101 protein-coding genes, 4 tRNA genes and 2 pseudogenes (2 of these 107 running past the window's edge) are annotated in these 113644 nt (G+C 71.2%); 52 read left to right on the plus strand and 55 right to left on the minus strand.

Annotation, left to right across the window (positions count from 1 at the left end):
- From AC3X7R_RS14015 to AC3X7R_RS14025, 3 genes are all read right to left on the minus strand, one after another.
- On the minus strand, positions 1-1888 hold the 5' portion of the coding sequence (locus AC3X7R_RS14015; RefSeq protein WP_489966280.1) for a type I restriction endonuclease subunit R. 863 nt of this gene lie to the left of the window's left edge; the window shows 1888 of its 2751 coding nt (coding positions 1-1888); the start codon lies at positions 1886-1888; the stop codon falls past the left edge of the window.
- 434 nt (positions 1889-2322) lie between these two features.
- Positions 2323-2397: transfer RNA gene (locus tag AC3X7R_RS14020), tRNA-Val, on the minus strand.
- Between the two features lie 58 nt (positions 2398-2455).
- The gene (locus AC3X7R_RS14025) at positions 2456-2974 is read right to left on the minus strand and encodes a PGPGW domain-containing protein (RefSeq protein WP_489966281.1); all 519 of its coding nucleotides are present in this window, start codon (positions 2972-2974) and stop codon (positions 2456-2458) included.
- A gap of 140 nt (positions 2975-3114) precedes the next feature.
- Here AC3X7R_RS14025 and AC3X7R_RS14030 point away from each other — a divergent pair, with 140 nt between their 5' ends.
- Positions 3115-3549 (plus strand): SsgA family sporulation/cell division regulator, encoded by a 435-nt coding sequence (locus tag AC3X7R_RS14030; protein ID WP_489966282.1) that lies wholly within the window; start codon positions 3115-3117, stop codon positions 3547-3549.
- A 60-nt stretch (positions 3550-3609) separates the two neighbouring features.
- Here AC3X7R_RS14030 and AC3X7R_RS14035 read toward each other — a convergent pair whose 3' ends face one another.
- Positions 3610-4431, minus strand: coding sequence for an aminotransferase class IV (locus tag AC3X7R_RS14035; protein WP_489966283.1), 822 nt, complete (start codon positions 4429-4431; stop codon positions 3610-3612).
- Positions 4432-4565: 134 nt separating this feature from the next.
- Here AC3X7R_RS14035 and AC3X7R_RS14040 point away from each other — a divergent pair.
- The 8 genes from AC3X7R_RS14040 to AC3X7R_RS14075 all read left to right on the plus strand — a co-directional run bounded on the left by AC3X7R_RS14040 (position 4566) and on the right by AC3X7R_RS14075 (position 10001).
- Positions 4566-4638, plus strand: a tRNA-Gly gene (locus AC3X7R_RS14040).
- 43 nt (positions 4639-4681) lie between these two features.
- Positions 4682-4755, plus strand: a tRNA-Cys gene (locus AC3X7R_RS14045).
- A gap of 16 nt (positions 4756-4771) precedes the next feature.
- Positions 4772-4846, plus strand: a tRNA-Val gene (locus AC3X7R_RS14050).
- A gap of 125 nt (positions 4847-4971) precedes the next feature.
- Positions 4972-6585, plus strand: a complete 1614-nt coding sequence (locus AC3X7R_RS14055) for an ABC transporter substrate-binding protein (protein WP_489966284.1) — start codon at positions 4972-4974, stop codon at positions 6583-6585.
- 17 nt (positions 6586-6602) lie between these two features.
- Positions 6603-7574, plus strand: coding sequence for an ABC transporter permease (locus AC3X7R_RS14060; protein WP_489966285.1), 972 nt, complete (start codon positions 6603-6605; stop codon positions 7572-7574).
- Positions 7571-8452: an ABC transporter permease gene (locus tag AC3X7R_RS14065; RefSeq protein WP_489966286.1), complete on the plus strand. Its 882-nt coding sequence runs from the start codon at positions 7571-7573 to the stop codon at positions 8450-8452. Before AC3X7R_RS14060 ends, AC3X7R_RS14065 begins: the two co-directional genes overlap by 4 nt.
- Positions 8449-9327 carry an ATP-binding cassette domain-containing protein gene (locus AC3X7R_RS14070; RefSeq protein ID WP_489966287.1) on the plus strand — a complete coding sequence of 293 codons (879 nt, stop codon included), beginning with the start codon at positions 8449-8451 and terminating at the stop codon, positions 9325-9327. The genes AC3X7R_RS14065 and AC3X7R_RS14070 overlap by 4 nt, the downstream gene beginning before the upstream one ends.
- Positions 9321-10001: an ABC transporter ATP-binding protein gene (locus AC3X7R_RS14075; RefSeq protein ID WP_489966288.1), complete on the plus strand. Its 681-nt coding sequence runs from the start codon at positions 9321-9323 to the stop codon at positions 9999-10001. Before AC3X7R_RS14070 ends, AC3X7R_RS14075 begins: the two co-directional genes overlap by 7 nt.
- Positions 10002-10045: 44 nt before the next feature.
- Here AC3X7R_RS14075 and AC3X7R_RS14080 read toward each other — a convergent pair whose 3' ends face one another.
- The gene (locus AC3X7R_RS14080; protein WP_489966289.1) at positions 10046-10639 is read right to left on the minus strand and encodes a DoxX family membrane protein; all 594 of its coding nucleotides are present in this window, start codon (positions 10637-10639) and stop codon (positions 10046-10048) included.
- A gap of 167 nt (positions 10640-10806) precedes the next feature.
- Positions 10807-12267, minus strand: a complete 1461-nt coding sequence (locus tag AC3X7R_RS14085; RefSeq protein WP_489966290.1) for a basic amino acid/polyamine antiporter — start codon at positions 12265-12267, stop codon at positions 10807-10809.
- A 235-nt stretch (positions 12268-12502) separates the two neighbouring features.
- On the opposite strand from AC3X7R_RS14085, the gene AC3X7R_RS14090 reads away from it, so the two are divergent.
- From AC3X7R_RS14090 to AC3X7R_RS14105, 4 genes and pseudogenes are all read left to right on the plus strand, one after another.
- The gene (locus tag AC3X7R_RS14090; RefSeq protein WP_489966291.1) at positions 12503-13087 is read left to right on the plus strand and encodes a type 1 glutamine amidotransferase domain-containing protein; all 585 of its coding nucleotides are present in this window, start codon (positions 12503-12505) and stop codon (positions 13085-13087) included.
- Positions 13088-13122: 35 nt separating this feature from the next.
- A complete protein-coding gene (gene cobT, locus AC3X7R_RS14095) occupies positions 13123-14157 on the plus strand; it encodes a nicotinate-nucleotide--dimethylbenzimidazole phosphoribosyltransferase (protein ID WP_489966292.1) in 1035 nt (344 codons plus the stop codon).
- The gene (locus tag AC3X7R_RS14100) at positions 14150-14905 is read left to right on the plus strand and encodes an adenosylcobinamide-GDP ribazoletransferase (RefSeq protein ID WP_489966293.1); all 756 of its coding nucleotides are present in this window, start codon (positions 14150-14152) and stop codon (positions 14903-14905) included. Before cobT ends, AC3X7R_RS14100 begins: the two co-directional genes overlap by 8 nt.
- A 46-nt stretch (positions 14906-14951) precedes the next feature.
- Positions 14952-15888, plus strand: a pseudogene (locus AC3X7R_RS14105) (IS5 family transposase).
- On the opposite strand, the gene AC3X7R_RS14110 reads toward AC3X7R_RS14105, so the two are convergent.
- A complete protein-coding gene (locus tag AC3X7R_RS14110) occupies positions 15885-16259 on the minus strand; it encodes a hypothetical protein (RefSeq protein ID WP_489966294.1) in 375 nt (124 codons plus the stop codon). The pseudogene AC3X7R_RS14105 and the gene AC3X7R_RS14110 overlap by 4 nt on opposite strands.
- A 741-nt stretch (positions 16260-17000) precedes the next feature.
- Between AC3X7R_RS14110 and AC3X7R_RS14115 the strand changes: the two genes are divergently transcribed.
- From AC3X7R_RS14115 to AC3X7R_RS14125, 3 genes are read left to right on the plus strand one after another with little or no spacing between them, the layout of a single operon-like run.
- Positions 17001-17966 carry a peptidoglycan-binding protein gene (locus AC3X7R_RS14115; protein ID WP_489966295.1) on the plus strand — a complete coding sequence of 322 codons (966 nt, stop codon included), beginning with the start codon at positions 17001-17003 and terminating at the stop codon, positions 17964-17966.
- Positions 17963-18604: an ABC transporter ATP-binding protein gene (locus AC3X7R_RS14120; protein ID WP_489966296.1), complete on the plus strand. Its 642-nt coding sequence runs from the start codon at positions 17963-17965 to the stop codon at positions 18602-18604. Before AC3X7R_RS14115 ends, AC3X7R_RS14120 begins: the two co-directional genes overlap by 4 nt.
- Entirely contained in the window at positions 18601-19728 is a 1128-nt protein-coding gene (locus AC3X7R_RS14125; RefSeq protein ID WP_489966297.1) for an FtsX-like permease family protein, read from the plus strand. The genes AC3X7R_RS14120 and AC3X7R_RS14125 overlap by 4 nt, the downstream gene beginning before the upstream one ends.
- Before the next feature lie 58 nt (positions 19729-19786).
- Here the strand turns inward: AC3X7R_RS14125 and AC3X7R_RS14130 are convergent, their stop codons facing one another.
- From AC3X7R_RS14130 to AC3X7R_RS14140, 3 genes are read right to left on the minus strand one after another with little or no spacing between them, the layout of a single operon-like run.
- Positions 19787-20341, minus strand: coding sequence for a bifunctional adenosylcobinamide kinase/adenosylcobinamide-phosphate guanylyltransferase (locus AC3X7R_RS14130; RefSeq protein WP_489966298.1), 555 nt, complete (start codon positions 20339-20341; stop codon positions 19787-19789).
- Positions 20338-21435: a potassium channel family protein gene (locus AC3X7R_RS14135; protein WP_489966299.1), complete on the minus strand. Its 1098-nt coding sequence runs from the start codon at positions 21433-21435 to the stop codon at positions 20338-20340. The genes AC3X7R_RS14130 and AC3X7R_RS14135 overlap by 4 nt, the downstream gene beginning before the upstream one ends.
- 4 nt (positions 21436-21439) lie before the next feature.
- A complete protein-coding gene (locus AC3X7R_RS14140) occupies positions 21440-22396 on the minus strand; it encodes a YihY/virulence factor BrkB family protein (protein ID WP_489966300.1) in 957 nt (318 codons plus the stop codon).
- Between the two features lie 136 nt (positions 22397-22532).
- On the opposite strand from AC3X7R_RS14140, the gene AC3X7R_RS14145 reads away from it, so the two are divergent.
- Complete coding sequence (locus AC3X7R_RS14145; protein WP_489966301.1) at positions 22533-22883, plus strand: hypothetical protein; 351 nt, start codon at positions 22533-22535, stop codon at positions 22881-22883.
- A 33-nt stretch (positions 22884-22916) separates the two neighbouring features.
- Here the strand turns inward: AC3X7R_RS14145 and AC3X7R_RS14150 are convergent, their stop codons facing one another.
- Positions 22917-24362 carry a glycine hydroxymethyltransferase gene (locus AC3X7R_RS14150; RefSeq protein WP_489966302.1) on the minus strand — a complete coding sequence of 482 codons (1446 nt, stop codon included), beginning with the start codon at positions 24360-24362 and terminating at the stop codon, positions 22917-22919.
- Between the two features lie 358 nt (positions 24363-24720).
- On the opposite strand from AC3X7R_RS14150, the gene AC3X7R_RS14155 reads away from it, so the two are divergent.
- The 4 genes from AC3X7R_RS14155 to AC3X7R_RS14170 all read left to right on the plus strand — a co-directional run bounded on the left by AC3X7R_RS14155 (position 24721) and on the right by AC3X7R_RS14170 (position 28138).
- A complete protein-coding gene (locus AC3X7R_RS14155; RefSeq protein WP_489966303.1) occupies positions 24721-26427 on the plus strand; it encodes a nitrite/sulfite reductase in 1707 nt (568 codons plus the stop codon).
- A gap of 1 nt (position 26428) precedes the next feature.
- Positions 26429-26584, plus strand: coding sequence for a hypothetical protein (locus AC3X7R_RS14160; protein WP_489966304.1), 156 nt, complete (start codon positions 26429-26431; stop codon positions 26582-26584).
- Positions 26581-27324, plus strand: coding sequence for a phosphoadenylyl-sulfate reductase (locus tag AC3X7R_RS14165; protein WP_489966305.1), 744 nt, complete (start codon positions 26581-26583; stop codon positions 27322-27324). Before AC3X7R_RS14160 ends, AC3X7R_RS14165 begins: the two co-directional genes overlap by 4 nt.
- Positions 27325-27394: 70 nt before the next feature.
- On the plus strand, positions 27395-28138 hold the full coding sequence (locus AC3X7R_RS14170) for a sirohydrochlorin chelatase (protein ID WP_489966306.1): 744 nt from the start codon (positions 27395-27397) through the stop codon (positions 28136-28138).
- Between the two features lie 45 nt (positions 28139-28183).
- Here the strand turns inward: AC3X7R_RS14170 and AC3X7R_RS14175 are convergent, their stop codons facing one another.
- From AC3X7R_RS14175 to AC3X7R_RS14210, 8 genes are all read right to left on the minus strand, one after another.
- Complete coding sequence (locus tag AC3X7R_RS14175; RefSeq protein WP_489966307.1) at positions 28184-28564, minus strand: DUF3037 domain-containing protein; 381 nt, start codon at positions 28562-28564, stop codon at positions 28184-28186.
- Positions 28561-29325 carry a HipA family kinase gene (locus tag AC3X7R_RS14180; protein ID WP_489966308.1) on the minus strand — a complete coding sequence of 255 codons (765 nt, stop codon included), beginning with the start codon at positions 29323-29325 and terminating at the stop codon, positions 28561-28563. The genes AC3X7R_RS14175 and AC3X7R_RS14180 overlap by 4 nt, the downstream gene beginning before the upstream one ends.
- Positions 29322-30185, minus strand: coding sequence for a PPK2 family polyphosphate kinase (locus tag AC3X7R_RS14185; protein WP_489966309.1), 864 nt, complete (start codon positions 30183-30185; stop codon positions 29322-29324). The genes AC3X7R_RS14180 and AC3X7R_RS14185 overlap by 4 nt, the downstream gene beginning before the upstream one ends.
- A 9-nt stretch (positions 30186-30194) precedes the next feature.
- A complete protein-coding gene (locus AC3X7R_RS14190) occupies positions 30195-30773 on the minus strand; it encodes a regulatory protein RecX (protein WP_489966310.1) in 579 nt (192 codons plus the stop codon).
- A 1-nt stretch (position 30774) separates the two neighbouring features.
- Positions 30775-31827, minus strand: coding sequence for a recombinase RecA (gene recA / locus AC3X7R_RS14195; protein WP_489966311.1), 1053 nt, complete (start codon positions 31825-31827; stop codon positions 30775-30777).
- Between the two features lie 155 nt (positions 31828-31982).
- Complete coding sequence (locus AC3X7R_RS14200) at positions 31983-33269, minus strand: MFS transporter (RefSeq protein ID WP_489966312.1); 1287 nt, start codon at positions 33267-33269, stop codon at positions 31983-31985.
- A 5-nt stretch (positions 33270-33274) separates the two neighbouring features.
- Positions 33275-33466, minus strand: a complete 192-nt coding sequence (locus AC3X7R_RS14205) for a DUF3046 domain-containing protein (protein WP_489966313.1) — start codon at positions 33464-33466, stop codon at positions 33275-33277.
- Positions 33463-33762, minus strand: coding sequence for a hypothetical protein (locus AC3X7R_RS14210; RefSeq protein ID WP_489966314.1), 300 nt, complete (start codon positions 33760-33762; stop codon positions 33463-33465). The genes AC3X7R_RS14205 and AC3X7R_RS14210 overlap by 4 nt, the downstream gene beginning before the upstream one ends.
- 38 nt (positions 33763-33800) lie before the next feature.
- Between AC3X7R_RS14210 and AC3X7R_RS14215 the strand changes: the two genes are divergently transcribed.
- Positions 33801-34310 (plus strand): GNAT family N-acetyltransferase, encoded by a 510-nt coding sequence (locus AC3X7R_RS14215; RefSeq protein ID WP_489966315.1) that lies wholly within the window; start codon positions 33801-33803, stop codon positions 34308-34310.
- A gap of 10 nt (positions 34311-34320) precedes the next feature.
- Here the strand turns inward: AC3X7R_RS14215 and AC3X7R_RS14220 are convergent, their stop codons facing one another.
- The 3 genes from AC3X7R_RS14220 to AC3X7R_RS14230 are packed head-to-tail and all read right to left on the minus strand — an operon-like array spanning position 34321 to position 36861.
- A complete protein-coding gene (locus AC3X7R_RS14220; RefSeq protein WP_489966316.1) occupies positions 34321-35136 on the minus strand; it encodes an ABC transporter permease in 816 nt (271 codons plus the stop codon).
- Position 35137: 1 nt separating this feature from the next.
- Positions 35138-35935: an ABC transporter permease gene (locus AC3X7R_RS14225; protein WP_489966317.1), complete on the minus strand. Its 798-nt coding sequence runs from the start codon at positions 35933-35935 to the stop codon at positions 35138-35140.
- Positions 35935-36861, minus strand: coding sequence for an ABC transporter ATP-binding protein (locus AC3X7R_RS14230; RefSeq protein ID WP_489966318.1), 927 nt, complete (start codon positions 36859-36861; stop codon positions 35935-35937). Before AC3X7R_RS14230 ends, AC3X7R_RS14225 begins: the two co-directional genes overlap by 1 nt.
- Positions 36862-36980: 119 nt before the next feature.
- Between AC3X7R_RS14230 and AC3X7R_RS14235 the strand changes: the two genes are divergently transcribed.
- Together AC3X7R_RS14235 and AC3X7R_RS14240 are read left to right on the plus strand one after the other, a co-directional pair.
- Positions 36981-41507, plus strand: a complete 4527-nt coding sequence (locus AC3X7R_RS14235; protein ID WP_489966319.1) for an ATP-dependent helicase — start codon at positions 36981-36983, stop codon at positions 41505-41507.
- A complete protein-coding gene (locus tag AC3X7R_RS14240; protein ID WP_489966320.1) occupies positions 41500-42285 on the plus strand; it encodes a DNA-formamidopyrimidine glycosylase family protein in 786 nt (261 codons plus the stop codon). Before AC3X7R_RS14235 ends, AC3X7R_RS14240 begins: the two co-directional genes overlap by 8 nt.
- A 52-nt stretch (positions 42286-42337) precedes the next feature.
- On the opposite strand, the gene AC3X7R_RS14245 is transcribed toward AC3X7R_RS14240, so the two are convergent.
- The 7 genes from AC3X7R_RS14245 to AC3X7R_RS14275 all read right to left on the minus strand — a co-directional run bounded on the left by AC3X7R_RS14245 (position 42338) and on the right by AC3X7R_RS14275 (position 52217).
- Positions 42338-42652 carry a helix-turn-helix domain-containing protein gene (locus tag AC3X7R_RS14245; protein WP_489966321.1) on the minus strand — a complete coding sequence of 105 codons (315 nt, stop codon included), beginning with the start codon at positions 42650-42652 and terminating at the stop codon, positions 42338-42340.
- A gap of 62 nt (positions 42653-42714) precedes the next feature.
- Positions 42715-43194, minus strand: coding sequence for a CinA family protein (locus AC3X7R_RS14250; RefSeq protein WP_489966322.1), 480 nt, complete (start codon positions 43192-43194; stop codon positions 42715-42717).
- Between the two features lie 98 nt (positions 43195-43292).
- The gene (locus AC3X7R_RS14255) at positions 43293-45515 is read right to left on the minus strand and encodes a bifunctional metallophosphatase/5'-nucleotidase (protein ID WP_489966323.1); all 2223 of its coding nucleotides are present in this window, start codon (positions 45513-45515) and stop codon (positions 43293-43295) included.
- Between the two features lie 131 nt (positions 45516-45646).
- Positions 45647-46285: a CDP-diacylglycerol--glycerol-3-phosphate 3-phosphatidyltransferase gene (gene pgsA, locus AC3X7R_RS14260; RefSeq protein WP_489966324.1), complete on the minus strand. Its 639-nt coding sequence runs from the start codon at positions 46283-46285 to the stop codon at positions 45647-45649.
- Positions 46282-47718 carry a 30S ribosomal protein S12 methylthiotransferase RimO gene (rimO, locus tag AC3X7R_RS14265; RefSeq protein ID WP_489966499.1) on the minus strand — a complete coding sequence of 479 codons (1437 nt, stop codon included), beginning with the start codon at positions 47716-47718 and terminating at the stop codon, positions 46282-46284. The genes pgsA and rimO overlap by 4 nt, the downstream gene beginning before the upstream one ends.
- A gap of 117 nt (positions 47719-47835) precedes the next feature.
- A complete protein-coding gene (locus AC3X7R_RS14270) occupies positions 47836-49641 on the minus strand; it encodes a helix-turn-helix domain-containing protein (RefSeq protein WP_489966325.1) in 1806 nt (601 codons plus the stop codon).
- Positions 49638-52217, minus strand: coding sequence for an FtsK/SpoIIIE family DNA translocase (locus AC3X7R_RS14275; RefSeq protein WP_489966326.1), 2580 nt, complete (start codon positions 52215-52217; stop codon positions 49638-49640). The genes AC3X7R_RS14270 and AC3X7R_RS14275 overlap by 4 nt, the downstream gene beginning before the upstream one ends.
- Positions 52218-52435: 218 nt before the next feature.
- Between AC3X7R_RS14275 and AC3X7R_RS14280 the strand changes: the two genes are divergently transcribed.
- On the plus strand, positions 52436-55951 hold the full coding sequence (locus AC3X7R_RS14280) for a M4 family metallopeptidase (protein WP_489966327.1): 3516 nt from the start codon (positions 52436-52438) through the stop codon (positions 55949-55951).
- A 72-nt stretch (positions 55952-56023) separates the two neighbouring features.
- Here AC3X7R_RS14280 and AC3X7R_RS14285 read toward each other — a convergent pair whose 3' ends face one another.
- Both AC3X7R_RS14285 and AC3X7R_RS14290 read right to left on the minus strand, forming a co-directional pair.
- On the minus strand, positions 56024-56896 hold the full coding sequence (locus tag AC3X7R_RS14285; RefSeq protein WP_489966328.1) for a M56 family metallopeptidase: 873 nt from the start codon (positions 56894-56896) through the stop codon (positions 56024-56026).
- Between the two features lie 4 nt (positions 56897-56900).
- Complete coding sequence (locus tag AC3X7R_RS14290) at positions 56901-57302, minus strand: BlaI/MecI/CopY family transcriptional regulator (RefSeq protein WP_489966329.1); 402 nt, start codon at positions 57300-57302, stop codon at positions 56901-56903.
- 142 nt (positions 57303-57444) lie between these two features.
- On the opposite strand from AC3X7R_RS14290, the gene AC3X7R_RS14295 reads away from it, so the two are divergent.
- From AC3X7R_RS14295 to cydC, 4 genes and pseudogenes are all read left to right on the plus strand, one after another.
- Positions 57445-58887, plus strand: coding sequence for a cytochrome ubiquinol oxidase subunit I (locus tag AC3X7R_RS14295; protein WP_489966330.1), 1443 nt, complete (start codon positions 57445-57447; stop codon positions 58885-58887).
- Between the two features lie 16 nt (positions 58888-58903).
- Complete coding sequence (gene cydB / locus AC3X7R_RS14300) at positions 58904-59917, plus strand: cytochrome d ubiquinol oxidase subunit II (RefSeq protein WP_489966331.1); 1014 nt, start codon at positions 58904-58906, stop codon at positions 59915-59917.
- Between the two features lie 3 nt (positions 59918-59920).
- Positions 59921-61549: pseudogene (gene cydD, locus AC3X7R_RS14305) on the plus strand (thiol reductant ABC exporter subunit CydD); the annotation flags it as partial.
- Between the two features lie 102 nt (positions 61550-61651).
- Entirely contained in the window at positions 61652-63349 is a 1698-nt protein-coding gene (gene cydC / locus AC3X7R_RS14310) for a thiol reductant ABC exporter subunit CydC (protein ID WP_489966500.1), read from the plus strand.
- Here the strand turns inward: cydC and AC3X7R_RS14315 are convergent.
- The 6 genes from AC3X7R_RS14315 to AC3X7R_RS14340 form a co-directional block, all read right to left on the minus strand.
- Complete coding sequence (locus tag AC3X7R_RS14315; RefSeq protein WP_489966332.1) at positions 63276-65105, minus strand: ATP-binding protein; 1830 nt, start codon at positions 65103-65105, stop codon at positions 63276-63278. The two genes, cydC and AC3X7R_RS14315, sit on opposite strands and share 74 nt — an antisense overlap.
- A gap of 96 nt (positions 65106-65201) precedes the next feature.
- Entirely contained in the window at positions 65202-66893 is a 1692-nt protein-coding gene (locus AC3X7R_RS14320) for a ribonuclease J (protein WP_489966333.1), read from the minus strand.
- An 8-nt stretch (positions 66894-66901) separates the two neighbouring features.
- A complete protein-coding gene (dapA, locus tag AC3X7R_RS14325; RefSeq protein ID WP_489966334.1) occupies positions 66902-67798 on the minus strand; it encodes a 4-hydroxy-tetrahydrodipicolinate synthase in 897 nt (298 codons plus the stop codon).
- A gap of 54 nt (positions 67799-67852) precedes the next feature.
- Entirely contained in the window at positions 67853-68779 is a 927-nt protein-coding gene (locus tag AC3X7R_RS14330; RefSeq protein ID WP_489966335.1) for an LLM class F420-dependent oxidoreductase, read from the minus strand.
- Positions 68780-68788: 9 nt separating this feature from the next.
- Positions 68789-69295, minus strand: a complete 507-nt coding sequence (locus tag AC3X7R_RS14335; RefSeq protein WP_489966336.1) for a dihydrofolate reductase — start codon at positions 69293-69295, stop codon at positions 68789-68791.
- Between the two features lie 10 nt (positions 69296-69305).
- Positions 69306-70208, minus strand: coding sequence for a LysR family transcriptional regulator (locus AC3X7R_RS14340; RefSeq protein ID WP_489966337.1), 903 nt, complete (start codon positions 70206-70208; stop codon positions 69306-69308).
- Between the two features lie 76 nt (positions 70209-70284).
- Between AC3X7R_RS14340 and AC3X7R_RS14345 the strand changes: the two genes are divergently transcribed.
- Positions 70285-70989 (plus strand): aspartate/glutamate racemase family protein, encoded by a 705-nt coding sequence (locus tag AC3X7R_RS14345; RefSeq protein WP_489966338.1) that lies wholly within the window; start codon positions 70285-70287, stop codon positions 70987-70989.
- 3 nt (positions 70990-70992) lie between these two features.
- Here AC3X7R_RS14345 and AC3X7R_RS14350 read toward each other — a convergent pair whose 3' ends face one another.
- The 4 genes from AC3X7R_RS14350 to gcvT are packed head-to-tail and all read right to left on the minus strand — an operon-like array spanning position 70993 to position 74050.
- Positions 70993-71802 (minus strand): thymidylate synthase, encoded by an 810-nt coding sequence (locus tag AC3X7R_RS14350; RefSeq protein ID WP_489966339.1) that lies wholly within the window; start codon positions 71800-71802, stop codon positions 70993-70995.
- Between the two features lie 10 nt (positions 71803-71812).
- Complete coding sequence (locus AC3X7R_RS14355; protein ID WP_489966340.1) at positions 71813-72664, minus strand: PhzF family phenazine biosynthesis protein; 852 nt, start codon at positions 72662-72664, stop codon at positions 71813-71815.
- Positions 72665-72666: 2 nt separating this feature from the next.
- Positions 72667-72921, minus strand: coding sequence for a hypothetical protein (locus tag AC3X7R_RS14360; RefSeq protein ID WP_489966341.1), 255 nt, complete (start codon positions 72919-72921; stop codon positions 72667-72669).
- Between the two features lies 1 nt (position 72922).
- Positions 72923-74050 carry a glycine cleavage system aminomethyltransferase GcvT gene (gene gcvT / locus AC3X7R_RS14365; protein WP_489966342.1) on the minus strand — a complete coding sequence of 376 codons (1128 nt, stop codon included), beginning with the start codon at positions 74048-74050 and terminating at the stop codon, positions 72923-72925.
- Positions 74051-74113: 63 nt separating this feature from the next.
- Here gcvT and AC3X7R_RS14370 point away from each other — a divergent pair, with 63 nt between their 5' ends.
- Entirely contained in the window at positions 74114-75625 is a 1512-nt protein-coding gene (locus tag AC3X7R_RS14370) for a leucyl aminopeptidase (protein WP_489966343.1), read from the plus strand.
- A 24-nt stretch (positions 75626-75649) separates the two neighbouring features.
- On the opposite strand, the gene AC3X7R_RS14375 is transcribed toward AC3X7R_RS14370, so the two are convergent.
- Positions 75650-76027, minus strand: coding sequence for a hypothetical protein (locus tag AC3X7R_RS14375; protein ID WP_489966344.1), 378 nt, complete (start codon positions 76025-76027; stop codon positions 75650-75652).
- A 133-nt stretch (positions 76028-76160) separates the two neighbouring features.
- Between AC3X7R_RS14375 and lpdA the strand changes: the two genes are divergently transcribed.
- Both lpdA and sucB read left to right on the plus strand, forming a co-directional pair.
- Entirely contained in the window at positions 76161-77540 is a 1380-nt protein-coding gene (gene lpdA / locus AC3X7R_RS14380; RefSeq protein ID WP_489966345.1) for a dihydrolipoyl dehydrogenase, read from the plus strand.
- Between the two features lie 30 nt (positions 77541-77570).
- Positions 77571-79427 carry a 2-oxoglutarate dehydrogenase, E2 component, dihydrolipoamide succinyltransferase gene (gene sucB, locus AC3X7R_RS14385; RefSeq protein WP_489966346.1) on the plus strand — a complete coding sequence of 619 codons (1857 nt, stop codon included), beginning with the start codon at positions 77571-77573 and terminating at the stop codon, positions 79425-79427.
- 17 nt (positions 79428-79444) lie between these two features.
- Here sucB and AC3X7R_RS14390 read toward each other — a convergent pair whose 3' ends face one another.
- Positions 79445-80473 carry an SGNH hydrolase domain-containing protein gene (locus AC3X7R_RS14390; protein ID WP_489966347.1) on the minus strand — a complete coding sequence of 343 codons (1029 nt, stop codon included), beginning with the start codon at positions 80471-80473 and terminating at the stop codon, positions 79445-79447.
- A 45-nt stretch (positions 80474-80518) separates the two neighbouring features.
- On the opposite strand from AC3X7R_RS14390, the gene AC3X7R_RS14395 reads away from it, so the two are divergent.
- A complete protein-coding gene (locus AC3X7R_RS14395; RefSeq protein WP_489966348.1) occupies positions 80519-81415 on the plus strand; it encodes a TIGR01777 family oxidoreductase in 897 nt (298 codons plus the stop codon).
- A 31-nt stretch (positions 81416-81446) separates the two neighbouring features.
- On the opposite strand, the gene AC3X7R_RS14400 is transcribed toward AC3X7R_RS14395, so the two are convergent.
- Entirely contained in the window at positions 81447-81953 is a 507-nt protein-coding gene (locus tag AC3X7R_RS14400) for a hypothetical protein (protein ID WP_489966349.1), read from the minus strand.
- Here AC3X7R_RS14400 and lipB point away from each other — a divergent pair.
- From lipB to AC3X7R_RS14425, 5 genes are all read left to right on the plus strand, one after another.
- Positions 81889-82803, plus strand: coding sequence for a lipoyl(octanoyl) transferase LipB (lipB, locus tag AC3X7R_RS14405; RefSeq protein ID WP_489966350.1), 915 nt, complete (start codon positions 81889-81891; stop codon positions 82801-82803). The genes AC3X7R_RS14400 and lipB overlap by 65 nt on opposite strands.
- A gap of 55 nt (positions 82804-82858) precedes the next feature.
- The gene (locus tag AC3X7R_RS14410) at positions 82859-83803 is read left to right on the plus strand and encodes an ABC transporter ATP-binding protein (protein WP_489966351.1); all 945 of its coding nucleotides are present in this window, start codon (positions 82859-82861) and stop codon (positions 83801-83803) included.
- Complete coding sequence (locus AC3X7R_RS14415) at positions 83800-84816, plus strand: hypothetical protein (RefSeq protein ID WP_489966352.1); 1017 nt, start codon at positions 83800-83802, stop codon at positions 84814-84816. The genes AC3X7R_RS14410 and AC3X7R_RS14415 overlap by 4 nt, the downstream gene beginning before the upstream one ends.
- A 37-nt stretch (positions 84817-84853) precedes the next feature.
- Positions 84854-85804: a lipoyl synthase gene (lipA, locus tag AC3X7R_RS14420; RefSeq protein WP_489966353.1), complete on the plus strand. Its 951-nt coding sequence runs from the start codon at positions 84854-84856 to the stop codon at positions 85802-85804.
- Between the two features lie 65 nt (positions 85805-85869).
- Positions 85870-86577 (plus strand): DUF4191 domain-containing protein, encoded by a 708-nt coding sequence (locus AC3X7R_RS14425; RefSeq protein WP_489966354.1) that lies wholly within the window; start codon positions 85870-85872, stop codon positions 86575-86577.
- A 74-nt stretch (positions 86578-86651) separates the two neighbouring features.
- On the opposite strand, the gene AC3X7R_RS14430 is transcribed toward AC3X7R_RS14425, so the two are convergent.
- Positions 86652-87440 carry an SCO4651 family lipoprotein gene (locus tag AC3X7R_RS14430; RefSeq protein ID WP_489966355.1) on the minus strand — a complete coding sequence of 263 codons (789 nt, stop codon included), beginning with the start codon at positions 87438-87440 and terminating at the stop codon, positions 86652-86654.
- A gap of 57 nt (positions 87441-87497) precedes the next feature.
- Positions 87498-87890, minus strand: a complete 393-nt coding sequence (locus AC3X7R_RS14435) for an RDD family protein (RefSeq protein ID WP_489966356.1) — start codon at positions 87888-87890, stop codon at positions 87498-87500.
- A 181-nt stretch (positions 87891-88071) separates the two neighbouring features.
- On the opposite strand from AC3X7R_RS14435, the gene glnA reads away from it, so the two are divergent.
- From glnA to AC3X7R_RS14450, 3 genes are all read left to right on the plus strand, one after another.
- On the plus strand, positions 88072-89490 hold the full coding sequence (gene glnA, locus AC3X7R_RS14440) for a type I glutamate--ammonia ligase (protein WP_489966357.1): 1419 nt from the start codon (positions 88072-88074) through the stop codon (positions 89488-89490).
- Between the two features lie 928 nt (positions 89491-90418).
- On the plus strand, positions 90419-90748 hold the full coding sequence (locus AC3X7R_RS14445; protein WP_489966358.1) for a nucleotidyltransferase family protein: 330 nt from the start codon (positions 90419-90421) through the stop codon (positions 90746-90748).
- Entirely contained in the window at positions 90745-91086 is a 342-nt protein-coding gene (locus tag AC3X7R_RS14450; RefSeq protein ID WP_489966359.1) for a HepT-like ribonuclease domain-containing protein, read from the plus strand. Before AC3X7R_RS14445 ends, AC3X7R_RS14450 begins: the two co-directional genes overlap by 4 nt.
- 913 nt (positions 91087-91999) lie before the next feature.
- Here the strand turns inward: AC3X7R_RS14450 and AC3X7R_RS14455 are convergent.
- Positions 92000-92599 (minus strand): GAF domain-containing protein, encoded by a 600-nt coding sequence (locus AC3X7R_RS14455; protein WP_489966360.1) that lies wholly within the window; start codon positions 92597-92599, stop codon positions 92000-92002.
- A 927-nt stretch (positions 92600-93526) separates the two neighbouring features.
- On the opposite strand from AC3X7R_RS14455, the gene AC3X7R_RS14460 reads away from it, so the two are divergent.
- From AC3X7R_RS14460 to AC3X7R_RS14505, 10 genes are all read left to right on the plus strand, one after another.
- A complete protein-coding gene (locus AC3X7R_RS14460; protein ID WP_489966361.1) occupies positions 93527-94675 on the plus strand; it encodes a zinc-dependent alcohol dehydrogenase in 1149 nt (382 codons plus the stop codon).
- Between the two features lie 14 nt (positions 94676-94689).
- A complete protein-coding gene (locus tag AC3X7R_RS14465; protein WP_489966362.1) occupies positions 94690-95253 on the plus strand; it encodes a hypothetical protein in 564 nt (187 codons plus the stop codon).
- An 84-nt stretch (positions 95254-95337) separates the two neighbouring features.
- Positions 95338-96180: a YqjF family protein gene (locus AC3X7R_RS14470; protein ID WP_489966363.1), complete on the plus strand. Its 843-nt coding sequence runs from the start codon at positions 95338-95340 to the stop codon at positions 96178-96180.
- Between the two features lie 342 nt (positions 96181-96522).
- Complete coding sequence (locus AC3X7R_RS14475; RefSeq protein ID WP_489966501.1) at positions 96523-98637, plus strand: MMPL family transporter; 2115 nt, start codon at positions 96523-96525, stop codon at positions 98635-98637.
- Positions 98638-98640: 3 nt separating this feature from the next.
- Positions 98641-99816 carry a sensor histidine kinase gene (locus AC3X7R_RS14480; RefSeq protein WP_489966364.1) on the plus strand — a complete coding sequence of 392 codons (1176 nt, stop codon included), beginning with the start codon at positions 98641-98643 and terminating at the stop codon, positions 99814-99816.
- A complete protein-coding gene (locus tag AC3X7R_RS14485) occupies positions 99813-100457 on the plus strand; it encodes a response regulator (protein ID WP_489966365.1) in 645 nt (214 codons plus the stop codon). The genes AC3X7R_RS14480 and AC3X7R_RS14485 overlap by 4 nt, the downstream gene beginning before the upstream one ends.
- 239 nt (positions 100458-100696) lie before the next feature.
- The gene (locus tag AC3X7R_RS14490) at positions 100697-101455 is read left to right on the plus strand and encodes an ABC transporter ATP-binding protein (RefSeq protein WP_489966366.1); all 759 of its coding nucleotides are present in this window, start codon (positions 100697-100699) and stop codon (positions 101453-101455) included.
- Positions 101452-102213 carry an ABC transporter permease gene (locus tag AC3X7R_RS14495; RefSeq protein WP_489966367.1) on the plus strand — a complete coding sequence of 254 codons (762 nt, stop codon included), beginning with the start codon at positions 101452-101454 and terminating at the stop codon, positions 102211-102213. Before AC3X7R_RS14490 ends, AC3X7R_RS14495 begins: the two co-directional genes overlap by 4 nt.
- The gene (locus AC3X7R_RS14500; RefSeq protein ID WP_489966368.1) at positions 102207-102971 is read left to right on the plus strand and encodes a MerR family transcriptional regulator; all 765 of its coding nucleotides are present in this window, start codon (positions 102207-102209) and stop codon (positions 102969-102971) included. Before AC3X7R_RS14495 ends, AC3X7R_RS14500 begins: the two co-directional genes overlap by 7 nt.
- Positions 102972-103225: 254 nt before the next feature.
- Complete coding sequence (locus AC3X7R_RS14505; RefSeq protein ID WP_489966369.1) at positions 103226-104668, plus strand: MFS transporter; 1443 nt, start codon at positions 103226-103228, stop codon at positions 104666-104668.
- Positions 104669-104792: 124 nt separating this feature from the next.
- Here AC3X7R_RS14505 and AC3X7R_RS14510 read toward each other — a convergent pair whose 3' ends face one another.
- The 8 genes from AC3X7R_RS14510 to AC3X7R_RS14545 form a co-directional block, all read right to left on the minus strand.
- A complete protein-coding gene (locus tag AC3X7R_RS14510) occupies positions 104793-106127 on the minus strand; it encodes an NtaA/DmoA family FMN-dependent monooxygenase (protein ID WP_489966370.1) in 1335 nt (444 codons plus the stop codon).
- A gap of 31 nt (positions 106128-106158) precedes the next feature.
- The gene (locus tag AC3X7R_RS14515; protein ID WP_489966371.1) at positions 106159-106350 is read right to left on the minus strand and encodes a hypothetical protein; all 192 of its coding nucleotides are present in this window, start codon (positions 106348-106350) and stop codon (positions 106159-106161) included.
- 20 nt (positions 106351-106370) lie between these two features.
- Positions 106371-107087, minus strand: a complete 717-nt coding sequence (locus tag AC3X7R_RS14520) for an NADPH-dependent F420 reductase (RefSeq protein ID WP_489966372.1) — start codon at positions 107085-107087, stop codon at positions 106371-106373.
- A 118-nt stretch (positions 107088-107205) separates the two neighbouring features.
- Positions 107206-107592, minus strand: coding sequence for a MerR family transcriptional regulator (locus tag AC3X7R_RS14525; protein WP_489966373.1), 387 nt, complete (start codon positions 107590-107592; stop codon positions 107206-107208).
- 302 nt (positions 107593-107894) lie between these two features.
- Positions 107895-108872: an LLM class flavin-dependent oxidoreductase gene (locus AC3X7R_RS14530; RefSeq protein WP_489966374.1), complete on the minus strand. Its 978-nt coding sequence runs from the start codon at positions 108870-108872 to the stop codon at positions 107895-107897.
- A 60-nt stretch (positions 108873-108932) separates the two neighbouring features.
- The gene (locus AC3X7R_RS14535) at positions 108933-109676 is read right to left on the minus strand and encodes an SDR family NAD(P)-dependent oxidoreductase (RefSeq protein WP_489966375.1); all 744 of its coding nucleotides are present in this window, start codon (positions 109674-109676) and stop codon (positions 108933-108935) included.
- A gap of 50 nt (positions 109677-109726) precedes the next feature.
- Positions 109727-111796 carry a hydantoinase B/oxoprolinase family protein gene (locus AC3X7R_RS14540; protein ID WP_489966376.1) on the minus strand — a complete coding sequence of 690 codons (2070 nt, stop codon included), beginning with the start codon at positions 111794-111796 and terminating at the stop codon, positions 109727-109729.
- Positions 111786-113644 carry the 3' portion of a hydantoinase/oxoprolinase family protein gene (locus tag AC3X7R_RS14545; protein ID WP_489966377.1) on the minus strand. 256 nt of this gene lie beyond the right edge of the window, so the window shows 1859 of its 2115 coding nt (coding positions 257-2115); its start codon lies beyond the right edge, outside the window — the gene reads right to left on this strand; its stop codon occupies positions 111786-111788. The genes AC3X7R_RS14540 and AC3X7R_RS14545 overlap by 11 nt, the downstream gene beginning before the upstream one ends.

Consider the following 113644-nt stretch of genomic DNA (forward strand, 5'->3'; position numbering starts at 1 on the left):
CCGTCTCGTCCTCTGTGAGGGTTAGAGCGGCGGCCTTGTCGAGGAGCTTCTTCAGTGGCACCGACTTGTCACGGTTGAGTGGTGGTTCGACGAAGTCGTGCTCGGTGACACCCACAGCGTCGACGATGACGAAGCGAGTCTTGGCGAGCGCATCAGGCGTGACGGACTGGAAGTCGGCCGCGGGGATCGTCCGAGAGCCGCGACCCTTCATCTGCTCGAAGTATTGCGCCGAGCGCACGTCCCGCATGAAGAAAACGCACTCCAACGGCTTAACATCGGTGCCGGTGGCGATCATGTCGACGGTGACGGCAATCCGCAGCGTGGGGCTGGTTCGGAACGCCTGCAGCTGGCCCTTGGGGTCACGGGCTGTGTAGGTGATCTTGGCGGCGAAGTCGTTGCCCTTGCCGAACACCTCGCGCACGGTTGTCACGATCTCTTCGGCGTGGGCATCGTCCTTGGCGAAGATCAACGTCTTCGGGACCGTCGAGCGGCCTGGGAAGATCTCAGTGAACAGGCGGTCGCGGAAGGTCTCGAGCACGGTGCGGATCTGCGACTTGCTAGTGACGGCGCGGTCGAGCTGGCCGGGCGTGTACGCGAGGTCCTCGTCCAGCGCCTCCAGCCGCTCGGCACGCGTACGGCGGTCAACCTTCGGCACGATCGTTCCCGCCTCGATCACCGAGCCTTGCTCGCTGATCTCGGTGCGGATCCGGTAGAGGTCGAAGTCGACGTTTACGTTGTCCACGACCGACTGCGGGTAGGTGTACTCGGAGACGAGGTTCTGCTCGAAGAACCCGAACGTCTGCTTCCCCGGCGTTGCCGTGAGACCGACGATATGGGCGTCGAAGTAGTCCAGGACGCCTCGCCATACGCCGTAGATGGAGCGGTGGGCTTCGTCCACGATCACCAGGTCGAATGTCTCCGGAGGCAGGTCGGGGTTGTAGGAGGCGGTCACCGGGGCCCCGGGCACGAACCCGTCCAGACCGGGATCGTCGCCGGGGCTGACCTCATCGCCTTGAAGGGCTTTGTAGACCCGCTGGATCGTCGAGATGACCACGTTGGTGGACCCGAGCATGCCGGCGCTGGTGAGCTTGTCGACGTTGTAGATCTCCGTGAACCGTCGACCGTCATCTGGGGTGCGGTAGTTCTGGAACTCCGCCAGCGTCTGGTCGGCGAGGTTGTTGCGGTCGACCAGGAACAGCACGCGGTTGAAGCCGCCGTGCTTGAGCAGGCGGTAGGACTGCGTGACCGCCGTGAACGTCTTGCCGGCGCCCGTCGCCATCTGGACCAGGCTGCGCTTGAAGCGCTGCTCGGCCAGGCTCTGCTCGACACCGAGGATCGCGTCGATCTGGGCAGGCCGCAGGCGAACGGTGTCCAGCTCCGGCAGGGCACGCACCTTGCCGCGCCAGGTCGGCGACTCTGGGTCTGCCTCGGCGTCACGCAGGATGCGGGCGAACGTCGACGGCTTCGGGAAGGCGAACAGCCTGCGTGCCCGCGGCTCCGGGTCGTAGCCGTTAGTGAAGTGGGTCTCGGTGCCGGACGCCTCAAACACGAACGGGAGGCGGCCGTCGACCGTGAGGGCCTTGAGACGCACGTCGGCGGGCAAGCCTTCGGCGTACATCGCCGACTGCCACTCCACACCGGACAGGGGAGTTCCCTCGGGTTTGGCCTCGATGACGCCCACGGCGGACTTGTCGACGTACAACAGGTAGTCGGCCCGGCCGTGGCCGGACGCCATGACCAACTCCCGGACCGCGACTCCCTGGGCGGCGAACAGGTTCAGATCCTTCTTGTCCTGCACGACCCAACCGGCGGCCACGAGCTGCCGGTCGATGAGCACCCGGGCGCGCTGCTCCGCCGCAAGGCGCTGCGCTTCGTCCCCGGTGGTCATGACGGCCCAGGTTATCCGTGGACAGCGCGACGGGAGTGACTTATCTGGTGGTCAGTCTCTACGTCCGCACCGAGTCGCGGGCATAGGACTACGGCGCCGGCACCAGCCGAGATGAGCTCGCCGACCTCTATGACCTCACGCTCGGCCAGGTTGATAAAGCGATCCGCTTCGAGCTGATCGCTGGTTCGAGCGCGCGGCATGACCATGGCTGCGCCTGGCCTTATCCCCGACACGAGGACCTGCCCGACTTGTCGGTCGGCACTCCGGAGCTCGAGTGGATGCCGATCCTCGCCAGGCTCGACCTCGTGCTCGTGAACCGACTCCGCGAGCCCTGAAATGAAGGCAGGAGCGGCCAGAACTGGCCGCTCCTTGTTCCCCGGATGTTCCCCGTTTCAGATCCGGTTTCAGAAAACCACCTCTGACCTGCGGAAACATGGTGGGCGATACTGGGTTCGAACCAGTGACCTCTTCGGTGTGAACGAAGCGCGCTACCACTGCGCCAATCGCCCGCGTGGTGCGGCGGAAACACTAGCGCATGGGTGCCGCGGACTCACATCCGGGCCCGGTTCACATGCCGGGGAGGTCGGGCACGACGCCGAAGAGTCCCTGCACCTCGTCCCATCCGTCGACCGCGAAGTGCGGCCAGCCGTAGACGTTGAGGTACGCCGAGACGGCCCCCGCCACAACCACGGCGCCCAGCACCGCGAGGCCGATGCGGCGACGCCTGACCGCGGGGTCCATCTGGCGCGCTTTCTCGGTTGCACGGTGCGCGTAGTCGCGCAGTCGATCGACGACCCGGTCGGCCCAGTCCCACTCGGTGGAGAGGATGACGAAGCCGAGGATGATGGCGACGATGCCGGGGCCGGGGGCGATCATCATCACCAGCCCGGCGATGATCACCACGGTGCCGACGCAGGTGACCACCATCTTGGTGATCAGCCCGGTGACCGGGTTGGCGTGGGCGCGGGCGTGAAGCCGTCGCAGCCAGTGCGGCCCGTAGTCGAGCTCTGGGGCGTGGACGCCGTCGTCGACGCCCTCGCGCGCGAAGACATCAGCGGCGGGACCCTTGGACAGCTCTTCGCTCACGGCGATGAGCCTAACGGGTGGGTCGGATCTGGCCGATCGGACACAAAGTCGAAGTTCCCCTATATAAATCTTGACGTTTACTACCCAAGAGTGCTTCGGGAATGCGTTACTACTGCATCAGGACAGCAGTGGAGGACATCATGGCGAGCAAGTACGACCGTCGAGTCGCTGGCGCAGTCGAGCAGGAGATCACGATGCAGTGCGTCGACTCCTTGGGTCGCGGGCACGATCTGGAGACCGTCTTCTCCTACCGCGAGGACGACCCGTTCGCCGTCACGATCACCTTCCTCACCCCCGAGGGCGAGCTGCCCTGGACCTTCAGCCGCGAGCTGCTGGCCGAGGGGGTCTGCGCCTCCGCGGGCGTCGGAGACGTGCACGTCCTCCCCAGCACCGACGAGCACGGGCGCGAGGTCGTGGTGGTGGAGCTCAGCTCCCCCGACGGCCACCTCGTCACGCGCGCGAGCGCCCGCGAGGTGCGCCGCTTCGTCCGTCGCTCGTTCAACGTGGTGCCCGCCGGCGAGGAGTCCCAGTTCCTGCGGCTCGACGCCATCATCACCCAGCTGCTCGCCCACTGACCTACGTGCCTCGGCGCATCCCTCGGAGGGCAGCCCCAAGGCGATCGCGTCCGGCTGACCTCACGGGTCGACGTCCGCCGCCTCCCGCTCGGCCCAGGTCCGTGCCGCCTCCTGGGTGACCGGACCGGGCGCGGGCAGCTCCCGACCGTTCCACCGGTCGACGCCCTGCACGTCTCGCGTCGTGGAGACGAGGAAGACCTCGCTGGCGGACTCCACCACCTCGATCGGCTCGTCGACCTCCCGCCCGCCGAACCACTCCAGCACCAGGGCCCGCGTGACCCCCGCCAGGCAACCCGAGGCCAGCGTCGGCGTGCGCAGCTCGCCGTCGACGACGTAGAAGACGTTGGAGCCCGTGCCCTCGCAGAGGTGACCGGCCAGGTTGGCGAAGATCGCCTCACTGGCCCCCTGCTCGTGAGCGTGAGCCAGGGCGACGACGTTCTCGGCGTACGACGTGGTCTTGAGGCCGGCCAGTGCGCCGCGCTCGTTGCGCGGCCACGGCACGGTCACCACCTGCGTGGTCGCGGGCGTGGGGTCCATCGAGGCGGCGACCACCGCCAGCGTCGGGTCGCCGTGCCCCCGACCGCTCCCCAGGGGCGCCGCACCGGCGGTGTAGGTGATTCGCAGCCGCCCCAGCTCCAGCGGCTCCGCCGCCAGCACCTCGGCGATCGCCTGGCGCACCAGACGGTCGTCGACCGGGGGCAGGCCCAGACCCTCAGCCGACCTCGCCAGCCGCTCCAGATGACGGGTGAGCGCGAAGGGCGTGCCCCCGACGACCTTCACCGCCTCGAAGACGCCGTCACCCACGGTGAAGCCGTGGTCGGTCACGGCGAGAGCCGGGCCCGCGGGGTCCTCGAGGAGGCGGCCGTCGATCCAGGTGCGCATGCTCGGCACTCTAGGGACTTCCCGCGCGGACACCGACTCTCCGACACTCCCGCTGACCCCGAGTTTGGCACCCCCCCGACCATCGGCTACTGTTCTGCTCGCACGAACGGCCGGTCAAACGGCGGTGAGCGCAGGCGGACATAGCTCAGTTGGTAGAGCGCAACCTTGCCAAGGTTGAGGTCGCGAGTTCGAGTCTCGTTGTCCGCTCGGAGAGGTCTTTCCACCGGTCCTTCCATGGAGGACCTCACGCGGTGGGTTGGCCGAGAGGCGAGGCAACGGACTGCAAATCCGTGTACACGGGTTCAAATCCCGTACCCACCTCCATCACAATTCAAGACCCGGGCGATTGGCGCAGCGGTAGCGCGCTTCCTTGACACGGAAGAGGTCACTGGTTCAAACCCAGTATCGCCCACCATTCCGAAGACCCCGAGCTGCGCAGCAGCCCGGGGTCTTGGCGTTTTCGACCACCCTCCCCCTCCCCGTGTCGGAAGAGCGACCCCCGATGGCGCTTGTTGCGAACTATTTGCAACAATGACGCCCATGCGTCCGCACCGCGGCCTCCGCACGGCCCTCCTGGCCGCCGGTGCCCTCCTCGCCGTCTCCGCCTGCGGCGGGACCACGGCACCGACCTCGACGAACCCCGAGGGCAAGCCCGGCGAGCTGCGCCTGGCGATCGGGGGCGAGCCCGAGGACGGCTTCGACCCCACCCTGGGCTGGGGCCGGTACGGCGCTCCCCTGTTCCAGTCGACCCTGCTCACCCGCCAGCCGGACCTCGGCGTAGGCCTCGACCTGGCGACCTCCTACGAGGTGAGCGACGACGGGCTCACCTGGACGGTCGACATCCGGACCGACGCGACGTTCAGCGACGGCGAGCCGGTCACTCCGGGCGACGTCGCCTACACGTTCAACACCGCCGCCGAGCAGGGCGGGCTCACCGACGTGACCGCCCTCGACCGGGCTGTGGCCGTCGACGAGGACACCGTCGAGCTCCGCCTCGACACCCCCCGGAGCACCTTCGTCAACCGGCTGATCAGCCTCGGCATCGTGCCCGAGCACGCCCACGACGAGGAGTACGCCCGGCAGCCGGTGGGCTCCGGGCCGTTCACGCTGGTGGACTGGCAGCAGGGCCAGCAGCTGGTCGTCGAGCGCAACGACGACTACTACGGCGAGCTCCCGCAGTTCGAGCGCCTCGTCTTCGCTTTCACCGGCGAGGACGCCACCCTGGCCGCCGCCCGCGCCGGTGAGGTCGACGTCGCCGCCGTCCCCTCGAGCCTGGCCACCCAGGACGTGCCGGGCATGCGCCTGGAGGCCGTCACCTCCATCGACAACCGCGGCATCTCGTTCCCGACCGTCCCCGCCACCGGCCGCCGCAGTCCGGCCGGCCAGCCGATCGGGAACGACGTGACCGCCGACGTCGCGGTACGCCGTGCGGTCAACCTCGCGGTGGACCGCGACGCCCTGGTCGAGGGCGTCCTGGAGGGCTTCGGCTCCCCCGCCACCGGCCCGGTGGACGGCGCCCCGTGGCACGAGCCCCGCTCCGCCATCCAGGACGCCGACCCGGACGCGGCCGCGGCCGAGCTCGAACGCGCCGGCTGGCGGGACCAGGACGGCGACGGCGTCCGCGAGAAGGACGGCCTCGACGCCTCCTTCACCCTCCTCTACCCGGCCGGCGACACGCTGCGCCAGGGCCTGGCCCTCAGCGTCGTCGACATGGTCGCCGCCGCGGGCATCACGATCGAGACCGAGGGCGTCGGCTGGGACGAGATCGACCGGCGCCTGCACACCGACCCCGTGCTCTTCGGGTGGGGCAGCCACGACCCGACGGAGATGTACAACCTCTACCACTCCTCGATGGCCGGGACGGAGCTGTTCAACCCCGGCTACTACGCCGACCAGGCCGTCGACCGGCACCTGGACGCCGCCATGTCCGCCACGGACGCCGAGGACGCCACCGACCACTGGCGGGCGACCCAGCTCGACGCCGACGGCGCCGGCTTCACCGCCCCGGCGGACGCCGCGTGGGCGTGGCTGGTCAACCTCGAGCACACCTACTTCGTCGACTCCTGCCTCGACCTCGGGGAGGCCCACATCGAGCCCCACGGGCACGGCTGGCCCCTCACCGCAGGCATCGCCGGGTGGCGGTGGGACTGCTGAGACCCGGACCGGCTTCCGTGCGCAGTCTCACGCTCCGCGCGCTCCGCCTCGCCAGCCTGCTCGCCGCCGTCGCGGTGGGCTGCTTCGCCCTGATGGCCGGCTCGCCGGTGGACCCCGTCGAGGCCTACATCGGCGCGGACACCGCGGCGATCGGCGCCGAGCAGCGCGCCCAGATCGAGGAGCGGTGGGGCCTCGACGAGCCGCCCCTCGAGCGGTTCGGCACCTGGGCGGGCAACGTGCTCACCGGCGACCTCGGCACCTCGCAGGTCTTCGGCCAACCGGTCACCGAGGTCATCGCCGACCGGTTCGCGGCGAGCCTCTCGCTGATGGCTCTCGCGTGGCTGATCTCCGGCGTCCTCGGGTTCGGCCTCGGACTGCTCGCCGGCGCCCTGCGCGGCCGTGCCGTCGACCGGGTGCTCACCTGGTGGGCCTACACCCTCGCCTCGGCGCCGACGTTCTGGGTGGGGCTGCTGCTCCTCTACGTCTTCTCGGTCTCGCTGCAGTGGACTCCGGTGTGCTGTGCCGCCCCGATCGGCACCCTGCCCGGGGAGGCGTCGCTGCTCGAGCGGCTCCACCACCTGATCCTCCCCGCCCTCACCCTCAGCATCGTCGGCATCTCGCCGGTGCTCCTGCACACCCGGCAGTCGACGCTGGAGGTCCTCGCCAGCGACCACGTCGCCTTCGCCCGCGCGCAGGGAGAGCGGCTCCCCGCCCTGGTCCTACACCGGGTGGCTCGCAACGCCGCCGGGCCGGCGCTGATGCTGCAGTTCGCCTCCGTCGGCGAGCTCTTCGGCGGCTCCGTGCTGGCCGAGCAGGTCTTCACCTATCCCGGGCTCGGGGAGGCCACCACCACGGCGGCGCTGCGCCAGGACGTCCCGCTGCTCCTCGGCATCGCCCTCTTCACCGCCGTGATCGTCTTCGCCGGCAACGCGCTCGGCGACCTCGCCCACCGCCGCGTCGTCCCCCGAGCCCGGGCGGTGACGGTGTGAGCGCCACGACCGAGACGAGGGGGACCAGCGGCCCGCCCCCTGGTGCACGTGGCCCCGTCTGGCGCGACCGGCGCACCCGCACCCTCGTCGGCCTCGCCGTCATGGTGGTGCTGGTGGCCGCGGTGGTGGTCGCCGGCACCCTCGCGGTCGGGCCGGCCCAGGTCACCGACCTGGCGGCCCGCAACCAGTCGCCGACGCTCGACCATCCCTTCGGCACCGACCGCTACGGGCGCGACCTGCTCCTGCGCAGCCTGGTCGGGCTGCGCCTGAGCCTGCTGGTGGGAGCGGTCGCGGCCCTGATGTCAGGCGCCATCGCCCTGCTGCTGGCGCTCGTCGCCTCGGTCGGGGGCCGTGCCGCCAACGCGGTCGTCAACTGGCTCATCGACCTCTTCCTCGCCCTGCCGCACCTGGTCCTGCTGATCCTGCTCGCCTTCTCGCTGGGCGGTGGGACCGACGCGGTGATCCTGGCGGTCGGGCTCACCCACTGGCCCCGGCTGACCCGGGTGCTGATCTCGGTCGGCCGGGAGACGGCGACCGCCGAGTACGTCGCGATCTCGCGGGCGCTGGGTCACGGCTCGGGCCACGTGGCGCGCCGCCACCTGGCTCCGCACCTCGTCCCCCACCTCAGTGTCGGCGTGGTGCTGATGTTCCCGCACGCCATCCTCCACGAGGCGGCTCTCTCCTTCCTCGGTCTCGGCGTCGACCCCGGCAAGCCGGCCGTCGGGATCCTGCTGCAGGAGTCGATGCGCTCCCTCTCCGCCGGCCACTGGTGGCTCGCCGTGCTGCCCGGCATCGGCCTGCTGCTGGTGGTCAAGCTCGTCGACCGCATCGGCGAGGACCTCCGCCTTCTGCTCGACCCGAGGAGTGCCCACCAGTGACCACCTACGCCCCCGGTCCCGCCCCGTGCGCCGTGCCGGCGGAGGAGCCCGCAGCCGGCTCCCGGCCTCCCCTGCTCCTGATCGAGGACCTGGCCGTCTCCTTCGTGCAGTACGAGCGCGGTCTGCGCCGACGCAGCGTGACGGCGGTGCGCGGGATGACGCTCTCGGTCGACCCCGGCGAGGTGGTGGCGCTGGTCGGGGCCAGCGGAGCCGGCAAGAGCGTCCTGGGCCACGCCGTGCTGGGCCTGCTGCCGGCCAACGCCCGTGAGGAGGGCAGCATCCGGTGGCGTGGGGCTCCCGTGGACACCTCCGCGCGGCGCCGGCTGGCCGGCGCGGAGACCGCGCTCCTCCCCCAGTCGCTCACCCACCTCGACCCGTCGGCCACCGTCGGCAGCCAGCTGCGCCGGGCGGCTCGCCTCGCCGGCGCGGACCGGCGCGGAGCGACGACCCGGGCCCGCGAGGCGCTGGCCCAGCAGGGGCTGGACGAGAGTGTGCTCGCGCTCTTCCCGCACGAGCTCTCGGGCGGGATGGGACGTCGGGTCCTCACCGCGATCGCGCTGATGGGCGATCCGGCCCTGGTGATCGCCGACGAGCCGACCCCGGGGCTCGACCCGAGCCGGGTGACCGCCGTCCTGGAGCGGCTGCGTGACATCGCCCGGCAGGGCAGCGCGGTGCTGCTCATCACCCACGAGCTCGTGGCAGCCCTGCAGGTCGCGGACCGGGTCGTGGTCGTGCAGGACGGGCGGACCGTGGAGACCGCGCCGGCCTCCGCCTTCACCGGGTCGGGGGACGCCCTCACCCATCCCTACAGCCGCGCCCTGTGGCGGGCGCTGCCCACCAACGACTTCACGGCACCGGGAACGACGACATGCTGACGGGCGAGGGACTGTGGGTCCGCTACGGCCGGGGTCGCCCGTGGGTCCTGCGCGACGTCGACCTCTCGGTGGGCGCGGGCGAGGTGGTGGGGCTGTGGGGGGCCTCAGGTCGTGGCAAGTCGACCCTCGCGGCGACGCTGGCCGGACTCCGGTCCCCCGACCGCGGACGGGTGCTGGTGGACGGGCGGGTGCCGACGCCCGGCGCCGGCCCGAGACCGGTGCAGCTGGTGCTCCAGCACGCGGACCGGGCGATGAACCCGCGCTGGCGGATCCGCGACGTCCTGGCCGAGACGCGCCCCGGGGGCGCCCGGGCGGCCGACGCCCTCGACGCCCCGGACGCCTTGGTCGAGCCGGGCTGGCTCGACCGCAGACCGCACGAGCTCAGCGGGGGTGAGCTGCAGCGGGTCAACCTGGCCCGGGCCCTGCTCGTGCAGCCCTCCTACGTCCTGGCCGACGAGATCTCGAGCAGTCTGGACGCGATCACGCAGGCGCTGCTGTGGCGGCGCCTGCTGGACGAGGTCGGCCAGCGCGGGCTCGGGGTGCTGGCCGTCTCCCACGACCGGGACATGCTCGACCGGGTCGCGGACCGGATCGTCGTCCTCCCCGCCGCCACGTCGGAGGGCGAGCACCACGACGACGTCGGAGCGCCGGCGGTAGAGGTCCGGACAGGCTGACGGCCGGCTCCCGAGAGCCGGCCGTCGCTACCGCCTGGTCGGGGTCACCGCAGGATCGCGAACCTCTTCACGATCGGCAGCCGCTCCCAGGAGGCGCCGAGTCCCAGGTAGCGACCGGCACCCAACAGGGCCAGGAGCACCAGCACGGCGGCGTAGACCAGGTGGTCGTCCATGAACGGGTTGTTCTCCAGGGGCAGGGCGGCTGCCCACATCAGGACCAGCAGCACCGATCCCGCGGCGGCCGCGAGGTTGGTCGCGACTCCCAGCATCAGCGCCACCCCGATGCCCAGCAGGCCGGCCATGAAGAGCCAGTCTGCCCATGCGTGGCCCGCCATGGAGTTGAAGAAGGAGGCGAAGGTGCCGTCCGCGCCGCTGAGGAAGCCGGCGGTGGGACTGCCGCCCTCGATCCAGGCCCGCTCGGCCGGGGTGGCGAAGCCCAGTCCGAACAGCTTGTCCAGGAAGGCCCAGAGGAAGACCCAGCCCAGGGCGAGACGGGTCAGGCCTGCGGTGACGGCCACGCCGACGGGGTGACGGCTGGCGGTGGGCTCCTCGGCGCTCTCGTGCCCGACCATGTGGGCGACGATCTCGCTGAAGGCGTGGTGGGGGTGTGCCTCTCGGGGGGTGTGGATGGCGTTCATGACGGCCTCCGGACGGGTGTGCGGCCGGTCTTGTCGGAGGACCCTGTGTCCTCCACCGGAGCACTTCTTGCACCTCTCACACTGCTCCTCCGCGCCGCCCGGGGACAGCCTCCCGGCGAGATTCCCCTGTCTGGTCGCTCACGCAGGACAGGCTCGCCTGAGGGCGCTCACGCGCCCACGACCCCGGTCGTCAGGACGACCAGCCCCAGACCCGCGCAGACCCACAGGGCCAGGCAGCCGACCAGCTCGGGACGGGTGAACGCGACCTCGCCCCGTTCCCTGCGCGCCCGTCGGTAGACCAGCGTGCCGGGGGCGTAGACCAGGCAGCTGAGCAGCAGGTACTCGAGTCCGGCGGCGTAGACCAGGAAGATCGAGAACCCGATCGCCAGCGCCGCGACGACGAGGTCCCGGCGGCGGGTCCTCGCCTCGCCGGCGAGGTAGGTCTCGCCCGTCACGGCCAGCTTGAGGGCATAGGCCGCGACCAGGAAGTACGGCACCAGGATCAGGGTGGTCGCCAGCTTGAGCGTGACGTCGAGCGCGTCGTCGAGGAAGAGCACGACCACCAGGAGGAGCTGGACCATCACGTTGGTGGTCACCAGGGCGGCACGCGGTGCGCCGTGCCCGTTCTCCCGCGCCAGGACACGAGGCATCACCCCGGTGTGTGCCGGACTGAACAGCATCTCGGAGCTGACCAGTGTCCAGGCCAGGTAGGCGCCGTAGACCGAGACGATCACCCCGACGCCGATCAGGGTGGCGCCCCACTCCCCGACGACCGACTCGAGGACCGCGCCCATCGAGGGCTGCGGAGCCCGGGCGAGCTCCTGCTGGGGCAGCACGCCGTAGGAGACCATCGTGACCGAGACGAACAGGATCAGGGTGCTGACGAGGCCCAGCAGCGTCGCCCGCCCGACGTCCTCGCGCCGTCGTGCCAGCCGGGAGTAGACGCTGGCTCCTTCGATCCCGACGAAGACGAAGACGACGACGAGCATCGACTCCTTGGCCTGCCCGAAGAGGGACCCCGCGCCGCGGCCGCGCGCGCCCCACAGGTTGTCGGCGAAGACGGCGGGGTCGAAGGCCAGGGCGGTGATCACGACGAAGAGCACGATCGGAACCAGCTTCGCCGTGGTCACGAGGCGGTTGACCACCACCGCCTGACGGATGCCGCGGGAGATCAGCAGGTGGAGCACCCACACCACCACCGAGCTGAGGCCGACCGCGAGCACCGTGTTGCCTTGGCCCAGGCCCGGGAAGAAGGTGCCCAAGCTGATCATCGCGAAGGTCAGGAAGAAGACGTTCGTCACCACGTTGCTCGCCCAGTAGCCCCACGCGGCGTTGAACCCGGCGTAGGGACCGAGCCCGTCCTGGGCGTAGACGTAGATGCCGTCGTCGAGGTCGGGGCGGCGGATCGCCAGGGACTGGAAGACCAGGGCCAGCATCAGCATGCCCAGCCCGGCGATGGTCCACGCGACCACCGAGCCGAGGACTCCGGCGACGCCGGCGAGGTTGGCGGGCAGGGTGAAGACCCCGCCCCCGACCACCGAGCCGACGACCAGCCCGGCCAGGGTGAGGACGGAGACCTTCTGGGTGCTGGGGGCCGGTGCCTGGGGATCGGTGAGGTGGCTCGCCATGGCCGTCAGCGCTGAGGCTCCGGCCGACGGCCGTCGGCCGGGGCCCGCCACGGACGGATCCGCGAGGTGACAGGGTGCTGGGTCATCCCGGCCTCCCGTTCAGGGGTGTGAGGCAAGCCACGTTACCGCGCCTCCCCGGCGGCTCCCGCCTCCTCGGGCATGGCGCACCCACACCCGGGTACGGACCCGAGGCCTGGCCACGGACCGGCCGAGGTACCCGAGGAAAGGAACACCTGTGTCCGAGCTTCTGGACGAGAACGGCAAGAACCACAAGCGCGTCGCCTTCCTGGTCGCGACCGAGGGCATCGAGCGTGTCGAGCTGGTGGAGCCCTGGGACGCGGTCAAGGACGCCGGTCACACTCCCGTGCTGATCTCCACCGAGAGCGGCGAGGTGCAGACCTTCGACCACCTCGACAAGGCCGAGACCCGTCCCGTCGACGAGGTGGTCGCCGACGCCGACGTCGCCTCGTACGACGCGCTGGTGCTGCCCGGCGGGGTCGCCAACCCGGACGCCCTCCGCATGGACGAGGGTGCGGTGGCCTTCATCAAGGAGTTCCTCGGCTCCGGCAAGCCGGTGGCAGCCATCTGCCACGCCCCGTGGACCCTGATCGAGGCAGACGTGCTCAAGGGCCGGCGCCTGACCTCCTGGCCCAGCCTGCAGACCGACATCCGCAACGCGGGCGGCGAGTGGGTGGACGAGCGGAGCGTGGTCGACGGCAACCTGATCACCAGCCGGAACCCCGACGACATCCCCGCCTTCATCAGCGCCCTGCTGGAGGCGCTCCAGCACGGGGTGGACTCCGCTGCCCCTACCGGCTGAGATATCGGGGAGGCACAAGGACCTACTCTTGGCCGGTGCCTCCCCTCCCCTCCCCCGATCCCTCCGTCCGCCAGCAGGCGGCCGACCGCCTGGCCGCGTTGGCCACACCGCCCGGCGCGCTGGGACGCCTCGGCGACCTCGGCTGCTGGTTCTCCGCCACCCAGGGGCAGGTGCCGCCCCCGGCGCTGGAGACCGTCCGCCTGGTGATCTTCGCCGGTGACCACGGTGTCGCCCACCACGGCGTCTCGGCGTTCCCGCCCGACATCACCGCGGCCATGGTCCGCACCTTCCTCGCGGGCCGAGCCGGGGTGAGCGCGCTGGGACGCGCCCACGGCGTCGGCATCCGGGTGCTCGACGTCGCGGTCGACGACGACCTCGACGGCGTGCCCACCGAGGTGACGGCGCGCAAGATCCGCCGCGGCAGCGGTGCGATCCACCTCGAGGACGCCCTCTCCTCCTACGAGACCCAGCGCGCGCTCGCGCTCGGCCGGGCCGTCGCCATGGAGGAGGTCGGCGCCGGCGCGCAGCTCCTGCTCAGCGGCGACATGGGCATCGGCAACACCACCCCCGCCGCCGCCATGGTCGCGGCCGTCCTCGGGCTCCCGGCCTCGGAGGTCACCGGACGCGGCACCGGGATCGACGACGCCGCCCTGATCCGCAAGACGCAGGTGGTCCAGCAGGCGCTCGACCGGGCCGGCCAGCGCGTCGAGGACCCCGTGGAGCTCCTGACCGCGCTGGGCAGCGCGGACCTCGCGGCGACCACCGGCTACCTGGTCACCGCCGCGGAGCTCGGGATCCCGGTGCTGCTCGACGGGCTGATGTCGGTGGCCTGCGCGCTCGTCGCCGACCAGATGGCGCCCGGTGCCGCAGCCTGGTTCCAGGCCGGCCACCGTTCCACCGAGCCCGCGCAGCAGCTCGCCCTGGACAAGATGGGGCTCGACCCGCTGCTCGACCTGGGCATGCGCCTGGGTGAGGGCAGCGGCGCCGTGGCCGCGGTGCCGGTGCTGCGCAGCGCGGTGGCCCTGCTCCGCGACGTGGCGCTGCTCGCCGACCTCGCCCCTGATGCGTGACGGTTGGCTACTCGCGGTCGGCACGCTGACCGCTCTGCCCGTCCCCGCACCGCGGACGGTGGATCACGCGACCGCCCGCACCGCGGTGCTCGTCGCGCCGCTGGCGGTGCTGCCGCTGGCCGCTGCGGTCGGTGCCGTCGCCGGGGTCGGCCACCTGGCGGGGTCCCCCAGCACCGTGGTGGCGCTGCTCGTCGTCGCCACCCTCGCCCTCGGCACCCGGGTCCTGCACTGGGACGGGCTCTCCGACACCGTCGACGGCTTCACCGCCTCCTACGAGCGCGAGCGGGCGCTGGCCGTGATGCGATCCGGCACATCCGGCCCCGCGGGCGTCGTGGCCACCGTGCTCGTCGCGGGTCTCCAGGTGGCGGCCCTCTCCTCGCTGCTGTCCCAGGGCCGGGGTGCTCTCGTGGCCGCCGTCCTGGTCTGCGCCTCCCGCGGGGCGCTCGCGCTCACCTGCCTGCGCGGCGTCCCGGCTGCGCGGCGGGACGGTCTCGGGAACCCGCTCGCGGGCGTCGTCCCGCCGGTCGGGGCGGTCGCCGTCGGAGGCATGCTGCTGCTCGCCACGACCGCCGCCGTCGCCTGGTCCGGCGCCGACTGGTGGCGCGCCCCGGTGGCACTGGCGCTCGCCGCGACCGTCGTGCTGGTGCTGGTCCGCCGGGCCACCCGGCGCTTCGGTGGCGTCACCGGCGACGTCTACGGCGCCGCGGTCGAGCTGGCGCTCGCCACCCTGCTGGTCGCGGTCGTCTAGGGCGTGTCTCCCTAGTCCGGGCGTGGCGGCCTGATTTGCTGCGGTCATGTCTCGCGAACGGGTCCTGACCGATGCTCAGTGGGAGCAGATCGCGCCGCTGATGCCGTCCTCGGATGGTGTGAAGTCGCGGCCGTTCCGTGAGCATCGGCAGGTGGTCGAGGGCGTGATCTACCGGTTCCGCACCGGCATCGCCTGGCGCGATCTGCCTTCCTCGTTCGGACCCTGGCAGACCGTGTGGAAGCGACACCACCGGTTCTCCACCGATGGCACCTGGGACAAGATCCACGCCCGTCTCCTCGCCGAGGCCGACGCCGCCGGCAAGCTGGACTGGATGGTCAGCGTCGACTCCACGATCAACCGCGCTCATCAACACGCCACCAACACCACCCGGGTCGAGCAACCCACCGGGGACTCCCGAGCAGCACGCCAGGCACGAGCCGCGGCCCGCACAGGGGGCTGAGTCGAGTTACAAGAACCCCTGGATCGAGCCACCCGATCACGCCATCGGTCGCTCTCGTGGGGGCTTGTCGACCAAGATCCACCAGCTCGTCGACGGCCGCGGGCGGCCTCTGGTTATCGCCCTGACCGCGGGCCAGGCCGGTGACTCCACGATGCTCAAGCCGCTCCTGGCCCAGCTCGCCGTCGCCCGACTCGGGTCAGGCCGGCCACGGACCCGACCCGACGCCGTGCTCGCGGACAAGGCCTACTCCTCCCGCGGCACCCGCACCATGCTCCGCGACCGCGGCATCACCGCGGTGATCCCTCAACCCTCCGACCAGATCGCGCACCGCAAGCGGCGTGGCTCTGCGGGCGGACGACCGCCCGCCTTCGACGCCGCGGTCTACAAGGGCCGCAACGTCGTGGAACGGTCCTTCAACGACCACAAGCAATGGCGCGGCATCGCCACCCGCTACGACAAACTCGCCACCGTCTACCGAGGAGCCGTCGTCCTACGCGCCATCACCATCTGGCTGGCAACTTAGGTCAGGGGTTGCGGTTGCGGGCACTCCTGGTTCACTCGCTCCCACTCAGACGGGTCGTCGATGACGTCGCTGACTTCTCCATGTGGCATCCAATTGAGTGCTGTGTCCCAGGACTTCACCCAGGACTCCCGAGACGGGGGCTCACTGATTTCGTAGCCCAGTTCCTCGAGACAGGTCGCGGTGGCGAGGTAATCATCGAAGTGATCCCGCACTTGGGCATCGGTGAGTTCGTCGATCTTGGGGTCACCGACCTTTTGGCCGCACTTCTCCATGTGCGAGTTCCATGCGTCGTACTGCTCCGGTGGCAGGTCGACGGAGTCGAAGTTGCCCTGTTCCTCGTTGACCTTGACCGCGAAGCCGCCGTCCTCCATGCAGCCTGCGTAGGCGTAGAGCCATTCCCTTTGGGTCCCGTCGAAGATAGAGCGGCTCTCTTCTTGGGGCGATGGGGAGGTAGAAGCCGGAGGCGAAGACGGGAGCGCTTCGAGGTCAGCGCCGGTCTGCTCCCCAGTGCACCCAGCGGTGAGAGGAGCGACTGCGATGAGCGTCAGAGCCGCAAGGCGGGCTAGGTGCTGACGGGACTGGAGAGATTTAGCGGTCATCCGCCTACACAGCCGGTGCTGACGTTCTGCAAGCCGACGCTGCCGTATGCCCGCCAAGATCCTCCTCCGGGAACGCTTGCGAATGTCTTGTAGGTGCTCCACCCGGAAGAAGAGCCGAGCAACTGGTTAATCCCGCCAGGAGGCCGCTGCTCGGCGGATCCCTTGTGCTGGGCCTCGACCCAGCCGTAGCCGTTCGTAGGGTTGCAGGATCGATTGCCGGTCGAGGACACCGCATTGGCTGGCACGGCTGCAAGAGCCACTAGCCCTATTGTTGCTCCAGCAACGATGATCTTTCGTCGGTGCATGATTTTCCCCGTTGATGTAGTGGACTATGAGCATGCGTGCGGCGGGGGCGGCCGTCAAGGGTTGAGAACGCGCACGCGCTTGGACGGAGAGGACGGGGCGGGGGTACATGTGGGCCGTGTGAGGACGATCGTGCTCTGGGCGGCCGGGGCCGCAATGGTGGCTGCCCTGGGCTGGGGAGCTGGTCGAGCAACGCTTGCTCCGCCAGCGGTGGATCTACCCGATGCCGAGGCGGTGACGTACACGGTTGACAAGGGCAGGGTGGAGCGAGGTTTCGACTTCGGCGCCACCGCCGAGTGGCAGGTGGTGAGGAGGGCGACCAACGCCGCTAGCGGAACCGTCACGGGCGTCCTCGTCAGGCCGGGGAGCAGCGTGCGGAGCGGGGACGTCCTCTATCGCGTCGACGAGCGGCCGGTGTTCGTGGCTTCAGGTGCTGTGCCGCAGTACCGGGACTTGTCCGCGGGGGACGTGGGGCAGGATGTCCGTCAGCTTCAGCAACTGCTTTCCGATCGTGGGTACCTCAGTTCGACTCCATCGGGGACGTTCGGCACGGCCACTGAGTCGGCGGTGCGAGCGTGGCAACGATCCAGTGGGGTCCGCGAGACGGGTGTGGTCCCGCGAGGCGATCTCCTCTTCGTTGATCGGCTGCCTTCCCGCGTGAGACTGGCGGAATCGATCACCGTGGGTGCGCAGGTTTCCCCTGGCACCGAGGCAGTGCACGTGCTCGCCGCCTCCCCGCGCTTCACCATGACCCTGTCAGATGAACAGCTGGACTCCGTGCCGCCGAACGCGCGGGTGCGCGTCAGCACCGGCGGTCAAACGTGGAAGGCCCAGGTTGCCTCGCTCCAAGCCGGTGAGCCCGGTGAAACCACCCTGGTGCTACGAGGCGCCCGAGGAGGCGAGGTGTGCGGTGCCCGGTGTGATCGGTACGTCGGCACCGACGGACCGCAGCGGTTGCGCGCGACCGTGGTGGTCGTGCCCCGCACGTCCGGTCCGATGGTTCCCGCGGCGGCGATCCAGTCCGACGTGAGCGGTGGGCTCTTCGTGACCGACACCTCCGGGGAACAGCGACCCGTGGAGGTGCTGGCCGCGGACGGCGGTCAGGCAATCGTGGATGGCGTGGAGATCGGTACAGAGATCCTGCTGTTCGGCCAGGCCGAGGCGCAGGGCGGATGATCCGCGTCGAGGAGCTGAGCTTCGCCTACCGCGCCGGAGGCGATCGGGTGTTCGAGGGGCTGACGCACTCGTTTCCGTCCGGAGCGATCACGGCGGTGACCGGGCCCTCCGGCGGGGGGAAGTCGACGTTGCTCTACCTCATCGCGTTGATGCTGCGTGCCCGGGAGGGTGCGGTCTTTTACGGCGATCGGGAAGTGACCTCTCTGTCTGACGCTGCCCGCACCCAGGTCCGGAGCGCGAGTGTGGGATTCGTGTTCCAGGACGCGATGCTCGATCTGTCCCGGTCGGTGCTGGACAACGTGCTTGAAGGAGCCCTGTACGCCGGCATCACCCGCACGGACGCCGCCGCACGGGCCTACGGGCTCCTTGAGCGTCTGGAGGTCAGTCATCGCGCCGATCACCGGCCCGGCGAGATCTCCGGAGGCCAGGCGCAGCGCGTCGCGGTCTGCCGGGCCCTGGTCAAGCAGCCGCCCGTCATCATCGGGGACGAGCCGACCGGCAACCTCGACGCGGACACCACCGTCGTCGTCTGGCAGGCCTTCATCGACGCTGCTGCGGAGGGCGCGACCGTCATCGTCGCCACGCACGATGATGCGCTCGCGGAACGCGCCGACGCACGACTGACGGTCGGCGCATGAGGGGAGCCGACGTGCCGCCTGGCCGGCCAGGCACCCGCGCGCTGCTCGGGGAGGGGTGGCAGATCTTCCGTGCCCAACCCCTGGTCTCGGTCGTCACCGCATTCATCACAGCCGCGGTCTGCCTCTCGGTCTTCGTCACCGCCGGCCGTGCCGCCGCTGCCGAGGCCGCCGTGGTCAGTCAAGTCGACGGAGCCGGCGCCCGCACGATCCGGTTCTCTGATCCGTCCGGGGAGGCGGGTCTGACCGCCATGGGTGTGCAGCACGTTGCCGAGCTTCCCGGCGTCGACTGGATGCTGGCCATCGGGGACACCGTCGACGTGCGCAACAGCGCCATGCCACAGGTCGGCCGACCCGTTCCCAGCGCAGCGCTCTTCAGCGAGCTTCCACCCTCGGTCCGGCTCACCGCGGGCCGCGCGCCTCGCCTCGAGGAGGCGATCGCGGGCACCGAGGCCATGATCGCCCTCGGTCTGGCCGATCGGACCGGCGGTGTGCGCGGCCCACTTTTCGACGGCCCCGTCGTCGGCACCTTCGACGCGGCTTCCCCGGTGACAGAGCTCCAGCAGAGCGTCCTGATCCGCACCGTCCCAAGCGACGACCGCCTGATGCGAGAGGTCTACGTCGTTGCTGAGACCGTCGCTGACGTACGCACCCTCGAACGGGCGATCCCCACCATGCTCCACATGACCGACCCCAGCCAGCTGCGCATCGACTCTCCCGCGGTGCTCGTCGACCTCCAGGAGGTGCTCCGCGGCGAGCTCGGCGACAGTGGCCGACAGCTCATGCTCCTTGCCTTGGCCAGCGGCCTGGTCCTCATCGCGGTCAGCCTCTACGGCGCGACCGCAGCGCGCAAACGCGACTTCGGCCGCCGCCGCGCGCTCGGAGCGACCCGGTCCGCTCTAGTCGTACTGGTGCTGCTCCCTACCGGGCTCGGCGCCCTCGCAGGCGTCACGCTGGGCACCGGGTTCGGGGTGGCCATGGTGAACGCCACCCAAGGCACCGTCCCAGGAATCCCGTTCATCCTCGGGGTCCCCACCCTGACGCTGCTCACCGCCCTCCTGGCCGCAGTCCCGCCTGCAACCATCGCCGCAGCACAAGACCCGGTACGCATCCTCCGAGTGCCATAGCCTCGGATCCACCGATCAGCTAGGTGGATCCGGGCTTAGGAGACACGCCCTAGCCGCCTCAGAGCACCAGCACCCGGCCGGCGACCACCAGGTGCACCTGGTCGCAGACCTCCGCCATCCGCTGGTTCACCGTGCCCAGCAGGTCGCGGAAGACCCGCCCCGAGCGGTGCGCGGGCACCACCCCGAGGCCGACCTCGTTGGTCACCACCACGACCCTCCCCGGGTGGTCGCGGACGGCGGTGAGCACGGGGCCCAGGGAGTCGGTCACCAGCGTGCGCAGGACCTCGTCCGGCTCCTCCCACGCCCCTGCGGCGTCGACGACGGCGGTGAGCCAGGTGCCGAGACAGTCCAGGAGGACCGTGGCCGTGCCCGCCGCGGAGAACGCCGCCGGCACGTCGTGCCCCTCCACCGTGCGCCACCCCTCCGGACGCCTGGCCCGGTGGGCCTCGACCCGGGCCAGCCAGTCCGCGTCGTCGGCGTCAGGCAGGGGTCCGGGCGCCACGTAGAGGACCGGCTCGTGCGCCGAGGCGAGGCGCTCCGCGTGGGTCGACTTCCCCGAGCGCACCCCGCCGGTGACCAGCACGGTGCGCCAGGAGGATTCCTGGACGCTCACGCCCGGTCGAGCGCGGAGTCCGCGGTGTCCTCGCCGTGGGTGCCGGGGCGCGGCGCCCACGGCAGCTCCCGGGCCGGCCGGACCACCACGAGCCTGTCCCCGCGTGCCAGCTGCGTGACCACGGGGTCGAAGTAGCGGTAGACCTTCTCGTCGCGGACCACCGCGATGACCTGGTCGGGCAGGCGCTGCGGCTGCTGACCGACCTCGTTGACCAGCAGGTCGCGCTCCGCCACCTCCAGCCCCTCCCCGTAGGTCAGCAGATCCTCCATCACCGAGCCCAGCAGCGGGGAGAGCGAGGAGAGGCCGAGCAGCCGTCCCACCGCCTCCGAGGAGGTGATCACCGAGTCCGCGCCGGACTGCCGCATCAGCGGCACGTTCTCCTGCTCGCGCACCGCCACCACGATGAACGCGTCCGGGTTGAGCTGGCGCACCGTCAGGGTGGCCAGCACGTTGGAGGCGTCCTTGTCGGTGGTGATGATCACCTGGCGCGCCTCGTGCACGTCCGCCTGCCGGAGCACCTGGCGGCGGGTGGCGTCGCCGGTCACCACGGCCAGCCCGTCTTCGTGGGCGTCGGCCAGCGCCAACGGACTGGGGTCGACGACGACCACCGACCCCTTGTCGAGGCCGTTGCTCAGCAGGGTGTGCACCGCGCTGCGTCCCTTGGTGCCGTAGCCGATGACGACGACGTGATCTCCCATGTTCTTCCTCCACCGGGCGACCCGGAACATCTCGCGGCCCTGGGAGGCGAGCACCTCCAGGGTGGTGCCGATCAGCAGCACCAGGAAGGCGATGCGCGCCGGGGTGACGACCAGGGCGTTGATCAGTCTCGCCTGGTCCGTCACCGGGGCGATGTCGCCGTACCCGGTCGTGCTCAGCGTCACGGTGGTGTAGTAGATCGCGTCGAGCAGGCCGACCTTGCCGTCGTGGGAGTCCCGGTAGCCGTCCCGGTCCAGGTAGACGAGGAGGACGGTGCCGACCAGCACCGCCAGGGCGGCCAGGATCCGGCGACCGAGCTCCCACCACGGGGAGCGTTCCGGGTCCGGCAGCGCGACCCTGCTCGCTGCGGGACCGGGCTGCGCCGACGGTTGGCTCACCGGGTCAGTCTTTCACGCCCATGCGCACCCGAAGTCGCTGCACGAGCTCGTGGCGTGCCCGGGTCGTGGCGCTCTGCGGAAAGACCGTGTCGAAGGCCGCGTTCACCGCGGCACCGATGAGGACGGCGATGGCCAGCACGTAGAGCCACAGAAGCACCGCGATCGGCGCGGCGAGCGGCCCGAAGATCGACTTGGAGTCCGCTGCGGTCACGGTCAGGATCCAGCGCAGCGCCCAGGAGCCGACGATCCAGCTCACCAGTGAGAACGTCGCGCCCGGCAGGTTGAAGCTCCAATTCGTCCGCACGGGCACCGACACGTGGTACAGCGTGGCGAGGAAGCAGATGCAGACCAGGATCACGGTCGGCCAGTAGAAGGCCATGAGGAACTGCAGGTCGCCCGGGAGCCACTCCCCCAGCAGCCCGGGGCCCAGGACGATCAGCGGGATCGTGACGGCTCCGGTGAGCAGCGCGAGCAGGTAGAGGCCGAACGACAGCGCGCGGGTGCGGACGATCCCGCGCTCCCCTCCCAACCCGTGCATGATCGTGATGGTGTCCACGAAGACGTTGAGCGCCCGGGAGCCCGACCACAGGGCCAGCACGAAGCCCACCGAGACCACGTCGAAGCGCCCGCCGCGCAGCACCTGGTCGATGGTGGGTGCGATGACCCCGTCGACGGCCCGCTCCGTGAGCGCCTGCGACGCGAGCTCGATGATCGCGCGGCGCACGTCCTCCACCTGCGCCGCCGGGTACTGGTCGGAGACGAAGCCGATCGCACCGGTCAGGGCGAAGACCAGCGGCGGGACGGAGAGGATCGCGAAGAACGCCGCCTCGGCGGCGAGCCCGGTCACCCGGTAGCGCATGCAGGCCCCGAAGGTGGTCACCAGGAGGCGCCACACCACGTCGCGGAGACCCACCCACCAGACCGTGTCCCCCGCCGCCCGGGGCCGTCGAGTGGGAGGCATGGGCCACACCGTAGCGACCCCGTGACCGCGATCCGCGGACCGGCGTGGCGTCGTCTTGGTCGAAAACGCCCCTGTGCGCCCCCGGCCCGCACCTACCCTGTCGGGACATCCGCGTCCCCTGACCAGACAGGTATCCATGGCCACGCAGGGCAGCACCATCTTCACCGTCGGCACGTTGCTCAACCGGGCCCAGGACCAGGGCACCCCGGTACGGGTGCTGGTCGAGGGCGTGTGGCTCGAGGGCACCCCGGTCGCCTCCGACGGTCACGGCGTCATCCTGGACAACCCCGCGGACGGTCAGTACCTGGTGCGGACCAACGCGATCACCGTGGTCCTTTACCTGCGCGAGGCGGAGGAGCCGCAGGAGGCGGAGCACCCCCGCACCCGCGTGGAGCAGGAGAGCGAACAGCCCCCGTCTGCTCCCCGCCCCGGCTACGCCCCCAGCGCTCGTCGAGCCGTCGAGGCCGGAGCCCGCACCGTCGACTGATTCCGACGGTCACGGCCCCGAGCCCGAACGGCCTCAGGCCAGGTCGAGGCCCGGGTAGAGCGGGTGCTTGTCCAGCATCTCCGCGCTGGCGTCGCGCACCCGGTCGGCGACTCCCTCGCCCAGGCTGTACGACGCCTTCGACGGACCGCCCGCCTTGGTGACGCCGGCCTCGGTGTTGCGCAGCACCTCGACGATCAGGTCGGCGACCCGGTCGAACTCGTCGTGGCCGAAGCCGCGGGTGGTCAGGGCGGGCGTCCCGAGCCGCACCCCCGAGGTGTACCAGGCACCGTTGGGGTCGGCGGGGACCGAGTTGCGGTTCGTCACCACGCCGGCGTCGAGCAGGGCCGACTCCGCCTGGCGCCCGGTCAGCCCGAACGAGGTGACGTCGAGCAGCACCAGGTGGTTGTCGGTGCCGCCGGTGACCAGCTGTGCCCCGCGGCTGAGGAACCCGTCCGCCAGGGACTTGGCGTTGTCCGCGACCCGCTGCGCGTAGTCCTGGAACTCGCTGGTCCGCGCCTCGGCCAGGGCCACCGCCTTGGCGGCCATCACGTGGGAGAGCGGGCCGCCCAGCACCATCGGGCAGCCGCGGTCGACGTCGGCGGCGAACTCCTCCTGCGCCAGCACCATCCCGCCCCGCGGGCCGCGCAGCGACTTGTGGGTCGTGGTGGTGGTGACGTGGGCGTAGGGCACCGGGTTCTCCTCGCCGGTGAAGACCTTGCCGGCCACCAGGCCCGCGAAGTGCGCCATGTCGACCATCAGCACGGCGCCGACCTCGTCGGCGATCTCGCGCATCTTGGCGAAGTTCACCCGCCGCGGGTAGGCGCTGTAGCCGGCGACCAGGATCAACGGCTTGAACTCGCGCGCCTTGGCGGCCACCGCGTCGTAGTCCAGGAGCCCGGTCTCCGGGTCGGTCCCGTACTGCTGCTGGTGGAACATCTTGCCGCTGATGTTGGGGCGGAACCCGTGGGTGAGGTGACCGCCGGCGTCCAGGCTCATGCCCAGCAGCCGCTGGTTGCCCAGGTCGTGGCGGAGCGACTCCCAGTCGGCCTCGGTGAGCTCGTTGACGTTCTTGGCGCCGAGCCTGGCCAGCGCCGGGGTCTCGACGCGGTTGGCGAGGATCGCCCAGAAGGCGACCAGGTTGGCGTCGATGCCGGAGTGGGGCTGCACGTAGGCGTAGGGAGCGCCGAATAGCTCGCGGGCGTGCTCGGCAGCCAGCGACTCGACGGTGTCGACGTTCTGGCACCCGGCGTAGAAGCGGTGGCCGACGGTGCCCTCGGCGTACTTGTCGCTGAACCAGGTCCCCATGGTGAGCAGCACGGCGGGTGACGCGTAGTTCTCCGAGGCGATGAGCTTGAGCGAACCTCGCTGGTCGGCCAGCTCCTGCCGGGTCGCGGCCGCGACCCGCGGCTCCACCGAGGCGATGACCTCGAGCGCGGCGGCGTAGGCGGTACTGGTGGTCTCGGAGAGGGAGTCGCTCATGAGCCCTAGCCTAGTGAGCCGCGTCGCCCCGCACCGCGGTGACGCCCCCGGCGGGCGCGGCCAGCGCCCCGAGCAGTGTGACCTCCGCCTCACCCACGGGTGGGGGAGGCGGTGACCCCGGGTCACCCGTCCGCATTTTGAGACTTCTGTCCGCATGGCGGACAGGATGCTTGTGGAGTCCGTGTCCGACCACTGAGACTCCTTGACATGATCAGCCGCGCCACCCACACCTACCTCGTGGTCCGTCGCCACGTGGACTACGGGCGCACCCGCAGCATGATCTGTTGGCCCCGCTGACACAGCCACCCATCCGCGCTCGACGATGCGCGCGGGCCCTCAGCGAACAAGGACCACCACGATGACTGCCACGCCTGCCCCCGCCCGCACCGCCCGCCCCCGCCCCAAGCGCGGCGAGGGCCAGTGGGCCCTCGGCTACTCCGAGCCGCTCAACAAGAACGAGCAGTCCAAGAAGGACGACAACCCGCTCAACGTCCGGGCGCGCATCCTGAACGTCTACTCCAAGCGCGGCTTCGACTCCATCGACCCCGCTGACCTCCGTGGCCGCTTCCGGTGGATGGGGCTCTACACCCAGCGCGCCCCGGGCTTCGACGGCGGCAAGACCGCGCAGCTCGAGGAGGAGGAGCTGGACGACCGCTACTTCATGATGCGGGTCCGCACCGACGGCGCCGTGCTCGGCGCCGACGCGCTCCGCGCGCTGGGGAGCGTCTCGGAGGAGTTCGCCCGCGGTACCGCCGACATCACCGACCGCAACAACATCCAGTACCACTGGATCGAGGTCGAGAGCGTGCCGGCGATCTGGGAGCGGCTCGAAGGAGCCGGCCTGACGACCATCGAAGCCTGCGGCGACTCGCCCCGCCCCTTCCTCGGCTCGCCCGTCGCCGGGATCGCCAAGGACGAGATCATCGACGGCAGCTGGGCGCTGGAGGAGATCAAGCGCCGGGCCCTCAACAACCCGGAGTTCTCCAACCTCCCCCGCAAGTTCAAGACCGCGCTGACCGGGCACCCGAGCCACGACGTGGCGCCGGAGGTCAACGACATCTCGTTCGTCGGCTCGGTCCACCCCGAGCACGGTCCCGGCTTCGACGTGTGGGTCGGCGGCGGCCTCTCCACCAACCCGATGCTCGCCCAGAAGCTGGGTGTCTGGGTGCCGCTGGCCGAGGTGCCCGACGTGTGGGAGGCCGTCTGCGGCATCTTCCGCGACTACGGCTACCGCCGCCTGCGCTCCAAGGCGCGGCTGAAGTTCCTGGTCGCCGACTGGGGCATCGAGAAGTTCCGCCAGGTGCTGGAGAACGAGTACCTCGGCCGCGCGCTCCTCGACCACGACTCGCCCACCTCCCCCCTGGCCCAAGGCGACCACATCGGCGTGCACGAGCAGCAGGACGGCAAGTTCTTCGTGGGCGCCGCCCCCGTGGTGGGCCGCATCAACGGCCGCGTCCTGCTCGACCTGGCCGACCTCGTCGACAAGTACGGCGCCCGCGGCGCCCGGCTCACCGCCTACCAGAAGCTCGTGGTGCTGGGCGTCGAGGGCGACGACACCGCCGCCTTCGTCGCCGACCTGCGCCGCATCGGGCTGGACGCGACCCCGTCCAACTGGCGTCGCAACACCATGGCCTGCACGGGCATCGAGTTCTGCAAGCTGGCGATCGTCGACACCAAGGACCGGGCCCGCGCCCTGGTCGCCGAGCTGGAGAGGCGGTTCCCGGAGCTCGACGTGCCGATCACCGTCAACGTCAACGGCTGCCCCAACGCCTGCGCCCGCACCCAGGTGGCCGACATCGGCCTCAAGGGCCAGCTGGTCCTCGACGCCGACGGCAACCAGGTGGAGGGCTTCCAGGTCCACCTGGGGGGCGCCCTGGGGCTCGGCGCCAACTTCGGCCGCAAGCTGCGGGCGCACAAGGTCACCAGCGCCGAGCTCGACGACTACATCACCCACGTCGTCTCCGCCTTCCTCGCCGAGCGCGGGGCGGACGAGTCGTTCGCCTCCTGGGTCACCCGCGCCGACGAGGCCCACCTCCGCGGCGAGCGCGCATTGGAGGCGGTCTGAGGTGAGCGAGCGCGCGGTGCCCTACCACTGCCCCTACTGCGGGGAGGAGAACCTCTTCCCCCAAGAGGCCCACGGGGCCTGGGAGTGCCGCGCCTGCCTGCGCGCCTTCACCGTCAAGATGCTCGGCATGATCAGACCCGGAGGAGGTGCCCGATGAGTCTCTCCACCCAGGCTGCCCGCGAGTTCCGCGGTACCCACACGGCCGACCGCTCCCCCGAGGAGCTGCGCGAGCTGGTCTCCCACGTGGGCGCCGAGCTCGAGCTGGCCCCGGCCGAGCACATCATCGAGTGGGCCGTCGCCACCTTCGGCGACCGGTTCTGCCTCACCAGCTCGATGGGCGACGCCGTGCTGGCCCACCTGGCCGGCCGGGTGGCCCCCGGCATCGACGTCGTCTTCCTCGACACCGGCTACCACTTCGCCGAGACGATCGGCACGCGGGACGCCGTCGAGGCGACCCTGCCGGTCAACCTGCTCACCATCACCCCGGTGCAGAGCGTGGCGGAGCAGGACGCCGAGCACGGCCCCGACCTGTTCCGCACCGACCCCGACCTGTGCTGTGCCCTGCGCAAGGTCAAGCCCCTCGCCGACGCGCTCGCCGGCTACGACGCGTGGGCCACCGGGCTGCGGCGCGCCGAGACCCACAACCGGGTGATCGCGCCGGTCGTCGGGTGGGACGCCCGCAAGGGGAAGGTGAAGGTCTCCCCCCTGGCCCGCTGGTCGGACGAGCAGGTCGACCGCTACATCATCGAGAACGGCGTCCTGGTCAACCCCCTGGTCTACGACGGCTACCCGAGCATCGGCTGCTGGCCGTGCACCCGGCGGGTCGCGCCGGGGGACGACCCGCGCAGCGGCCGCTGGGCCGGCACCAACAAGACCGAGTGCGGGATCCACTCATGAAGACCTCAACCCTCGCCAAGATCGACAACGTCGTCGATGCACACCTCACCCGAGATGGGAGGCCATGCTGATGGCTGCTCCTGCATTGGTTGCACTCGCCCACGGAAGCCGTGACCCCAGGTCCGCGGCGACGATCAAGGCCCTGGTCGACGAGGCACGGCGCATGCGCCCGGACCTGCGGATCGAGCAGGCGTTCCTCGAGCTGTCCCGGCCGTCCTTCCAGACGACCGTCGACCGGCTCGTCAAGGCGGGCCACGACGAGGTCGTGGTGGTGCCGCTCCTGCTCACCGAGGCCTACCACGCCAAGGTGGACGTGCCGGCGGCCGTCGCCGAGGCCATGGAGCGCCACCCGGGCCTGAAGGTGCGCGCCACCGCGGTGCTCGGACTCGAGGCAGCGTTCCTGGACGTCCTCGACCTCCGGATGCGCGAGGCCCTGAAGGAGGCCCGGGTCCGCGAGCTCGATGCCCTGGTCCTGGCGGCCGCGGGGTCCTCGGACCAGCTCGCCAACCAGTCCGTGGCCCGGCTCGCACGCGTCTGGGGCAGCCGCCACAAGCTCCCGGTCACGGCCGCGTTCGCCTCGGCCGCACCGCCGGCGACGGGTGAGGCGGTCCGGGCCTTCCGCGGCCAGGGCAAGCGGCACATCGCGGTCGCCTCGCTCTTCCTGGCACCGGGATTCCTCCCGGACCGGGCGGCGGAGCTCGCGCTGGAAGCCGGAGCCGTCGCGGTCTCGGCGCCGCTCGGGGCTCACCCCGAGGTCGCCCGCACCATCCTGGCCCGGTACGCCGTCGGCGCGGTGGAGCTCGTTCCGGTCTGAGGACCCGCGCCTACCCCGGTCGGGTGACCTGCTCGTGGCGAGCGGTCACCCGACCAGGCTGGCCAGCAGGTGCTGGAGCTCGGCGGCGGGGTCGCCGGTGACTCCGCCGTGCACCGGTCCCGGCTGCAGCACCGTCGACCTCGGCGCCTTCAGGAAGCCGAAGCGCGTCCCGCGGGGCTTGGCCCCTGCCGCGCCGGCGCGTGAGTCCCCCGCGCAGACGCCCTCGACGAAGGCCAGCGCGGCGCAGACCTGGTCGACGTCCAGCGCCGGGTCCAGGACGTGCAGCCGTTCCGGCGTGGCGCGCCAGGCCACGTCGAGGAACTCGGCGCCCTGGCAGTGCAGCACCACGCCGACGTTGAGGAACTCCTCACGCTCGGGGCGGGGGACGCACCGCAGCACCACGTACTCATAGGGCAGCCGCGTCATCGCGCCACCACGCCCGGCAGCCAGCTCCGGCTCTCGAGCCGGGCGGAGAGGAAGTCCACGTAGGCGGCCCGGAGCCGGGCCGGAGTGGCGTCGGGCACCGACTGCAGCCACTCCTCGGGGACCAGCTCCACCACCTCGGCGAAGAGCTCAGGCGAGAGGAGGGAGCGCGCGTGGTCGTCGGCCGCCTGGATTCCACCCAGGAACCCCTCGAGCACGTGGTCGCTGACGTCCCAGGGCTGCCGGGCGAACCGCTGCGGATCGGTGACCCCACCGCTCCACGCGTGGTGGAAGTAGAGCGAGGCGCCGTGGTCGATCACCCAGACGTCGCCGTGCCAGACGAGCAGGTTGGGGTTGCGCCAGCTGCGGTCCACGTTGGCCGTGAACGCGTCCAGCCACAGGATCCGGGCCGCCGTCGCCGGGTCGATGGCCTGCTCGGCGTCGAAGCCGAACGCGCCAGGCAGGAAGTCCACCCCGAGGTTGAGCCCCACGCTGGCCACCAGCAGGTCCTGGACCTCCTCGTCGGCCTCGTAGCGAGCGATCTCCGGGCTCAGCTCCAGGCCGACCAGGCGCGGGGTCAGCAGCCCGAGACGCCGGGCCAGCTCCCCGACCACGACCTCGGCCACGAGGACCCGGACGCCCTGGCCGGCACCGAGGAACTTGCACACGTAGATGCCGAGGTCCTCGGCCTCCACCAGGCCCGGCAGGCTGCCGCCCTCACGCAGCGGGGTGACGTAGCGACTGACCCGGACCCTCGGGATCACCGCTCCCCCATGGCCGCGAGCCGCGTCTTCTCCGCCTCGACGTCGAAGTCGGCCTCCGGCCACCCCAGCTCCAGACCGCGCAGCGCCTCCAGGAGGAGCTGGGCGACCACGAGGTTGCGGTACCACTTGCGGTCCGACGGGATCACGTGCCACGGGGCGCCCTCGGTGCTCGTGCGCGCCAGGGCGGTCTCGTAGGCGTCCCGGTAGGACGGCCAGAGGGCACGCTCGTCCAGGTCGCCGGGCTCGTACTTCCAGTGCTTCTCGGGGTTGTCCAGCCGCGCCTGGAGACGGACCCGCTGCTCGGCCTCCGAGACGTGGAGCATGCACTTGAGCACGGTCACCCCGCTGCCGGCGAGCTCGGCCTCGAAGTCGTTGATGGCCGCGTAGCGCCGCTCGATCTCCTCGGGCGTGGCCCAGTCGCGGACCTTCACGATCAGGACGTCCTCGTAGTGACTGCGGTCGAAGACGCCGATGTGCCCCGGGGTGGGCACGGCCTTGCGGATCCGCCAGAGGAAGTCGTGCGCCTTCTCCTCGTCGGTCGGTGACTTGAAGCTGGTGATCTGGAGCCCCTGCGGGTCGACCAGGCCGAGCGCCTTGCGGATGACTCCGCCCTTCCCACTGGTGTCCATGCCCTGCAGGACCAGCAGGACGCGGCGCTGGGAGCCGGTCGTCCGGTTGGCCCAGAGGCGCTCCTGGAGGTCGGCGAGCTCGTCCCCCAGCCCGGTCAGGGCGGCCTTCCCGGCGGCCTTGTCGCCGTCGAAGCCGGGCGTGGACCGGGCGGAGGCCTCGTCGAGAGTCGGCCGCCCGGGGGCCATCCGCAGCTGGGCGGTGTCCACGGGGAGCGGAGGAAGGTCAGGCATGGTGGCAGACTAGTCGGTCTCCCCCGCGGCCCCGAGCTCCTCGCGGACGACCGCGAACGCCAGGCCGCTGCCGTAGCCCTTGCGGGCCAACAGGCCCACGAGCCGCCGGGTGGCGGTGTCACGATCGAGCTGCCGCATGCTCCGCAGCTTCTTGCGGACCAACGACCGCGCGGCCTCCTCCTCGTCGTCCGGGTCGATCTCGGCCACCGCCTCGCGGACGACGTCGTCCTCGATCCCCTTGCGGCGCAGCTCCTGGGCGAGAGCCCGTCCGGCCAGTCCCTTGCCCGGCTGCCGGCTGGCGATCCAGGCCCGCGCGAACGCCTCGTCGTCGATCAGGCCGACCTCCTCGAACCGGTCGAGCAGCCTGGTGGCGATCTCGGACGGCACGTTCTTGGCGGCGAGCTTGTCGGCGAGCTCCTTGCGGCTGCGCGCCCGGCCGGTCAGCTGGTCGAGCAGGATCTTCCGGCCCACCGCCTCGTGATCGGCCGGGGGGCCGGCCTGGACGGGGTCCTCGGGAAGGTCCCCGGTCCAGGCCGCGACCCCGTGGTGGACGTCGCCGCGCCACGACGGGTCGGTGGAACCGGCCACGTCAGAAGTCACTGACCCCGATGGGCTCGTCGGTGAGGTCGTCGGCCGGCGCGTCGACCTGCGGACCCACCCCCAGCTTCTCCAGGATCCGCTTCTCGAGCTCGTTGGCCAGGTCGGGGTTGTCCCGCAGGAACGAACGGGCGTTCTCCTTGCCCTGGCCCAGCTGGTCGCCCTCGTAGGTGTACCAGGCACCGGCCTTGCGGACGAGACCTGCCTCGACGCCCACGTCGATCAGGCCGCCCTCACGGCTGATGCCCTTGCCGTACATGATGTCGAACTCGGCCTGCTTGAACGGCGGCGCGACCTTGTTCTTGACGACCTTCACGCGGGTCCGGTTCCCGACCATCTCCTGGCCGTCCTTGAGCGTCTCGATACGACGCACGTCGAGACGGACCGAGGAGTAGAACTTCAGGGCCCGACCACCGGTCGTGGTCTCGGGGGACCCGAACATCACGCCGATCTTCTCGCGAAGCTGGTTGATGAAGATCGCGGTGGTCCCGGAGTTGTTGAGCGCCCCGGTCATCTTGCGCAGCGCCTGGCTCATCAGGCGCGCCTGCAGACCGACGTGGCTGTCTCCCATCTCCCCCTCGATCTCGGCCCGGGGCACCAGGGCCGCGACGGAGTCGATCACGATCAGGTCGAGGGCGCCCGACCGGACCAGCATGTCGGCGATCTCGAGCGCCTGCTCACCGGAGTCCGGCTGCGAGACGAGGAGCGCGTCGGTGTCGACGCCCAGGGCCTTCGCGTAGTCAGGGTCCAGCGCGTGCTCGGCGTCGATGAACGCCACGATGCCGCCGCCCGCCTGGGCGTTGGCCACGGCGTGCAGGGCGACGGTCGTCTTTCCGGACGACTCCGGGCCGTAGATCTCCACGACCCTGCCACGGGGCAGGCCGCCCAGGCCGAGGGCCACGTCGAGGGCGATGGCGCCGGTCGGGATCACCTCCAGCGGAGCGCGGGTCTCGTCGCCCAGTCGCATGACCGAGCCCTTGCCGAACGACTTCTCGATATTGGCGAGAGCAGCGTCCAACGCCTTCTCGCGGTCTCCACCAGCCATGTGTGTGCCCCATTCGTCTCGTCGGTTGCCAGGTACGTCTTCGACGCTAGAGCGAGCCACCGACAGGACCTGATCAGCCCGGCCTTCGCTGTGGACGACCTCGCTCCGCGTCGTACCTGTGGAGACAGCGTAGCCCGAACAGGTGTTCGATCACCTCAGGCGGCCGTGGCGTGTCGGGGCACCCGGAGCGCGGCCGCCGCCACGGCGAGCGCCAGCACCGCCGAGCACCCGGCCAGCACCGGGTAGCCCCAGGCACCGACCACCAGGCCCGCGAGCGCGCTGGCACACGCCGCGGTGAGGCTCATGGTCATGTCGGCGACCCCCTGCACGTCCGCCCGCACGGCCAGCGGCGCATGGTCGGCCACCAGGGTGGAGGCGGCGATCGTGACGCACGACCATCCCAGACCCAGGAGGAAGAGCCCGGCGAAGATCTGCCACGAGCTGCCCTCGGGCGCCAGGGCGCACAGCACCAGCGACACGAGCAGGACCACCGCCCCGGCACCCATCACCTGTCCCCTGCCCCAGCGGTCGGCCGCCGTCCCCACCAGCGGGGAGAAGGCAAACATGCCGAGCACGTGCACGGAGATGACGAAGCCGATGAGCTCCAGCCCCGCCTCGCCGTGCTCCATGTGCAGGGGCGTCATCACCATCACCGCCACCATGGTCGCGTGGGCGCCGGAGAGACCGACGATGGCGACGCCGAGCACCGGTCGCTCCCGCACGGCCGCCACCACGCGGCCCCAGGAGGTGGGGGTGCGGGCGTCCGCACCGGTGGCCGGCTCGGGCGCCGGCCCGGCCTCCTCCCTCGCCAGCTCCCGGGCCAGCAGCAGCGGGTCGGGGCGCAGCAGCACGACGGCGACCAGGGCGGCGGCCGTCATCGCGACCGCACCCAGCACGAAGGGGCCGGCGAGCCGCGGTATCTCCAGCGCCGCGGCGACCGAGGAGGCCGGACCGGTGAGGTTGGGGCCGGCGACCGCTCCCAGGGTCGTGGCCCACACCACCACCGAGAGGGCCCGGGCGCGGTGCTCCGCGGGCGCCAGGTCGGTGGCGGCGTACCGGGCGGCGTTGTTGGCGGCCGTGGCAGCGCCGAGGAGGACCATGCCCCCGAGCAGGACGAGCATGCTTCCCGTGACGCCCGCCAGCACCGCCAGCACGGCGCCCCCACCGGCGACGAGGTAGCCGGTCACCAGACCCACCCGGCGCCCGGCGCGCGACATCAGCCCGGCCAGCAGCCAGGCGGCCGCCGCCGCCCCCAGGACCTGGAAGGTCTGGGCGAGCCCGGCCAGTGCCTCCGAGCCGGAGAGGTCCCGCGCCAGCAGGGACGCGGTGGCGATGCCGATCGTCATGCCGAGTGCCCCGACCGCCTGGACGAGGACCAGGGTGAGGACCGTGCGCCGCTGCACGTGGGCGGTGCTCGACGCCGCTCCCGGGGCCGCGGGCATGCCGGTCACTTGAGCGACTCCGGGAGGTCCAGGGTCTCCCAGACGACGGCCCAGACCCGCTTGGGCGGGATCCCGGACTCCAACGCCTCGCGGACGGTGCGCGAGCCGAGCTCGGGCATCACGAAGAGCTCGGCCCAGGAGCGCGCCTCGGCGCCCTTCACCTCCTCCAGCCGGGTCCAGAACTCGGTGTACCTCACAGCGGCCTGCCGAGGTCGTGGAGGTGGTACTGGCCGAGGGTGAGCACCGTGAACCGGCTGCCGTTGCTGCGGATCCCGGTGCGCCCCTCCAGCTCAGGCGTCACGGTGGCGTAGCGCCCGGCCACCGCCGCCGCGTCCTGGAGCACGTCGCCGAAGGCGAGAGCGCTGCGCCGCAGCAGCCCGGGCAGGTCCGGCAGGGTCAGGCGCGCGGCCTCCACGCCGCACTCCGGACAGGGGCGCTCGAGCACCCAGGTCCAGTCCTTGGTGTCGGGGACGAGCTCGCTCGGGTCGGGCACCCGCACATTGAACCAGCCGTACCTGGAAGAATGCGGCCATGCCTTCCTTCGCCACCCGGTCCGCCACCGAGGAAGACCTGGCGGTGATCTCCGACATCTACAGCGACGCGGTGGAGCACTCCACGGCGACCTTCGACCTGGAGCCCCCCGACCTCGACTACTGGCGGGCTCGTCTCGACGGCCAGCACCCCGGCGACCACCTCCTGGTCGCGGTGGACGAGTCGGACCGGGCGGTCGGGTATGCCTACTCGTGGTCCTTCCGGCCGCGTCCCGCCTACGACAGGACCCGTGAGACCTCGATCTACCTGGACGGCAGCGTCCGGGGGCTCGGGGTCGGGCGGCTCCTCTACCCGGCACTGCTCGAGACCATGGCCGTCTCGGGGGTGCACTCCGCCGTGGCGCTGGTCGCGCTGCCCAACGCCGCCAGCGAGGCACTCCACGTGGCAGCGGGGTTCGAGAAGGTCGGGCAGATGAGGGAGATCGGCTTCAAGTTCGACCAGTGGATCGACATCGCCTGGTACCAGAAGATGCTGGTCACGCTGCCCTGACGACGACGCGTCAGGTGAGCAGCAGCGCGGCGAGTCGGCGACGCACGACGACGAGGCCGAGCAGGCCCATGGCCAGCAGGTAGACCACGCTCACGGCCGAGGCTGCCGACAGGTGTCCGGTGGTCAGCTCCCGGCACAGGACCACACCGCGGTAGAGCGGCGTGACCTCGACCAGCCACCGCAGCACCCCGTCGCCGTAGGTGCTGATCGGGAAGAAGGTCGCCGAGAAGAGGAAGAGCGGCAGCTGGGCGAGGGTGATCTTGTCGAAGTCCTGGAACGACTTCATGTAGGTGGTCAGTGCCATGCAGACCGCCGAGAAGGCGAAGGCGATGAGGATCGCCGCCGGCAGGGCCAGCACGGCCCACCACGACTCCACCAAGCCCATCGCCACCATCACCAGCAGGAAGGCGGCCGAGTAGACGGAGCCGCGGATCAGCCCCCAGGCGATCTCGCCGCGGGCGACGTCGCCGGGCGTCAGCGGCGTCGCGAGCATCTGGTCGTAGAGGCGGTCGTACTTGAGCTTGAAGAACACGTTGTAGGTGGAGTCCATCAGGGCGCCGTTGAACGCCGAGGCGGCCAGCATGCCGGGGGCCACGAAGGCGGCGTAGGAGATCTCCTGGCCCCCCAGCTCGAACCCGCTGACCAGGGCACCGACCCCGATCCCGATCGAGAAGAGGTAGAAGACCGGCTCGAGGAAGCCGGTCAGGAAGAGCTTCCAGGCCGAGCGGTAGGTGATGTAGTTGCGCAGCACCACGACGCCGGCCGCCTGGGCCGGACCCCACGCGCGCTGCTCGGGGCCCCGGGCGCTCGGGTCGGTGATCGCCATCTCAGACCTCCAGCCGCTTCTCGAGCCCGGTGACGGCCCACCGCCAGCCCAGGACGCTGAGGACGCTCAGCACCAGCACGTGGACGACCGCGAGAGGCCAGTCGACCACGTCGAGGGAGAACATCCGCGACAGGCTCACCCCGTGCCACAGCGGGGTGAGACGGGCGACCCACTCCAGCACCGGACCCAGGTTGGCGATCGGGAAGAAGGCGCCCGAGAAGAGGGTCAGCGGAATCACCCCCAGTCGGTGCACCAGGCCGAACCCCTGCTCGTCGCGCAGCCGCACGCTGAACGCCATCACCCCGCAGGCGAACGCCGTGCCCACGAGCACCTGGCCGCACCAGGCGAGCACCGGCCCCCACCAGGACTCGAAGACGCCGAAGGGCGCCAGCACCAGCATGAAGACGGCGCACGCCGACGCGACCCTTGCCACGACGAAGGCGAGGTGGGCGTTGACGATGTCACGCACCGACAGCGGTGTGGCCAGCTGGGCCCAGTAGGTCTTGTGCCACTTGATCCCGCCCATCACCGGGTAGGTGGTCTCCCCCACCGCGACCTGCATGGCGTGAGCCGCCACGAGCCCGGGCACCACGAAGGCCAGGTAGGAGGTGGCACCCTCGAGCTCGCTGGGGTCGGCCTCGATGAAGCCGCCGAGCAGCACTCCCATGGCGACCACGTAGAAGAGCGGGGCCACGAAGCTGGAGATGACGCCGCCGCGCCAGGTCCGCTTGTAGACCGTCCACCAGTAGTCGAGCTGACGCGCGAGCCCCTCGAGCGGGGTGAGCCGGGAGGTCGTCATCACTCCGCCAGGGACCGGCCGGTGAGCGCCAGGAAGACGTCCTCCAGGGTGGAGCGGCGGACCAGGACCGCCACGGGCTCGAGGCCCCGCTCGTGCACCTTGGCGATCACCTCCTCGCCGTCGTCGGAGTAGACCAGGAGCCGGTCGGGCAGGACCTCGAGCCTGCTGCCCAGGTCGGCCACCCGCTCGGCGGCACGCTCGTTCTCGCCGACGCCGAACCTCAGCTCGGCCACCTCGCGGGTGGAGTGCGCGCGGATCAGCTCCAGCGGACTCCCCTCCGCGACCACCAGGCCCTTGTCCATCACCACCAGACGGTCGCAGAGCTGCTCGGCCTCGTCCATGTAGTGCGTGGTCAGCACCAGGGTGACGCCCGCGTGCTTGAGCCGGAAGAGCTGGTCCCACAGGACGTGGCGGGCCTGCGGGTCCAGGCCGGTGGTGGGCTCGTCGAGGAGCAGCAGCTCCGGAGAGCTGACGAGGCTCCGCGCGATGGTCAGCCGCCGCTTCATCCCGCCGGAGAGGTCCTCGACCCGTGCCTTGCGCTTCTCGGTCAGCTGGACGAACTCCAGCAGCTGCTCGGCACGCTCCCGCACCTCGGCCCGCGGGATCCCGAAGTAGCGGCCGTAGATGTAGAGGTTGTCGAAGACGTTGAGCTCGTTGTCGAGGGTGTCCTCCTGGGGGCAGACGCCGAGGCGGGCGCGGATGGCCGGGCCGTCGACCGCGGGGTCGAGCCCGAGGATCCGCAGCTCACCGCCACTGATCGGGCTCACCGCCGCGATCATCCGCATGGTGCTGGACTTCCCCGCGCCGTTGGGCCCGAGGAAGCCGAAGGCCTCTCCGCGCCCGACCTCGACGTCGATGCCGCGCACCGCCTCGAAGTCGCCGAACGACTTGCGCAGGCCTCGGGCGGAGATCATCGACTCGGTCACCGGGCAGAGACTACAAACCACCGCCGACAACGCGACACGGGCGGTGCCCGCAGCCTCGGCGCCCCTGCGCCACGCGCGGACGAGCCGTTTTGTGGGGAGGTGGGTGCCAAGATGACGGGGTGCCGGTCCTCGATGCGTTCAGCGCACCCACCAGGGAGTGGTTCCGCGCCGCCTTCGCCGAGCCGACCGCGGCACAGGAGGGGGCCTGGGAGGCCATCCGGCGCGGTCGCCACGCCCTCGTCGTGGCGCCGACCGGCTCCGGCAAGACGTTGAGCGCCTTCCTGGCCGGGATCGACCGGCTGCTCACCGAGGAACCTCCGGAGCCGGCGCGTCGGTGCCGGGTCCTCTACATCTCCCCGCTCAAGGCGCTGGCGGTCGACGTCGAGCGCAACCTGCGGGCCCCCCTGACGGGGATCCGGCACACGGCCGCGCGTCTGGGCACCGAGCTGCCCGAGCTCCGGGTGGGGGTGCGGTCGGGGGACACTCCGGCCAACGAGCGCAGGCGGCTGAGCACCTCGCCGCCCGACATCCTCATCACCACCCCCGAGTCGCTCTTCCTGATGCTCACCAGCCAGGCCCGCGAGTCGCTCCGCGGCGTCGAGACCGTCATCCTCGACGAGGTCCACGCAGTCGCCGGGAGCAAGCGCGGCGCCCACCTGGCGCTCTCCCTGGAGAGGCTCGACGCCCTGCTGCCGGCACCGGCCCAGCGCATCGGGCTCAGCGCCACCGTCCGGCCGGTCGAGGAGGTGGCCCGCTTCCTCGGCGGGGGCGCGCCGGTGGAGATCGTGGCGCCACCCAGCGAGAAGACCTGGGACCTGCGCGTCGTCGTCCCCGTCGAGGACATGACGGCTCCCGAGGAGTACGACGAGGAGTCCGGCGACCCCCGGCGGAGTCAGTCGCTGTGGCCGCACGTCGAGGAGCGGGTCGTCGACCTGGTGGAGCAGCACCGGTCGACGATCGTCTTCGCCAACTCGCGACGGCTCGCGGAGCGGCTCACCGCCCGCCTCAACGAGATCGCAGCCGAGCGTGCGGGTCTCGCCCCGGAGCCGGTGGGCGTCGGCGCAGGGACCAGCCAGCTCGCTACGCCGTCCGGACCGCCCGCCGAGGTGATGGCGCAGTCAGGCGGCACCCAGGGCGCCGCCCCCGTGCTTGCCCGAGCGCACCACGGGTCGGTCTCCAAGGAGCAGCGCGCCCTCATCGAGGACGACCTGAAGCAGGGCCGCCTGCCGTGCGTGGTCGCCACGAGCAGCCTGGAGCTGGGCATCGACATGGGCGCGGTCGACCTGGTGATCCAGATCGAGTCACCCCCCAGCGTCGCCAGCGCGCTGCAGCGGGTCGGCCGCGCCGGCCACCAGGTGGGCGAGACGAGCCGCGGAGTCCTCTTCCCCAAGCACCGCGGCGACCTGGCGCAGACCGCGGTGGCCGTGCAGCGCATGCGCTCCGGCCAGATCGAGAGCCTGCGGATCCCGGCCAACCCTCTGGACGTGCTGGCCCAGCAGGTCGTGGCGGCGACGGCGGTCGACGAGTGGGAGGTGGAGGGCCTCTACTCGCTGGTGCGTCGCTCGGCCCCGTTCGCCTCCCTGCCGCGCAGCGCCTTCGACGCCACCCTCGACCTGCTCAGCGGTCGCTATCCCAGCGAGGAGTTCGCCGAGCTGCGCCCGCGCCTGGTCTGGGACCGGGTGACCGGCCGGCTCACCGCCCGCCCGGGGGCCCAGCGCCTGGCGGTGACCAGCGGCGGCACCATCCCCGACCGGGGCCTCTTCGGCGTCTACCTGGTCGGTGAGGGGACCGGCCGACGCGTCGGCGAGCTCGACGAGGAGATGGTCTACGAGTCGCGGGTGGGCGACGTCTTCGCGCTCGGCGCCAGCAGCTGGCGGATCGAGGACATCACCCACGACCGGGTGCTCGTCACCCCGGCCCCGGGCGTGCCGGGCCGGCTGCCGTTCTGGAAGGGCGACGGTCTCGGCAGGCCGGCCGAGCTGGGCGCGGCGATCGGCGAGTTCTGCCGCGAGCTCGCCGCGCTCCCGGTCGCCGACGCCGTGGCGGAGGCCGGCGGCCACGGTCTCGACACCTTCGCGGCGACCAACCTCGTCCACTACCTCACCGAGCAGCGCGAGGCCACCCACGTCGTCCCCCACGACCGACAGCTCGTGGTGGAGCGGTTCCGCGACGAGCTGGGCGACTGGCGACTGGTCCTCCACTCCCCCTACGGGCTTCCGGTGCACGCCCCCTGGGCCCTGGCCGTCAACGCCCGGCTCCGCGAGCAGTACGGCGTCGACGGGCAGGCGCTGGCCTCCGACGACGGCATCGTGATCCGGGTGCCCGACAGCGACCAGGAGCCCCCCGGGGCCGACCTGGTGGTCTTCGAGCCGGACGAGATCGAGCAGCTGGTCACCGACGAGGTCGGAGGCTCCGCACTCTTCGCCAGCCGGTTCCGCGAGTGCGCGGCCCGGGCGCTCCTGCTCCCCCGCCGCGACCCGGGGCGCCGCAGCCCGCTGTGGCAGCAGCGGCAGCGCAGTGCGCAGCTCCTCGAGGTCGCGGTGAAGTACCCCTCCTTCCCCATCGTCCTCGAGGCTGTCCGCGAGTGCCTCCAGGACGCCTACGACCTCCCGTCCCTGCTCGCCCTGCTCCGTGCGGTGCAGCGGCGCGAGATCACGGTGATCGACGTCTCGACCACCCAGCCGTCCCCGTTCGCTCGCACCCTCCTCTTCGGGTACGTCGCACAGTTCCTCTACGAGGGCGACTCCCCCCTCGCCGAGCGTCGGGCTGCCGCGCTGAGCCTGGACCAGTCGCTGCTGGCCGAGCTGCTCGGTCGGGCTGAGCTGCGCGAGCTGCTGGACCCCGACGTGCTGGCCGAGGTCGAGTCGGACCTGCAGTGGCTGACCGAGGAGCGCCAGGCCCGCGACGCCGAGGGGGTCGCCGACATGCTGCGGCTCCTGGGGCCGCTGACGCGGGACGAGGTGGAGGCCCGGAGCCGCCCCGGATCGCCGGTGGGCAGCTGGCTCGCCGACCTCTCCTCGGCCCGTCGGGTGGTCGAGGTCAGAATGGCCGGGGAGCCCGTCTGGTGCACGGTGGAGGAGATCGCCCGGCTGCGCGACGGCCTCGGTGTGCCTGTCCCGCCCGGCACCCCGGTCGCCTTCACCGAGGTCCAGGAGGACCCGATCGGCGACCTGGTGGCCAGGTATGCCCGGACGCACGGCCCGTTCACCACCGAGACGGTGGCCGCCCGCTTCAGCCTCGGTGAGGCGGTGGTGCGTCAGGCGCTGCAGCGCCTCTCGGACCGCGGCCGGGTGCTCGACGGCGAGTTCCGCCCCGGCGGCACCGGGCTGGAGTGGTGCGACGCCCAGGTGCTGCGTCGGCTCCGGCGCCGTTCGCTGGCCAAGCTGCGCCAGGAGGTCGAGCCCGTCACCCCCGACACCCTGGCCCGCTTCCTGCCGGCGTGGCAGAGGGTCACCACCACGCGGGGCGGCCTGCGTGGGGTCGACGGGGTGGTCGCCGCCCTCGACCAGCTCGCCGGCTGCGCGGTGCCCGCCAGTGCCCTGGAGCCGCTGGTGCTGGCCGCACGGGTCCGTGACTACCAGCCGGCCTTCCTCGACGAGCTCACCGCCTCGGGCGAGGTGCTGTGGTGCGGCCACGCCGCGCTGCCCGGCAGCGACGGGTGGGTGAGCCTCCACCTGGCCGACCAGGCCGCCCTGACCCTCCCCGATCCCGTCGACGACGAGCTCGACGAGCTCCAGCTCCGGGTGCTGGAGGCGCTGGAGCCGGGCGGGGCGTGGTTCTTCCGACAGCTCTCGGACCAGGTCGGGTCCACCTCCGACCCCACCCTCTCGACCGCACTGTGGGGGCTGGTCTGGTCGGGGCACGTCACCAACGACACCGTGCTGCCGCTGCGGGCCCTGGTCCGCTCGGGGACCCCGTCCCACCGCACCCGCCGTCCCCCACCCCGGACCGGCCGGATGCCGATCCGCGGCGGACCGCCCGAGACGGCCGGGCGCTGGTCCCTGCTCCCGCCGCGCGACACCGACCCCACCCGGCGTGCGCACGCGGTGGCCGAGCACCTCCTGGAGCGGCACGGGGTCGTCACCCGGGGGGCGGTCACCAGCGAGCGGGTCGCTGGCGGCTTCGCGGGCGTCTACAAGGTGCTCGCGGCGTTCGAGGACTCGGGACGCTGCCGGCGAGGCTACTTCGTGGAGGGGCTGGGCGCGGCCCAGTTCGGCACCGCGGGCGCCGTCGACCGGCTGCGGACCTTCAGCGACACCGATCGGCGGACCGCCCCGCCCGAGGCGGTCGCGCTCGCAGCCACCGACCCGGCGAGCCCCTTCGGTGCCGCGCTTCCGTGGCCCGAGACGTCGGGTCACCGTCCCGGCCGCAAGGCGGGCGCCCTGGTCGTGCTGGTCGACGGCCACCTCACCCTCTACGTGGAGCGCGGAGGGCGCACGCTGCTGACCTGGTCCGACGAGCCCGAGCGGCTGGAGCCGGCCGCGCGGGCGCTCGCCGAGTCGGTGCGCCGGGGTGCCCTGGGGCGCCTCACCGTGGAGCGCGCCGACGGCTCGCAGCTCCTGGGTTCCGGGGAGACGCCCCTGCGCGGGGCACTGAGAGAGGCTGGCTTCGTCGCCACGCCCAAGGGGTTGAGGATCCGTGCCTGAAGGAGACACCGTCTGGCGGGCCGCCCGCCTGCTCGACCGGACCCTGGCGGGCCGGCGGTTGACCAGGAGCGACTTCCGCGTCCCTCAGCTGGCCACCCACGAGCTCGCCGGAGGACTGGTCCGCAACACCACGAGCCGCGGCAAGCACCTGCTCACCCGGATCGACGCCGACCGCCCCTGGACGCTCCACACCCATCTGAAGATGGAGGGCGCCTGGCAGGCCTACGCCCCGGGGCAGAGATGGCGCCGCCCGGTGCACACCGCCCGGGTGGTGCTCGAGACACCGGACCGCCTCGCCGTCGGCTTCTCCCTGGGCATCGTCGAGCTGCTGCACCGCGAGGACGAGCACCTGGCCGTGGGGCACCTCGGGCCCGACCTGCTCGGCTCGGACTGGGACGAGGAGGAGGCACTGCGCCGGCTGACCCTGGATCCGACCCGCCCCCTGGTGCACGCGCTGCTGGACCAGACCAGCCTGGCCGGGATCGGCAACATGTATGCGGCCGAGCTCTGCTTCACCGGCGGACTCAGACCGACCACCCCGGTGGGCCAGGTCCCCGAGCTGCCACGTCTGGTCCGCCGCGCCAAGCTGATGCTGGAGCAGAACAAGCAGCGCGCCGAGCAGTCGACCACCGGCGACCTGCGCCGGGGTCGACGCACCTGGGTCTACCGTCAGGCCGAGTGCCTGCGGTGCGCGACGCCTGTCAGCGTCGAGCAGACCGGTCCTCCCGGGCGGGAGCGCGCGACCTACTGGTGCCCGAGCTGCCAGCCGGACCGCTGAGACGCGGAGCGCCGCAGCGCGGACGCCGGCTGCCGGGACGGGTGAGGTCTGCTCAGGCGGCCGAGGCGACGACGTCGCCAGGGGCGGCAGGCGCCGGACGGGCGACCTCGAGCGAGGTGGTGGTGGCCATCGCCTCCTCGTGGGCGACAGCGACGCTGGCCTCACGGAGGACCGACGAGAGCGGCACCTCGAGGGCCGCGCACAAGGAGGCGAGCAGCTCGGAGGACGCCTCCTTCTGGCCACGCTCGATCTCCGAGATGTAGCCCAGGCTCACCCGGGCCTCGGCCGAGACCTCGCGCAGGGTCATGCCCAGCTCCATCCGCTTGTGGCGGAGGACTTCGCCGAGAGACCGACGAAACAGCACCATGCGCGCGTCCTTCCTGGTTCGACTCGTGGTGCCACGCTACCGGAACCCCTCAACAAGCGGTGTCACCCCACGGCTTCGGCGAGGTGGGCCAGCGCTCTGCGGCAGGTCTCGTCCTGGATCTCGTCGCGGGTGCCGTGGAGCTCCAGCGGTCTGGCAGTGGCACCGCCCGGTCCACAGAGACCGAGGAAGACCGTCCCCACCGGACGTCCCTCCTGCCGGTCGGGGCCGGCCACGCCCGTGGTCGCGAGCGCCCAGGTGCTTCCGACCAGGGCCTGCACACCCTGGGCCATCTGCTCGGCGCACGCGGCGGAGACCACCCCGTGCCGCGCGACCAGCTCCTCGCTGACGCCCAGGACGTGGATCTTGACCGCCGTCGCGTAGGAGACCACTCCTCCGAGGAAGACGGCGGAGGCACCAGGCACCCGGGTCACCGCGGCCGCGAGCCGCCCCCCGGTGAGGGACTCCGCCACCGACAGCGTCTCCCCCCGGGCCCCGAGCAGCCTGAGGAGCCGGGCGGCGTCGGGGTCCGGCGGTCTCGTCATGGAGCGATCCTAGGACGCGACGAGGGGCCCGGGTCTGCACCCGGGCCCCTCGCACCTCACTCTGCACCGGACGCCCCGCGCGGGGGCGTCCGGCAGGCTCAGCGCCTCTGCACGCGGAGGTTGTAGCTCTTCTTCTGGGCGTTGTACTGGTTGTTGCCCAGGTACTTCACGCGCACCGTGTAGCTGCCCGCGCGGGGCACCCGGGGAAGCCGCACGTTGACCTTGCTGCGGGGCTTGCCCTGGACCTTCTTCAGCTCGCCGAAGGCCTTGCGCTTGAAGCCGTTGCCCTGGATCACGACCTTGACCCGGCCGGTGACCTTGCCGTCGTTGTTGGCCTTCACCACGACCTTGACCCGCGGGCGGGTCTTGTCGGCCTTGACCACCTTGGGGAAGACCCGGACCTGCTTGATCTGTGGCCGGGTCTTGCGGAGCTCACGGGTGACGGTGGTCCCCGACGGCTGGGCGACCAGCTCGATGCCGGTGCCCGCGGGGGCGGCGAACTTCACGTTGGCGATCCCGTTGTTGACGGGGACCGACTTGATGACCGTGCGCTTCCCGTTGTTGCGGATGCGCACCACGTCCACGCTGGTGTTCTTCGGCGCGCCGACCGAGGTCAGGTCGAGACCGGAGACGCGGGCGCGGACCCGCTCGCCCATCGTCACCTTGCGGTCCTTGAGGTCGCGGACCTCCACCTGCTGCCTGGCGAAGTCCGGGGTCACCGGGTGGTCGCGCAGGTACTTGATCCACACGTCGCGGTCGACCAGGCCGGTGTCCTTGGCCTGCCCGTCCCGGAAGGCGGTGAAGTTGTCACCGCCCGCACCGAGGAAGGAGAACGTGGAGACCTTGTAGACCTTCTTGTTGTCGAGCCACTGGTCGTTGAGCCGCACCGAGGTGATCCGGGAGCCGGCGGCCTTGGAGCCGTCGTAGGTCACCTCGACGTTGTCGGAGAGACCCAGGTTGAGGAAGGGACGACTGGAGCCCTCGGGCTGCCACTGCTGCTCGAGCACGCGGCGCAGCTGGGCGCCGGTGAGCTCCACGGTCCAGATGTTGTTGACGAACGGCAGCACGTCGTTGGCCTCGGCGTAGGTGATCACCCCGTCGGTGTTGGCCGGGTTGGTCGAGGTGTTGCCTGCGAAGAGCAGGTCGGCCCGGAGACCACCGGGGTTCACGATGCCCAGGTCCGGTACGGCGATCTCGGCAGGCACGCCGTCGCGCAGCGCGTTGGCGACCAGGTCGCCGAGCGTCGACTCGGCACCTCGGTTCTCGACCGGCTTGCCGGAGGCGTCGACACCGTCGTAGGCACGCGTGACGTCGGCGGTCAGCCTGCCGATGGGCTGGTTGCCCACCTCCGCGGCCTTGGCCTGGGCGGCCTTGACCAGCTCGTCCACCTGGGCGACGACCGGGTTGGAGAGGTCGGCGTCGGCGACACGGGCGTGGTTCTGGGCCGTGTAGGCCTTGACGTCGCCGGTCGCGGCGTCGAGCGTCAGCTGGACCTGGCCGACGTTGGCGCCGTACTCCCCGGTCTGCACGAGGGGGCGGGTGCCGCCACCGGGCTTGGGGGCGTCCCAGGCGTAGACCTGGTGCGTGTGGCCGTTGAAGATCGCGTCGACGCTGTCGGGCAGCGAGGCCATCCGCTGGAACTCGCCCGCGCTGGCGGCCTCCTTGGCGTAGCTGGAGTCCGCGCCGTGCGCCGCGCCGGAGTGGAACGACGCCACGATGACGTCGGCCTCGCCGTTCTCGGCTACGCCGTCGCTCAGGCGCTTGGCGACCCGGTCGACGGCGGCGACGGGGTCACCGAAGTCGAGGTCGGCCACGCCCCCGGGGGCGACCAGGGCGGGGGTCTCCTCGGTCACCGCGCCGATGACGGCGACCTTCAGGGACCCGGCCGTGAACTCCGCGTACTCGGGAAGAACGGGGTTCTGCGTGCCCTTCTGGTACACGTTCGCGCCGAGGTACTTCCACTGGGCGTTGGTGTTGTTGTTGATGACGCGGTCGCGCAGGTCGGCCCAGCCACGGTCGAACTCGTGGTTGCCGACGGCTGAGGCGTCCAGGCCCACGGCGTTGAGTACGTCGATCGTCGGCTGCTCGTCGGAGACCGCGGAGGCGAACTCCGAGGCGCCGATCAGGTCACCGGCGCCGACGAGCAGGTCGGTGTCGGTCGAGGAGGCGTTGCGGAGGTTCTCGACCGTGGTCGCCCACTTGACGGTGTTGGAGTTGATCCGGCCATGGAAGTCGTTGACCCCGATGAGGTTGACGACCACGTCGTCGACCGCGGAGGCCGGCGAGGTGGTGATCGCCACGAGCGTGAGGGGCGCTGCCACGAGCCCCGCGATGGTTGCCGTCGCCGTGAGGCGGCGGCCTGGTTTTCTGATCGCTGACACAGTGCTGTTCCCTTGTTTGGTGGACAAGTGATCCCTGCCACCATAGCCAGAGTGGCTGGTGGGACTGCGACTCAGCGTTCGTTGTGCGCGGCGCCGTCCGTGCCCCGAGCGCGGTGCCGTCGGACGTCGCGGAGGAACTCGTAGCCCGACCACAGCGTCATCACGACCGCCCCCGCCAGCAGGACCTGCCCGGTCAGGAAGAGCACCTCGCCAGGGGTCCCCCAGGAGTCGAACGCGCCTCCGTGCGCCTCACCGTGCGGCAGCGGCCACAGGAGCACGCCGAGGGCGAGCGCCTGCAGGGTCGTCTTGATCTTGCCGCTCTGCGACGCCGCCATGACCACGTCGGAGAGGACGGAGAGCCGCAACAGCGTGACGCTCCACTCGCGCACCAGCACCACGAGGGTGACCCACCACCAGACGTCCCCGACCAAGGAGAGTCCGATGAGGGCCATGCCGGTGATCGCCTTGTCCGCGATCGGGTCGGCGATCTTGCCGAAGTCGGTGACGATGTCGTACTTGCGCGCCAGGTCACCGTCGATCTTGTCGGTGATCATCGCCACCGCGAAGAGCGCGAAGGCGATCCAGCGCCAGGTCACCGAGTCGCCGCCGTCGTGCAGCAGCGCCCACCCGAAGAAGGGGACGATCAGGATGCGCAGCGTCGTCAGCGCGTTGGGGACGTTGATGTTGCTGGTCCGCGTCGGGGCGCTCATACGCCGCCAGCCGACACACGAGCGAGGAGGTCCACACCGACAGTCTCGACGACCTCGGCCGTCACGAGGTCCCCGACGCGCACGGTGGACGGCGCGTGGCTGAGCGTGGTCGTGCCGTCGACCTCCGGCCCCTGGTGACGGGCCCGCCCCTCGACGACGCCGTCCTGGAGTGACTCCACCAGGACCTCGACCTGCTCGCCGATGCGCTCCTCGGCGCGCTGGGCGGTGAGCTCCTCGACCAGGCCGGTCACGTGGGCCACCCGCTCCGCGACCTCGTCGGGGTCGATCTTGCCGTCGTACGACTCGGCCTCCGTGCCGTCCTCGTCGGAGTAGCCGAAGACGCCGGTGACGTCGAGCCGCGCGGCCTCCAGGAAGTCGCAGAGGACCTGGAGGTCGTGCTCGGTCTCGCCCGGGAACCCGACGATCACGTTGGAGCGGACACCGGCCAGCGGTGCCTCGGCGCGGACGCGCCCCAGCAGGTCGAGGAAGCTCTCCGGATCGCCGAACCGGCGCATCCTGCGCAGCAGCGGAGCGCTGGCGTGCTGGAAGGAGAGGTCGAAGTAGGGCACCACGCCCTCGGTCCGGGCGATCGCCTCGATCAGACCGGGCCGGGTCTCGGCGGGCTGCAGGTAGGAGACGCGCACCCAGTCGATGCCGTCGATGGCCGTCAGCTCCGGCAGCAGGGTCTCCAGCAGCCGCAGGTCGCCGAGGTCCTTGCCGTAGGACGTCGAGTTCTCGCTGACCAGGAAGAGCTCGCGGACCCCCTGCTCGGCCAGCCACCGCGCCTCGGCGATCACGTCGGAGGGCCGCCGGCTGACGAAGGACCCGCGGAACGCGGGGATGGCGCAGAACGCGCAGCGGCGGTCGCAGCCGCTCGCCAGCTTGAGGGGGGCCATGGGTCCCCCGTCGAGCCGGCGCCGCAACGCCCGCGGGCCGGTGGGCGGCGACTGGCCGGGCTCCAGGTCCGGGGCGGCGACCGCGTGGCCCGGCACGGTCACGTCGACGGCCGAGGCGCGCTCGACGGGCGAGATGGGCAGCAGGCGTCGCCGGTCGGAGGGCACGTGCGAGACGTGTCGCTCCCCCGCCACGATGGACCGCAGCCGGGCCGCGATGTCGGGGTAGTCGTCGAAGCCCAGCACCGCGTCCGCCTCGGGCAGGGACTCCGCCAGGTCCTTGCCGTACCGCTCGGCCATGCAGCCGACGGCCACCACGGCCTGGGTCCGGCCGTGGGCCTTGAGATCGGCGGCCTCGAGCAGCGTGTCGACCGAGTCCTTCTTGGCAGCCTCCACGAAGCCGCAGGTGTTGACCACCACGGTGTCGGCGTCCTCGGGGTCAGACACGAGCTGGAAGCCGTCCGCCTCCAGGCGGCCCGCCAGCTCCTCGGAGTCGACCTCGTTCCGGGAGCAGCCGAGGGTCACCACGGCCACGCTCAGGGGCGCCGGCGAGGAGTCAGATCTGTACGTCGTCATAGGAGGTCGAGTATGCCGCCACCGGGGTCCGGGCGTGGATTCCCCGCCCCCGAACCCGCGGGGGTGGTGACCCAGACCACGTCAGTCGGCCGCGTAGGTCCCCTGCGCGGCGGTCCCGGCCTCACCGACCGGTCCGCGCTCGACCCCGTTGATGGCGACGGTGACCGCGCCGTCGCTGGTCTGCACGCGCACCGGCGGGGAGGCGTCGATGCTGCGGCTGTCGCCGATGGCCAGGTCGCCCTTGAAGACCACCACACCGGAGCTGTCCCGCACGACGACCTTGGCGCCACCTGCGGGGGCGGCCACCACCACCGGCACGGGGTCGGCCGCGACCGCGCTGCCCGCGTGCGGGCCCCCCGAGCCGTTGAGGACCGGAGCGGCCCCCAGATCCGAGGGAGTGTCCATCACCAGGCGCGCGACCGACCAGGCCAGCACCAGGGCCATCACCGCCGCCACCAGGATCGACCAGTTGGCACCGCCGCGGGTCCCGCGGATGGGGCCGTGGGCCCCCGTCGCCAGCTCCGCCTCGAAGACGCGGCGCGGGTCGATCGGGGCGTGGGCGTAGCGCTCCTCGTAGGTCTCCAGGAGGGGAGCCACGTCGACACCGAGCACCCGCGCCAGGGTGCGCAGGTGGCCCCGGGCGTAGAAGTCGCCACCGCACGGGACGAAGTCGTCGACCTCGATGGCCTCGATCACGTGCGGACGGATCCGGGTCCGCTCCGCCAGCTGGTCCACCGAGAGGCGCAGACGGGTCCGCGCGGCCCGCAGGTCGGGACCGATGACGGGATCGGAGGCCGGCTCCACCACGAAGTCGTCGAAGACCACCGGAGCCACCGGGTGCCCCTGGCGGGCGATGGGCCGGACCCGGTCCCCCCAGGTCTGGGTGTCCTCGACCAGCTCCACCGCCATCGGCAGCACGTGGGTCTCGTCGCTGGCCTGGTCGCGCAGGACTTCGGCGCGGACGGGCTGGGACGTCTCACGGAGCGGCGCGGGCGCGGGGGTCACGGGCGGCGCGACCGTCGCGTCCCCCCGGTCGTCACTCGCGTCGCCGGCCCGGTCGTCCGCGACGTCGTCCGCCACGTCGTCGGCCGGGGCTCCGGCCAGGTCATCAGCCGGGGCGTGGCGAGCGTCCAGGTGCTCCTCGGGCGCCTCCTCGGCGTCCCCGAGTCGCCCCTTGCGCGACAGTGGCGCCGAGACCTTGGTGAGGGCACCGGCGAGGAGCGGCCGAGGGTCGCGCAGGCGGCGGCGGGGGGGCGCGGAGTCCTGCTCGGGCTCGGCGGCGGTCCCGGCGGGCACCACGATGACCTCGGCTCCGCGGTCGGCGAGGCGACCCAGCGCTTCGGCCGGGTCGCTCCCTTCGGCGCTGATCCGCGTGGTCAGACCGAGCGGCAGGGCCAGGGGCCCGCCGTAGAGACGCGTCGCGAGCCGGGCCTGGCGCGCCCCTGCGCGGTCCAGGTCCGCCATGAGCAGCTCGCTGTTGCGCGGCACGACGGTGAGCCTTCCGTCCCGGAGCAGACCACGGCGAGGCGTGTGCTCGACACGCTCCACGGCAGACCAGGTGAGGCCCCGCCAGGTCCGCCCGAGGCGCACCCTCACCCCTTGCGCGTCGGCCACCAGGAGCGGGGTGCGGGCGTCGAGGAAGGAGGCGAGCCAGGTCACGGCGAGCAGTCCCATGACGGCGACGAGCGCCCAGTCCAGGACCGCACCGGTGCTGGTGGCGCGCGCCAGGTAGGCGATGGCGACCGCGGAGGAGAGACCTCCGACCCCGGCCGCCAGCCCGGCGTTGCGCCGGACCTCCACCAGCCCGGCAGCCAGGCTCAGGGAGGGCCCGTCAGCCCCGTCCGCGGACTCGACGTCGTGGTCCACCCGCTCCTCGGCAGCGCTCATCGCTCCCCCTCCAGTGTCGCGATCACGGAATCGATCTCGTCAGGCTTGACCAGCACGTCACGGGCCTTGGAGCCCTCGCTCGGACCCACCACCCCACGGCTCTCCAGGATGTCCATCAGACGCCCGGCCTTGGCGAACCCGACGCGGAGCTTGCGCTGCAGCATCGAGGTGGAGCCGAACTGGGTGGAGACCACCAGCTCGACGGCCTGGATGACCAGGTCCATGTCGTCGCCGATGTCGTCGTCCAGGTCCCGCTTGGCGGCCGCCGGAGCGGTCACCTCCTCGACGTAGGTCGGCTCCAGCTGGTTCTTGCACGCCTCGACGACCTGGTGCACCTCCGCCTCGGTGACCCAGGACCCCTGGACACGCACCGGCTTGGAGGAGCCCATCGGCAGGAAGAGCCCGTCACCCTGGCCGACCAGCTTCTCGGCGCCCGGCTGGTCGAGGATGACCCGGCTGTCGCCCAGGCTGGAGGTGGCGAAGGCGAGTCGGGAGGGGACGTTCGCCTTGATCAAGCCGGTGACGACGTCGACGGAGGGTCGCTGGGTGGCGAGCACCAGGTGGATGCCCGCGGCCCGGGCGAGCTGGGTGATGCGGACGATCGCGTCCTCGACGTCTCGCGGGGCCACCATCATCAGGTCGGCGAGCTCGTCGACGATCACCAGGAGGTAGGGGTAGGGCGAGAGCTTGCGCTCGCTGCCCGCCGGGACCTCGACCTTGCCCGCCCGGACCGCCTTGTTGAAGTCGTCGACGTGGCGGAAGCCGAAGTTGGCGAGGTCGTCGTAGCGCATGTCCATCTCGCGCACCACCCACTGCAGCGCCTCGGCCGCCTTCTTGGGGCTGGTGATGATGGGGGTGATCAGGTGCGGGATGCCCTCGTAGGCGTTGAGCTCGACCCGCTTGGGGTCGACCATGATCATCCGGACCTCGTCGGGGGTCGAGCGCATCAGGATCGAGGTGATCATCGAGTTGATGAACGACGACTTCCCCGAGCCGGTGGCACCGGCCACCAGCAGGTGCGGCATCTTGGCCAGGTTGGCGATCACGAAGCCGCCCTCGACGTCCTTGCCGAGACCGGTGACCATCGGGTGGTGGTTGGAGCGCGCGGTCTCCGACCGGAGCACGTCGCCGAGCGAGACGATCTCCTTGTCGGTGTTGGGGATCTCGATCCCGATCGCGGACTTCCCGGGGATCGGGCTGAGGATGCGCACGTCGGCCGAGGCCACCGCGTAGGCGATGTTCTTCGACAGCGCGGTGACCTTCTCCACCTTGACCGCGGAGCCCAGCTCGACGATGTACCGGGTGACGGTCGGGCCGCGGGTGTAGCCGGTGACCTGCGCGTCGATGCCGAACTCCTCCAGCACCTGCTGAAGACGGTCCACCACGGCGTCGCTCGCCTTGGACCTCGCCTTGTGCACGGACCCGGGCTTGAGCATGTCGCTCGCGGGCAGGGTGTAGGTGATGTCGCCGGAGAGTGCCAGCTGCTCGACCCGCGGCGGCAGCGGGGTGTGCGGGGGCGGCTCGACCTCCCCGGACCCCTGGTCCGGGACGGGGGCCGGCGCGCTGGTGGGGTCCAGGATGCCCAGACCCTCGTCGGCACCCTCCTCCAGCGCGACGTCGACCGGGTCGGGGCGGCGGCGGCGACGGCGGACCTCGCGCTCCTCCAGCACCGGCGAGTCGTAGGCGGGGTCCCCCATCTCCTCGTCGACCGGGACGCTGCCGCGGCGCTGGCGCACCGGGCGGGTCTGCTCGGAGTCGCCCGGCTCCTGGGTCGCCGGCGCGCGCCCGAGTGCCCGGTCGCGCAGAGCGGCCAAGCGCGCCGGGACCTGGTAGAGCGGGGTCGCGGTGATGACCAGCACGCCGAAGAGCGCCAGCAGGGCCAGCAGCGGCACCACCACCCAGGGCGTGCGCAGCAGGTCGAGGAGGAGGCTGGAGACGATGAAGCCGACGGCTCCGCCCGCCTGCTGCAGGTCCCGGGCGTCGCCGACGCTGGGCTGCGGGTTGCCGTTGGCGATGTGCACGATGCCGAGGACACCGAGCACGAAGGCCGACCAGCCGATCACCTGTCGGCCGGCCGGGCCGTTGTGCTCGGGGTCTCGCAGGGTGCGCCAGCCGAGGTAGGCGAGCCAGAGGGGGACGGCCCAGCCGACCTTGCCCACCGTGCCGGCGGTGGCGGAGCGCACGAGGTCCATCGCTCCCCCGGGGGGCTGCCACCACACGGCGCCGGCGACGACCAGGGAGAGACCGAGGAGGGCCATGCCGACGCCGTCGCGCCGGTGCGCGGGGTCGAGGTCGCGGGCGCCGTGGCCGATGCTGCGGGCCGCGCTCCCGACGGCGTGGGCGACCCCCAGCCAGGCGCTGCCGACTCCGCGCCCGAGGGCGCCGAACCCGCGGGCCACCGGCCCGGGTCCGTTGCGGACCGCGCGGGGGGCGGGCCGACGGGCCACCGACTTCTGGGGTCGCTTGGAGCTCTTGCCGGCTCGGCTTGAGCCAGTACTCCGTGATCGGGCGCTCGAGGGCTTCTTGGACGCGCTCGTGCTCCGCGACCCCGGCGGGGAAGACGTACGGGTCGCCATGCTCAGGACAGTAGTCCACCCGTCACACCAGCCACACGAACCACAGGGCGCGTGTCGCAGCGGGCAGCGACCCCGGATCCCCGGCGGCAGAGACGGTGGCGGAACTCGTTACACAAAGTTTGCATCCCGCTCTTTACCTGTCGCAAGAGCCGTCCTTAGGGTGACCGCACCACCGCGTCTCGGGTGGGCAGAATCACTCCTTCGAAGGGATGTCCCCAGTGAAGCTCCTCAAGCAGGGGCTTGCGCTGGCGGTGGTGGGGGCGGGTCTCGTGGCCGCACCCTTCACGCCAGCCCAAGCAGGACCCGCCGGGCCCGAGGGCCTGGTCGCCAAGATCAAGCAGGAGGCCCGGGGCACCGTGGCCGCCACCCGCTCCGACGCCACCGGGCGCATCGGGTTCCTCACCGTCAAGGGCGGAGGCGACCTCCTCCCCACGGTCGACGCCGACTCGCGCCGGAGCGCGGTCGCCAAGGCCGAGGCCTACCTGGACAAGTACGCCGCCGCCTTCGGGGCTCGCGCCGCCGAGCTGGAGCAGCAGCGCGTCGTCTCCGACGCCCACGGCACCACCGTCACCTACACCCAGAGCTACCGGGGGGTCGAGGTCTTCGGGGCCACCCTCAAGGTCAACGTCGACAGCGAGGGCGACCTCACCGCCGTGAGCGGCCTCGCGGCCCCCGACCTGGACCTCGACGTGACGCCCGAGGCCTCCTCCGCGGACGCGGCGCGGATCGCCGAGGAGTGGGTGCGGTCCGACCCCCCGACCAAGTCCGAGGGCAAGGGCCAGGCAGACACCAGCGGTCTGCGCGCGTCGGACCCCCAGCTCTTCGTCTACCGCAAGGGCCTCACCAAGGGCGAGCCGGGCGAGAGCGTCCTGGCCTACCAGGTGGAGGTCTCCAACGGCTCCAGCATCCGTGACGTCGTCTTCCTCGACGCCGACCACCTCAAGATCCTCAACCGCTGGTCGATGGTGCACGACGCGCTGGACCGCGAGCTCTACGAGCTCAACCCCGGCACCGCGCCCGTGTGGCAGGAGGGAGAGCCCTTCCCCGGCGATCTCAACGTCGACCAGCAGAACCTGGTGAACTCCGCCGGCGAGTCCTACTGGCTCTTCGCCAACGCCTTCGGCCGTGACTCCTACGACGGGGCCGGCGCGACGATGAAGACCGTCAACAACGACCCCCGGATCAGGTGTCCCAACGCCAACTGGAACGGCACCACCACCAACTACTGCAACGGCGTCACCTCCGACGACGTGGTCTCCCACGAGTGGGGCCACGCCTACACCGAGTACACGTCCGGGCTGATCTACCAGTACCAGTCGGGGGCGCTCAACGAGTCCTACTCCGACGTCTGGGGCGAGACGCTGGACATCATCAACGAGCGCGAGGACGAGGGCGAGAGCTTCACCACCCGCCGTGCCGCGGGGTGCGCGCAGGGCGCGCCCTCCGGCATCGAGATGGCGATCACCGCGCCGGCCTCGGTCGCCGGTGAGTGCAACGCCGTCGAGGCGGCGTTCGGGGAGGGCTTCAGCACCGCGCCTCTGACCACCGACGTGGTGGTCGCCGTGGACGCCGCGAACCCGGTGGGCCCCTCCACCACCGACGGTTGCTCCCCCTACACCAACGCGGCGGCGGTCGCCGGCAAGTTCGCCTACGTCGACCGCGGGACCTGCACCTTCCAGGAGAAGGTGACGCTCGCCGAGGCTGCGGGGGCGACCGGGCTGGTGATCGGCAACAACAACGTCGACTTCCCGACGGTCGCCTCGGGCGAGGCGGACATCCCCGGGGTCATGGTCACCCAGGCCGACGGCGTCCGCTTCAAGCAGGCCGGCACGGCCACCGTCACCATCGCCGCGGAGGACACCGCCCAGCGGGAGGTCAGCACCCGGTGGCTGATGGGTGAGAAGTCGCCCGCCTTCGGGGGCGCGATCCGCGACATGTGGTCGCCCACCTGCTACGGGGACCCGGGCAAGGTCACGGACGCCGAGTACAAGTGCGACCCGGCGTTCACCGACGCCGGTGGCGTCCACAGCAACTCGGGCGTGCCCAACCACGCCTACGCGCTGGCCGTCGACGGCGGGACCTACAACGGCCGGACCATCACCGGCATCGGCCTCGACAAGGCCGCCAACGTGTGGTGGCGCGCCCAGTCGGCGTACCTCACCCCGGCGTCGAACTTCCTCGACATGGCGGACGCGCTGGAGAAGTCCTGCGCGGACCTGGTCGGACGGCCGATCAACCGGCTGACCACCGCGCCTGCGGCCGGAGCCGTGGCGACCGCCCCCGTGCAGACAGCCGACTGCACGCAGATCCAGGCAGCCGTCGCGGCGGTGGAGATGCGCACCGATCCGGCGCGCTGCGACTTCCAGCCCCTCCTCGACCCGAACGCGCCGTCCCTGTGCGGCGAGGGCTTCGTGACCGAGGCGCTGTGGAGCGAGGACTTCGAGGACGGCCTCCAGGGCTGGGGCGCGAGCGAGGCGCTCGCCTCCTGGGACGACTCGGGGTACTACGGCAGCTTCGGCAGGCCGTGGGTGGCGCGAGCCGGCGTGGACGGCAACACCTCCCAGGTGGCGTTCGGCCCGACACCGGACCTCGGCGACTGCTCGGGCGACGGGGCGGCAGGAGACGACTTCTCCAGCCGCAACTCCATCGTCTCGCCGCTCATCGAGATGCCCTCCCGACTCCGGACCCCGCGCCTCGCGTTCGACCACAACGTGGCGACCGAGGCCGGCTACGACGGCGGCAACGTGAAGATCAGCATCGACGGGGGGCCCTTCGAGGTCATCCCGGCCGAGGCCTACCTCTTCAACGCACCCGGCACCCTCAGCACCGAGGCCCAGGGGAACACCAACCCCCTGGCCGGCGAGGACGGCTTCACGGGCACCGACGGCGGCGAGGTGACGGGCTCCTGGGCGCAGTCCCAGGTCGACCTCACGGCGGTCGGTGTCGAGTCGGGGGCCACGGTCCAGCTCCGTTTCGACATCGGTCGTGACGGGTGCGGTGGCATCGACGGCTGGTACGTCGACGACATCGAGATCCTGGACTGCAAGCTGCCGGTCTCGGTGGCCGCGACCCACCAGCCCGGTCCCTCCGTCTTCGGCCAGGCCTCCGAGGTCGTCGTCGAGGTGGAGCGCGAGGGCAGCGTCGGCTCCGAAGCCACCGGGGACGTGCTCCTGACCGACGGTGACGGCCGGACGGTCGGTGAAGCCGAGCTCGACGACGGCGAGGCCAGGATCGGACTGCCGGCGGACCTGCCGGTGGGCACCCGCACGATGAGGGTGACCTACTCGGGGAACGCGACCATGGCCAAGGCGTCGGCCGACGTCACCGTCACCGTCGTCGCACCCGGCGAGCCGGCACCGACGCCCTCCCCGGGCCCGACACCGGGCCCGACACCGGGCCCGACCACGCCCCCGACACCGGGCCCGACCACGCCGCCGGACCCGGGCCGGAGCGACTCGGACACGACGGCGAAGGTGCGTCCGAAGGCTCCACGGTTCCGCAAGGGGTTCCGGGTCGTGGTCCGCGTCAAGGCCGACGCGGGGAGAGCCACCGGACGGGTCGTGGTCAAGATCGACGGCAAGAAGGTCGGCACCGGCAAGCTGAGGAAGGGCAGGATCGTCCTCAGGGTCTCCCCCGGCCTGCGACCGGGCAAGCACCGGCTGGTGGCCAGGTACGTCGGCTCTGAGGGGGTCGACGGCAGCCGGGACCGGATGACGTTCCGGGTCAGGCGCTGATCCGGGTCTCCCCCACCAGGACGGGCCCCGTCGGAGCAGGTCTCCGGCGGGGCCCGTCCTGCGTCCGGCCCCTCAGCCCTGCAGACCGAGGAGCCAGGGCGCCACGACGAGCGCGGTGGGCAGCACCAGGACCGCCCAGGAGGCGAGGACCAGGGAGGCGCCCTGCACCGGGCGCCGCCTCGGGTCGGCGAGCACCCGGACGCGTTCGACGAGGTCCGAGGCCGCCGCTCCCATGGAGCCGGCGGGCACCCGTCCGTGGGCCATCGCCAGCAGCGCAGCCCCCAGGTCGTGGGGGCGGCCCACCTTGAGGGCCGCCCGGTCGGCGAGCAGCTCGACGAGCAGCTGCACCTCGCGCAGCGCCGCGTCGCTGGAGACCCAGCGAGGGAACGCACGGTGGAGGACGGTGAACGCCTCGAGGACGAGGTCGTGGCGAGCGGCCAGGTGTGCGCGCTCGTGGGCGAGCACGGCGGCCAGCTGACCCCTGTCCAAGCGCTCCATGGCGGCGGCGGAGACCACCACGCGGGAGCGTGCCACGCCCGGCAGGCAGTAGGCGACCGGCACGTCGTGCTCGAGCACGTGCACGTCCTCGTGCCTGCCCGCGACCAGGTCGACCTGCTGGCGGTGGTCACGGCGCAGCGAGCGCAGGGAGGTGCCGACCCGGTGACCGGAGAGGAGCAGCCTCGCGGTCACGACGAGGGTCACGCTCAGCGCCACCGCGGCGACCGCCAGCCGCGCCAGCCCGGGCTCGTCCCGCAGCGTCTGCCCGGTGGCCAGCGAGAGGCCGGCCCCCAGGGCGGCCAGCACCGAGGCGAGGGCGATGGCCTGCCAGAGCACCATCGCCGCGAAGGGCGTCAGGTGCAGTCGCGAGGATCTGGCCATCAGGGCAGGCACCGGCCCGGCCAGGGCGACCGCAAGCAGCCCCAGCACCAGGGGCGTGAACTCCATGGGGTCAGGATCCCAGAGCGTCGAGGGCCTTCCGCAATGCGGCCAGGTCCTCGGCGGATGCGTCCTCCACGAACGCCACGAGGGCGGGGACTCGCTCCGTGCTGCCCAGGTCGGCCAGGGTGTCGCGCATCAGGTCGGCCGTCATCTCGGCCCTGGTCGCCCGGGCTCGGTAGCGGTAGGCGCGGCCGTCCTTCTGCTGCACCACCAGCTCCTTGCGCGCCAGCCGGTCCATCACCGTCATCACGGTCGTGTAGGCGACGTCGCGGCTCTCGGAGAGACGCGCGTGCACCTCACGCACCGTCGCGTCTGCCCCGGCGTCGAGATCCCAGAGCGCGTCCATCACGGCCCGCTCGAGCTCGCCGAGCCCGGACTTGCCGCCTGCTGAGGCCTTCCTCGTCTTCCGCACCCCCCCAGCATACCTACGAATCCACGTAGTACTACTCTCCGCGTACTACAAAATACGTACTACGCGGTACGTACTACGTGTCGTAGTATTCGATCCGCCGCCGCAGACCCGGCGGCCTCAGCTCCCACAGCCTGGAGGCAACGTGGACGTCCTCGAGATCGCACGGTGGCAGTTCGGCATCATCACCGTGTATCACTTCCTCTTCGTGCCCCTCACGATCGGGCTCACGGCCCTGATCGCCGGCATGGAGACGGCCTGGGTGCGCACCCGCAAGGAGGAGTACCTGCGTCTCACGAAGTTCTTCGGGAAGCTCTTCCTGATCAACTTCGCCCTCGGGGTCGTGACCGGCATCGTGCAGGAGTTCCAGTTCGGGATGAACTGGTCCGACTACTCCCGCTTCGTCGGCGACGTCTTCGGGGCACCCCTGGCCATCGAGGGTCTGCTCGCCTTCTTCCTGGAGTCGACCTTCCTGGGGCTGTGGATCTTCGGGTGGGACAAGCTCCCCCGCGCCCTGCACGCGGCGTGCATGTGGCTGGTCCACCTCGGCACCCTCGCGTCGGCGTACTTCATCCTGGCGGCCAACAGCTGGATGCAGAACCCGGTCGGCTACACCTACAACGCGGAGAACGGACGCGCCGAGCTCGTCGACTTCTGGGCAGTGATGTTCAACAAGGTCCAGCTCGTCACCTTCCCGCACGTGGTGCTCGCCGCCTACATGACCGCCGGTGCGTTCATGGCAGGGGTCGGCGCCTACCTCTACGTCAGCAGGCGTCACCGTGACGACCAGCCGCTCTACCGCAAGGCGATCCGGATCGGCGCGGTCACCGCACTCGTCGCCGGCCTGGGCGTCACCGTCTCCGGCGACATCCAGGGCAAGATCATGACCGAGGTCCAGCCCATGAAGATGGCGGCCGCCGAGGCGCTCTACGACACCACCAGCAAGGCTCCGTTCTCGGTCCTCACCCTCGGCAGCCTGGACGGCTCCGATCCCAAGCACCTCATCGAGGTCCCCGGCCTGCTCTCGTTCCTGGGCACGGGCAGCTTCGACGGCGAGGTCCAGGGGATCAACCAGCTGCGCGACCAGTACGCCGAGGAGTTCGGCCAGGACCCCGGCGCCGCGTACTACCACGCCGGGGACTACGTCCCGGTCATCCCGGTCACCTACTGGTCCTTCCGCTTCATGATGGGCCTCGGCTTCGCCGTGGCGGCAGGTGCCGCGGTGCTGCTGTGGGCCACCAGGCGCGGACGCACCCCCGCGGGCCGCTGGCTCGGCCGGGTCGGGCTAGCCCTTCCCATCGGCGCGGTCGCGGCCAACTCCTTCGGCTGGATCTTCACCGAGATGGGCCGCCAGCCGTGGGTCGTCTTCGGCCTGATGACCACCGAGTCCGGCGTCTCCCCCGGCGTCAGCGTCTTCGAGGCGGCGACCTCCCTGATCGTGCTGACCCTGCTCTACGCCGTGCTCGCCGTCGTCGAGCTCGGACTGCTCGTCAAGTACACCAAGATCGGCGCGGAGCCGTTCTCCGAGCCCCCGGAGGTGCCCATCGGAGGCGCCGACGACGACCGCCCCATGGCATTCGCCTACTGAGGGAGAGAGACACAGCATGGAACTCACCACCGTCTGGTTCGCCCTCATCGCGATCCTGTGGATCGGCTACTTCACCCTCGAGGGGTTCGACTTCGGGGTCGGCATGCTCCTGCCGGTCCTGGCCCGCGACGAGCGGGAACGCCGCGTGATGTACAACAGCATCGGTCCCGTCTGGGACGGCAACGAGGTCTGGGTCCTGGTGGCGGGCGGCGCCACGTTCGCCGCCTTCCCGGAGTGGTACGCCACCCTCTTCAGCGGCTTCTACCTCCCACTCCTGCTCATCCTGGTCGCGCTGATCGTGCGCAACCTCGCCTTCGAGTACCGCGGCAAGCGCGACGACGACCGGTGGCGCGCACGCTGGGACCTCGCCGCCATCGTCGGCTCCTGGCTCCCGGCCGTGCTGTGGGGAGTCGCCTTCGCCAACATCGTCGCCGGGGTGCCGATCGACGCGGAGAAGGAGTTCACCGGCACCCTCTTCACCCTCCTCAACCCCCTGGGCCTGCTGGGCGGTGCGGTCACCGCCGCGCTCTTCGCCACCCACGGCGCCCTCTTCATCGCCCTGAAGACCGACGGCGAGATCCGCCACCGTGCCCGGGACCTGGCCGAGCGGCTCGGCCTGCTCGCCGCGGGCCTGGCGGTGGTCTTCATGCTGTGGATCCAGCTGCGCACCGGAGACGCCCTCTCGGCCGTCGCCTTCGTCCTCGCAGCCCTGGCCCTGGTCGCCGGCCTGGTGATGAACCGGGCCGGGCGCGAGGGGTGGGCCTTCCTCGGGACCTTCGCCACCATCGCGCTGGCGGTCGGCGGGCTCTTCCTGGCCCTCTTCCCCGACGTCATGCCCTCCACCACGGACGTGGCCTACTCCCTGACCACGACCAACGCCGCGGCGACGGCGTACACCTTGACGGTGATGACGTGGGTGGCGGTGATCTTCACCCCGATCGTCCTGGGCTACCAGGCCTGGACCTACTGGGTGTTCCGGAAGCGGATCAGCCTCGACAGCATCCCCGAGCCCGCGTCCGTGGGGCGCTGACCGGTGGCCAAGCCCCTGGACCCGGCGCTCCTGCCGCACCTGCTGCCGGCCCGGCGCCACCTGGCGTCGGGCCTGGCGGCGGGGGTGCTCGGCGGCCTGCTCGCGGTCGCCCAGGCGTTCGCCGTGGGACTGCTGATCGTGCGGCTGGTCGACGACCCCGGCGCGGCCGGGTGGGCCACCGGGCTCCGGGGGCCCGCCGTGGCCCTGGCGCTGGTCCTCCTCGGCCGGGCGCTGTGCTCCTACGTGGTCGACGTGAGCGGCGCCAGGGCCGCAGCGGTCGTCTCCTCCACCCTGCGGCGCCGGCTCCTCGAGGCGGCGGCCCGGATGGAGCCGGTCCGCCTCTCACGTCACCTCACCGGCGAGCTGACCACGCTCGCCACCCGCGGGATGAGCGCCGTCGAGCCCTACCTGACGCGCTACCTGCCCTCCCTCGTGCTGGCCGCCGTGCTGCCCGCCGCCACCGTGGCCGCCATCCTGTGGCTCGACTGGATCTCGGGCCTCATCGTCCTGGCGACCCTCCCGCTCGTCCCCGCCTTCGCCATCCTGATCGGTCTCAGCACCCAGGACCGGGCGGACCGCCAGTGGCGTCAGCTCGCCACCCTGGCAGGGCACTTCCTCGACGTCGTCCGGGGCCTCCCCACGCTGGTGACCCACCGGCGTGCCGGCGCGCAGGCCGCCTCGATCCGGGCCATCACGGACCGCTACCGCCGCGCCACCATGGAGACGCTCAAGATCGCCTTCGCCTCCTCCGCGGCCCTTGAGCTGATCGCCACCCTCTCCGTCGCCCTGGTCGCGGTCTGCGTGGGACTCCGTCTCGCCGCCTCCGGGATCGACTTCCAGACCGCCCTGATCGTCCTGCTGCTCGCGCCGGAGGCGTACTGGCCCTGGCGGCGGGTGGGTGCGGAGTTCCACGCCGCCGCCGAGGGCACCGCCACCTTCGAGGCGGCCACCCGCCTGCTGGCCGACGCCCCCGCCGAGGACGGCTCCGACCAGACCCCGCTCACCGGTCCGGTCCGGCTCGCCGCCTCCGGGGTGGCCCTGACCTACCCCGGACGCACCCGTCCCGCGCTCGCGCCGCACACGGTCTCCTTCCCACCGACCGGGCTGGTGGCCATCGCCGGACCGTCCGGGGCCGGCAAGTCCACCCTGCTCGGGCTGCTCTCCGGCGAGCTGGAGCCGTCCGAGGGCGAGGTCCTGGTCGACGGCGCCCCGCTGCGTCCCGAGCGGCTCGGGGCGTGGCGCGCCACCGTGGCCACCGCGGGTCAGCGGCCGTGGCTCACCGCGGCGAGCATCGCCGACAACCTGCGTGTGGGCCGTCCCGGTGCCGACGACGCCGCGCTCTGGCGCGCGCTGGCGTCCCTCGACCTCGAGGACGTCGTCCGGTCGCTGCCCCAGGGTCTCGACACCGCGCTGGGCGACGACGGGGCCGGGCTCTCCGCCGGCCAGCGCGCCCGGCTCGCCCTGGCCCGGGTCGTGCTGGCGGACCGCCCGGTCGTCCTGCTCGACGAGCCCAGCGCCCACCTGGACGAGCTCACGGAGGCGGTGCTGCTGCGCACCCTGCGGGAGCTGGCCCGGGACGCGCTGGTCGTGGTCGTCGCCCACCGCCCGGCCGTCCTGCAGGTGGCCGACCAGGTCGTCGAGCTCGCTCCCGCCGAGCCGGTCGCGGGTCCGCAGGCCTCCGCGCGCGACGTGCTGCCGGAGACGACCGACGACGCGCGCGGCCCCGCCCGCCCGGTGGCCCCGGTCGCCGGCACGGCCGCGCCGGCGACGACACCCGACACACCCGGGCGCTTCGGGCTGCGCACCGGGACGGCCCTGGGTGCCCTCTCCGTGGGCGCCGGCGTGGCCCTGACCGCGACCGCGGCGTGGCTGATCACCCGTGCCTCCGAGCACCCGCCGGTGCTGATGCTCATGGTCGCCATCGTCGCCGTCCGGACCTTCGGGATCGCCCGGCCGGTGCTGCGCTACGCCGAGCGGCTGGTCTCCCACGACGCCGCGCTGCGCCTCCTCGCAGAGCGCCGCGCGCAGGTCTACGACGCCCTGGTCCCCCTGGTCCCGGGACGGCTCGGCACCCGCCGGGGCGATCTGCTCAGCCGGGTGGTCGACGACGTGGACGCGCTGGTGGACGAGCAGCTGCGGGTCCGTCAGCCCCGCTGGACCGCGCTGCTGGTCGCCACGGCGGCCACGCTGCTCTCCGCCCTGGCACATCCGCTGGCCGGTGCCGTGGTGGCGGGCACCTGCCTCCTCGCCGCCACCGCCCACCCGATGGCGCTGAGGGGGGTCCGGCGCGCCGAGCCGGCCTTCGTCCGTGCTCGCGCCGAGGTCTCCGCGCAGGTGGAGTCCGTGCTGCACAGCCTGCGTCAGCTCGAGCTCTGGCAGGCCACCGGGCGTGCGCTGGACCGTCTGGACTCCGCAGGGGGTGAGCTCGGCTCGGCGACCGTGAGCTCGGTGCGGACCACCGCCGCGGCGCGAGCACTGGCCAGCGTCGGCTGCGGTGGCGGACTCCTGGTGATGGCGTGGGTGCTGACCGGTCCCCTGACCGACGGTGAGCTCTCCGCGGCGATGGTCGCGCTGCTGGTCATGCTCCCGCTGGCCCTCCAGGACGTCTTCCTGCCCCTGGCGGACGCCGGCGCCGTCGCCGTGCGCACCCGCGCGGCGGCCGACCGGCTCGACCGGCTCACCGCCCAGCCCCCGGCCATCGAGATCGACCCCGAGCCGGTCACCGGCGCCCTGTCGCCTCACCCCGCCGGCTCCCTGCGCGCCGTCAGCGCCGGGTGGGGCGAGCACCCGGTGCTCGAGGACCTCTCCCTCGACCTCCCTGCGGGAGCACGCGTCGGTCTGGTCGGTCCCAGCGGGTCCGGGAAGTCCACGGTCGCGGCCCTGCTGATGCGCTTCCTCGACCCGGACGCCGGCGAGGTGGTGTGGGACGGCGTGACGGCCCGTCGGCTCGATCCCGACGAGCTGCGCGCCGCCGTCGGGCTCGTCGACGACGACCCCTACGTCTTCACCACCACCGTGGCCGAGAACGTGCGGCTCGCGCGGCCCGGTGCCGGCGACGGAGCCGTCCGGCGCGCGCTGGAGGAGGCACAGCTGGCCGACTGGGTCGACGCCCTGCCGCACGGCCTGGACACCATGCTGGGCGAGGGGCACGCGCACGTCTCCGGAGGCGAGCGTGCCCGGCTCGCCCTGGCGCGGGCGCTGCTGGCCGATCAGCCGGTGCTGGTCCTGGACGAGCCGACCGCTCACCTCGACTCCGAGACCGCACGTGCCGTGACGGCGTCGCTGCTGGCCGGCAGCGGTCGCTCGGTCCTCTGGATCACCCACGGCCGGATCGGCCTCGAGTCGATGGACCAGGTGATCAGCCTGTCGGGGTCGGTCGCCACGCAGGAGGGCTCGCTGGCTCGGGAGTGTGCAGCGGCAGCCTCACGGTGAAGGTGCTCCCCTCGCCGAGGACGGAGGCGACCTCGATGCTGCCCTCGTGAAGCTCCACGATGCGCCGCGAGATCGCCAGCCCCAGTCCGGTGCCCGGCACCGACAGCGCCTCGGGGTTGGAGGAACGGTGGAACGGCGAGAAGAGGTGCGCCTGGTCCTGCCGGGAGATGCCCAGGCCCTGGTCCGTCACCGTCACCCGGGCCGACGGACCGTCCTGGTCGATGCGGACCGTCACCCGTCCCCCCGACCGGGAGTACTTCACGGCGTTGCCGCAGATGTTCTCCAGCACCCGCCTCAGCTCCTCCGGATCTCCCGCCACCCTCACCGGCCCCTCCGGGCGGCAGAGCTCCCAGGAGACGGCGTTGCGCGCGACCTGGATCGCCAGCGGCTCCGCGACGTCCTCGAGCACCTCGACCAGGTCGACCACGCGCCGGGAGGTCTGCCGCTGCTCCTGGACCCGGGAGTAGCTGAGCAGGTTGTCGATCAGGCCCTGCAGGCGCTGTGCGTTGCGGGTGATGGCGGAGAGGGACTGCGCGGGCGCCCCCCCGTCCTCGAGCAGCTCGGTGTGGCCCATGATCGAGGTCAACGGGGTCTTCAGCTCGTGGGAGATCGTGGCGATCAGCTCGCCCTTGTAGCGGTCGAGCTCCTGGAGCTCGGCGACCAGCAGCTGCTCGGTGCTGCGCAGCCTCGCGTTCAGCACCATCTGCCCCAGGGCGCGTCCCACCTCGGCCAGGGCCTCTCGCTGGACTGGACTGAGCGGGGGGTGCTGGGAGGTCTGCATGACCACCGCGTAGCCCAGCATGTCGGAGCCGACGCGCATCGGGGAGACGAGCGCACGGGACGCGCCGAAGAGGCGCATCTTCTGTTGCAGGGTCGACACGCTGCCCGGCAGCGACTCGCTCCCCTCGTCGTCGACGTGCACGTCGACGACGACCTCGCCGCCGGTCTCCAGGAGCCGGGCCATGTCGTCGCGCAGCTCATGGATCGCGGCGGAGATCGGATTGGGGACCGGGTGGCCGGCAGCGTGCTCCCCCACTCCGCCCGGGCTCTCGGGGAAGCAACGCAGGAACGTCTGGATCACCCCCAGGCCGTGGGTCACCGCGCGGGCCGCCTGCTGGATCACCAGGTCGAGGTCACCGAGGTTGCCGGCCAGAGCCACCTGCTTGAGCATCTCGCCCACCGCCACCCGTTCGGCCATCCGGCCGCGGTCGTTCGCGTTGGAGAGGGCGAGACCGGCCTGGATCACGAACATCTCCAGCAGCTCGCGCTGCTGCCGGTCTGGGATCCGGCCACCCGGAGGCAGGTCCACCGCCATGATGCCGAGCAGCTCGCCGGTGGCCGAGTACAGAGGGGCGTAGAGGGCGTCCTCGGGGTGCCAGGCGTCGGGAGCGTCGACGGGCTCGTAGTCCGGGATCCACATCCCGTCCAACGCCTCCTCGGAGACCCGCCCACGAGGCACGTAACGCAGGATCCCCCACTCGTCCCCGACCACGAACTCGTCGAGGATCAGCCGGACCGGACGGCGTCGACCGATGATGAACGGACGCTGTTCCTCGGGCCCGGCGAAGGTCGTGGTCACCAGTTCGTCGCCCTCCAGGCGGGAGATGGCCGCGATCCCGAAGCCCAGTCCCTCGGTGACTCCCCTGGCGATCTCGTCGAGCACCTGCGCGGTGTCGGTGGAGGAGTGGACCCGGCGCATCAGGTCGTAGAGCCGCGCCATGCTGGACTCCTGCGCCCGGCCCCCGCCCTGCAGCACGTCAGCTCCCCTCCTGGGGAGCACCCCTCGCACGTCCCCTTCAGAAGTCTAGGGGGCGACCGCTTCCCACCCCTGCGGTGAGGGCGCGCCGGGTGCTCAGGCCTCGACGACGACCGGGATGATCATCGGGCGCCGCCGGTGGGCCTTGCTCACCCAGCGGCCGACGACGCGCCGCACCGTCTGCTGGAGCTGGTAGGAGTCGGTGACCCCGTCGGCGACCGCACGGTCGAGGGCGTCGACGATCGCCGGCTTGACGTCATCGAAGGTGGCGTCGTCCTCGGCGAAGCCGCGCGCATGGATCTCAGGCCCTCCGGAGACCTTGCCGGTGACCGAGTCGACGACCACGATGACCGAGATGAACCCCTCCTCCCCGAGGATGCGGCGGTCCTTCAGGGACGTCTCGGTGACGTCGCCGATGGAGGTCCCGTCCACGAAGACGTAGCCGCACTCCACCTTGCCGGCGACGCTGACCTCCCCGTCGACCAGGTCCACGACGACCCCGTCCTCCGCCACGACCACGTGGTCGGCCGGGACCCCCGTGGCGCGCGCCAGGGCCGCGTTGGCCTGCATGTGCCGGATCTCCCCGTGCACCGGCATCACGTTGCGCGGCTTCACGATGTTGTAGCAGTAGAGCAGCTCGCCGGCGCTCGCGTGCCCTGAGACGTGCACGAGGGCGTTGCCCTTGTGCACCACGTGCGCCCCCCAGCGGGCGAGTCCGTTGATCACCCTGAAGACCGCGTTCTCGTTGCCCGGGATGAGCGAGCTGGCGAGGACCACGGTGTCGCCCTCCTCGATGTGCACGAAGCTGTGGTTGCGCTGCGCGATCCGGCTCAGCGCCGAGAGGGGCTCACCCTGGGAGCCGGTCGAGATCAGCACCTGACGCTCCGGCGGCAGCTCGGCCAGCTCCTTGGCGTCCACCAGGACCCCGGCCGGGACGGTGAGGTAGCCCAGGTCCTTGGCGATCTGCATGTTGCGCACCATCGAGCGTCCCACGTAGGCGACCTTGCGGTCGTGCGCCACCGCCGCGTCGAGGGCCTGCTGCACGCGGTGCACGTGCGAGGCGAAGCAGGCGACGATGATGCGGCTGCGGCTCTTGTGGAAGACCCGGTCCAGGACCGGGCCGATCTCCCTCTCGTGGGTGGTGAAGCCCGGGACCTCGGCGTTGGTGGAGTCGGTGAGGAAGAGGTCGACCCCCTCCTCCCCCAGCCGGGCGAAGGCCCGCAGGTCGGTGATCCGGCCGTCGAGCGGCAGCTGGTCCATCTTGAAGTCGCCGGTGTGCAGGACCATGCCGGCGCCGGTGCGGATGGCCACGGCGAGCGCGTCGGGGATCGAGTGGTTCACCGCGACGAACTCGAGGTCGAAGGGGCCGAAGGAGATGCGGTCGCCCTCGCGGACCTTGTGGTGCACGGTCTCCTTGAGCCGGTGCTCGCGCAGCTTGGAGCCCAGCAGCGCCAGGGTCAGCTCGGAGCCGACCAGCGGGATGTCGCCGCGCTCCCTCAGCAGGTAGGGGGTGGCGCCGATGTGGTCCTCGTGGCCGTGGGTGAGGACGAGGGCCTCCACCCGGTCGAGCCGATCCCGGATCGGCTCGAAGTCGGGCAGGATCAGGTCCACTCCGGGGTGGTGCTCCTCCGGGAAGAGCACGCCGCAGTCGACGATCAGCAGGCGGTCGGCGTACTCGAAGACCGTCATGTTGCGCCCGACCTCGCCCAGACCTCCCAGCGGGATGACCCGGAGCCCGCCCTCGGCGAGGGGAGCCGGAGCCGTGAGCTCAGGATGGGGGTGGGACATGGAACTCCTCAGATCAGGCCGGCCGCGACGAGCCCGTCGCGCAGGGCGGCGTACTCGGCGTCGTCGAGCGGCACCAACGGTCCGCGGACGTGACGGTTGTCCAGCACCCCCTGGAGCTGCAGGGCGGCCTTGGCCGTGGTGGCCCCGTAGTTGGGCACGCCCATGACCGCCTCGAAGGCCGGGATGAGCCGGTCGAAGATCTCCAGGGCGCGGGCGTGGTCGCCGGCCAGGAAGGTCTCGATCATCTGAGCCAGCTCGCGCCCCGCTGCGTGACCGACCACCGAGACGAGCCCGCAGCCGCCGTGGGCGAGGAACCCCAGGGTCGCCACGTCGTCCCCGGAGTAGACCGCGTAGCCCATCTGGACGAGCCGGCTGGCGCGCACGAGGTCGCCCATCGCGTCCTTGATCGCCACCACGTTGGGCCACGTGATGGCCTCGGCCAGGACCTCGGTCGCGATCCCGATCCCGACCCGGCCCGGCACGTCGTAGAGCATCACGGGCAGGTCGCTGGTCTCGGCCACGGTGCGGAAGTGGTGGAGCACCCCGGCGGGCGACGGCTTGTTGTAGTACGGGGTGACGACCAGGACGCCGTCGACGCCGATCTTGGCGGCGTTGCGGGCCAGCTCCACCGAGTGCGCCGTGGCGTTGGTGCCGACCCCGGCGATCACGGTGGCGCGGTCGCCGACCGCGTCCTTGACCGCGCGCAGGATGTCGGCGTCCTCCTCGACCGTGGTGGTCGGGGACTCACCCGTGGTGCCCGAGACGACCACCCCGTCGCTGCCGTTCTCGACCAGGTGGGCGGCGATCCGCGCGGTGGCGTCGAGGTCGACCGCGCCGTCGGCCTTGAACGCCGTCGCCATCGCGGTGAGCATGCGGCCGAAGGGTGCGGCAGGTGCGGTCGTCATGACGGAAAGGCTACTGCCCCCGCCGCCGTGGACTGCGACAGGATCACGGGTCGCTCAGAGCTGCGGGGTCACCTGCTCGGCCACCAGCCCGAGGTGGTCCAGGTCGGCGAGGTCGAGCACCTGCAGGTAGAGACGCTGGGCGCCCAGGTCGGCGAACTGCCGGATCTTGGCCACCACCTCGTCGGGGGTGCCGGCGAGCCCGTTCTCGCGCAGCTCGGCGGGCTCCCGCCCGATCGCCGCCGCACGACGCTCCACCTCTGCCTCGTCCGCACCGACGCAGAGCACCAGCGCGTTGGACCACGTCATCGTGGCCGGGTCGCGGTCGATCTCCTCGCAGGCCGCGCGGACTCGGGCGAACTGGTCGCGGGTCTCGTCGAGGCCCACGAAGGGAAGGTTGAACTCGTCGGCGTACCGGGCGGCCAGGGCGGGCGTGCGGCGCTTCCCGCGCCCGCCGACCAGGATCGGGGGTCCCGGGCGCTGCGTCGGCTTGGGCAGCGCGGGGCTGTCGCGGAGCGTGTAGTGCGCGCCCTCGTGGGTGAACCGCTCCCCCTCCGGAGTCCGCCAGAGGCCGGTGACGACCGCCAGCTGCTCCTCGTAGCGGTCGAACCGCTCCCGGGTGTCGGGGAAGGGGATGCCGTAGGCGGAGTGCTCCTCCTCGAACCAGCCTGCGCCGAGACCGAGCTCGACGCGGCCGCCGCTCATCTGGTCGACCCCGGCCACCTGGATGGCGAGCACGCCCGGGTGCCGGAAGGTCGCGGAGGTCATCAGGGTGCCCAGGCGGATGGTGCTGGTGTCACGGGCCAGACCCGCGAGGGTCGTCCAGGCGTCCGTGGGGCCCGGAAGCCCCTCGGTCCCCATGCCGAGGTAGTGGTCGGAGCGGAAGAACGCTCCGAAGCCCAGGCGCTCGGCCTCGAGCGCCACGGCGAGCAGGTCGTCGTAGGTGGCCCCCTGCTGGGGCTCGGTGAAGATGCGCAGCTCCATGCCCCCACCCTAGGACGAGGCCGGTCTCCGCTCCCACCACACCCAGTCGAGGTCGTCCCTGGTGACCCGCCGGGTCTCCCGCCACTCGCTCAGGTCGACCTCCGGGAAGAAGGCGTCGCCCTCCGGCTCCAGACGCACCTCGGTGAGCACCAGGTGGGTGGCCCGGTCCAGGGCCTGCTGGTAGAGGTCGCCACCCCCCGCGATGACGGTGTCGCCGTCATGGCGGGACGCGACGGCCAGCGCCTCCTCGAGGCTGTGGGCCACCTCGACCTGGCCGGCATGCTCTCCCGCGGTCCACGACGGGTCCCGGGTGACGACCACCGTCCGCCTCCCGGGCAGCGGCCGGCCGATCGACTCCCAGGTGAGTCGGCCCATCACCAGGGTGTGGCCGAGGGTCTCGGCCTTGAAGTGCGCGAAGTCGTCGGGGATGTGCCACGGGATGCCCCCGCGATGACCGATCACCCGGTTGCGGGCGTAGGCCGCCACGATCACCACGCGCCTGCTCTGGCTCTGCACGCGCCAGACCCTACGTGGGGGACGGGACGCCCGCCCCCGCCCCCGCCGGGGCGGCACGAAGAGCGCCCAGCAGCGCGGCCACCGCCGGCACCCGCTCGATGCCGCGGCGGTGCAGGACGTCGATCCGCCGCGACCCGAGCTCGGGCAGCGCCTCGACCCGGACGCCCACGTGCCGGAAGGCCGCCAGGGCGGTCTCGGGAAGCACCGCGACCGCCAGTCCACGCGCGACCAGCGCCTGCACCACCACGTAGTCGTCGGTGACGTGCCGGATGCGGGGCTCGAACCCGGCGCGGGCGGCGCAGGCGACCAGGTGCTCTCGGCACCGCGCGCAACCCGCCACCCAGGGCAGCTCGGCGAGGTCGGAGAGCCGCCGGGGCGACCCCTCGTGGCCGGCCGGCAGCACCAGGCGGACCTGGTCCTCGGCCAGCTGCTCCGCCACCAGCGCCTCCTCGGCGCGGTCCTCCTCGTAGCCGAAGACCAGGGCCAGGTCGACGGCCCCGCTCCGCACCAGCGCGGTCGCCTCGGGGGGCTCGGCCTCGACCAGGCTCACCTCGATCGCCGGGGCGCTGGCCGCGAGCGCCGCGAGCGCGTGCGGCACCAGGACCGCCGAGCCGGAGGGGAAGGCGGCCAGCCGGGCCGAGCCGGCCCTCAGCTGGGCCACGTCGTCGAGCTCCGCGCCGGCGGCCTCGAGATGGGCGGCGACGGCGTCGGCGTGGGCGAGGAGACCGCGACCCGCCTCGGTCAGCTGGACCCCGCTCGCACCGCGGACCAGCAGCGGCACGCGCACCTCGCGCTCGAGCGCCTGGAGGTGCTGGCTCACCGCGGGCTGGGTCCACCCGAGCTCACGGGCACCCGCGCTGATCGAGCCGGCCCGCGCGACGGTCCGGAAGATGAGCACGCGACGGGAGTCCATGACCCAAGCATGACTTATGGCCTCCCGAAGAAGAACCGGACTTCCTTGGATCTCCAGCACGACGCACGATGGCAGCATGACGACACTGGGGATCCTCGGCGGCATGAGCTGGCACTCGACGGCGGACTACTACGCCCGGATCAACGAGGCGGTGGCCCGGCGACGAGGAGGCCACCACTCCGCCGAGCTCCTGCTCGCCTCCCTGGACTTCGAGGAGGTCCGCGGGCTCCAGGTGGCCGGTGACTGGGAGGGCGCGGGCCGGCTGCTCGCCGGGAAGGCACAGCGGTTGGAGCACGCCGGCGCCGAGGCCGTCCTCATCGCCACGAACCTCATGCACAAGGTGGCCCCGGCGGTGGAGGCCGCGATCGGCGTGCCCCTGCTCCACATCGGGGACGCGGTCGGACGCGCGGCGCGGGCTGAGGGCTTCGGCACCCTGGGCCTGGTGGGCACCCGGTGGGTGATGGAGGAGACGTTCTACGCCGACCGGCTCGGGACGCACGGGCTCGCCTGCCTGGTGCCTCCGGCCGACGTGCGGCAGGCCGTGGACGACGTGGTCTTCTCCGAGCTCACCCTCGGCGTGGTCCGCGAGGAGTCGCGGGCGCTCTACGCCGGGGTCTTCGCCGACCTCGCGGCGCGCGGGGCCGACGCGATCGTGCTCGCCTGCACGGAGATCCAGCTGCTCGTCGGCCCCGAAGACAGCCCGGTGCCGCTGCTCGACTCCATGGCCGCGCACGCGGCGTACGCCGCCGAGGTGGCCCTCGGCGCGCCGGTCGGCGCCTGAGGGTCAGACGGCGATCGGCGCCTTGATCCCGGGGTGCGGGTCGTACCCGTCCACCCGCACGTGCTCGAGGTCGAAGGCGTCGAGGTCTGTCACCGTCGGGTCCAGCCACAGCGTGGGCAGCGCCCGCGGCTCGCGGGTCAGCTGCAGCCGCGCCTGGTCGAGGTGATTGAGGTAGAGGTGGGCGTCCCCCAGCGTGTGCACGAACTCCCCCACCCTCAGGCCGGTCACCTGGGCGACCATGTGGGTGAGCAGGGCGTAGGAGGCGATGTTGAACGGGACGCCGAGGAAGACGTCCCCGCTGCGCTGGTAGAGCTGGCAGGAGAGCCGGCCGGGACCGTCCTCCTCCGGCGCGACGTAGAACTGGAACATGGTGTGGCACGGCGCGAGCGCCATGTCGGGGATGTCGGCGACGTTCCAGGCGCTGACGATGTGGCGGCGGCTGTCGGGGTCGCGCCGGATCTGCTCGACCACCTGCGCCACCTGGTCCACGTGACGCCCGTCGGGCGTCGGCCAGGAGCGCCACTGGGAGCCGTAGACGGGCCCCAGGTCACCGTCCTCGTCGGCCCACTCGTCCCAGATGGTGATCCCGCGGTCCTGGAGCCACTTCACGTTGGTGTCGCCGCGCAGGAACCACAGCAGCTCGCCGAAGACGCTGCGGGTGTGCACCTTCTTGGTGGTCACCAGCGGGAAGCCCTCGGCGAGGTCGAAGCGCATCTGGTGCCCGAAGACGCTCAGCGTGCCGGTGCCGGTGCGGTCGCTCTTCGCCACCCCCTCGTCGAGGGTCCGCTGGAGGAGGTCGAGGTAGGCCCGCATGCGCGTCAGACTAGCGCGACGGGCCCGGCCCCAGAGCCACCCGACCCGCGATGACCGTCGTCGTCATGCCGCCCACCCAGATCGCCGCACCCTCCGCCGTCAGGTGGACCCGGCCGGTGCGGCCGAGCGCCGTGCCCTGGGCCGCGACATACCGGGCAGGGAGCCGGCCGGCACCGACGAGCCACTGCGCCAGCCCGGCGTTGAGGCTGCCGGTGACCGGGTCCTCGAAGCGGTCGAAGAAGGCGCGGACCTCGACCTCGGCACCCAGCCGGAGTGCCGCCTCGGGCGCGTGCGGGCCGACGACGCCGATCTTCCGCCCGGCCAGTGCCGACCAGTCCGGCTCGAGGGCCAGCACCGTCTCGGCCGAGTCCAGGAGCACGGCGACCCACCCGGGCCCGTTGTCCACCCAGGCCAGGTCGACGACCCGCTCGGGAGCCACCCGCAGGGCCGCCACGACATCGCGGGCATCAGCCTGGGAGACGGGGCCGGACCGCACCAGCGGGGGTGCCTCGAACGCCAGCCGCTCCCCGCGGCGCACCCTGACCAGGCCCGCCGCGCACTCCTGCACTACACGGTCCTCGTGCGTCGGCGTCCCGCCGGCCGCCAGCCAGGCATGCGCGCTGCCCAGGGTGGGGTGGCCGGCGAAGGGGAGCTCGGTGCTCGGGGTGAAGATCCGCACCCGGTAGTCGGCCGCCGGCGTGGTCGGCGCGAGGAGGAACGTCGTCTCCGACAGATTGGTCCACCGCGCGAAGGCGGCCAGCTCGGAGTCGTCCAGCCCGTCGGCGTCGTGGACCACCGCGACCGGGTTGCCGCCGTGCGGCTCGGCGGAGAAGACGTCGACCTGGCTGAACGCGCGCCGCATGCTCAGGCGTGCAGGGACATGGGGCCGTAGACGGCCCGGTCGCTCTCGAAGAGGGTCACCTCGTCGACCCCCTGCTCGGCGAGCTCGGCCCAGAACTCCCCGACCCAGGACTCGGCGTCGGCCTGGCTGGCGAACCGCTGGGCGGCGTACTCCTCGCTCACGTCCACCTCGGCTCCCGAGGACGCCAGCAGCGCCCAGTGCCAGGGACGCCCGGCGTCCGACGGAGGGCGGAAGTGGGGCGGTTGGTCGGGCAGCATCTCAGTCCTCCCGGACAGAAGGTTGGACGAACGGCGGTCGGACGAGCTGGAAGATCTCACGGCGACCGCGCACGTCGACGCCGACCTCGGCCTCGGCGTCCACCATGGTCGGCACCAGAGCCAGGCCGATGCCCTTGCGCAGCGTCGGGCTGAACGTCCCGGAGGTGACCTCGCAGAGCGGCACGTCGCGGAGGAGGCTGACCGACATGCCGGGTCGGGGGATCCCCCGGCCCGTCGCGAGGAGCCCGCGCAGCAGGCGCTTGGGGCCCTCAGCCTTCTGGGCGAGGAGGGCGTCACGGCCCCAGAACCGCTCCTTGTCCCAGCCCACGGCCCAGCCCAGGCGCCCCTCGAGAGGCGTCACGTCCGGGCCGATGTCCTGGCCGTGCAGCGGATAGCCCATCTCGGTGCGCAGCGTGTCGCGCGACCCGAGACCGCAGGCGACCACGCCGAGGCCGGCGCCCGCGGCCATCAGCGCGTCCCAGACCGGGACGGCCAGGTCGTTGCGGACGATGAGCTCGTAGCCCCGCTCGCCGGTGTAGCCGGTGCGGCAGACCACCACCGCCTGGTCCCCGGCGCCGCCCTGCGCGGGCCACGGAGCCTCCACGAACGACATGTAGTCGTGGCCGGCCGGCAGCCCGACCGCGGCCAGCAGCTCGTCCGAGGAGGGGCCCTGCACCGCGAGCACGGCGTAGTCGCGGTGGTGGTCGGCGACCCGCACCCCGTCGGGGGCCTGCGCCCCGAGCCGGCGGGCCACCTCCGCGGCGTTGGCCGCGTTGGGCACCAGCAGCACGTGCTCGTCGTCCTGGAGGTAGGCGATCAGGTCGTCGACGATCCCTCCGGTGGCCTCGTCGCAGCACAGCGTGTACTGCGCCTGCCCGGGGCTCACCTTGCCGAGGTCGTTGCTGAGCGCGGTGTTGACGTAGTGCGCCGCGCCGGGTCCGCTGACCAGCAGCTTGCCCAGGTGGGAGACGTCGAAGACCCCCACCGCCTCACGCACCGCGGTGTGCTCCTTGACCACCCCGGTCGCGTACTCCAAGGGCATCTCCCACCCACCGAAGGCCGCGAACTTGGCGCCCAGCGCCTCGTGGCGTCGGCGCAGGGGCGACTGGCTGAGGTCCGGCGTGGCCATGGGGCGAACCTACCCCAGTCCCGGCCCACCAGGGCGGTGGGCGCCCGCGGCTATCCTGCCGGGGTGACGACGACCTACACGCTGCGCAAGGCCAGCCCCGCCAAGACCAGGGCAGACGCCGTGGTCGTCGGCGTCCTGCAGGCACCCGAGGGACCCACGCTCGCCGAGGGCGGCGAGGAGGTCGCCGCGGCCTTCGGCCGAAAGCTCCGCCCGCTGCTCTCGTCGTTGGGCGTGACCGGGAAGGCCGGGGAGGCGGTCCGGATCCCGACGGGCGGGACCCTCAACGCTCCCGTGCTCGTGCTGGTCGGCCTCGGTCCCGAGGCAGACCCGGTCTCGGTGCGTCGGGCCGCCGGGGTGGCCGCGCGCAACGTGCGGAACGCCGCCTCCGTGGCGCTGGCCCTGCCGGCCGACGAACCCGCCCTGGTGACCGCGGTGACCGGAGGCTTCCGCCTCGGCGGCTACGCCTTCACGCGCTACCGCCAGGAGAGCGGCAACGACGTGCCGGCCGACGTCGTCGTCCTCTCGCCCCTCGCCCGCGACGAGGAGGCCCGGGTCGCCTTCGCGGAGGCCCAGGTCGTCGCCGACGCCGTCGCCACCACCCGGGACTGGGTCAACGAGCCTCCCGGTCGCTTCACTCCCCCGCTCTTCGCCGACGCGGTGACGGCGGCGCACCAGGAGGCCACGAAGGGGCGCGGCGCTCCCAAGATCTCCTTGGAGGTGTTCGACGAGACCGCCCTGGCCGACCTCGGGTGCGGCGGCATCCTGGGGGTCGGCGCGGGCTCGGAGGCGCCGCCCCGCCTGGTCAAGCTCAGCTACCGGCCGAAGGGCGCGGTCGCCCACCTCGCCCTGGTCGGCAAGGGGATCACCTTCGACTCGGGCGGTCTGACCATCAAGCCCTCCAGCAGCATGGGGACGATGAAGTCCGACATGGCCGGCGCCGCCGCGGTCCTGCAGGCGACGCTGGCGATCGCCCGGCTGGAACTGCCCGTGCGGGTCACCGCCTGGGCACCCATGGCGGAGAACATGGTCTCGGGCTCCGCCACCCGGCCGGGGGACGTCCTCACGATCCGCGGCGGACGCACGGTCGAGGTGCTCAACACCGACGCGGAGGGTCGCCTCGTCCTCGCCGACGCGCTCGTCCTGGCCGGGGAGGAGGAGCCGGACCTGGTGGTGGACGTCGCGACCCTGACCGGGCACATGGTGCTGGCCCTGGGTGACAAGGTCTGCGGAGTCCTGGGCACCGACGAGACCGTCGCGCAGGTCCTCGCCGCCGGGGAGCAGTCCGGCGAGGCGATGTGGCCGATGCCGATCCCCGAGGAGATGTCCGAGCGGATCCGCAGCAGCAAGGTGGCCGACCTCGCCCAGCACGACTGGGTCCGTTGGGGCGGCGGGCTCTATGCCGCGGCGTTCCTGCGCGAGTTCACCGACGGCCGCCCGTGGGCCCACCTCGACATCGCCGGCCCCGCGTTCAACTCCGGCGGCCCCTTCGGTGAGTGGACCTCGGGCGGCACCGGCTTCGGAGTCGCCACCCTGGTCGAGCTCGCCCGCGCACTGACGGTGACGGACGCGGACTGACCGGCGTCGGAGCCGGCCGCCGGATCACGACCAGGGCTGGCGGCCCTCCGCCTTGAGCCGGCGGTTGTAGTCGCGCATCCGCTGCGGCACGCCCACCACCGCCGCGTCGTAGGACGGCACCCGGTGGTGGTTGCAGAACGAGTGAGCCCACTGCACCGAGGGGACCCGGCGACGGGTCCACTCCCCGTCGTGGGCCACCAGGAGGAGGGTCACGTCGCTGACGGCCGTGCGTGGCTCCACGAACCCCTCCACCCCGCGCCTGGCCGCCACCCAGGCGTTGAGGTGGTCGGTGTCGGCCGCGCTCGAGGCGCGCACCGTGGTCGAGCCGGTGCGGGCGGCGTCCTTGGCGGGGCGGCGCATGCGTCCCGAGCGGCCCCGGCGGAAGCGGTCGAACAGTCCCATGCCTGACAGTGTGACGGGTCGGCCCCCGTCGAGGCGGGTGCTGGACACCATTGCCAGAGGTGCAAAGATGGGCGGAGTCGCGCGCGTGGCCCCGTCACGCGTACCAATGACTTGTGTGGAGGGAACCGACAGCGTGGCCGCGGCCGAATACGACGTACTCATCCTCGGGGCCGGATCCGGCGGCTACGCCTGCGCGCTCCGCGCGGCGCAGCTCGGCCTGACCGTCGGTCTCGTCGAGCGGGGGAAGGTCGGCGGCACCTGCCTGCACGTGGGTTGCATCCCCACCAAGGCGCTGCTGCACGCGGCTGAGATCGCCGACTCCGCGCGGGACGGCGCCCAGTTCGGCGTCCGGTCCTCGTTGGACGGCATCGACATGGCCGGGGTCAACGCCTACAAGGACGGAGTCGTCGCACGACTCTTCAAGGGGCTGACCGGCCTCGTCAAGGGACGCGGCGTCACCGTGATCGAGGGAGAGGGCCGGCTCACCGGGCCGCGGGAGATCACGGTCGACGGCCGGGTGCACACCGGGCGACACGTCGTGCTGGCCACCGGGTCCCGGCCACGGTCACTGCCCGGGGTCGTTCCTGACGGTGTCCGCGTCCTGACCTCGGAGCACGCCCTGGGGCTCGAGCACGTCCCGGCCTCGGTGATCGTCCTGGGCGGCGGCGTGATCGGGTGCGAGTTCGCCAGCGTCTGGCGCAGCTTCGGCGCCGAGGTCACGGTCCTCGAAGCGCTCCCCCGGCTCGTCGCCAGCGAGGACGCCGCCTCCTCCCAGGCTCTCGAACGCGCCTTCCGCAAGCGCGGCATCACGCTGCGCACCGGCACCCGCGTCGAGAAGGTCGCCCCTGCCGACTCCGGGGTCGCGGTGGAGGTGGAGGGCGGTGACGTGCTGACGGCCGACCTCCTCCTGGTCGCGGCCGGCCGGGGTCCGGTCACCGAGGGCCTGGGATTCGAGGAGCAGGGCATCGCCATGGAGCGCGGCTTCGTGCTCGCCGACGAACGGTGCCGCACCAACGTCGACGGGGTCTTCGCCGTCGGCGACATCGTGCCCGGTCTCCAGCTCGCCCATCGCGGCTTCGCGCAGGGGATCCTGGTCGCCGAGGAGATCGCCGGCCTCTCCCCCGCCCCCCTCGACGAGGCGGGCATCCCGCGGGTGACCTACAGCCACCCGGAGGTCGCCTCCTGCGGCCTCGACGAGGAGACGGCCCGCGAGCGGTACGGCGACGACCGCATCACCTGCGTGACCTACGACCTCGGCGGCAACGGGAAGTCCCAGATCCTGCGGACCCAGGGCTTCGTCAAGCTCGTCGCCGTGACCGACGGACCCGTGGTCGGCATCCACATGGTCGGCGACCGGGTCGGCGAGCTCATCGGCGAGGCCCAGCTGGTCTACAACTGGGAGGGACACGCCGAGGACGTCGCCCCCCTGCTCCACGCGCACCCGACCCAGAACGAAGCACTCGGCGAGGCCCACCTGGTCCTGGCCGGCAAGCCCCTCCACGCACACGCCTGACCACCCATCCCACGAGACGACAGGAATCCCATGGCCTCCGAAGTCACCCTCCCCGCACTCGGCGAATCCGTCACCGAAGGCACCGTCACACGCTGGCTCAAGCAGGTCGGTGACGAGGTGGCCGTCGACGAACCCCTGCTCGAGGTCTCCACCGACAAGGTGGACACCGAGATCCCGTCGCCGGTCTCCGGCACCCTCCTGGAGATCCGAGCCAACGAGGACGACACCGTCGAGGTCGGCGCGGTCCTCGCCGTGGTCGGCGACCAGGGCGAGTCCTCCGGGGACGCCTCCGGAGGCGACCAGGCCCAGGCCGAGCCCCAGGAGCAGGAGCAGGAGACCACGCAGGAGCAGCCCGCCGCCGAGGAGCCCTCCCCCGAGGAGGAGCCGGAGGAGCAGGCCGCCCCCGCGCAGGAGCAGCCCGCCGCCCAGGCGTCGGAGTCCGGTGGCTCGGACGGCGGGTCCTCGACGCCCGTGACGCTGCCGGCGCTGGGCGAGTCGGTCACCGAAGGCACCGTCACCCGGTGGCTGAAGCAGGTCGGCGACGACGTGGCCGTCGACGAGCCGCTCCTGGAGGTCTCCACCGACAAGGTCGACACGGAGATCCCGAGCCCGGTCGCGGGCACCTTGCTCGAGCAGAAGGTGGCCGAGGACGAGACCGTCGAGGTCGGCGCCGAGCTCGCCCTCATCGGCTCGGGCTCCCCGTCGTCCTCGGGCCAGCAGGAGCCGCCGGCCCAGGAGGAGTCGTCCGACCAGCAGGCGGCCCCCGCCGAGGAGGCGCCCCAGCAGTCGCAGCCCGAGCCGGAGGCGCCCCAGCAGTCGCAGCCCGAGCCGGAGGCGCCCCAGCAGTCGCAGCCCGAGCCGGAGGCGCCCCAGCAGCAGGCGCCCCAGCAGTCGCAGCCCCAGGAGGCACCCCAGCAGCAGGAGGCGTCCGCCGAGAAGGCCCCGGCTCCCAGCCGCGGGGACGACCAGAGCACCTACGTGACACCGCTGGTGCGCAAGATGGCCGCCGAGCACGGCGTCGACCTCTCCAGCATCACCGGCACCGGAGTGGGCGGGCGGATCCGCAAGCAGGACGTGCTGGACGCGGCCGCCGCGAAGTCCGCGCCTGCCGAGCAGCCGGCGGCGGCCTCCGCCGCTCCGGCGTCCACCGCTCCCGCGGCACCCGAGGCCTCCCCGCTGCGTGGCCGGACCGAGCCGATGTCCAGGCTCCGCAAGGTCATCGCCTCCCGGATGGTCGAGTCGCTCCAGACCAGCGCGCAGCTCACCACCGTCGTCGAGGTCGACGTCACGGCGATCTCCCGGCAGCGCGACGCGGTGAAGGCGGAGTTCCTCGCCCGGGAGGGCGTGAAGCTCTCCTTCATGCCCTTCTTCGCGAAGGCGGCCATCGACGCCCTCAAGGCGCACCCGATGGTCAACGCCACGATCGACACCGAGAAGGGCGAGGTGACCTACTTCGACCGGGAGAACCTGGCCATCGCGGTGGACACCGACCGGGGCCTGCTGACCCCCGTGATCAAGGACGCCGGGGACCTCTCGATCGCCGGCCTGGCCCGCAAGATCGCCGACGTGGCCGACCGGACCCGCAACAACAAGATCACCCCGGACGAGCTCTCCGGGGGCACCTTCACGCTGACCAACACCGGCAGCCGGGGCGCCCTCTTCGACACCCCGATCATCAACCAGCCCCAGGTGGCGATCCTGGGCACCGGCGCCGTGGTCAAGCGGCCGGTGGTGATCGACGACGCCAACCTGGGCGAGACGATCGCAGTGCGCCAGATGGTCTTCCTCGCGCTGACCTACGACCACCGTCTGGTCGACGGCGCGGACGCCGCGCGCTTCCTCAACGACGTCAAGACCCGCCTCGAGGCGGCCGGCTTCGACGTCTGAGGACGTGGGGAGGGCCGTCAGTCGACGAGGCCGGCGGCCCTCCCCAGCACGGTCGACAGGTAGTTCGCGTAGCGCCGGCCCACGGTGAACCCGTCCCGGTAGACCACGAGATCGTTGATCACCGGCGGGCACGTCCGCCTGGTGCAGAACCACGGGACCGGGTCGACGAAGCCCGCGTCGTGCTCGCCCGCCGTACGCCGCGACGCGTCGTTGTGGCCCTGGTGGACCGCGGTGCGGCGGGGGGCCGAACAGGCCTGGACGTCCTTCCGATGACCGGTCAGGCACGTCTGCGCGTCGAGTCCCGGATACGGGGTGTCGCCGAGCACGACGGCGCGGGTCTCCCCGCTCAGCGCCTCCAGGGCCGCGCCGAGCCCGTCCTGCCACAGGGCCTCCCTCCCGGGCTCCGGACGCCATCGGTTGCCCGCGACGGGCGAGCCGAGAGCCACCGGTCGGCCGTCCACCACCAGCGCACTCCCCTGCACCGCCCCCGCCATCAGCACCACCTCCGGCTCCGACTCGGCGACGGCGCGCAGGGTGCCGGCGTTGAAGGCGACGCACTCGGTGAAGGGCCTGCTCTCGGCCGGCAGCCACGGGGTGGCGTCGATCAGGGGCGGGCAGCCGTACTTCACCCGCACGAGGACCCGCCAGCCGGTCGAGGCGCCGAGCATGTCGAGAGCGGGGATCCACTGCGCGGCGTGCACGTCGCCCCAGAGGACGACCTCACGCGTGGCCTCGACGTCGCCCAGCACGCAGGGTGCGTCCGGCTCGGCGGCGAGGTAGCCCAGGACGCACGACTCCTCGGTCGGGGTCAGCGCGTTGTCCCGGGGCATGACGGCGAGTGGGGGCTGGTGTCCCTCCGGCAGCGCGGAGAGAGAGGCCGCGGACCTCACCGCCGCCCGGACGACCTCCACATCGGCTGCCGGCGGCTCCGGCGCAGCGACCTGCGGAGCCTCGGCCGGAGGCTCGGCAGGCTCGTCCTCCGTGCAGCCGGCGCCGGCGGCGAGAAGCGCGAGGGCCAGGAGGGCGGCCGGGATCCGCGGGGACATGCTCGGACACTAGAGGACAACCAGGGACCTGCCACGCTGTGTTCCATGCGCATCCTTCTCGCCGGCGCCTCGGGCTTCCTCGGTACGCACCTGGCGGAGAACCTACGCACCCGCGGCCACCGCGTGACCCGTCTGGTGCGCCACGACGCGGGCCGGGACGAGATCCGGTGGGATCCCTACGGCGACGGCCTGCCGGCCGGCGCGCTCGACGGGGTCGACGTCGTGGTCAACCTGGCCGGGTCTCCGACGCTGGGCAACCCGCACTCGCGCCGGTGGGCACGAGAGCTACGGGACAGCAGGGTCACGACCACCCTGGTCCTCGCCGAGGAGATCGCCCGCTGCGAAAGCCCTCCGGCCTTCCTGGCCGGCAACGGCATCTCGTTCTACGGCGATCATGGCGACGACCCGGTCGACGAACGGAGCGACTCGCGGGGCACCGCCCTGCTCACCGGGGTGACGCGGGACTGGGAGGCGGCCACCCGCCCGGCGGCCGAAGCGGGCGCCCGGGTCTGCGTGTTGCGGACGGCGCCGGTGATGGACCAGGAGGCCCCTCCCCTGCGCCAGCTCAGCAGGCTCTTCCGGCTCGGCCTGGGCGCCCGCCTGGGCGACGGCTCTCAGCACTTCCCGATGATCTCGCTGCGTGACTGGGTGGGCGCGGTCGCCTTCCTCGCCGGTTCGCACGACCTCTCGGGGCCATTCAACCTCTGCTGCCCGCGCACGCCCACCAACCGGGAGTGGACCCGCGCGCTGGCGAAGGCGCTCGGGCGTCCTGCCGTCTGGGTCGTCCCCGCACCCGTGCTGCGTCTGGCCACCGGCCCGATGTCTCCCGAGCTGCTCGGTTCCGTCAACGCAAGGCCTCTGGCCCTGGAGCGGGCCGGGTACGACTTCCACGACGTCGACGTCGACGACGTCGTATCGGCCGCCCTCGCCACGTCGTCCTGAGCCACCCTGAGTCACCCTGAGTCACCCTGGGTCACGCTCGGCGGTCCACCGCCTCGGCGACCAGCCAGACCCCGGCCTCACGGCGCAGCTCCACCCGGCGGCGGCTCGGCCGGTCGGCGGGAAGCGGACGACGGCTGCCTGCCCCCACCACCTCGGCGGCGCTGACCCGGTCGAGGACGTCGAGGACCATCCGGTCGTGGTCGGCGTGCACCACCCGGACCGAGAGCAGCTGCGTCTCGAGCCCGAGGACCCGCAGGCCCCGCGCGCGGTAGCGGCCCAGCATCGCGGCGTCACGCGCCCCGGTGCGCGAACCTGCGACGTACAGGGCGCGGAGAGCCTCGGCGTCTCCGGCAGCCCAGGCGTGACCCCTCCGCTCGTCCCATGCCCGCAGGACCTCCACGTGCGCCGGCCCGCCGGTGGCCTGCGAGGCACCCGAGGGCTCCGCGTCCTGGCCGTGGGCGAACCACGACACCGTGAGGGCCAGGACGCTCAGCGCGGCCACGACGGCGCTGACCAGGGCGGCACGGTGGAGGGACACGGCGACAACTCTGCCGTCAACGGCTCGACCTCGCCGGGCGTCATCCACAGGGGCGCCGGCAGTTCCGGCCCGCCACCGAGCCAGGCGCCGGCTCGCTCCGCAGGCGGCTAGAGTCGCCTCCATGAGCCTCGACTTCCGGGTGTCCGGCTTCGGTGACGACGCCGTGGACTACCAGGCCGCCTGGCAGCTCCAGCGGGACGTCCACGCGCAGGTCGTCGCCGGCTCCCTCCCTGACCAGGTGCTGCTGCTGGAGCATCCGCCCGTCTTCACCGCCGGCAAGCGCACGGAGCCCCACGAGCGCCCGGCCGACCCCGGCGGCGCCGCCGTCATCGACGTCGACCGCGGCGGCAAGATCACCTTCCACGGTCCGGGCCAGCTCGTCGGCTACCCGATCGTCCGCCTGCCCGACCACGTCAAGGTCGTCGACTACGTGCGCCGGGTGGAGGAGGCCCTGATCGCGACGTGCACCGACCTGGGCGTGCCGACCGCCCGCGTGCCCGGCCGCAGCGGGGTGTGGCTGCGGGCCGATGACCACGGCCCCGAGCGCAAGATCGCCGCGATCGGCATCCGAGTCAGCCGGGGCGTCACGATGCACGGCTTCTCGCTCAACTGCGACGTCGACCTCGGCTGGTACGGCCGGTTCGTCCCGTGCGGCATCGCGGACGCCGGGGTCACGTCCCTGAGCCGAGAGCTCGGGCGCGACGTCACCATCGAGGAGGTGCTCCCGGTGGTCCGCCACCACCTGGCCACCTTCCTGGCCTGGCAGCCCTACACCCCCACCCCCGACTACGAGCCCAGGCCCGAGCCGGGTCGCACGCCACGCATCGAGCTGGTCGCGCCCGGCGGCTGAGCCTGCGAGGATGCCCCCGCCCGTGCGACCGCGCACGGCTCGGACGGGGGGAAGCATGGCCGAGACGGTCATCGAGACGCGCGGGCTGCGCAAGGTCTTCAGCGGGCGCGGAGGGGAACGGGTCGCCGTCGACGACCTCGACCTGCAGGTGCAGGCGGGTGGCGTGCACGGCTTCCTGGGGCCCAACGGCTCCGGGAAGACGACCACGATCCGGATGCTGCTCGGACTCGCGCGCGCCTCCGCCGGCGAGATGCGCCTCCTCGGCACGGTCGTCCCCGCGGGGCTGCCCGGCGTGGTGTCGCGGGTCGGTGCCGTGGTCGAGTCCCCCAAGTTCTCCCCGCGCTTCTCCGGGCGTCAGAACCTGCTGCTGCTGTCCCGGTCGGTGGGGCTCCCCGAGTCGCGGGTCGATGCCGCCCTCGAGACGGTGGGCCTGGCCGGACGCGACCGGGACGGATACGACGGGTACTCCCTCGGCATGAAGCAGCGGCTGGCCATCGCCGCGACGCTGCTCAAGGAGCCCCGGCTGCTGATCCTCGACGAGCCGACCAACGGGCTCGACCCGGCCGGTATCCGCGAGATCCGGGAGACCATCCGCGGCCTCGGGGCCTCGGGGGTCACGGTGCTGCTCAGCTCCCACATCCTGGCCGAGGTGCAGCAGGTCTGCGACGCGGTGACGATCATCGGCCGCGGTCGGCTGCTCGCCTCCGGGCGGGTCGCGGACCTCCTCGGCGACGCCGGCGGTGCGGCCCGGCACCGCGTGGTGGTGGCCGACCGGGAGCTCGCCGCCGCACACCTGCGGGCCGCCGACCTCCCGGTCGAGGAGGACGGCGAAGCGCTGCTCGTGGACGCGCCCGACGGGTCGCAGGTGGCCCGGCTGCTCGGCGAGCACGGGGTCTGGGTGCGTGAGCTGACCCCGGTCCGGCGCGACCTGGAGTCGGTCTTCCTCGAGCTGACCTCCTCCCCGGCCCCCACCGCCGTCCTGGACGGGGTCGGCCGATGAGCAAGCTGCTGCGCACCGAGCTGACGAGGCTGCGCTGGCGGCGCGCGGTGCTGGTCCTGCTTCTCGTCTCGGTCCTCGGACCCGCGCTCATCCTGGCGGCGGAGGCTTGGAGCACCCGGCCGCCCGCCGAGGCGGACCGCCGCGCCGCCGAGCTCCAGCTCGCCGACCACGAGCGGCGAGCGGAGAAGGACCTCGCCCGGTGCGCCCGGTCCCCGGAGCGGTACGGCCTCGAGGTCGAGCCCGGCCTGACGGACGACGAGCTCGCGGCACTTTGTCGGGAGTCGGGCTGGGGCCAGGCGCCGACCGTCGAGGACCTGCTCGGCCGGCCGGCGCTGGAGGCGTCGTACGTCGCCGAGGGCTCGGGGGTCGCAGTCGTGCTGGTCCTCTCCGTCGGCGCCCTTCTCGTCGGCGCCACGTTCGTGGGCCAGGACTGGGCCAGCGGCTCGATCAGCAACCAGCTGCTCTTCGAGCCGCGGCGTGCCCGGGTGTGGACCGCCAAGGCGCTCGCGGTGCTGCTGTGGACCGCGCTGAGCGGCGCCCTGGTGCTCGGTCTCTTCTGGGCGGGTGTCTGGGGCCTCGGCACGGCCCGCGGCGTCGCGGGCGCCGAGGGCGCCTGGTCGGACGTGGCGGGGATGCAGCTGCGGGCCGTGCTCCTCGTCTGCGGGGCCGGGCTGCTGGGCTGCTCCCTCACCACGCTATTCCGCAGCACCGTCGCCTCGCTGGGGCTCGTGATGGCCGTCGTGGTGCTGGGCACGATCCTGCCGCTGGCGGTCCTGGGCTCGGGGGCAACACCGTGGCTGCTGCCGATGAACGCCGCCGCGTTCCTCCAGGACGGGCACCAGTACTGGGTGGACGGGGGCTACTCGCAGGTGTGCGACCCCCAGGGTGTCTGCGTCGTCTCCGACGGCAGCCGCACCCTCACCCTGGGCCGGTCCGCGGCGTACCTGACGGGCCTGCTCACGGCCACCGTGGCCGCGAGCGTGTGGTCCTTCCGCAGCCGCGACCTGCCGTGATTGGGCCGTGCCGGGGCGCGGCGTAGAGTCGGGTGTCGTGACGTCCTCCCCCAGCCCTCAGCCCCAAGGCCGCAAGCTGCTCCGCCTCGAGGTGCGCAACGCCGAGACCCCGATCGAGCGCAAGCCGTCGTGGATCAAGACCCGGGCCAAGATGGGACCGGAGTACACCGCGCTCCAGGGGCTGGTGAAGTCCGAAGGTCTGCACACCGTGTGCCAGGAGGCGGGCTGCCCCAACATCTTCGAGTGCTGGGAGGACCGCGAGGCCACCTTCCTCATCGGTGGCGACCAGTGCACCCGACGCTGCGACTTCTGTCAGATCGACACCGGCAAGCCCCAGCCCCTGGACCGGGACGAGCCGCGTCGCGTGGCCGAGTCGGTGCAGAAGATGGAGCTGCGCTACGCGACCATCACCGGCGTCGCCCGCGACGACCTGCCTGACGGCGGCGCGTGGCTCTATGCCGAGACCGTCCGTGCGATCCACGAGCTCAACCCCGGCACCGGCGTGGAGAACCTGATCCCCGACTTCAACGGCAAGCCCGACCTGCTCGCCGAGGTCTTCGAGTCCCGGCCCGAGGTCCTGGCCCACAACGTGGAGACCGTGCCGCGGATCTTCAAGAGGATCCGGCCCGCCTTCCGCTACGACCGGTCCCTCGGCGTGCTCACCGCGGCACGCGAGTTCGGCCTGGTCACCAAGTCCAACCTGATCCTGGGGATGGGCGAGACCCGCGAGGAGGTCTCCCAGGCCCTCCGGGACCTGCACGAGGCAGGGTGCGAGCTGATCACCATCACCCAGTACCTCCGCCCGTCGGTGCGCCACCACCCGGTCGAGCGGTGGGTCAAGCCCGAGGAGTTCGTCGAGCTGCAGGCCGAGGCCGAGGAGATCGGCTTCTCCGGGGTGCTCTCCGGCCCGCTGGTCCGTTCGTCGTACCGGGCCGGCCGGTTGTACCGTCAGGCCATGGAGGCGCGTTCCACGGTCCAGACGGCCTGAGCCCGCTCCCGCTCCCCCCACGACCAGCGGTCGGTACCCCCGACCCCGGCAGCAAAGGCACGAGAATGTCCACCCCCGCCCCCGAGAACCTCAGTCGTCGGCAGCAGTTCGTCCGCTCCTACCAGATGGCCAAGCGGAGCGACCCGCGGCTGGGGCTGTGGATCCTCGGTGCGGCCCTGCTGGGTGGCGCCGTCGGCTTCGTGGTCATCTGGCTGCTGCCCGGAAGCGGGGTGCTGTCCACGATCTTCGCCGTGGTGGGCGCGATCCTGCTCGGCCTGTTGGCGGGACTCATCGTCTTCGGCCGTCGCGCCCAGCGTGCCGCCTACTCCCAGATGGAGGGGCAGCCGGGGGCCGCGGCCGCCGCCCTGGGCATGCTGCGCCGGGGTTGGAAGGTGGACCCCGTGATCGCGTTCACCAAGCAGCAGGACGTCGTCCACCGGGTCGTCGGTCCCCCCGGGATCGTCCTGGTCGGTGAGGGCTCCAGCGAGTCGCGGGTCAGGACGCTGCTGGCGAGCGAGCGGCGCAAGCACGAGCGGGTCGCCGCCGAGACTCCGCTCCACGAGGTCGTGTGCGGCAATGGCGAGGGACAGGTGCCGCTGACCCGGCTGGTAAAGCACGTGACCAAGCTCGGCCGCAACGTCAAGCCGGCCCAGATGACCGACGTCCTCAACAGGCTGAAGGCGTTGGACGCCAACCGCTCCAACATCCCGCTGCCCAAGGGCCCGGTGCCGACCAGCATGAAGGGCATGCGCGGCAACCTGCGCGGCCGCTGACGCACCCGAAGACGTCGAAGGGGCGGGTACGGCGTGAGCCGTACCCGCCCCTTCACGTCTGCGCGTGGGCCCGATCAGCTGCCCGCGGTCGGCGGAGCCGACGGCATGGTCGGCGCCTCCGGCATCTCGGTCACCTCGTCGGCGGGCGGCTCCTCGATCGAGACGTCCTTGCCCCAGTCGTCGAGGGTGATGAGCAGGCTTCCCGCCACCTCGCCCATGTCGGCCTCGATCCGGCGGTGCAGCCCGGCCTCGTCGAACCAGATGTCGTAGTCGAGCTCCTCGGGAAGGCTGGCGATGGAGCCGAGCTCCTCGCCCACCATCTTGGTGGTGTCCAGGACCAGCGTGTAGCGGGCCAGGTCCTCACCGTCGAACTCCTCGTCACCCTGGTAGGTGACCGACTTCAGGCTCTCCCTGATCTGGTCGGCGGCCGCACCGGGGTCCAGGCTGATGCCGCCGCCACCCACGGAGTCCATGAAGCCGGTCAGGTCGAGCTTCATGTACTTCCCGCCTGTGTCGGCGGACTTGAAGTAGCTGACGGAACCCACGGCGACCACCTCGATCTCGCCGCTCTCGTCCTTGATGGTCATCTTCGACGACGGCGGGGTGGTGGAGTAGTCGACGTCACCCTCGCTCTCCATGGCAGCCGCACCGTCGCTGCTCATGGTCATGCGCGCGGTGGTCGCCGCGTCGAGGGCCGCGTCGAAGATCTCGACGAACTCCTCCGCCGGGATCTCCTCCCCCGCCTCGACACCGGGGTCGGCGGCGGCGCTGGAGCCGCTCGGCTCGTCGCCCGAGTCCGAGCCGCAGGCGGCGAGCGTGGAGAGGGCGAACGGGACCAGCAGCGCAGCAGCTGTCCGCCTCATGAGCAGGGGTCGACGCATTGGGCAAGGCCTTTCGGTGGACGGAATTCCACCCCGAGCCTAACGGGCCGGTGGACGCAGGGAGTCGAGTCGCACCACAGCCGACCCCACCGCCAGGTCGTGGAGCCCGCGACCGTCGGGTCGGAAGACGAGCGGCGGGATCACCAGGATCACCAGCACCTGGCGCAGGAGTGCGGGCAGCAGCTCGAGCGGGCGGGGGGTCTCCCCCACCCGGACCACCCGCAGGCGGGTCGCCAGCTGTCCGAAGGAGCCGCCGGCCACGGCGGTCAGGATGGCGGACTCGAGGACGAAGACACCTGTGGTGACGAACCCGGCGTACGGGTTGTCCAGCCACCCGCCGAACCCGAGGATGAGCCAGACCACCCCCTGGGAGGCCAGCCAGTCGATCAGCAGGGCCAGGAAGCGGTGCCCCCACGACGCGGTCTCGATCACCGGCGAAGGATATCCGTCGCCGTGAAGCGCCCACCCCGGGGGCATCTGTTACACGCCGGAAACAATCGGGATACGGTCAAGAAACTGCGCGTGCGTAGTTTCCACCACAGTCCGGTGCACCGTCGCACCGATCTACACCTTGACTTGACGGCCGTGACCCGAGCGCGGCCAAGGAGGACGAATGTTCGCAAACAGCGACGAGCTGCTCAAGTACATCAAGGACGAGCGTGTCGAGATGGTCGACGTGCGCTTCTGCGATCTGCCAGGTGTCATGCAGCACTTCACGGTCCCGGTCTCGTCGTTCGACCAGTCGGTCTTCGACGACGGGCTGAGCTTCGACGGCTCCTCGATCCGTGGCTTCCAGGCGATCCACGAGTCGGACATGTCGCTGTTCCCCGACCCGACCACGGCCTACATCGACCCCTTCCGGGTCGCGAAGACGCTGGTCGTGAACTTCTTCATCCACGACCCGCTCACCGGTGAGGCCTACTCCCGCGACCCGCGCAACATCGCCCGCAAGGCGATGACCTACCTGGCCAGCACCGGGATCGGAGACAAGGCGTACTTCGCCCCCGAGGCCGAGTTCTACGTCTTCGACAACGTGCGGTTCGAGACCAAGGCCAACGCCGGGTACTACCACATCGACTCCGAGGCCGGTGCCTGGAACTCCGGCTCCGAGGACAACAACCGCGGCTACAAGGTCAAGTACAAGGGCGGCTACTTCCCGGTCGCGCCCTACGACCACTTCGGCGAGCTGCGCGACGAGATGGTCATCGAGATGGAGCGCTCGGGCCTCCACGTCGAGCGCGCCCACCACGAGGTCGGCACCGCCGGCCAGGCCGAGATCAACTACAAGTTCGACGAGCTGCTCAAGGCCGCCGACGACGTGATGAAGTTCAAGTACATCGTCAAGAACGTCGCGTGGCGCAACGGCAAGACCGCGACCTTCATGCCCAAGCCGATCTTCGGCGACAACGGCTCCGGCATGCACTGCCACCAGTCCATCTGGAACGAGGGCGAGCCGCTCTTCTACGACGAGACCGGCTACGCGGGTCTCTCGGACATGGCGCGCTACTACATCGGCGGCATCCTCAAGCACGCCCCCTCGCTGCTGGCGTTCACCAACCCGACGGTGAACTCCTACCACCGCCTGGTGCCGGGCTTCGAGGCGCCGATCAGCCTGGTCTACTCCCAGCGCAACCGCTCGGCCTGCGTGCGGATCCCGATCACCGGGTCCAACCCCAAGGCCAAGCGCATCGAGTTCCGCTGCCCCGACCCGTCGGCCAACCCGTACCTGGCGTTCTCGGCGCTGCTGCTGGCCGGCATCGACGGCATCAAGAACAAGATCGAGCCCGCCGCCCCGATCGACAAGGACATCTACGAGCTGCCGCCGGACGAGATGGCCGAGATCAACCAGGTCCCGACGTCGCTCAACGCCGTGCTCGACAACCTCGAGCGCGACCACGAGTTCCTCACCGTGGGCAACGTCTTCACGCCGGACCTGATCGACACCTGGATCGACTACAAGCGCCAGAACGAGATCGCGCCGATCCAGCTGCGGCCGCACCCGCACGAGTTCGAGCTGTACTACGACATCTAATCCACGTCGTAACCCAGAAAGGGCCTCTGACCTGCATGTTTGCAGGATCGGGGGCCCTTTCGCATGGGCTCTGGAGGCCCAAATACCGCGGAATTACCACAGGAGATCCGCGGGAGCGGTCTTCGACGGCTCGTGACGGGTCCTGGCGGCTCGCGTGGCGTCACCGCAACGTCGGCGCCTCCGGCGACACTGGGAGGCGTGACAGACCAGCAGGATTCGCCGTCCTATCGAGGCCAGCTCCGTCGTGTGGAGGGGCGGAGCACCAAGGACGGTAAGCGATCAGGGCTGCCCAAGGTTCACGAGATCGAGTTCGAACGCGCGGACGGTCGGCAGTTCGCGGCACGAAGCCACCGCGCACCGACCGGACCTGCGCCGCGTACGGCGAGCGGTATATGCGTGATCGGACCTGGCCAGTTCCCGTACTGCCCCATCTGCCTTCGAGAGGACGTTCCCGCCGACACGATGGAACACGTCCCACCGAAGGCGTGTGGCGGAGTGGTGATGGCGAACACTTGCGCTGAATGCAACAACCGTTTGGGTCGCGCACGGAATCAGCACTTTAGGATTGGTACGACGGCGCCACCGAGCGCACTTCACCTCAGACGCCAGCCCGCAGCCCTTCGGGCGTGACCGGGTCCTCCTGCTCACCACCGAGTCGGATGAGTTCGTGCTGCTCATGGAGTCCGCGGGGTCCCAGGAGCCATCTCCCATGGAGCGTTTGAAAGATCCGAACGTCCAGATCCACTACACCTTCCCTCGCCCAGCCGAGTACAAGACGGGTCTCCTCAAGAGCGCCTACCTAGGGGCATGCCTTCCCTTCGGGGGCCGCAGAGCATCGACCCGTTCCCCCGGACCACTCGACAGCAGTCCGGCCCGTCGCTGGGCCTGTAGCCGGGCAGTGTCTCGCGTCCACCGATACGATGGACATATGACCGAGACCACAGCGCCTGTCCCGAGGCCGCTCAGCGGACCCACGGGCCGACGTGTCGCCGCCCATCGTGGTGAGCTGCGCGAGGTGCTGCAACGTCACGGCGTCACGAACCCCGAGATCTTCGGCAGCACCGCCCGCGGCGACGACCGTGAGGACAGCGACGTCGACCTGCTCGTCGACTTCGCACCCGGCACCAGCATCATCGACATCATCGGAATCCAGCACGAACTCGAGGACCTGCTCGGCGTCCACGTCGATCTGGTGCCACGCAGCGGGCTGAAGGAGCGAGTCCGCGCCAAGGCCGAGAAGGACCTGCTGCCGCTGTGAGCCGCTCCCCCGCCGACGTCCTCGACGACATCGCGGCCGCCGTCGACGCGATCAACGCCCACCTGCAGTTCGGCCCGATCTCCATGGAAATCGTGATGGACGCTGTCGCGATGCGCCTGCTGGAGATTGGTGAAGCCGTCAAGGCTCTCAGCCCAGAACTGACCGCGCGCGAGACGGAGATCCCGTGGACCAACATCGCGGGTATGAGGGACTTCCTCGCCCATCACTACTTCGCAACCAACCCCGAGATCGTGCAGGCCGTGATCGACAACGACCTCCCGCCCCTGGCGGCGGCCGTCACCCGGCTCAGGGCGACCCTCCCCGGCGACGGCTCCTGAGATTCAGCCCTCAGCGAGCAACCTCCCGGATCGCCTCAACCGCGTGGAGACGTGACGACGGATCGAACGCGACGACATGCCGTGCGTCTCCTCCACCAACTGGGTCACCGAGGGCGTCGTCAGTCCGCCGCGCCACCGCAGTGATACCGCAGGAGATCCGTCAGAAGCCAACTTGTCGTAGTAGAAGCCAACTCCACTATTCGGTGTTTGCGCAGGTCAGCGGCACATTTCAATACCGCACAACATGAGCCGAAACCGACCGGATACAACGAGCTACGACATCTAGGAGGAGCCCCTCCTGGGGTCCTCGACGACCACGGACGACCGTAACAAAAAAGGCTCTGATCTGCGGAAACGCCGCTCACCGACCTTGCGGTCGGTGGGCGGCGTTTGCCGTTGCTAGCCGCTCGAATGTGACAAGCTCGCTACATATTTGGGATCCGGTGGCCTCCCGATCGACAAAGCCGGGCGGGGTCCAACGCCCCAGGCCGTGGCGGTCTCGTCAGGTCGAGGCGCGCACCTTCGAGCGGTCGGGTGATCGCTCACCGGGTGCCGATGGACCTGGGTGCTCACACAGACCGTGACCACCCACGCCACCCGGAGGGCGGGCGTCGAGGTCAGGCTGTCGCCAGATAGTGCAACAGTCCCTCCAACTGTCGACGACGCTCGAAAATGAGGCCATAGCGACGGGCGAAAACGAGGCCACCCCGACAGATTGGGTGGGTGATCTCAGTGGAGGATTGGGCTCTGATTCGGCGGCTGGCGCGGACGGGGTTCCGCAGCGGCAGATCGCGCGGGATCTGGGGGTCGGACGGTCGACGGTGGCGCGGGCAGTGGCCTCGGATCGGCCACCGAAGTACGAGCGGCCGGCGGTCCCGACGTCGTTCGATCCCTACGAGGCTCGGGTGCGCCGTCAGCTGTTGAAGGACACCCCGGACATGCCGGCCACCGTGCTGGCCGAACGGCGCTCCATGATGATGACGCCGGTGGCCTGCCCGATGACCGTGCGGGTGTCGAGTCCCATGGCGAGCTGGGACACCTCCTGGGTGACGGCCACCGCAATGGCCACGTGAGCGGCGATCGCGATGGCCTCCTCCTGGGCCTCGTCGTCGAAGGCGTCAGCGGTGCGTGAGTAGAGGTTGAGGGATCCGAGCGTGTCCTGGTGGGTGAACAGCCGGAAGCTCAGGATGCTCCGGGCTTCGGTCTCCGCGGCCACTCGAGGACCCCAGGTCGACCAGCGGGTGTCCTCGGCCAGGTCACCGCTGTAGACGGTCTGCTGCTGCCAGATCGCGTCAAGGCAAGGGCCTTGCCCGAGCTCGTACTGGAGGCGGTCGGCCTGGTGCACCATCTGGTTGGTCGCGGCCACCGTCTCGATCAGCTTCCGCGCCTGGACGAACGACAGACCAGCACCATCGCATCCCTTGATGGCGGTCTCGGCCAGCTCGACCGAGAGCTGGAACGTCCCCTCAGGGTCTCCCTGGTGCTCCTGGAGTTGGGGCGCCAGCTCAGCCATCCGCGCCGACAATGGACCGGAGCCATCCATCGGCCAAACATGCCAGATGCGGGATGGACGAACAATCGGTTCGAAGCGTGACGTTGTCGAACGATATGGGCACCGGGCTCTGAAGTCCTGGCGGCGCTGGGCAGCCCACTTCGCGCAGTTTCCCAAACCGCCCCCGCCGCCGGACACCTGGATCGGGTCTGGCCGGACACCGATCCTGTGGAAAGTGTCTCGTAGCCCACTATGACGCAGTCGCTGGGCCCGAGTTCCCCTCGGCGCCCAGCAAGCAGTACGTCGTCTTCGAGAAACTCCGCAAACCGGCGGTCGAGGAGCCCGAACACTTTGCCGACCTCATGAGCGAGGTTCAGTGCGCCGCGGAAGGCTCACATCAGACGCTGAGGGACGCGTGAGGGACGCGTGAGGGACGCCGTGATGCCTCCATCGCCGGTCGCAGGCGGCAGCGACGGTGCGGCCCGTGGGTGTGCCGAGACTGCGGGCCGCTGCTGTCGTCCTCGATGGAATGGAGTGGATCCCGGGATGAGGGGTACAGAACGACGCGGCCGTCCATTGCGCACCAACGACCAGGCAAGGACAGGCACGCATGATGATGTACAGCAGCGATCCAGAGGGCAGCACCGGCACCACCACCATGACAGGGACCACGACGGAGACCGGCACGACCGGCGCTGACGTGACGGCATCGACCGCCGCAAACCAGGGGCGACAGGTCGCCGGTACCCCCAAGGACGAGGTGCTCAAGGTCGGCGGCACGGCTGCCCGGCAGGCACGCGTCCTGGGTGACGCCGGGACAGCAGGTCTGCGAGCAGATGGCCGAGCGGGGCGTGGCGCGCAACGTCACCCCGAGCCCGGCGTGACCGGTCACTAAGTGCCGGCCCGTCCCCTCGGACCACTCCCAACGCACGACCCCACGGAGGAACTATGCAAGCCATGGTCTACCGCGGTCCCTACCGCGTGCGTGTAGAGGAGAAGGACCGCCCCCGCATCGAGCATCACAACGACGCGATCGTGCGGGTCCAGCTGGCCGCCATCTGCGGCTCCGACCTGCACCTCTACCACGGGATGATGCCTGACACCCGGGTCGGCCACACCTTCGGACACGAGTTCATCGGCGTCGTCGACGAGGTCGGCCCCTCGGTCCGGCACCTGCAGGTCGGTGACCGCGTGATGGTCCCGTTCAACATCTTCTGCGGGTCGTGCTTCTTCTGTGCCCGCGGGCTCTACTCCAACTGCCACAACGTCAATGCGAACGCCACCGCGGTCGGTGCCATCTACGGCTACTCCCACACGACCGGCGGGTACGACGGCGGGCAGGCGGAGTACGTCCGGGTGCCCTTCGCCGACGTCGGGCCCTCGATCATCCCCGACTGGCTCGAGGACGAGGACGCCCTGCTGATGACCGACGCCCTGGCCACCGGCTACTTCGGCGCCCAGCTCGCCGACATCAGCGAGGGCGACACCGTCGCGGTGCTGGGTGCCGGCCCGGTGGGCCTGTACGCCGCCCGGAGCGCCTGGCTGATGGGCGCCGGCCGGGTCCTGGTGATCGACCAGCTGCCCGATCGGCTCGAGAAGGCCCGGACGTTCGCCCACGCAGAGGTGCTGAACTTCAACGAGGTCGATGACGTCGTGGTGGAGATGAAGAAGCAGACCGACCACCTCGGCTTCGACCGGGTCATCGAGGCCGTCGGCGCGGAGGCTGACGGCAACATGACCCAGCACCTCACCGCGGCGCGCTTCAAGCTGCAAGGCGGGTCCCCCGTGGCCCTCAACTGGGCCATCGACGGGGTGCGCAAGGGCGGGACGATCTCCGTCATGGGGGCCTACGGGCCCCTCTTCAGTGCCGTGAAGTTCGGCGACGCCGTCAACAAGGGCCTGACCCTGCGGATGAACCAGTGCCCGGTGAAGCGGCAGTGGCCACGGCTCCTCGAGCACGTCCGGAGCGGCTACTTCAAACCCAGCGACCTCGTCACCCATCGCTTCCCGCTCGAGGACATCGCCGAGGCCTACCACGTGTTCTCGGCCAAGCTCGACGGATGCATCAAGCCCGTCATCACCGTCGACGCCAGCTGAGGAAGGACGCACCCATGCCCTACACCCCCGAGAAGCCCCCGCTCCTCGAGAGCGCCGACCAGCTGCGCGCGCGGATCCCAGGATGGGGCGCCGACCTCGACCCTGCCGACCGACCCTCATACCCGCGTGAGGTCTTCGACCCGGAAGCGATCGGCGCACACTGGGAGATGCCCGAGCAGCAGCCTGGCGGGGATCAGCGCGAACGGTCGATCGAGCACGCGAGGCTCACTCCGGTCTTCGGCACCGCCCAACCCCTCCACGGCCTCTCCGGAGCCGTGCGCCGCTACGCCTACGCCCGGCACAGCGAGGCCAAGGCTGCGCACTTCCTGCTCCTCATCGCCGCGGACCGTGTCGATGTCGCCGAGCACGTCGTCCACTCCCTCGTGACCGCACGACCCGACAATCCCCTCACCCAGACCGGGATCCGGGCCGAGCTGACCCACGGCGGCTTGCGCTCCCGCCTGGGTCATGGTCGCTCCGACGTCCGTCACCACGTGCTCGACCCACTGATCAACGGCGCGCCGTGGCTCCTCAGCGGGTACGCCGTCTGGCGGGCGCTCCGGGCGCTGCGCCGCTGAACGGACACGACGAGCGCGCCTCACGCCGTCGCGGTAGTGGCAACAACTGGGTGCCTAGGTCAAGAAAGAAGGTGGCGAATCAGGATGGTCAGTGTCACGGCCGAGCAGCATGTCTCCGTTCCGGTGCTTCGGACGTCCTGGGAAACCTTGACGTTCGTCCACTGGCGTGTCGAACCACACCGCATCCAGGCGCTGCTTCCCGACGGATTGACAGTGGACGTGCACGACGGGAGCGCCTGGGTCGGTCTCACGCCGTTCGTGATGGCGAACATGCGTCCTCTCGGAGTCCCGGACCTGCCTGGCGGACTCTCCCTGCCGGGGACGCGGAACCGGGCGCGACTGGCTGACGTGACGAGCACCCCGGAGACGAACCTGAGGACCTATGTGCGCGGACCTGACGGCCGTGACGGCTTGTGGTTTCTCACCATCGACGTGGGCAGCGCCGCCCTCGCGGCCATCATCAGAGCTGCGGTCGGAGCGCCGTACCACCGCGCGGAGATGTCGGTGGAAAGCCATGGAGGCATCGTCACGTACACCGGATCCAGAAGCGGCGCACCGCAGTCCTACCGAATCCAGGTCCACCCCGGAGACAAGATTGCGCCTTCGGACCTCGAGATCTGGCTGACCAGCCGCTGGCGCGCCTACACCTCCCACCTCGGTCGACTGCTGGTCACCCCCGTAGAGCACGAGCCCTGGCCCCTGCGACAGGCAGCCCTCACGGTGAACGAGCAGAACCTCACCGATTCCGTCGGTCTCCACGGCATGTCCGGTCCGCCGCTCGTTCACTTCTCCGACGGCGTCCAGAAGGTCCGCCTAGGGCGGACAGTTCCCCTGCCAAGACGCTGGGGATCGGGCAGGGAGAACACGCCAAGTTCTCCAACCTCCGTCCGATTCAAGGGGCACTGGGACCAGGACGCTTCCGGTTGAGTTCTGGGTGAGATGGCTGCTGCCCTGTGGAGGGCAACAGCCAACATGGGGAGAGTGCAGTTCCACGCCCAAAGCGCGGGGCTCGGTCCCGCCGGCGAACACGCGATACGGAGTGTGCAGTGGCGCGGACGATGCGCCGCTCCCCCGGGCCATCCCACCGGCTACGCGCGTCGACCCCCACCTGTCACCAGATCGTGCAGCAGACCCCCAGATGCCCGCGCGCCGTTGCGATCGCGTGCGTCACCGCCCGCCCCCGCCGTCCGCCGTACTCCACGCGGAGTACGGCGAAGTGTCTGCCGTGGTCAGACGCGTCAGCGCCGCCTGGTTGGCAGCGTGATCGCCATGACCACTGAACTAGCGGCGCCCGACCACACCGGTGCCGACAAGAGACCGAAGAGATCACAGACCAAGACCCTGCTGCCCTGGCTCATGGTGGCCGTGTGGATCGGGCTGCTGGTGAGCGGCTACTCACTCGCCGGCAAACTCGACTCGGTGACCCGCGATGGGCAGGCCGACTATTTACCGGCCAGCGCCCAGTCGACCAAGGTGCTCCAGGCCGAGGCGGGCCTGCCCGGCGGCGAGAACGGCCTGCTCATGGTCGTGTACGAACGGCCGGGCGGCCTCCAACCGGGCGATCGCGAGGCAGTCGAACGCGGCCAGTCCGAACTCGCGGAGCGATTCGGCAACGACCCCGACGCACTGCCCGAGATCGTCGACTCCGACGACGGCACGGCCCTGATGTACGCGCTTCCGCTCGACCGTGATGCGGTCGCCGAGGAGGCTGGCGCCACCGCGGATGCGCGTGCCCTTCTCGACGACCGGCCGAGTGGCCTGAACGCATATGTCACCGGTCCGACCGCGCTGGGGGCCGACATGGACGAGGTCTTTGACGCCGTCGACGCGACGTTGATGCTCGCTACTGCCGTGGTGGTGGCGCTCCTGCTGATCCTCACGTACCGCAGTCCGCTGCTGTGGCTGGTCCCTCTCGCCTCGGTCGGGGTCGCGGCGATCACGTCGATGGGGACCGTTTACGCACTCACCCAGATCTTCGACTTCACCATCACGAGCATGAGCTCAGCGCTGCTGATCGTGCTGGTCTTCGGCGCGGGCACCGACTATGCCTTGCTTCTCGTGTCTCGCTACCGCGAGGAGCTGCACCGCCACGAACGGCCGATCGACGCGATGCTGCCGGCGCTGCGTGGCGCTGGCCCCGCCATCCTCGCTTCGGCGGCGACGGTGGTCGCCGGCTTGTTGTGCCTGTTGGCCGCGGATCTGAACAGCATCAGCAGTCTCGGCCCGGTGGGTGCGGCGGGCATCGGGGCGGCCCTGCTGGTCATGCTGACGCTTTTCCCGGCCCTGCTGGTGGTGCTCGGGCGCCGGGTCTTTTGGCCGTTCGTTCCTCGACTCGGGGGTGAGGCACACACACCCCGTTCTGGGTGGGCTCGACTCGGCGAGCTGGTCGCGCGCCACCGCGTCGTCAGTTGGGCGGTTCCGCTGGTGATCCTGGGCGGCCTGGCGCTGGGCACCGTGGGCGCCAGCGGCTCGCTTCCGCAGCTGGACCAGTTCGCCCGTTCGACACCGGACTCGGTGACCGGGGCGAAGCTGATCGAGGCGCGCTACCCCGACGAGAGCGGTCAGCCGCTCACCGTGATGAGTCGGCCGGACCAGAGCCGCAAGGTCCTGGCCGCCGTCGAACGGACGCCGGGGGTCGCCCAAGCCGAGATCGGCCGGGCCAGCGACGACTGGGTGGAGATCTCCGTGCTCCCGGTCGCCTCTCCAGAGAGCGCGGGTGAGACGGCAACGATCAAGCAACTGCGGGAGAACGTGCGCAAGGTCGCCGGTGAGGCCGCGCTGGTCGGCGGTCCGAGTGCCGAGAAGCTCGACGAGGCCGAGACCAACAGGACCGACCGCAATCTGGTGATGCCGCTGATCCTGCTGGTGGTGCTCGCCATCCTCGGGCTGCTGCTGCGGGCGATCGTGGCTCCGCTGGTGCTGGTCGCCACCGTCGTGGTGTCGTACTTCGGAGCCCTCGGACTGTGCACCCTGGTGTTCGACCAGGTGCTCGGATTCGGCGGGTTGGAGTCGTCAGTGCCCCTGATCGGGTTCCTCTTCCTGGTCGCGCTCGGTGTCGACTACAACATCTTCTTGATGACCCGGGTACGTGAGGAAGCCGTCCGGCACGGCACTGTCGACGGCATGAAGCGTGGCCTCGCAATGACAGGTGGCGTGATCACCTCGGCCGGCGTCGTGCTGGCGGCGACGTTCGCGGTGCTCGCCTCGCTACCCCTCGTCATGCTCGTCGAGATTGGGATACTGGTCGCCGTCGGCGTGCTCATCGACACCTTGGTGGTGCGGTCCATCGTGGTTCCCGCACTGACGATGTCGCTGGGTTCGAGGATCTGGTGGCCCAGCAAGCTCTCGCGGACGAGTGAGGACAGTGTCGATGACCGTGTGTGAACGATGACGGTGCTCCGTCCGCCAGTGGCCGATGGGCTGCTGGCGGCGGGGTCGTTCGTGCTCGGGGTCGGCCTCGCGTTCACGCTCGAGGCGGTCGATTTCGACGGCGAGCGAAGCGTGGATCTGCGGGCGATCGCGCTCCTGGGCGCGATGTCGGCGCCGTTGCTGGCCCGCCGGCGCTGGCCGATCCCCGTCGTGCTCGCGGTCCTCGCCGTGTCGACGCCGTACCACCTCCTCGACTATCCCCATGAGGCCACGATGCCGGCCTCACTTGTGGCGGCGTTCACGGCGGCGCGCTACAGCGAGCCACAGCGGCGGGCCGTCGCCGCCCTGGTGGCGGTGGGTGCGGTGACCGTGCCTGTCGTCGCCGACGAGGCGTCAGGGGCCCCTGGCGATGCTCTCCTCGGCGTCGGCTGGCTGCTCATGGCGTTCTTCGCCGGGCTCGCGGTCCGCTTCCATCAAGCCTGGAAGGCCTCCGTCGCCGCGCGGCTCGAACAGGAGCGTGCCGACGAGGTCGAGCGGCGGGTAGCCGAAGAACGGGTACTGATCGCCGCCGAGCTGCACGACGTCCTGGCACACGGTCTGGCGGTCGCGAACGTCCAGGCGTCAGTCGCTGCGCACCTGATCGACCAGCTGCCGAGCCGGGCCGATGCGCCGCTGCGGGAGCTGTCCAGCACCCTGCACAACCTGTCGGACACGAGCCGAGCCACGCTCCATGAGCTGCGTGCCATTCTGGACATCCTGCACGGTGGCGAGGCCGAGCCCACCGAGCCAGTACCCCAACTCGGCGAGTTGCAGCGTCTGGTGGACATGGCCGAGGCGGCTGATGTCCGGGTCGACGTGGAGGCTGCCGGACTGCCGGACGAGTTGCCGTCGACGGTGTCCGTCGTGGCCTATCGGATCATCCAGGAGTCGCTGACCAATGTCATTCGACACTCGACGGCCAAGCACGCGACCGTCCGACTCGACCAGGACGGCCACCGGCTGCGGATCGCGGTCGTCGATCACGGGCCCGCGCGACCGGACTCGACCGTGGCATCGGCCGGCTTCGGGATCGTCGGGATGACAGGCCGGGCGCACGCCGTCGGCGGCGAGCTGTCCGCCGGGCCTGGCGAGTCCGGAGGGTTCGAGGTACGGGCCAGCCTGCCGCTGCCGGAGATCTGGCGGGTGCCGTCGTGATCCGGGTCCTGCTCGCTGACGACCAGACTCTGGTGCGCGGCGCGTTCGCGCTGCTGGTCAACTCCGCTGATGACATGGAGGTTGTCGGGGAGGCCGGCACCGGCGACGAGGCGGTGAGGCTGACCCTGGACCTGCGCCCCGACGTCGTCCTGATGGACATCAGGATGCCGAGCACCGACGGCATCGAGGCGACCCGGCAGATCTTCGCTGACGATGGATCGAGCGGCAGCAAGGTGCTGATCCTGACCACCTTCGAGACAGACACCAACGTGCTGCACGGCCTTCGCGCGGGGGCATGTGGATTCCTGCCGAAGGACACCCGTCCAGACGCGCTGCTGGACGCCGTCCGCACCGTCGCGGCGGGCGAGGCGCTGCTGTCGCCCGGCGCGACCAGGGCGGTCATCACCCGTGCGCTGAGTCGCCCGGACGCGCCGGCGCCCGAGCGGCTGGCCAGCCTGACGACGCGCGAACGCGAGGTGCTCCGGCTGGTCGCCGCGGGCCGAAGCAACCAGGAGATCGCGGACGAGCTGGTCGTCAGCCCACTGACCGCCAAGACTCACGTGGGCCGCATCCTCGCGAAGATGGGCGCTCGCGACCGGGTCCACCTCGTGATCGCCGCGTACGAAGCAGGGCTCCCCTAGGCGCTTCGCCCAGCATTGACCCACTCGACGACGGGACAGAGAGTCAGCCGGCGGCGTGGGACCAGGAACTGACCGACGTGTTCGACCGGGCGCAGCCGGTCTCCTTGCCGCCGACGTCGACTGCGCTGCGGCCAGTCTGTGCGTCAGCGACGCTCAGCGCAGTGGGACGAGATGCGTAGTGCGGGGGGGACCTGACATTCCTTGACCTTGACGCAGCGTCAGGGCCTCACGATGCGTGCATGACCACCACACCAGCCATCCAGCTCATTGGATTGACCAGGTCTTTCGGCGACAACGCGGTGCTCCGGGGTGTCGACCTGAGTGTGCCGCGCGGCAGCATTTACGCCCTGCTCGGCTCCAACGGCGCCGGCAAGACCACCCTCGTCAGGATCCTCGCCACTCTCCTCCTGGCGGATGGCGGCCTCGCCTCGGTCGACGGCCACGACGTCGTCACCGCACCGGCCAGGGTGAGGGAGTCGATCAGCCTGACCGGCCAGTTCGCTGCCGTCGACGAGATCCTCACCGGCCGGGAGAACCTCGAGCTCATCGCGGAACTGCGGCACCTGTCCCACCCCCGAGATATCGCTGACGACCTCCTGGCCAGGTTTGACCTCAGGGATGCCGGCGGGCGGCGGGTGGCGACGTACTCCGGCGGCATGCGGCGGCGGCTCGACATCGCGATGAGCCTGGTTGGAAGCCCGAGGGTTCTCTTCCTCGACGAGCCGACGACCGGGCTGGACCCGCAGTCGCGGCTCGAGGTCTGGAAGACGGTGCGGGAGCTGGCTGGCCAGGGCAGGACGGTTCTGCTGACGACGCAGTACCTCGACGAGGCCGAGCAGCTCGCCGACCGGATCGCGATCCTCCACGGCGGCCGGATCATCGCAGACGGCACGTTGGCCGAGCTCAAGGCCCTCCTGCCTCCGGCGAAGCTCGAGTACGTCGAGAAGCAGCCCACCCTGGAAGAGATCTTCCTCAGCATCGTGGGGAGCACGTCATGATTCGCGACACCGTGGTCCTGACGAAGCGGTCGCTGCGCCACATCATGCGCAGCCCCGACACCATCGTCACCACAGCCCTCACGCCGGTGGCCATGCTGATGCTCTTCGTCTACGTCTTCGGCGGAGCGATCGACACCGGCGAGCGCAGCGGTGAGTACGTCGACTACCTGCTCCCCGGGATCCTGGTGATCACCGTCGCCTCGGGAGTCGCGTACACGTCGTACCGGCTGTTCCTGGACCTGCAGGGCGGTGTCTTCGACCGGTTCCACTCGATGCCGATCGCCCGGTCCGCGACCTTGTGGGCACATGTGCTCACCTCCCTGGTGGCGAACCTGGTCTCGCTCGTGCTGGTCGTACTGGTCGCCCTGCTGATGGGTTTCCGGTCCAGCGCCGGTCCACTCGCCTGGCTCGCGGTGATCAGCTTCATGGTGCTCTTCACACTGGCACTCACCTGGCTCGCGGTCATCGCCGGCTTGAGCGCCAAGTCAGCTGACGGTGCAGGAGGGTTCGCCTACCCACTGCTGTTCCTGCCCTTCCTCAGCTCCGCCTTCGTGCCGACCGAGGGCATGCCCGGGCCGGTGCGCTGGTTCGCCGAGCACCAACCCGTGACCTCACTCGTCGACACGCTCCGCAATCTCTACGCCGAGCAGCCGCTGGGGACCGACGCCTGGACCGCGCTGGCGTGGTGCGCCGGCCTGCTGGTCCTCGGCTACGCACTGGCAATGCGTAGCTACAAGCGGAGAATGACTGCATGCTGACCATCAGCCAGCTCGCGACCTACGCCGGAGTGACCGTGCGCGCGGTCCGCCACTACCACGCCACCGGGCTGATGGCGGAGCCTGAGCGCGACCACTCCGGCTACCGGCGGTACGACGCTGCCGCCGTCGTCGAGCTGATCCGGATCCGGACGCTCGCCGGGGCAGGAGTCCCGCTGTCGCGCGTGCAGGAACTGTTGGCCGCCGACGACGACTCCTTCGCCACGGCGGTCCACGAGATCGACGGCCGGCTGCGCGCGGAGATCAAGGACCGCCAGCAGCACCGGCGACGGATCGCGCTTCTCGCCGCCGGCGACAGCCTGGCGCTCCCGCCGGAGGCGGTCACCTACCTCGACCGGCTGCGCGAGGTCGGCGTACCCGAGAAGATGGTCGAGGGCGAGCGCGACGCCTGGGTCCTCGTGGCCGCACAGCTGCCGGACCGGATGCCGTTCTACATGGAGATGAAGAACCAGGAGCTTGATGACCCCCGCGTGCGCAACCTCTACCGGGATCTCGCCGAAGTCACGACGTGGTCTGCCCAGGACCCGCGTCTGGAGGAGGTCGCCGACCGGCTCGCTGCGGAGTTCGAGGCCATGCCGGGGGCGGCGTGGGAGCAAGACGGGCTGCCCGATGACTTGGCAGCGTTGCTGGACGCTGTGTTCCTGAACTCGGTCCCAGGCGCGCACCGGATCCTGCGTCGGCTCGAGGAGCGCGGCTGGACCGGCTGGACCAACCTGCGCCCTGGGCATGCGAAGCCGTAGACGAGTAGTCCAGCTGCACCTGTAGGGAACGCCCTCGCAGCACGGTCGTGCTCGGGGCCGCGACGAACTCCAGTGCCTCGCCGCTGTGGTGTTGCGTACCTCACGGGCGCACCGGAGCAGAGAGCCGTGGCTGGATGCGATAGTTTTGCGCCCTGACCCGGCACGGACCGGGTGAGGCGAACGTGCGCTTCTGCGCCGGCGGTCCGAGGCTGAAAACCTCCAGAATCAGTCTCGAAACCTCTGGAGCTTCCGGTATGTCCTCGGTCTTGCCGTCCCCCCGCACTCGCTGGTGGGCACTCGTCGTCCTCGGCCTCACCCAGCTGATGGTGGTCCTCGACGGCACCATCGTTGCCATCGCCCTGCCGGCCGCGCAGGCCGACCTCGACATCGCGGACGGGCAGCGTCAGTGGGTCGTCACCGCCTACGCCGTCACCTTCTCCGCCCTGCTCCTGCTCGGCGGCCGGATCGCCGACTACTGGGGCCGCAAGCGCACCTTCATGGTCGGCATGGTCGGTTTCGGCGCCGCCTCGGCGTGGGGCGGACTCGCGCAGTCAGGCGGCGAGCTCATCGCCGCACGCGGACTCCAGGGCGTGTTCGCGGCGCTGCTGGCTCCCGCCGCCCTGGCGATGGTGGCCGTGCTGTTCCCCAGCGGCCGTGACCGCGACGTGGCCTTTGCTGTCTTCGGCATCATCGCCGGCACCGGCGCTGCCTTCGGCTTCCTGCTCGGCGGCGTGCTGACTCAATACGCCGACTGGCGCTGGTGCCTCCTGGTGAACCTCTTCTTCGTCATCGCAGGGCTGATCGGCGGCAAGACCCTGCTCACCGAGAGCAAGGCCGAGGGCGACACCCGCTACGACATCCTCGGCACCCTCACCGTCGCACTCTCCCTCGGCGCCCTGATCTACGGCTTCGCGCGGGCCGAGCACGGCTGGGGCGAGCCCGACACGATCGGCTTCCTGACCGCCGGCGCCATCCTGATGGGCGTCTTCGTGTGGTGGCAGGGCCGCACCTCGCACCCGCTACTGCCCCTGCGCGTGATCCGCGACCGGGTGCGCGGCGGAGCCTTCCTGCTTCAGGCCGTGGTGGGCGTCGTCATGGTCGGCGCGATGCTGTACCTCACCTTCCACTTCCAGATCGTCCTCGGGATGAGCCCGCTGGCCGCCGGCTTCGGAAACGTCGCGATGACCGTGGTCATCATGGCGACGGCCCCGGTTTCCACCAAGCTCTTCACCACCTTCGGCCCCCGGCCGGTGCTCACCGTTGGTCCCCTCCTCACCGCGGCCGGACTCTTCTTCCTCAGCGGCGTCACCGCCGAGGGAAGCTACTGGTCCGAGGTGCTTCCCGGCCTGGTCGTGATGGGGCTCGGTTTCTCCCTGATCTTCGTGCCCCTGCAGAACCTCGCCCTGGCCGGGGTCGACCCGCACGATGCCGGGGTCGCGTCCGCGCTGGCCAACGCCTCCATGCACGTCGGCGGCTCGATCGCGGTAGCCGTCTTCACCGCGCTCTACACCTCTTCGTTGGCAGAGTCGCTCACTCAGGGGGCGGACAAGCTGCCCGCGCTGGCCGGCGCCTACGGCGACGTCTTCTTCGCCGCGGCCTGGGTGATGACGCTGGGTGCCGTCACCTCCTTCGCTCTGATCCGCGGACCCAAGACGGCGCATCAACCCCCCGTCGACGAGGTGCTGGCCGCCCACTGAGGCCGCCGCGGAGCATCTGGACCCGACACCCCCGCTGACCTACGAAGGTGGCCCCCCCTTCTCAGTCCGCAGGGAGTCCGCACGAGCCGCCATCACACTGTCGATGGCGGCTCGTGTGCTTTCGTCAGCGTCCGACCACGGGGGTGCGGGGGTCGAGGCCGTACTGGTAGGGCACGTTGAGGTGTTCGCGCAGCGTCGTTCCGTTGTAGTCGTGGGGGTACAGGCCGCGGTCTCGGAGGATGGGGATGACCTCGTTGACGAAGGTGTCGATGTCGGTCTCATTGACGTCGGGTGAGACCCAGAAACCGTCGACGGCGTCGGCCTCGAACCACTCCTGGAGGTGGTCGGCGATGACCGTGGGGGGCCCGATCGGTGTCGGGTGGTAGTCGACCACGCCGTGGGCGAGGATCTCGCGCAGCGTCCAGCCCTGGCGAGCGACTTGGAGCGCCTTGGCTGACCTGGGGTCGAAGGGGCTGGGGCGTGCGGCGCTCAGCTGAGTGAGGGTGAGCGGGTCGTCCAGCGAACTCTCGTCGAGAGAGAGATTCAGCATCGCGCCGAGGTGCGGGAGACGGCTCGCGAGGAGATCATGGTTCAGGGCGATGCGACGTTCCACCGCGTCTTGGACTGTGCGGCCGAGGGCTGGCATGACTCCGGCGAAGTACTTGATGTCGTCGGGGTTGCGGCCCGCCTCGCGTGCGGCCTTCCGGGCGGCTTCACGCTGGGCGCGGGCGTCGTCGATGGTGAAGGCGGCCCCGATGACGCCGTTGGCATAGTGTCCGGCGATGGTCAGGCCGTACTCGCCGCCACCGGCGGAGAAGATGACCGGCTGCCCCTGTTCGGACGGCGGGATGGGCAGCGGTCCGCGGGAGGCGACGTAGGTGCCACGCAAATTCACGGGCTGGACCTTGTCGGTGTCGACGAAGACTCCGGTCTGTGGGTCCTTGACCCAGGCGTCCTCCTGCCAGCTGCCCCAGAGAGCTTGGACGACCTGGATGGTCTCGTGGGCGCGTGCGTAACGTTCGGGACGCTCGGCGATCGTCTGTCCGAAGTTGGCGGCCGCTGTGGGGTCGCTGGTGGTGACGGCGTTCCACCCGGCGCGGCCGTGGCTCATGACGTCGAGCGCCTTGAACTGGCGGGCGATGTTGTACGGCTCGTTGAAGGTCGTGGAGCCGGTGGCGACAAGGCCGATTCGTTCGGTGGCGCGAGCGATCGCGGCCAATGTGAGCATCGGGTCGAGGGTGGCCTGAGGCACCTCGCGCTCGATGCCGCGGGTGATGGCGAGGGAGTCCGGGAGGAACAGGAAGGCGAAGCTCCCGCGCTCGGCCGCCTGGGCGTAGCGCACTTGGGCGTCGATGCTGGTGTAGTTGGCGGGGTCGACGCCGGCGGCGCGCCAGGCCAGGCTTTGGGAGCCATAGCCGGTTCCCAGGTGCATGCCGAGGATCATCGTGCGGTCGGTCATGGGTGTCCTTGTCGAGGGAGGCAGGGTGGTGTCACGCCGCAATCCGTCGAGAGCTGCGGTCGTGGATGACGAGCGGTGGCTGCGTCACGTCCCGGTCCAGGCTCAGCACCGGGAGCTGAGTGAGGACGTGGACGCCGTGGACGCGGTGCCAGCGCGCCACGCTCACCGACACCAGCTGCGGGTCGAGGGACACCGAGGGGATTGCGGCCAGGGCGTCTCGCATCTGTCGCGTGGTGGGGGTGGTCAAAAGGCGCGTCCAGCCACGTCGGGGCGGTGCGAGGCCGCCAGGTGCTCGCGAAGCCGCTGCGCTGGAAGGGGCGCTCCTTGGTCCGCCAGCCAATCCTGGGCGAAGAGGTCGAGATCAGCGACGTAGACGGTCGTGTACGCGCCTGACTCGGGCTCGAAGCGCCACGACTCGGCCAGGCTGCCGGCATCGACCGGGTCGAAGCCAAGGCTGTCAACCAGAGCAGACACCGCCCGCTTGGCGTCGGCGTCATCGCCGGCGACAGCGAGGCCGGAGCGGTCGGGTGCGCCCGCGGGGCGTGCCAGCGTGGGGATGTGGTGGGCAACGATGTTGTTGAACGCCTTGTTGATCACGGCTCCCCGCAGCAGCGTCGACTCGTACTCGGCCGTGGTCACGGTCCCGGAGTCGAGGACCTGGATGCGACCGTCACGCGAGGGGTAGTAGTTGCCCGTCGACAGCACGATCTTCCCGGCGAGCGCCTCGACCGGGAGGGCGTCGTAGGCCAGCAACGGGACGGCAAGGACGACGATCTCGCCGAACTCCGCCGCCTCGGCGGCCTCGCCCGCCCGCGCGCCGTGACCGAGTTCGCCGACGAGGTCGGCCAGCGACTCGGGACCGCGGGAGTTCGCCAGCAGGACCTGATGTCCTGCGGCGACCGCGAGGCGCGCGATCCCGGCGCCGATCGCGCCGCTGCCGATGATTCCAAGTTTCGTCATGTCATTCTCTTTCTTTGGGTGCTGGACGGGGTGGCACCCATGGTCCAACCTTCACATCAATGTGAAGGTCAAGTCGGGATCGCTGCAACGCCCTGCGAGCACGTCTCCGTCCGATCACCTACGGGGCTGCCCCGGGTCCTCGACTGGTGCCGCGGTCCATCGCCTCGAGGTAGCGGCTAAGTGCATCGCGGTTCTGTTCGAGGAACGTGATGCGCTCCGACATCCGCTCGCGCTCACGGACCAGGAGTTCGCGCAGCGCCGGATCCGGCTCGGCGACGACGATCCCTTTCGGCTGGTCGAGGCACGGAAGCATGTCGCCGATGATGCGCGTCGGGATGCCGGAGTCGAGCAGTCCGCGCACCTTCATCACGCGTTCGACAAGGTACTCGTCGTACTCGCGGTACCCGTTCTGAAGGCGATGCGGCGCGATCAAGCCCTGCTCCTCGTAGTACCGAAGCAGCCGCGGCGGAACGCCGGTCCGCTTGGCCAACTCGCCGATCCGCATCCCTACCCCTTTTCGCCTGCATGACACGCATGTGAATGTTAGCCCCCACGGGTGGACGCACCAGGTGGCCCGCGGGGCGGGCATCGACTTCCTCCGCGGCATCGTCACCGTCCGACGCCAGGCCAAGGTCTTCACCGGCCACACGAGGGAAGCCGGCCCCAGTCACCGGGGCTTTTGACCTGCCCCCCGGCCAGACAATGCGCCCGATCAGACTCGAACAGACAGCACATGGGCCTCGTGGGCTGGGCGGGGGGACCTCGATGGACCGGCGTGCGGTGTGCTGCGGGATCGACGCGACGGACTCACGCCTCCAGTTCGCGCATGAGGCCGGGCAGCTCCCGGGTCCAGAGGTCCACGTGCCGGTCGGCCAGCTCGTGGGGCAACCCCAAGAGCGAGGCCCACGTGAAGACGGTCTCCACCGGCATGGCGCGGAAGTGGTCGGTCAGCAGCTCAGCGGCTTCCTCCGCGCTAGCGATGACGAGTCCGCGGGAAGCGCCGCCCAGGCCAGCAGCCAACGCTGCCTCGACGTCGGTCGACGTTGAGCGTGGGGCGCGGTCGGGGCCTGGCTGGGCCGCGTCGTAGGTGTCCCAGAGACGCTGGTAGGCCTGAGCCACGACGTCTCGATCACGCGCGGGCGCATCGGTGAGGAAGACGTTCACGGCGCCGGACATCCGTCCGACCCGCTCGACGTCGTGCCCTCCCTCGACGAGGCCCGCACGGTAGTGCTCCCAGAGGTCTCGCCTGACGCTGAGGAGAGGAGACCCCTCCCGTCCAGCACGACGGACACCCACCGGGCCCCCGCAGCCGAGCCACAAGGGGACCTCGCGTTGGACCGGAGGTGGTGTCACACGACCCGAGGAGAGGGCGGAGCCGATCGCGTCCCTGGCCGCGAAGAGTGAACGTAGCGGCGCCGTCGGCGGCGACATCCCGAACATGGCGAACTCCGCGGCACGCGACCCTCCCCCGAGTCCGAGGTCGAGCCGCCCGGCGCTGAGGTTGTCGACGACGGCGGCTTCCTCAGCCACCTGCTGCGGATGCCGCAGCAGCGCCAGCAGGACCGCCGTACCGATGCGCACGCGCCGGGTGCGTGCTGCGACGGCGGCCGCGAAGGTGAGCGGCTGAGGAAGGTAGCCGTCCGGATAGCCGTGGTGCTCCGACAGCCAGACCGAGGATGCCTCCGTCTCGTCGACACGCTCGCACAGAGCCAGTGCCCGCTCGTAGACGGAGGCCCACGGCTCCTCCTCGGAGCCCCGCAGGTCGAGATAGATTCCCAGCTTCATGTCGACCCGGTCGACGACGACCGGTGGTCACCTCCCCCAGCACCCGCGGCTTGCGGACACTCAGATGTAGAAGCCGCCGTTGACGCAGATGTTCTGCCCCGTCATGAAGCGGGCACCGTCGCTGACGAGGAACGTGATGACGGGCGCGATGTCGACGTCGGGGTCCCCGAACTCGCCGCCGAGCGGCACTCGCTCCCGCAGCCTCTCGAAGTAGACGACCCGCTCCTCCTCGGTCAGGTTGCGGCGGTACTCGTCCACCATGGGCGTCGACGCGGTGGGGTGCAGCACGTTCGCGCGGATGCCGAAGCGCGCCCACTCCACCGCGATGGTCCGCGTCCACGCCATCACCGCACCCTTGGAGGCGGCGTAGGCAGCACGGTCCGGGAGCGCCGTCAGGGCCGCCGAGGAGGCGAAGTTGGTGATGCTGCTCCGCTCCCCCTTCTGCAGGTGCGGAAGGGCGGCGCGGTTGGTCAGCATGGTGCCGCGGGCATTGACGTTCATCACCTTGTCCCAGTCCTCGTCGCTGAGATCCTCGGCTGGGCCCTGGGCGAACGCGCCGGCGGCGTGCACGAGTGCGTCCAGACCGCCGAGCCCACTGGCGGCCTCGTCCACCACCGAGAAGACCTCATCACGATTCGTGACGTCACAGGTCAGGAACCGCTGTCCGGTCTCCTGCGCGACCTGCTGCCCAAGCTCCTCCGCGACGTCCAGGGAGACCACGGAGGCTCCTGCTCCAGCGAGCGAGCGGACGCAGGCTGCGCCTAGGCCGCTGGCTCCCCCGACGACGATGACCTTCTTGTCCATGGTTCTCCTTGAGCGTTCGGTGGGTGTCTCGGGATACGTGCCGGAGCCGGTCAGTCGACGCTGACCCAGCGCCGAGGACTGGACTCGAAGCTCCGGGCGTGTCCGGCCAGCGCCACCTCCGTGTGCAGCGCGTGGCCCGTGGCCGGGTCGAGGTACTGGCGGGTCTCGACGCCCTCGGTGACCGTGGTGACCAGCACCGGGCACCCCTCGGTCCAGTGGTCGGGTGCGTGGGCCAGGACGGCCTGGGAGCGGGTGCTGACCGCGACGCGGCCGCGCTGCTCCACGCCGGGCGCGATGGGGAGCGCGGGCGTGCGCATGAGCTCCTCGGGGTCCACCGGGACCGGCGGCACCGCGGCGGGGCGGGCGTGGGCCAGTCGCTGGCTCAGGAGCACCTGTCGGTAATCGGTCGTCCCGTCGGTGACGTCGACGCCGTAGACGTCCAGCGCGTCCTCGGGGGTGATGAGTCCCGCCTCGACGTCCTCGAGGACGGCAGACACCTCGCGGTCCAGCGGGTCACCCCACCCACCGCCTCCGGCGGCCCTCACGGAGTAGCTGTGCCCCTCCGGGATGGTGAAACCCTGCTCGTTGCTGCCGATCGGCGTGACCGTGCCGTCCGGGTGGTGCAGCTCGAGAGTCGCGGGACGGCCGGGCGCCCCGCCCGCGCTGCCGGCCATCGGCACGTAGCCGTGCCCGCCGATCGTCGCGCCGGTGACGAGCGGCGAACCAGCGATGGCGAACTCCAGGTCCACCCCACGGCCACCGCGGAACTGACCGGCGCCGGAGGCGTCCGTCGAGCGGCGCCGGTACAGGAACCGGATCGGGTACCAGGACTCGCTGACCTCCACGTCGTTGGCCTGGATCGGGGACTTGCGACCGACGAGGTTGAAGTTGAAGTCGGTGCCGTCCCGATCGTGCCCGGCCGGCGAGCCGTTGCCCGACCCGTCCACCATGATCCAGGAGTCGGTGCGTCCGGAGTCGACCTTCCCCGAGAAGGTCACCACGGAGTTCGCCGACATCGTCTGCGAGCTGGACAGGAACTCCCTGCTCGGGCTGTCCGGCGACGCCGCCACAGCGGCGTGGAACGTCCGGAGTGCGGCTTCGCTGGCGTCGTGCGAGGCGGGCATGTGTGCGGCACCCACGGGAGCAGGGTGCAGGCAGTTCAGCAGGCTGCCCTCCGGGCAGTGCACCTCGATCGCGTCGTAGAACCCCTGGTTCAGGGGCAGGTCACGGCCGATCAGTCGCTGCAGCTCGACGCCGATCTTGCCCTTGACGATGTACGCCTTCGAGTTGAAGAAGTGGTCCGTCTGGGGGGCGGTGCCGGTGAAGTCGAACCGGATCGAGCCTTCCTGCACGGTGGTCGTGCAGGGGATCGGGAAGCGCTCCTCGTTCCACTCGGCCCAGCCGGTGGACCGGTAGACGCCGTCCTCGAGCAGGTCGAGCTCCGCGCGCAGGGCCTCCTCCGTGCGCCGGTTGAGCTGGTCGAAGCCGTCGCGAAGCGCCTCGGGGCCCATCTGCTCCGCCAGCTCCTTGAGCTTGGCCGCACCGACGTCGACCCCGGCGACCAGGCCGCGGATGTCCATCTCGACCAGGTCGGCCATCCGCACGTTGTTCAGCAGGATGTTCCACGTGTCGCGGCGTTCCACACCGGCCGCCAGCAGCTTGACCGCGGGCAGTCGCATGGCCTCCTGGAAGCAGTCCGTGGCACCAGGGGCGAACGAGCCGGGCTGCATGCCGCCGACGTCGACCAGGTGCGCGGAGTTCGCCAGCCACGCGACCAGCTGACCGCGGGCGAAGACCGGCTTCATGATGAAGGCGTCCTGGGCGTGCAGCCCACCACCACGGTGCGGGTCGTTGGCGAAGAAGACGTCCCCGTCCTCGATGTCGTCGCCGTGCTCGATGAAGACGCCGGCGACGGCGTTGGTGGCTGCGAAGAAGTGGTTCGCGATGTGCCCGCCGCCGGTCACGAGGCCGCCCCGGGCGTCGAGCAGGGTGCAGGAGTAGTCGCCTCCCTCCACCACGAGCGGGCTCACCGCTGTGCGCTGGATGGTCGCAGCACCCTCACCGCAGAAGGCGTCGAGCTGGTGCCGCAGGACCTCGAGTGCAATGTTGTCAAGAGACATCGGAGTTCACTTCCAGTCGCAGGGAGCGGCGCTCGCTCACCGTGAGCGTCGCGCCGCGGGGGACGAACACGGTGGTGTCGACGTCGTCGGCCAGGGCCGGGCCCTGGATCCGGTCGCCGGGCACCAGGGAGGGGGTCCGGTAGCACGGGATCTGCTCGCCACCGTCACGGTCGAGGTAGACCGTGCGGTACGACGACGCTTCCGGGGCACCACCGCGGGAGGTCGCGGCGTCGCGCGGGAAGGTGGCCCGGGGCAACCGCCCGGTCGCGACGGCCCGCAGGAAGGTGACCTCCAGCTGGGCGTTGCGGCCGATCGCGCCCACGCCGTAGCGGGCGCCGTACTGCTCGAGGAAGACCTTCCGGATGGTCTCGACGTCGAACGTCGTCCCGTCCACCGGCACCGAGACCTCCGAGGTCTGCCGGAAGAACCGGACGCCCACGTCGAAGGAGACCGCGCGGTCCTCCTCCGGCACGCCGTCACCACCGACGTCCTCGAACACCGCGTCACCGAGGCGCTTCAGCTCCGAGGCGATCTCCTCGGTGTCAGCGCGCTCCAGCAGCACGTCCGCGGACTTGATCCGTTGACGCCGGACGTCGGCCGAGGCCGCGCCGAACGCCGACAGCACCGAGGCCGCGGGGGGCACGATGACCTGCGGGATGTTGGTCTGCAGCGCGATGCTCCCGGTGAACAGGCCACCGCTGCCGCCGTAGGAGATCAGGGACAGCCCACGGGGGTCGAGGCCGCTGGACCCCGCGTGCAGCCGGGTCGCCTTGACCATCTCGGCCAGGGCGATCTCGCGAATGCCCCAGGCGGTCTCCTCCGCGGAGAGGCCCAGCTTCTCCCCCAGCGTCGCGCAGGCCTTCAGGGCCGCGTCGCGGTCCAGGGTCCCGCCCACGAAGCTGGTGGGGTCGATGTATCCCAGGACGACGAGCGCGTCGGTGATCGTCGCGTCGGTGCCGCCGTTGCCGTAGCAGGCCGGTCCGGGCTTCGCCCGCGCCGAGCGCGGTCCCACCCGCAGCAGACCGCGACCGTCGACCCAGGCGATGGACCCGCCGCCGGACCCGATCGAGAGGGTGTCCACCCGGGGCTGCGCGAGGATCATCCCGTGCAGCTCGCCGCGCTCGGAGCGCTGCGGCTGACCACCGGTGATCACGGCGAGGTCGAAGCTGGTGCCGCCCATGTCACCGCAGATCGCCTCGGTGATGCCTTCGTCGGCGCACACCTCGGCGGCGGCCATCACCCCGGCCGCGGGACCGGAGGCGACCAGCACGACCGGCGAGCGACGCGCCTCCGCGAGGGTCACCGTGCCGCCGCTGGTCTGCAGCAGCAGCAGCGGCACCCGCAGGCCGGAGTCGGCCAGCTCGTGCGCCAGGGCCTCGATCCCGTCCAGGGCCTTGCTGATGACGGCGTTGAGCACCGCCACCAGGCTGCGCTCGTACTCCCGGATGCTCGGGTGCAGCTCCACGCCGCTGAACACGGGCAGGTCTGGGAACTCGCGGCGGACGAACTCCACGACCGCGAGCTCGTTCTGCGGGTTCTTGAACGACCACAGGAAGGAGACGGCGAGGGCCTCGATCTGGTGGTTCTCCACAAGATCCGTGACCGCGGCACGCACGGCCTCGAGGTCCACCGGGACGAGCACGTCCCCGTGGCGATCGGTCCGTTCCTCGATGCCGACCACGGCCGACCGCTCGATCGGGCTCCACGGCGGGACCAGCCAGCCGTCGATCGAGACCCGCCGGGACCGCGCCATCGAGATGGTGTCCTCGAACCCCACCGTCGTGAGCAGCCCCGCGGGGACTCCCTGCTTCTCGACCAGGGCGTTGGTCACCGCGGTGGTCCCGAGGC

Source organism: Nocardioides sp. Z22_16, assembly GCF_058134365.1.

Excerpts from the sequence above, each read along its gene's own strand:
- AC3X7R_RS14030 (WP_489966282.1), top strand. The coding sequence starts at position 3,115 with ATGGCGAGCAAGTACGACCGTCGAGTCGCTGGCGCAGTCGAGCAGGAG.
- AC3X7R_RS14035 (WP_489966283.1), bottom strand. The coding sequence starts at position 4,431 with ATGCGCACCTGGATCGACGGCCGCCTCCTCGAGGACCCCGCGGGCCCG.
- AC3X7R_RS14055 (WP_489966284.1), top strand. The coding sequence starts at position 4,972 with ATGCGTCCGCACCGCGGCCTCCGCACGGCCCTCCTGGCCGCCGGTGCC.
- AC3X7R_RS14075 (WP_489966288.1), top strand. The coding sequence starts at position 9,321 with ATGCTGACGGGCGAGGGACTGTGGGTCCGCTACGGCCGGGGTCGCCCG.
- AC3X7R_RS14080 (WP_489966289.1), bottom strand. The coding sequence starts at position 10,639 with ATGAACGCCATCCACACCCCCCGAGAGGCACACCCCCACCACGCCTTC.
- AC3X7R_RS14085 (WP_489966290.1), bottom strand. The coding sequence starts at position 12,267 with ATGGCGAGCCACCTCACCGATCCCCAGGCACCGGCCCCCAGCACCCAG.
- AC3X7R_RS14100 (WP_489966293.1), top strand. The coding sequence starts at position 14,150 with ATGCGTGACGGTTGGCTACTCGCGGTCGGCACGCTGACCGCTCTGCCC.
- AC3X7R_RS14110 (WP_489966294.1), bottom strand. The coding sequence starts at position 16,259 with ATGGAGGACGGCGGCTTCGCGGTCAAGGTCAACGAGGAACAGGGCAAC.
- AC3X7R_RS14120 (WP_489966296.1), top strand. The coding sequence starts at position 17,963 with ATGATCCGCGTCGAGGAGCTGAGCTTCGCCTACCGCGCCGGAGGCGAT.
- AC3X7R_RS14125 (WP_489966297.1), top strand. The coding sequence starts at position 18,601 with ATGAGGGGAGCCGACGTGCCGCCTGGCCGGCCAGGCACCCGCGCGCTG.
- AC3X7R_RS14140 (WP_489966300.1), bottom strand. The coding sequence starts at position 22,396 with ATGCCTCCCACTCGACGGCCCCGGGCGGCGGGGGACACGGTCTGGTGG.
- AC3X7R_RS14145 (WP_489966301.1), top strand. The coding sequence starts at position 22,533 with ATGGCCACGCAGGGCAGCACCATCTTCACCGTCGGCACGTTGCTCAAC.
- AC3X7R_RS14150 (WP_489966302.1), bottom strand. The coding sequence starts at position 24,362 with ATGAGCGACTCCCTCTCCGAGACCACCAGTACCGCCTACGCCGCCGCG.
- AC3X7R_RS14155 (WP_489966303.1), top strand. The coding sequence starts at position 24,721 with ATGACTGCCACGCCTGCCCCCGCCCGCACCGCCCGCCCCCGCCCCAAG.
- AC3X7R_RS14165 (WP_489966305.1), top strand. The coding sequence starts at position 26,581 with ATGAGTCTCTCCACCCAGGCTGCCCGCGAGTTCCGCGGTACCCACACG.
- AC3X7R_RS14170 (WP_489966306.1), top strand. The coding sequence starts at position 27,395 with ATGGCTGCTCCTGCATTGGTTGCACTCGCCCACGGAAGCCGTGACCCC.
- AC3X7R_RS14175 (WP_489966307.1), bottom strand. The coding sequence starts at position 28,564 with ATGACGCGGCTGCCCTATGAGTACGTGGTGCTGCGGTGCGTCCCCCGC.
- AC3X7R_RS14185 (WP_489966309.1), bottom strand. The coding sequence starts at position 30,185 with ATGCCTGACCTTCCTCCGCTCCCCGTGGACACCGCCCAGCTGCGGATG.
- recA (WP_489966311.1), bottom strand. The coding sequence starts at position 31,827 with ATGGCTGGTGGAGACCGCGAGAAGGCGTTGGACGCTGCTCTCGCCAAT.
- AC3X7R_RS14200 (WP_489966312.1), bottom strand. The coding sequence starts at position 33,269 with ATGCCCGCGGCCCCGGGAGCGGCGTCGAGCACCGCCCACGTGCAGCGG.
- AC3X7R_RS14215 (WP_489966315.1), top strand. The coding sequence starts at position 33,801 with ATGCCTTCCTTCGCCACCCGGTCCGCCACCGAGGAAGACCTGGCGGTG.
- AC3X7R_RS14220 (WP_489966316.1), bottom strand. The coding sequence starts at position 35,136 with ATGGCGATCACCGACCCGAGCGCCCGGGGCCCCGAGCAGCGCGCGTGG.
- AC3X7R_RS14225 (WP_489966317.1), bottom strand. The coding sequence starts at position 35,935 with ATGACGACCTCCCGGCTCACCCCGCTCGAGGGGCTCGCGCGTCAGCTC.
- AC3X7R_RS14245 (WP_489966321.1), bottom strand. The coding sequence starts at position 42,652 with ATGGTGCTGTTTCGTCGGTCTCTCGGCGAAGTCCTCCGCCACAAGCGG.
- AC3X7R_RS14250 (WP_489966322.1), bottom strand. The coding sequence starts at position 43,194 with ATGACGAGACCGCCGGACCCCGACGCCGCCCGGCTCCTCAGGCTGCTC.
- pgsA (WP_489966324.1), bottom strand. The coding sequence starts at position 46,285 with ATGAGCGCCCCGACGCGGACCAGCAACATCAACGTCCCCAACGCGCTG.
- AC3X7R_RS14270 (WP_489966325.1), bottom strand. The coding sequence starts at position 49,641 with ATGAGCGCTGCCGAGGAGCGGGTGGACCACGACGTCGAGTCCGCGGAC.
- AC3X7R_RS14275 (WP_489966326.1), bottom strand. The coding sequence starts at position 52,217 with ATGGCGACCCGTACGTCTTCCCCGCCGGGGTCGCGGAGCACGAGCGCG.
- AC3X7R_RS14285 (WP_489966328.1), bottom strand. The coding sequence starts at position 56,896 with ATGGAGTTCACGCCCCTGGTGCTGGGGCTGCTTGCGGTCGCCCTGGCC.
- cydB (WP_489966331.1), top strand. The coding sequence starts at position 58,904 with ATGGAACTCACCACCGTCTGGTTCGCCCTCATCGCGATCCTGTGGATC.
- AC3X7R_RS14320 (WP_489966333.1), bottom strand. The coding sequence starts at position 66,893 with ATGTCCCACCCCCATCCTGAGCTCACGGCTCCGGCTCCCCTCGCCGAG.
- dapA (WP_489966334.1), bottom strand. The coding sequence starts at position 67,798 with ATGACGACCGCACCTGCCGCACCCTTCGGCCGCATGCTCACCGCGATG.
- AC3X7R_RS14330 (WP_489966335.1), bottom strand. The coding sequence starts at position 68,779 with ATGGAGCTGCGCATCTTCACCGAGCCCCAGCAGGGGGCCACCTACGAC.
- AC3X7R_RS14340 (WP_489966337.1), bottom strand. The coding sequence starts at position 70,208 with ATGGACTCCCGTCGCGTGCTCATCTTCCGGACCGTCGCGCGGGCCGGC.
- AC3X7R_RS14345 (WP_489966338.1), top strand. The coding sequence starts at position 70,285 with ATGACGACACTGGGGATCCTCGGCGGCATGAGCTGGCACTCGACGGCG.
- AC3X7R_RS14350 (WP_489966339.1), bottom strand. The coding sequence starts at position 71,802 with ATGCGGGCCTACCTCGACCTCCTCCAGCGGACCCTCGACGAGGGGGTG.
- AC3X7R_RS14355 (WP_489966340.1), bottom strand. The coding sequence starts at position 72,664 with ATGCGGCGCGCGTTCAGCCAGGTCGACGTCTTCTCCGCCGAGCCGCAC.
- AC3X7R_RS14360 (WP_489966341.1), bottom strand. The coding sequence starts at position 72,921 with ATGCTGCCCGACCAACCGCCCCACTTCCGCCCTCCGTCGGACGCCGGG.
- gcvT (WP_489966342.1), bottom strand. The coding sequence starts at position 74,050 with ATGGCCACGCCGGACCTCAGCCAGTCGCCCCTGCGCCGACGCCACGAG.
- AC3X7R_RS14375 (WP_489966344.1), bottom strand. The coding sequence starts at position 76,027 with ATGGGACTGTTCGACCGCTTCCGCCGGGGCCGCTCGGGACGCATGCGC.
- sucB (WP_489966346.1), top strand. The coding sequence starts at position 77,571 with ATGGCCTCCGAAGTCACCCTCCCCGCACTCGGCGAATCCGTCACCGAA.
- AC3X7R_RS14390 (WP_489966347.1), bottom strand. The coding sequence starts at position 80,473 with ATGTCCCCGCGGATCCCGGCCGCCCTCCTGGCCCTCGCGCTTCTCGCC.
- AC3X7R_RS14395 (WP_489966348.1), top strand. The coding sequence starts at position 80,519 with ATGCGCATCCTTCTCGCCGGCGCCTCGGGCTTCCTCGGTACGCACCTG.
- AC3X7R_RS14410 (WP_489966351.1), top strand. The coding sequence starts at position 82,859 with ATGGCCGAGACGGTCATCGAGACGCGCGGGCTGCGCAAGGTCTTCAGC.
- AC3X7R_RS14415 (WP_489966352.1), top strand. The coding sequence starts at position 83,800 with ATGAGCAAGCTGCTGCGCACCGAGCTGACGAGGCTGCGCTGGCGGCGC.
- AC3X7R_RS14425 (WP_489966354.1), top strand. The coding sequence starts at position 85,870 with ATGTCCACCCCCGCCCCCGAGAACCTCAGTCGTCGGCAGCAGTTCGTC.
- AC3X7R_RS14430 (WP_489966355.1), bottom strand. The coding sequence starts at position 87,440 with ATGAGGCGGACAGCTGCTGCGCTGCTGGTCCCGTTCGCCCTCTCCACG.
- glnA (WP_489966357.1), top strand. The coding sequence starts at position 88,072 with ATGTTCGCAAACAGCGACGAGCTGCTCAAGTACATCAAGGACGAGCGT.
- AC3X7R_RS14445 (WP_489966358.1), top strand. The coding sequence starts at position 90,419 with ATGACCGAGACCACAGCGCCTGTCCCGAGGCCGCTCAGCGGACCCACG.
- AC3X7R_RS14455 (WP_489966360.1), bottom strand. The coding sequence starts at position 92,599 with ATGGCTGAGCTGGCGCCCCAACTCCAGGAGCACCAGGGAGACCCTGAG.
- AC3X7R_RS14460 (WP_489966361.1), top strand. The coding sequence starts at position 93,527 with ATGCAAGCCATGGTCTACCGCGGTCCCTACCGCGTGCGTGTAGAGGAG.
- AC3X7R_RS14465 (WP_489966362.1), top strand. The coding sequence starts at position 94,690 with ATGCCCTACACCCCCGAGAAGCCCCCGCTCCTCGAGAGCGCCGACCAG.
- AC3X7R_RS14470 (WP_489966363.1), top strand. The coding sequence starts at position 95,338 with ATGGTCAGTGTCACGGCCGAGCAGCATGTCTCCGTTCCGGTGCTTCGG.
- AC3X7R_RS14475 (WP_489966501.1), top strand. The coding sequence starts at position 96,523 with ATGACCACTGAACTAGCGGCGCCCGACCACACCGGTGCCGACAAGAGA.
- AC3X7R_RS14480 (WP_489966364.1), top strand. The coding sequence starts at position 98,641 with ATGACGGTGCTCCGTCCGCCAGTGGCCGATGGGCTGCTGGCGGCGGGG.
- AC3X7R_RS14490 (WP_489966366.1), top strand. The coding sequence starts at position 100,697 with ATGACCACCACACCAGCCATCCAGCTCATTGGATTGACCAGGTCTTTC.
- AC3X7R_RS14495 (WP_489966367.1), top strand. The coding sequence starts at position 101,452 with ATGATTCGCGACACCGTGGTCCTGACGAAGCGGTCGCTGCGCCACATC.
- AC3X7R_RS14500 (WP_489966368.1), top strand. The coding sequence starts at position 102,207 with ATGCTGACCATCAGCCAGCTCGCGACCTACGCCGGAGTGACCGTGCGC.
- AC3X7R_RS14505 (WP_489966369.1), top strand. The coding sequence starts at position 103,226 with ATGTCCTCGGTCTTGCCGTCCCCCCGCACTCGCTGGTGGGCACTCGTC.
- AC3X7R_RS14510 (WP_489966370.1), bottom strand. The coding sequence starts at position 106,127 with ATGACCGACCGCACGATGATCCTCGGCATGCACCTGGGAACCGGCTAT.
- AC3X7R_RS14515 (WP_489966371.1), bottom strand. The coding sequence starts at position 106,350 with ATGCGAGACGCCCTGGCCGCAATCCCCTCGGTGTCCCTCGACCCGCAG.
- AC3X7R_RS14520 (WP_489966372.1), bottom strand. The coding sequence starts at position 107,087 with ATGACGAAACTTGGAATCATCGGCAGCGGCGCGATCGGCGCCGGGATC.
- AC3X7R_RS14525 (WP_489966373.1), bottom strand. The coding sequence starts at position 107,592 with ATGCGGATCGGCGAGTTGGCCAAGCGGACCGGCGTTCCGCCGCGGCTG.
- AC3X7R_RS14530 (WP_489966374.1), bottom strand. The coding sequence starts at position 108,872 with ATGAAGCTGGGAATCTATCTCGACCTGCGGGGCTCCGAGGAGGAGCCG.
- AC3X7R_RS14535 (WP_489966375.1), bottom strand. The coding sequence starts at position 109,676 with ATGGACAAGAAGGTCATCGTCGTCGGGGGAGCCAGCGGCCTAGGCGCA.
- AC3X7R_RS14540 (WP_489966376.1), bottom strand. The coding sequence starts at position 111,796 with ATGTCTCTTGACAACATTGCACTCGAGGTCCTGCGGCACCAGCTCGAC.